The following is a 115,343-nucleotide window of genomic DNA, read 5'->3' as shown; positions in this document are numbered from 1 at the left end:
GTCGCGCTACGAATCCTACAAAAAGAAAATAAAAGCTTGAAATAAGTATTAGGTATTAAGAATTAAGCCATGCGGATAAACGTATCAGAAGCTACGGCTAATACTTAATACCTAATACTTATTTTTACTCATCAGACTGATTACGACAATAGCCAATACAGATAATGGTAAGGCAAATAATATCGGGTCAATCACAGGGAAAGGATAAGTGGTAATCAACACATCCCGTCCGAATAACGCTTTACAGATACCCAATGCTGCAGATTCTTTCTGATGAAGAAACAGAAGAGCAAACAGACTGCCGATTGTTCCCACCCAAAGACTTGCCATGACGCCTTGTTTAGTAGCTTTCTTCCAATATAAAGCACAGAAATAAGCCGGAAGAAAAGCGGCTGCACAAATTCCCATAAAGATAGAAGTTCCGCGGGCTATAATATCATGAGGCAACATATAACAAATAATATAGCTGACCAGGATAGAGAACAATACGCCCAGACGGATCACATTGGTAAGTTTATTCCGTGAACGGGGTTTATAAGTTCCGTAAATATCAGAACCTACCGAAGCCCCCATCGTATGGAACTGCGAACTTAGCGTAGACATACTGGCTGAAAGGATGCACAACATAAAGAGTGCGGCAAACCAGTCGGGCATCGCTTTATTAATAAAATATGGAATTATCTTATCAATATCCTGCACAACTTCGGTAGCAACCGCTCCTTCTGTTTTCAGGAAGAAAAGATTACTCAACGCTCCGGCATGATAGATAGCTCCTACTGTTATAATCAGAAAGAAACAACCGATAAATACACCACGGTTCAACTGCTTGCTACTCTCCACGGTCATAAAGCGAACCACCAACTGCGGCTGTGCAAGACAGCCGATTCCTACTCCTAAAATGAGAGAAGTTACCAGCGAATACCATTGTGGAGAACCTGTGATAGGCATTGTAGTCCATCCTTGATGTCCCAGCGCTTTAAACTTTTCCGGAACTAGCGGAGCAATGGCAGTCAATTCTTTATTAGCTTCGGTAAAGCCCATGCCGAGCACCTGATATAGAGAGAATAACAGAAACAGCATACAAGCAAACATAATAACGCCCTGCAAAGCATCCGTATACATTACCCCTTTCATTCCCCCCGCTATAACATAAGCAGCAATGACCAATGTAAATATCAACAAAGAGATATTGAAATCAATCTGGAAAATCTGTTCGATGAATACGGCTCCACCTTTCATTACAACCGCTGCATAAAGCGGCATTCCGATGAAAATAACAGCAGCAATAAATACCTGTATATCACGGGAGCGGAAATGACGGCCTAGTAATTGAGGGAAAGTACTCACATTCAGCTTCACCCCCATACGCCGGGTGCGCAAACCGAAAAAGATAAAAGCTATAACCACCCCTACGAACATATTGAGGAAACAGAGCCACTGAATACCCATTCCAAAAGCAGCCGCCACTCCTCCAAAACCTACAATAGCAGATGCGGAAATAAACGTAGCACCATAAGAAAGTGCCATTACGATAGGATTCATCTGACGTCCGCCTACCAAATAGTCACTGCTATTCGTCGTTTTCTTATATCCCAAAAAGCCGAGGTAGGCCAGTGACAGCAGATAAGCTACCACAATTAGTCCAAGAGTAAATGTATTCATCGGGTTTCGTCTTTTTCGTCGTCCTTATTCCAATATTTCAGCCCAAACCAAGCAGCAAAAATCACACATACCACCGAAAGTAGGTAAGGCAGAATAATAAAAGGGTCGTCTATTCCAAACATTTGCGTATCAGATTTTAATCAATTTGGACGCAAATGTAAGGAAATTATTGAAAAGACAAAACTTTTGTTTGCTAATACTGATTATAATGTATCTTTTTCTCGTCAAATTTCTGTTTCGGGTTCTCTTTTGTAGCCGGATAGCCAAAAGGGATGACACAAAGTGGAAGAATATTATCGGGCAGGTTAGTATATTTACGCACTACTTGCATACGGTCTTCGTAAGGATAGGCCGCTGTCCATACAGCACCCAATCCCAGACTTTCAGCAGCCAGCAAAATATTCTGTGCTGCTGCGGAGCAATCTAAATACCAATATGACGAGCGTACAGAATCTCCACAAACGATGATGGCGTTACGGGCTTGCGTCAGCATTTTGGCATAAGGAAGTGCTGCTGCCATTGAATCCAGTTTGGCACGATCGGATACTACTACGAACTCCCATGGACGGATATCCCTACCCGTAGGAGCAGCCATTCCGGCACGAAGCATCAAGTCGATTTTCTCTTTCTCTACTCCTTTATTCAGATAAGCACGCACACTTTTGCGTTCGAAAATATTATCCAAAACAGCATTTCCGGTTCCGGATGTTCCTTTTTCTTCTTTTGCAGAAGAACAGGAGGTCATAACAGTGATTACTACAATCAGATATAAGAAAGAGAAAATCTTTTTCATTGTGACAATGTTTAAAACAGGTTCAACTTATTTTTCTGTGCTTCTTCCAGCGAAACAGTTTCACGCTTCATCAGCCCACTCTTTTCACGAAGTGCTTGATATTCAGCCTCCAATTCATTCACCAGTTCGGCTTTTGCCTGCGGGTTGAGCAATTTGGAAGCAACGCCTGCATTTTGGGAAGCATCTTTCAGGTGTACTACCGGAGCATGATAGACAGGGGCAATCTTTAATGCTGTATGCATCTTCGATGTAGTGGCACCACCAATCAGAAGAGGAATATCCAACCCCGCTTTTTCGAGTTCAGCAGCTACGTGAGCCATTTCTTCCAGAGATGGAGTAATCAGTCCACTCAACCCGATCATATCGACCTTTTCTTCGATAGCCCGCTGGACAATGGTTTCTGCGGGAACCATTACTCCTAAATCCACAATATCATAACCATTGCAGGCCATCACTACAGCTACAATGTTTTTTCCGATATCGTGCACATCTCCTTTCACCGTTGCCAGTAACACTTTACCTGCCGAAGCACTTCCTGCTACTTTTTCCGATTCAATAATCGGCTGCAAGATAGCTACAGCTTTCTTCATGGTACGGGCAGTCTTTACAACTTGGGGAAGAAACATTTTGCCGGCACCAAACAGTTCACCAACATGGTTCATTCCATCCATCAGCGGTCCTTCAATTACATCGACTGCTTTATCGTAAAGAGGCAAAGCTTCTGCCAAGTCCTGTTCCAGAAAATCTCCGATTCCTTTCATCAAGGCATACTTCAAACGTTCCTGAACAGTTCCTTCTCTCCATGCGTCTTGCTTGACAGCGGGCTGTCCGGCAGTTTCGCTCATGTTTGCTTTCAGAGATTCTGCTAGTTCTATCAAACGTTCAGCTGCATCCGGACGACGATTTAAAACAACATCTTCTATCTTTTCCAAGACATCAGCCGGAATATCAGTGTACAATACGGAAGTTCCCGGATTCACAATCCCCATGTCCATTCCTTGCTGGATGGCATGATAAAGGAACACTGCATGCATGGCCTCACGAATATAATTGTTACCACGGAAAGAGAAAGAAAGGTTGCTGACTCCTCCGCTGATATGTGCACCGGGGAGATTTTTCTTTATCCAAGCGGTAGCTTCAATAAAATCTACAGCATAGTTATTATGTTCTTCAATCCCCGTAGCTACGGCAAGCACATTGGGGTCAAAAATAATATCGTGAGGATTAAAACCGATTTTATCAACCAAAAGACGGTAAGCCCGTTGGCATACTTCGATTTTACGGGCGGCTGTATCTGCCTGTCCTTTCTCGTCGAACGCCATAACTACAGCAGCGGCTCCATATTGCCGGATGATTCGGGCATGTTCAAGGAAAACTTCCTCTCCCTCTTTCAAAGAAATAGAGTTGACGATTGACTTACCCTGAAGACACTTCAGTCCGGCTTCAATAACTTCCCATTTGGAAGAATCGATCATAATCGGAACACGGGCTATTTCGGGTTCGGACATGATAAGATTCAGGAAAGTAGTCATCTCTGTCTTTGCCTCCAACAATCCATCGTCCATATTGATGTCAATCACTAAAGCACCGTCCTCCACTTGTTGGCGGGCGATAGAAAGGGCTTCATCATATTTCTTTTCATTGATGAGACGAAGGAACTTGCGCGAACCGGCTACGTTGCAACGTTCGCCGACATTCACAAAGTTTATTTCCGGCTTCACTTCCAGCAGTTCAAGTCCGGAGAGCCACATACAATCCGGCGCAGAGGCAGGAACGTGTGGTTCAGCTCCTTCTATAAGGGCGGGATATTCAGCAATATAAGCATCTGTCGTACCACAACAGCCACCAATAATATTGACTAATCCTTCTTCAATATATTCTCTCACTTCGTGAGCCATATCCGCAGGTGTCTGGTCATACTTACCCAGACTATTCGGTAATCCGGCATTCGGATAGGCACTAATATAATAAGGTGCACGGGATGCCAGCTGTTCCAGGAATGGTTTTAGCTGCCGGGCACCGAATGAACAGTTCAAACCGACAGAAAAGATATTGGCATGTTGCACAGAAGCCAGAAATGCATCCAATGTTTGTCCGGACAATGTTCGTCCGCCAATATCAGACACTGTTACAGATAACATGATCGGCACTTCCACACCTGTCACTTTCATGGCTTGTTCGGCAGCAAAAATTGCAGCTTTGGCATTTAGGGTATCAAAGATTGTCTCTATCAGAATGGCGTCTACCCCACCTTCGAGCATTGCTTCCATTTGTTGCTGATAGGATGCAGCCAATTCGTCGTAACTCAAAGCACGATAAGCCGGGTTGTTTACGTCCGGGCTCATTGAGCAGGTTTTGTTGGTAGGTCCTACGGAACCGGCCACAAAACGTGGTTTATCGGGATTCTTGGCTGTATACTCGTCAGCAAGGTCACGTGCTAGTTTTACGGCTGCAAGATTCATCTCGCGCACGTATTCTTCTACGTGATAATCAGCCATAGAAACCGTGGTCGAACTAAATGTATTGGTCTCGATGATATCCGCACCCGCTTCCAGGTATTTACGATGAATATCCTGAATCACGTCGGGACGTGTCAGACACAATAAGTCATTATTCCCTTTCAGCTGTCCGGAAATATGCGCAAAGCGTTCACCACGAAAATCTTCTTCCTTGAGATTATATTGTTGAATCATTGTACCCATTGCCCCATCCAGAATAAGGATGCGCTCGGATACGATCTGAGAAATTGTCTTTTTCATTACCCTATCACATTAATACCTAATTACCACTCTGCCAACATCTGCCAGACTTCTCGTAGTCCGGCGTTTTATCTTATAGCGCTTTTTACTTACCGCTTAAACATTCTTGCCATATCTCTACGGTCGTCTTTCTCCTTAATAGATTCCCGTTTATCATACTCTTTCTTACCTTTCGCCAAAGCTATGACCAGTTTCGCCAAACCTTTCTCATTGATAAACAAGCGTACAGGGACAATCGTAAAACCGGGATTTTTCATCTCCCGCTGAAGTTTTTCCAATTCTTTTTTACTAAGCAACAACTTCCTCTCTCTACGTGCCGTATGATTATTGTACGATCCATAGAAATATTCGGCGATGTGCATATTCTTCACCCACAATTCGCCTTTCGTAAAATAGCAAAACGTATCTACCAGACTGGCTTTTCCCAAACGAATGGATTTTATTTCCGTACCGGTCAACACAATACCTGCTGTGTAGGTATCTATCAGCTCGTAATCAAACGTAGCCCGTTTATTCTTTATATTTACAGAAGGTTGTTTCATCTTCACTCATTAATTAAGTATGGCCGTCAGTCTATTAAATACAATCTGTATCACCGCCGGACATAGTATTAACAATACAGACGACAAAAGGGTGTATTTTAATCGTTGTTTTTCTTCTACTCCCATCAATACAGGAACTCCCTCCCATACCACATAGACGATGTAGAACTGCAGCAACCAAGCAATAATTCTAAAATCAGGTAATAGTCCGGTTACTATCTGAAGCAGGAAAGGCACAACTAATGCATATCCTGCAAACTGTTGTGTCAATGGCATATTGCTATGCATACCAAACATTCTTGTTCCCATTTCATTCATGGCATAAGCCGCCAGAAAATAGCCACCGAACAGGGCTACAGCTACAGCACAACAGTTAGTCATAGCTATCTGGAAACTTTGCGGGCCACCCCATCCATTCGTCAATAGTGAACCGACGAACACGGACAGACCACATAAACCAATCATAGGATAGACAAAAGTCATATAGACTTTTCGCCTATCCTCTTCCATAGAAATTTCCTCCCAGGCCTTGGCCGGAGAGGAAATCAATTTCATTGCAATGTTAAATAGTTCTTTGTAGTTCAATTGTTAGTTACGTATTTATCATAATCATTAATAGTATAAGTTGCATCCTTATACCCATTATCTGAACCTTCTTCAATTTTGGGTGAATCACCCGTTTGTTCTGGTACTATAATTTTAATAGTTTTGAGTTTAGTACCTTCAAAACTACTTACAACATTAGCTATATTAAAAGCCCTATAACGAGTCACTACAGTCTTTTCTTTATCGGCATCTTCAGTAGAAGAATGGCGTAAACGTAACACCATAGTGTTATCATCATTTGCAGTATTCTCCTTATCATACACTAAATAAAAAGTGTGGTTAGACACATTCTCTTCTTTTTCGACACAGAAAGGCATAGGAAATATTATCCACTTTGCACTGTAAAGATAGGGTGAAACATTAGAGCCATATCTACTCAGAGAAATTATAGAACGATTATACGTTACATCATCTGAAGAAACGTATGAGTTAACATTCAACTTTTCAGCTCCAGCAGCTTCCACAATAATCTTTTTTGTGTTCTGATCAACAGGCTGCGTTTCCGTATCATATTGTGCATTCAGCAAAACAATATCCCCACTATATGCATCACTAGATAAACCAGGAATTGACATTGAACTAGCCTCAAATATTACATTACTACCTTCTACTTGAAACTGGTATGGGAATGTATTTACTAAAGTAATCACACCATATACAGGTACTACTGTATTATTTTCTCCTTTCATACATGAAGTAACCGACATCCCCATAACCACAGCCATCAAAGCCACCAAGAAAAATTTCATCTGTTTCATAAACATATTTTTTAGATTTTGCAAAGATATAAATTCTAATTCATAATTAATAAATGCAAGGACTTAAAAAATACTGCATCCATTACTTTATTATTTTTGCAAAAAGCTCTAAGTGATCATCCACATAACTCGCAATCAATGCTGTAACTTGTTCTTCCATTTCCAAATAAGTCTCTTCCAGTTCATCGAAAGCTTCATATTGCTCATACATAGCCATAAATTCATCATCTGTCCGTTCCTTCTCCAAGTCTTTCCGGTTGGCATCAAAGATTTTCTTAGCCTTATAGACTAATTTAGAGAATTCTTCTGCCCCCCATAAACGCATCACTTTCGCAAACGGATTATCAAAGATATATCCACCATAGCCGTTCTGAATTAATTGGCAAAAACCGCCAACCATTATTTCATCACGAAAAATCTGATATGCCAGCAAAGAATGTTGCTCGCCAGTGAGCAAAGGCATCGTATCAGCAGTCAATTCACCACCAATCACTTCCTTATATTTATCAGTAAACACTTGGATGAATTCATCCATTCCTTCACCCGCTGCCTTTTGCAATGCAGATTCTACAACTTCGATCATAATCTTTCTTATAAATTATGTGGCAAAGCTACGAATTTTATTCTACATCTGGTGATAATCCTTGCACAATCTTACCTATCTTAACTTCATTATCCACTCTTCACGTCTTTCACAAGACGCATATCAACTCATTTACAGGTGCTTCCGGTGAACTAATCAAATAAAATACGGTATTCACACCATTCACACCTTCACAATATATGCATTTCACAGTCTCATTATATAGCGAAAATGGCTATATAACATCGGCCGACTATAGTCGACCATATAGTCAATTCCAGTCATCCGATCAGACAACAGGAGTTGTCCAGCTAGCCAACAATAGACGGCCGACAGGGATATTGCTAGTTTATTTATGAATATATGCCCCTATTCAGGCAGCTTATCATGCATGTAAATGCATCCCCAGATACACACCTATTAAATAAGGTATGAGCCAAATGCACCAAACCACAATACTGAAACGATTAAAATGCTTTTTAGCTTTAGGTGATCCCTTTACATAAGTCCATATTGCCCACGAAGCATGCACAAACATTAGAAGAATAGCAATAGTTCCCGTCACCGTATGAATTTCGTCATGTAGATGAGTCAGTTCGGCGATGTGCTCCATCAGGCTTGTGCCAACCGTATCGGCAAGCAAACCGAGAAGGAAGAAAATGATATGCCAAAACTTCAATTTCTTTTGAATACGTTCGCCCCAAACACCTATCGTATAAAAAATAAGCGCAGATGAAATAACGCAAATTGCCCCTATTAAATAATGTATATCTACTTGATTCAGTTCCATAAATTTTCGTTTTCTAATAACAACAAAGCAAAGAATAGATAGTTCTCCCAGCTTCAATCTTTCACAAATGCAATCCCGACTTTACAAACGAAGAAAAAACGGAAACAGATTTGTCTCTTTTCACAAAAAAGTAATAAAAGGCGATTTGCAGAAACAAATAAATCGACTACCTTTGTGGGCGATTTAGAGAATCGTGACTACGTATTTTTAATTATATCACTTAAAAAAAGAGCTAATTATGACTTATTCACACGAAGTGGAACACATGTGTGTTGTAAAGAAGGGTCCTAACCATGGACCGGCTCCCATACCCGAAGAAGGCAAATGGGTAAAATCTAAAGAAATCGTTGATATTTCTGGTTTGACACACGGTATCGGTTGGTGCGCTCCTCAACAAGGTGCTTGTAAACTGACACTGAACGTTAAAGAAGGTATCATCCAGGAAGCCTTGATCGAGACAATCGGTTGCTCTGGTATGACTCACTCAGCTGCTATGGCTTCTGAAATCCTTCCGGGTAAAACAGTTCTTGAAGCATTAAACACTGACCTTGTTTGCGACGCTATCAATACTGCAATGCGCGAACTTTTCTTGCAAATCGTATACGGACGTACTCAATCAGCTTTCTCTGAAGGTGGTTTGATTATCGGTGCAGGTTTGGAAGACTTGGGTAAAGGTCTGCGTAGCCAGGTAGGTACTCTTTATGGTACTTTGGCTAAAGGTCCTCGTTACCTTGAAATGGCAGAAGGTTATATCAAACAAATCTTCTTGGACAAGAACGACGAAATCTGCGGATACGAATTCGTACACATGGGTAAGTTCATGGACGAAATCAAGAAAGGTACTGATGCTAACGAAGCTTTGAAGAAAGTTACAGGTACTTATGGACGCGTAACAGCAGAACAGGGAGCAGTTAAATCTATTGATCCACGTCACGAATAATATAAGGAGGAAAGAAACTATGATTAGAGAAGTAAAATTCGAAAGCCAAGACCGTCGTATCAAAGGTATCATTGAAGCCTTGAACGCTAACGGCATCAAAGACATCGAAGAAGCTAACGCTATCTGCGAAGCTGCCGGACTTGATCCTTATAAAACGTGTGAAGAAACTCAGCCTATCTGCTTTGAAAATGCAAAATGGGCTTATGTAGTAGGTACTGCTATCGCTCTTAAGAAGAACTGCACAAACGCTGCTGAAGCTGCTGAAGCTATCGGTATCGGTTTGCAAGCATTCTGTATCCCGGGTTCTGTAGCTGACGACCGTAAGGTTGGTATCGGTCATGGTAACCTGGCTGCTATGTTGCTGCGCGAAGAAACTAAATGTTTCGCTTTCCTGGCAGGTCACGAATCTTTCGCTGCTGCTGAAGGTGCTATCAAAATCGCTGCAAAAGCAGACAAAGTACGTAAAGAACCGTTGCGTTGCATCCTGAACGGTCTTGGAAAAGACGCTGCTCAGATCATCTCTCGTATCAACGGCTTTACTTATGTTCAGACTCAATTCGATTACTTCACAGGTGAACTGAAAGTTGTTCGCGAAATCGCTTACTCTGACGGTCCTCGTGCAAAAGTAAAATGTTATGGTGCTGACGACGTTCGTGAAGGTGTAGCTATCATGTGGAAAGAAGGTGTAGACGTATCTATCACAGGTAACTCTACTAACCCGACCCGTTTCCAACACCCAGTTGCAGGAACTTACAAGAAAGAACGTGTTCTTGCTGGCAAACCTTATTTCTCTGTTGCTTCTGGTGGTGGTACAGGTCGTACTCTTCACCCGGATAACATGGCTGCCGGTCCTGCTTCTTATGGTATGACTGACACGATGGGTCGTATGCACAGTGACGCTCAGTTCGCTGGTTCTTCATCAGTTCCTGCTCACGTAGAAATGATGGGATTCCTGGGAATTGGTAACAACCCGATGGTAGGTTGTACAGTAGCTTGTGCGGTTGATGTAGCTCAGGCTTTAAGCAAGTAATTCAGATTACTTTATATAGATAAACTCCTGTAGTCCTTGCGATTGCAGGAGTTTTTTTTGTAGTAACTTGTAATAGATGGCAGTTACAAACACTTCATTCCAGACATTATTTAAGGCTACAGAAGATGAAATAGCTGAATATATGGAAGCACTTGGTTTTGAAATGGACTATATAGATGAATTCCATAATGAACAATACAAAATCTTTGACGCTGTCCCTAACAATGTATTATATGGTATTGATGGTGACTTATATTTCATTGATACGCAAATAAGATTAAGAACATTTAAGAAATCAGCACTATACTCATTATAAGAATTAAGATCAAAGGTAGCCTTTCCGTTATTTACAACCACATTCCCTTTTGAATAGGTATACATCTCCATTCATCAACAGATATAACTTAATATAAACCTGCAAGAGCAAATAATGTAGCTAATTCGAGAACTTTTGTACGACTTCGCCTGTTTACATAACAGATACTAAAACATTATACAACAATGCTACTCACATTCTTAAATACACTTGCCACTATTATCAGTGTTATTAGTCTGCTAATTGTCACTTACGGAGTATTAGTCTGCTTCATTGCCTTTTTACGCAATGAGATAAAACGATTCAACGGAACATATACGGTTAACAATATACGACAGTTGAGGGCGGATTTTGGTACTTACCTTTTGCTTGGATTGGAGTTTCTAATTGCTTCCGACATACTAAAAACTGTGGTTGATCCGACGTTGGACGAATTGGCAATCCTAGGTGGAGTAGTCATAGTGAGAACTGTGCTTTCTGTATTTTTGAATAAAGAGATCAAAGAATTGGCCGAAAATGATTCAGCGAAAGAAATATAGCATATTACCGCACAACTAAGTTTCTTCAAAGCCACGTCCTTTTTTATTGCCTGATATTTCTATTTTACCTACCTTTGTACGGGAAACATTTACACACTGACTGGCAAGGAATAGAAACACGTCAAAAAAAATGGGAATTACACATCTATCTATTGAGCTTACACTTGATCTGATTGCGTTAATTATAGGAATCATCCTTATCATACGCGCCAAAGATAATTATCCGAAATTATATTGGGGAATTATAGCTACCGGCATCGGTATTATGTTTTCATGGGAAAATATCGGATGGCTGACAATTGTCACAGACACTCCGGAATACAACTTCACAGAATTGCTCAACATTGAGAAAATGCTCAAATGGTATGCTTTAGCAAATATTGTAGCCCTGTTCCCTATCGCTTCTTTATCGCCGGGCTATCTGAACCATTTCAGAATATTTACTTTTCTATTATTACCCATTATTACGATAACCGTAGGAATCAGCTATTTAAGCTTCAATGGGAATATCACTCCCATCCACTCCATAGATGAAATTATTCCGAATATCCATCTAATAGATGTCAAGCTTAGGGTTTGCATATTCCTGTTATCCGTTTTTACCCCGCTCGTTCTTCTTATTTATCCTATGATGAATAACAAGACCTACCGCAGGATAAATAATAACATGTATCTATTCATCGGTTTTCTATTCGTATTTTTAGGGATATACATCTTGTTCACTCTAAATATCAATGAATTTGTTTTCAACCTGTTCGGTATTATGGCAATCGTTTTTACGGTCTTATTCTCCATACAATATTTACGTTACGAGAACCCGTTTTCGAACCATATAAACATGATTCATAACGCAAAGAATACGGAAAGCCCCATAATGCCACAAGCCGGAAAATCATCTCCTCCTCTCCCGCTCTTCTTAACGATTGAAACCTATCTTCAGGAACAGCATCCCTATACCGATCAACGGTATAATATAGAACTTTTAGCCAAAGCTCTGAATAAACAAGAACACGATATTTCAGCAGCAATCAAAAGTCGGGGTTTTACAGGTTTCCGGGAATACATTAATTATCTTCGACTGGAATATTTCAGACAGCTAGCCGCCGAAAATCCAAAGAGTAATGTAAAAGAACTGATGTTTGCATGCGGTTTCACCTCCCGGGCAACTTTCTATCGTAACTTTTCAGAAAAGTATGGTGTATCACCCAGCAAATTCATTGATAGTCAAAGAGTAAAGCAATAAATTCCTTTTTTTAAAAGCATAATTCTTACTAGTAAAAGTGTCTCATTTCAGGAATGAGACACTTTTTATTTTTGTAGCTAAAAGCAATCCATTACTTTTGATGCAAAATAAAACTACGACGTTCACATCATCAACAGATTAATCAGATACCAAGATAAATAGAATGAATATGAATACTGATAATTGCAATCACACCAACACAGAGAAAAATCAAGAAGAAAAGATCTTTTTATATACTACTATAACTGGAAACTTGCAACTAATCCATTTAGAACAGATTGGCTATTTCCGGTATAACTCCAAGAGTAAACTATGGGAAGCTGTATTAAATAACAATCATATCCTGGCACTCAGAAGAAATACAAACTCACAAAAGATATTGAGTCTGCATCCCTATCTTATCCAGATTAGCCAGTCACACATTATCAATATAAGCTATCTGGTTTCGATTGAAGACAACAATTGCATATTGCTTCCTCCATTTAATGAAATGGAACTTTTACAAGTAAGCAAGTCTTTCATGAAGAAGCTAAAAGAAAAATATCCATGTATCTGATTCCCTATAGCTCATCTTTATGCTCTATGCAACACCCAGCAGTTCCACTTCGAAGATCAATGTCGAGTAGGCAGGAATAGAATCAAAAGATTTGATACCGTATCCCATTGCATAAGGAATATAAATAATCCATTTATCGCCAACATGCATTTTCTGAAGTGCCACCTGCCATCCTTCTATTACATCACTAAGACGTAGGGCATCGGGACAAGTACGCTCATAAGAATTATCAAACACCCGGCCATCAATCAGACTTCCTTTGTAATGCACGGTAACAATACTCCGTGCACCCGGAGAAATCGTACTTTCGCCAGTTTCCAAAACTTTGTAATAGATTCCACCCGGCAATGCGAAAACACCCTCCTGAAAAGACAGCTTTTTCAGAAATCGCCGATTGGCCTCTTTGTATTCTTTCTTTTTCCCCATAAATAAATTGATTAAGAACTTGCAAAAATAATCAGAATAACAAAGGATTTAGCATAAAAACTGTATATTTGTTCGTTGAACTATAAAAAAACTCCTCGCTATGGGACAAACAAAGACTACACGTAGCATCAGTGCTACCGGACTATTTTTGCTCATCATGATAACTGTGGGCCTATATTCATGCACACGCACTCAAAAAGACATCATTCCTTCTGCCGATTATGCACCGTATGTAAACGCATATACGGGAGGAGTCATCTCGCAAAATTCGACCATACGTATAGAACTGACCCACGACCAACCCATGGTGGATCTGAACAATGAGTTAAAAAGCAACCCATTCAGTTTCTCACCTTCATTAAAGGGAAAAGCATATTGGGTAAGCAACAATACCATTGAATTTGTGCCTGAAGAAGGAGCGCTGAAACCGGGAACACTTTACGAAGGAACTTTCCGGCTCGGAGACTTTATCGAAGTAGAGAAAAAGCTGAAAGAGTTCAACTTCTCATTCCGTGTACAGGAACGTAACTTCACCCTGCAACTGGAATCATTACCGATTACAGCTACCCAACCGAATGAGATAAATATTAAAGGAGAGATACGTTTCAGCGACGTAGTGAAAAAGGAAGAGGTAGAAAAGATGCTGACTGCCAGTGACGGGAAAAAGAGTTATCCGGTGGAAGTCACCGCAACCGACAATCATACCCGGTATTTGTTTAGTATCAGACAAATCCCCAGAGAAGCTGATGATTACCCCTTGACTATCACAGCCAACGGCAACCCGGCCGGCATCGACCGTAAACAAAGCGAAGAAGTACTGATACCGGCGAAAGATTGTTTTCGTTTTATGTCTGCCGAACGCATCGACCAACCGGAAAACGGAATCGAGATTGTTTTCTCCGCTCCCCTATCCACTACTCAAGATTTAAAAGGACTGATTGAGATCCCGGAAATCTCCTCATCGATCTTCCAAATCAGCGAGAACAGAGTTTTTATCTATTTCGAAGCAAACACACAAAATAAACTGACGTTGAATATCCATGAAGGAGTCAAAGACAGTCAAGGTAAAGCGTTGGGAACTTCCCATACGATCTCATTCAGTGAAGTGAGCCTGAAACCACAAGTGGAAATGTCTACTACCGCCGCTATCCTGCCCGATTCGAAAAGTCTGATTATTCCTTTCAGGGCTGTCAACCTGTATGCTGTGGATTTGAGCGTGATCCGCATTTTCGAGAACAATGTATTGATGTTTATGCAAACCAATTCACTGGCCTCGGCCAATGAGCTGCGCCGTTCGGGCAGACTGGTTTACAAGAAAACGTTATGGCTTGCCAAAGATGCTTCCAAAGACATTCATCATTGGGGAGATTACTCGATAGACCTTGCCGGATTAATCCATCAGGAACCGGGTGCCATCTATCGTGTAATACTTTCATTCCGTCAGGAATACTCCGCTTATCCTTGTGGAGGAGTCGAGAATCAGGATATGAAATTCGCCGACAGCAGCACCTCCGACGGACTGACTAAAGTAAGTGGAAGTGTCTTGTCCGAAGAAGATGAAGCAATCTGGAATACCCCCGAAGCCTACTATTATTACAATGGCGGAACAATGGACTGGAGTGTATACCGATGGACGGAACGCGACAATCCCTGTCATCCGTCTTATTACATGAATTCAGACCGGATAGCAGCCTGCAACGTTTTTGCTTCCAACCTGGGAATGATTGTAAAACGGAACTCACTGAATAAACTGTGGATTGCTGTCAGTAATATTTTGGATACAAAGCCGATAGGGAAAGCACAGGTAACAGCGTATAACTTCCAGTTACAACCCATAGGGAAAGGAGAAACCAATGGGGAAGGATTCGTTGAAATCACTCCGAACGGTGTGCCTTTCATAATTGTGGCTGAATCGGAAAAGCAAAAGGCATACGTCCGCGTTGTGGACGGTGAAGAACAATCCGTCAGCAGATTCGACGTGGGAGGAAAAGATATCCAAAAGGGACTGAAAGGATTCATATATGGCGAAAGAGGGGTATGGCGCCCGGGAGACACGCTGCATATTTCCTTTATATTGGAAGACCGCGAAAAGAGAATCCCCGACAAGCATCCCGTAGCATTGGAGATTTACAATCCGAGGGGACAGTTCTACACGAAAATGATTTCAACACAAGGAATGAACGGATTCTATACATTCGACGTTCCGACACAGGCAACAGACCCGACCGGGCTTTGGAATGCGTATATCAAGGTGGGAGGAACCACCTTCCACAAAGGTCTGCGTATCGAAACCATAAAACCCAACCGCCTGAAAATAAATCTGGCATTGCCGAAGGTTCTTCAAGCCACGGACAAGGATTTCTATGCCCCACTCACTTCAACTTGGCTGACAGGAGCAACTGCCTCCAAACTGAAAGCCAAAGTAGAAATGTCTTTATCGAAAGTGAATACACAGTTCAAGAATTACGGACAATATATCTTTAACAATCCGGCTACGGATTTCACGACTATCAAAACAGATATATTTGACGGCACACTGGATGCAGAAGGAAAAGCAAACGTCATGCTGAAAGTTCCGACCGCAACGGAAGCGCCGGGTATGCTGAACGCTACTTTCACCACCCGCGTGTTCGAACCGGGAGGAGATGCCAGCATCTACACTCAAACGATTCCATTCTCACCATTCACCTCTTATGTCGGTATCAATCTGAACCAGCCGAAAGGCAAATATATTGAAACTGACAAAGATCATGTATTCGATATTGTAACTGTAAACACGCAGGGACAGTTAGTGAACAGTTCTAATCTGGAATACAAAATATACCGCATCGGCTGGAGTTGGTGGTGGGAAAACAGTGGTGAATCTTTCGGAACGTATATCAACAATAGTTCCATCACTCCTGTTGCCAGCGGCAATTTACAGACAAAAGGCGGAAAAGCATCTTTCAAATTCCGTATCGATTATCCGTCATGGGGACGCTATCTGGTTTACGTGAAAGATAAAGAGAGTGGACATGCCACCGGAGGTACAGTTTATGTTGACTGGCCGGAATGGCGGGGACGTTCGAGCAAGACTGATCCCAGCGGTATCAAGATGCTTGCTTTCTCACTGAACAAAGACTCTTATGAAATAGGAGAAACAGCCACAGCAATCATTCCTGCAGCAGCGGGAGGACGTGCACTGGTATCCATAGAAAACGGTTCTACCGTATTACGGCAAGAATGGATAGAGGTTTCCAACGGAGGAGATACGAAATATACATTCAAGATTACACCGGAGATGACTCCGAATGTATATCTGCATATCAGTTTGTTACAGCCTCATGCGCAAACAGTCAATGACCTGCCCATCCGTATGTATGGCGTCGTTCCGGTATTCGTGACTAACAGTCAGACGGTGTTACAACCGCAGATACAGATGCCGGAAGTGTTACGCCCGGAAACCAACTTCAATGTGACCGTCAGCGAAAAGACCGGAAAACCGATGACTTATACATTAGCTATTGTAGACGACGGTTTGCTGGATCTTACCAATTTCAAGACCCCGGACCCATGGAATGATTTCTATTCACGCGAAGCACTCGGCATCCGGACATGGGATATGTATGATAATGTATTGGGAGCTTCCGCCGGAAGTTACAGTTCACTTTTCAGTACGGGTGGCGACGCGACATTGAAGCCTGCCGATGCAAAAGCAAACCGCTTCAAACCGGTAGTCAAGTTTGTAGGTCCTTTCTATCTGGGAAAAGGTAAGAGCCAGACGCATACGCTGAAACTTCCGATGTATGTGGGTTCGGTACGTGCCATGGTGGTTGCCGGACAAGAGGGAGCGTATGGCAATGCGGAAAAAACGGCTTTTGTACGGACTCCGTTAATGATGTTGTCCACCTTGCCCCGTGTGCTTAGCATTCAGGAAGAAATCACCGTTCCGGTCAATATCTTTGCGATGGAAAATCAAGTGAAGAATGTAACCGTATCACTTCAGGCATCCGGTGGAGGAGTACAGATTGTAGGGGCCAACCAACAGTCGCTCAAATTTAGCCAACCGGGTGACCAGCTCGTGTTCTTTACCTTAAAAACAGGTAGCAAAACAGGAAAGGCTACCATCCATCTGACAGCCAATGGTGGCGGACAACAAACGAAAGAAACCATTGAAATAGAAGTACGCAACCCGAATCCGGTAGTAACCCTGCGCAACAGTCAATGGGTAGAAGCCGGACAAAGCAAAGAACTTTCATACAATCTAAGCAGTTCTTCTGCAAATAACCAGATAAAGCTGGAAGTATCACGCATACCTTCGGTTGACATCAGCCGCCGGTTCGACTTCTTATACAACTATCAGCACCATTGTACGGAACAGTTGACTTCCAAGGCTTTGCCTCTTCTGTTTATCGGTCAATTCAAAACAATAGATAAGATAGAAGCCGAAAAGATAAAGACAAATGTACAGGAAGCTATCCGGCAGATTTATGGTCGTCAACTTCCCAATGGCGGATTTGTATATTGGCCGGGAAATGCTGTTGCCGACGAATGGATCAGTTCTTATGCAGGAATGTTCCTGACACTGGCACAAGAAAAAGGATACGCCGTTCATTCGAACGTACTGAATAAGTGGAAGCGTTTCCAACGTGCTGCCGCACAAAACTGGCGGATGCCGCAGGATGCAAGCGGCTGGCAACAATGGCAGTCGGAATTGCAACAGGCTTTCCGTTTATATACGCTTGCATTGGCAGGAGCACCGGAATATGGTGCCATGAACCGGATGAAAGAACAGGCAGGATTATCCATTCAGGCTAAATGGAGACTGGCAGCAACCTATGCACTGACCGGAAAGATGAAACCGGCTGAAGAACTGGTGTATAATGCGGAAACAACAGTAAGCCCCTACTCTTCCATGAATCAGATTTACGGTTCCTCCGACCGTGATGAAGCTATGATTCTGGAAACACTGATCCTGATGAACCGGGAACGGGATGCTTTGCAGCAGGCAAAAGTCGTTTCAAAGAATCTGTCACAAGAGGAGTGGTTCAGTACCCAATCCACCGCTTTTGCTCTTATGGCAATGGGACGTCTGGCCGAAAAGCTGTCAGGCACACTGGATTTCGTATGGACATGGAACGACAAACAACAACCTGCCGTGAAATCAGCTAAGGCTGTGTTTGAGAAGGAAATAGCCACCACTCCCAAATCCGGTATGATTGCTGTGAAAAATCAAGGAAAAGGAGCGCTTAGCGTAGACCTTATCACACGCACACAGTTGTTGAACGATACATTACCGGCCATCAGCGACAATCTTCGCATGGATATAAGATATGCCAACCTGAACGGTACACCGATCTCTGTCAATGATATTATACAGGGAACTGACTTTATGGCTATCACCTCCATATCCAATATTAGCGGAACTTCCGACTACACCAATCTGGCACTGACGCATATCATACCGTCCGGTTGGGAAATATACAACGAAAGAATGGTTGCCCCCGAAACGGAAAGCGTAGCAGCCGACGGTTCCGGTAAGTCCGTCAGCAAATATAATTATCTGGATATACGCGATGACAGGGTATTGACTTATTTCAATTTGCGTCGTGGTGAAACAAAAGTATTCACTGTCAGACTGCAAGCGACTTATGCAGGTAACTTTATTCTTCCTGCCGTTCAATGTGAAGCAATGTATGATGTAAACGTACAGGCACGCAGCAAAGCGGGAAGAACAACTGTCAGTCGATAAATTTTAGGCACGGATTACACGGATTACGCGGTTTTGGTTAACGAGTAGAACCGTGAAATCCGTGTAATCCGTGCCTAATTATTTCTTCCCTAATCATGTTTCAAAAAGATATGTCTCTTAGCTTTTAACATTTAAATGAACCCGATATATAAATTCTTCAAACGATTATCTGTCACTAAGAAAGTAATGACAATAAGCATTGCTCTTTTGATGATAGGGTACATATTTTGTCTTCCCCGGCAACTGTTTCATGTACCCTACTCCACCGTTGTGACTGATCGAAACAAAGAATTACTGGGAGCACGTATCGCTTCGGATGGTCAATGGCGGTTTCCTCCCCGAAAGACAACACCTGATAAAATCAAGCAATGCCTTATTACCTTTGAAGATAAACACTTTTACCACCATTGGGGAGTTAATCCGTTATCTACCGGAAGGGCACTCTATCAGAATTTAAAGAATAAACGTGTTGTAAGCGGAGGTAGCACCCTTACCATGCAGACCATCCGTCTCGCCCGGAACAAACCCAGAACTATCGGAGAGAAAGTCATTGAAATGATCTGGGCTACCCGTTTGGAGTTCCGGACTTCCAAAGAGGAAATCTTATCCATGTATGTCTCTCATGCACCATTCGGAGGAAATGTGGTAGGACTGGATGCTGCTGCCTGGCGTTACTTCGGTCATTCTGCCGAAGATTTATCATGGGCGGAATCAGCCATGCTGGCTGTCCTGCCCAATGCCCCCGCCATGATTCATCTATCCAAAGGACGAAAAACACTTCTTTCCAAACGCAACCGTCTATTGAAACAACTTTTTGAAGAAGAGATTATTGATGCGTCCACCTATGAACTGGCTATTAGCGAACCGTTACCCGACGAACCACATCCTCTTCCTCAAACAGCCCCACATCTGGTTACCCGCTTCTATCAGGAAAGAAACGGATTATATACCCGCTCAACCATTGATAAAGGAATACAAACCCATATAGAGAGTTTGGCGGAACGGTGGAGCAATGAATTTAATCGAAGTGATATCCGTAACCTGGCTATCCTAATTATAGACATTCCCGCCAATCAAGTGGTAGCATACTGCGGAAATGTACATTTCGACCGCAAACAAGGGGGGAATCAAGTAGACGTGATTCAAGCTCCCAGAAGTACAGGTAGTATTTTAAAACCCTTTCTCTATAGTGCCATGCTACAGGAAGGAAGTCTATTACCGCAAATGCTGTTACCGGACGTACCCGTCAACATCAACGGCTTTACTCCACAAAACTTCAGCATGCAGTTTGAAGGAGCCGTCCCCGCTTCCGAAGCTCTTGCCCGCTCATTGAATATCCCGGCTGTCACCATGTTACAAAGGTATGGAGTACCCAAATTTCATCACATGCTGCAACAAATGGGATTCAAGACTATCAACCGATCAGCTTCCCATTACGGATTATCACTCATTTTAGGAGGCGCTGAAGCTACTTTATGGGATGTAACGAATGCCTATGCACAAATGGGACGAAGCCTCTCCAACAATCATTCCAACAATCTTCCCCAAGAAAAGGAAGTACAGATACTACTGGGAACAGAAGAAAAGACTGTTTCGGGAAGAGATGATTCAAGAAAAGTTACTTCAGGAAAGACAATTTCAAGAAAGACAACTTCGGAAAAGGCTATATCAGAAAGAATAATAGCAGAAGGAGCTATTTCTGAAGAGGTTATTCCAGAAGGAGTTATTTCAGAAGAAGTTATTTCGGCAGGAGCAGCCTGGCTCACCCTTTCCGCCTTAACAGAAGTCAACCGGCCTGAAGAGATTGACTGGAAATCAATTCCTTCCATGCAGACTATCGCATGGAAGACCGGAACCAGTTACGGATTCCGTGACGCCTGGGCCGTTGGCGTAACTCCCCGCTATGCAGTAGGCGTATGGGTAGGAAATGCAACCGGAGAAGGAAAACCCGGATTGGTCGGCGCACAAACGGCCGGTCCCGTATTATTCGATATATTCAATTATCTCCCATCTTCACCCTGGTTCGAACGTCCCACAGGAGTTTTCGTTGATGCAGAGATATGCCGTCAATCCGGTCATCTGAAAGGACGTTTCTGTGAAGAAACCGACACCATACTGATCCTTCCCGTCGGATTACGGACAGAGGCTTGTCCTTACCATCATCTCGTCACACTATCCGCCGACGAAAGCCACCGCATCTATGAAAACTGTGCAAACACAGAACCTACCATTCAGCAATCATGGTTTGCCCTGCCACCCGTATGGGAATGGTACTATAAACAGCACCATCCGGAATATAAACCGCTGCCACCTTTCAAAGCCGGCTGTGGAGAAGATTCTTTCCAACCCATGCAGTTCATCTACCCTCCGATGAACGCCCACATCAAGCTGCCCAAGCAACTGGACGGCAGCAAAGGCTTTATCACGGTGGAACTGGCACACAGCAATCCCAATGCCACTATCTTCTGGCATCTCGACGACACCTATCAGACACAGACACAGGATTTCCACAAAGTTTCCCTGCAACCTGCTCCCGGCAAACATTCCCTGACGGCAGTAGACGGAGAAGGTAACACAGTTTCCACCACTTTCTTCATCGAATAAACATCTTATTTTATTATCTTTGCCGCATGAAACAGCCATTAAAAGAAAACGGTGGACTACCGGTATCTATCCTCTGGACACTTGCTATTGTGGCCGGTGTCTCGGTAGCCAACATCTATTATATCCAACCGCTATTAAATATGATACGCCATGAACTTGGCATATCAGAGTTCAGAACTAACCTGATTGCCATGGTCACGCAAATAGGCTATGCGGCAGGATTATTGTTTATCACCCCTCTGGGAGATTTATATCAGCGTAAGAAAATCATCCTGGTCAACTTCACCGTTCTGATATTCTCCCTATTGACCATTGCCCTGACGCACAATTTTCATTTGATACTTATCGCTTCATTCCTCACGGGAGTCTGTTCGATGATTCCGCAAATATTCATTCCGATAGCCGCCCAGTTCTCCCGTCCGGAAAATAAAGGCAGGAATGTAGGAATTGTCTTATCTGGATTACTGACCGGTATTCTGGCTTCACGGGTTGTCAGCGGATTTATCGGTGAACTGATTGGCTGGCGGGAAATGTATCACATCGCTGCAGGCATGATGCTTATCTGTGCCATTGTTGTGCTAAAAGTCCTTCCCGACATTCAGACCAACTTTCAGGGGAAATATAGCGGCCTGATGAAATCCCTGTTAGCCTTAGTGAAAGAATATCCGCAACTACGGATTTATTCCATCCGGGCGGCATTGAACTTCGGCTCCCTCCTCGCCATGTGGTCTTGTCTGGCTTTTAAAATGGGACAAGCTCCGTTCTTTGCCAACAGCGACGTCATTGGTATGCTGGGACTTTGCGGAGTGGCGGGGGCATTGACTGCCTCTTTTGTTGGAAAATATGTAAAACAAGTCGGTGTACGCCGCTTCAACTTTATCGGCTGCGGATTGATTCTCTTTGCCTGGTTACTGTTCTTCATCGGTGAAAACACCTTTATTGGTATCATTGCCGGAATCATCATCATTGACATAGGGATGCAATGTATCCAACTTAGCAACCAGACAAGTATCTTCGAACTGGACCCGCGCGCTTCGAACCGCATCAATACAGTTTTCATGACTACTTACTTTATTGGCGGTTCGATGGGAACATTTCTGGCGGGCAGCTTCTGGCAACTGTATGGTTGGCACGGAGTGATCGGTACCGGAGTCGTTTTAACAGGGATTTCTTTATTAATTACGACTTTCTACAAGAAGTAAGTCAACAAAACAGACGGTCAAACCGTTTATTACAATAAAATAAGCCAATGAAATACGGAGTTAACAGACAAATCTTACTTATCACAGCCGGTGTCGTCTGGATTATAGCCGGTGCCAATATTCTGCGAATAGGAATTGTAACATGGTTAAACACCTCCCAAGATTGGATGTTCAAAATAGGAGAAGCTACCATTGTTTTCTTGTTATTCTTCGTTCTGGTGTTCAGAAGACTTTATTATAAACATACCCAGCGAATCGAACAAAAGAAAGAACACAGAAATTGCCCGTTTTCCTTTTTCGATGTGAAAAGCTGGATTACAATGATCTTCATGATTTCTCTGGGAATTACCATACGTAGCTTCCACCTTCTGCCCGAAACGTTCATTTCCGTTTTCTATACCGGATTATCCATTGCCCTCATCCTGACGGGAGGGCTTTTCATCCGCTACTGGTGGATAAGACGTAAGACTTTCGCCAATTGAGCCGGGCTTATACATATTCCGATCAAATACAAACTTATAATAATTTTTATTGCCTGACGTTTTGAAGCAAAAGATTTCATCCTTTTTTGTTGTATCTTTGCGCGGCTATAAACAAAACAGTAGCCGGAAAATAAATAAAAGGTTATAAGAATCAACATGAAGAAAGCTCCCTCGCCCCTCGTATCATTGATACCGATCATTGTACTGGTGTTATTATTGTTTGCCACTATCCGCACATTTGGCAGCGATGCCCTAAGCGGCGGAAGCCAAGTGTCACTGCTCACCACTACAGCTATTTGTATCCTTATCGGCATGGTGTTTTATAAAATTCCCTGGAAAGATTACGAGCTTGCCATAACCAACAATATTGCCGGAGTGGCGACAGCTATTATTATTCTATTAATCATCGGTGCGTTGAGTGGGATCTGGATGATTAGTGGAGTAGTGCCGACGCTAATCTACTACGGGATGCAAATTATCCATCCCAGTTTCTTCCTGGCATCTACCTGCATCATCTGCGCATTGATTTCCGTTATGACCGGGAGCTCATGGACTACCATTGCTACCATCGGTATCGCTCTGATGGGTATCGGAAAGGCGCAAGGTTTTGAAGACGGCTGGATTGCCGGAGCCATTATTTCGGGGGCATACTTCGGAGATAAAATATCTCCTTTATCCGAAACCACTATTCTGGCTTCTTCCATCACAGACACTCCCCTGTTCCGTCACATCCGTTACATGATGATTACTACGGTTCCATCTCTTGTCATTACACTGATTATTTTCACCGTAGCGGGATTCTCTCATGATGCCAACAATACACAGCACATCGCAGAAGTGGCAGCAGCTCTGAATGAAAAGTTTCATATCACTCCGTGGCTGTTGATAGTTCCCGTAGTAACCGGCATATTGATAGCGCGGAAAGTGCCGTCTATCGTTACGCTGTTCCTGTCCACCCTGTTGGCAGCTGTTTTTGCTTTGATCTTTCAGCCTGATTTAGTGGAGGAAATTTCAGGAGTCGCCGCTTCCGGATTCAATTCATTGTTCAAAGGACTAATGATGACTATCTACGGAGAGACAAATTTGCACACGGATAATGCCGTTCTGACAGATTTAATTGCCACACGTGGCATGTCAGGAATGCTGAATACGATTTGGCTGATACTATGTGCCATGTGTTTCGGCGGAGCAATGACAGCAAGCGGCATGGTGGGAAGTATCACTTCTATCTTTGTGCGCTTTATGAAGAAAACAGTCAGCGTGGTCAGTGCGACGGTCTGTTCCGGGCTGTTTCTTAATCTGACCACTGCCGATCAATATATCAGTATTATTCTGACGGGAAATATGTTTCGCGATATTTATGCCAAGAAAGGATATGAAAGTTGCTTACTAAGCCGCACGACGGAAGATGCAGTAACCGTTACATCCGTATTGATCCCGTGGAACAGCTGTGGAATGACCCAAGCCACTATCTTGAGTGTACCCACACTTGTGTATCTCCCTTATTGTTTTTTCAACATTATCAGCCCCTTAATGAGTATCACTGTGGCAGCCATCGGATATAAAATTGCACGACGCTCGTGAACAATCTGGCATACACATTGTTTTTGCAATAAACGAACAACGTATTAAACCTAAACAAAAAAAAGTTATGAAAAAGTTTATTGCATTATTAGCATTAGTATTAGTGAGTGCAAGCACAATGATGTATGCACAAGAAAGTAACGCAGCAGCACGCCGCGCAGAAAGAAAAGCAGAAAGAGATGCAGAGAGAGCAAAACTCCGTGCCGAAGAAGAGGTGCAGGACATGGCAGCCTATCAACAAGCTGTGCAGGCTTTGAAGAACAAGCAATTTGTACTGGAAGCCAATCAGGTTATTTTCCGTAACGGTATGAGTGCATTCGTTACTTCAAACACCAACTTCGTCTTGATGAACGGCAACAGAGCTACCGTACAGACTGCCTTCAATACTCCTTACCCGGGTCCTAACGGAATCGGTGGTGTGACAGTGGATGGTAATTCTTCGGATATGAAGATGAATATCGACAAAAAAGGAAATGTGAACTGCTCATTCAGTGTTCAGGGTATCGGCATCTCCGCTCAAGTATTTATTAATATGAGCAGCGGAAACAATACTGCTTCGGTTAGTATCAGCCCGAACTTCAACAACAATAACCTGACGTTGAACGGAAATATCGTTCCGCTTGACCAGTCAAATATCTTCAAAGGACGTTCCTGGTAATCCGGATCTTAAGAATCTTATCATAACTCCGCTGCAAATCGCGCAAAATGCGTACATTTGTAGCGGAGTTTTTTTATTCAGCATGGCTTATGAGAGAATTTATCATTGCAGACAATCAGGATATCAGTAAGGCGGGAATGATGTTCCTGTTAAGTAAACAAAAGGAGGTGTCCCTCCTTTTAGAAGCTGACAACAAGGCTGAACTGATTCAGCAGCTACGATTGTATCCGCAAGCAGTGATTATACTGGACTATACCTTGTTCAATTTTGCCGGGGCAGATGAATTGATTGTCTTGCAGGAAAGATTCAAGGAAGCCGACTGGATTCTATTCTCCGATGAACTGAGTCTGAACTTTCTCCGTCAGGTATTATTCAGCAGCATGGCTTTCGGGGTAGTGATGAAAGATAACTCAAAAGAAGAAATCATGACCGCCATTCAATGCGCCACCCGCAAACAACGGTATATTTGCAATCATGTCAGCAATCTGCTGCTTTCGGGAGCTTCTTCCCCGCTGGTAGCGTCAAACATGGACGACCATCTGCTGACGCAAACAGAAAAGAATATCCTAAAAGAAATCGCATTAGGAAAAACGACGAAAGAGATTGCTGCAGAGAAAAATCTTAGTTTCCATACGATCAACAGCCATCGTAAGAATATCTTTCGTAAATTGGGAGTGAATAATGTGCACGAGGCTACTAAATATGCGATGAGGGCAGGGATTGTGGATTTAGCCGAATACTATATCTGATTATACGCTTTACTTCAAGCCATTTTGTTTCAAAAGTTGTTCTATTTCCTTGTCTGATATAGAAGCCCTGTCTGCTTTATCATAAATATAGAGAAGATTCAAAATTGCATCTTGCTGGGAAACAACCAAAGTGAAAGTGATAACTCTTGCACCTCCGCTTTTTCCTTTCCCTTTCGCAGTAATTTTCATGCGGACTTTGCGCAAGCCATGACCTAAATCGGTACCTAATTGCGGATTCTGTTCCAACTCATCAATCAATGAAGCAAAATCTTCTTTAAAAGAAGAATAATGTTTTGCCAATCGTTTAGCTTCCCGCTGAAACGTTGGCTTAACTATTATTTCATAGTTCATTCAAAAACTCCCTTGCACTCTTTAATTCCAACTTGCCATCCATAGAAAGTTTTACCTCTTTCAGTCCTGCATCAATCCCTGCAAGAATCTCCTCTTTTGTGATTTCTTCCATTTCTTTTTCTGCTTCCATTTTCTTAAGTCGTTTCAAATAGTTCTTCACCCGATTGAGCATCTCTTTGTCATTCAAACTCAGGAGTTCCTCCACCAAGTCCATTTTCAGACTTTTCAATTCCATCGTTGTCATAAGCAATCCTCCTTTATTTATTATTCTACGAAACAAAAGTAGTGAAAATTATCCTGATTATCGAATCCTCACCTTTCAAAATAAACTATTTAACAGATGATTTCTCCGCTTCCCACGCAAACTTTCGCCTCTTCATCATAAATCACCCCAAACTGTCCCGGAGCAATGCCTTGCAGCTTTTCAGAGGACAAAATGTGGAATTGCGTCTCCCCTTCCTGTATCAGTTTTCCTTTGGTAAAGTCGGGAGTGTGACGAATCTTGAAAGTGATGTCTATCTCCTTCTCCTGTCCTTTCCAGGGATTATCAGTAATGAAATGGAAATCATGCATCCGGAATTCATTGCCATACTGTGTTTCCACACCATAACCGCGGGACACATAGATTGTATTTTCTTCAATATCCTTCTTGACTACGAACCAGGGACCACCACTCAATCCAAGCCCTTTGCGCTGGCCGATTGTGTGAAACCAATAGCCGCGATGTGTACCCAATTTCTTTCCGGTTTCCCATTCAATAATCGCCCCTTCCTTTTCTCCTAAAAACCGACGGACAAAATCATTGTAGTTTATCTTCCCGAGAAAACAGATGCCCTGACTATCTTTCCTTCTGGCACTCGGCAATCCGGCTTTATTGGCAATCTCACGCACTTCCTGTTTCATCAACCCTCCAATGGGAAACATGAGTTTGGAAACTTGCAGGTAATCAATCTGTGCGAGAAAGTCCGTCTGGTCTTTCACAGGGTCTTTCGCTGTGCCCAGCCAAGTTTTACCGTTACGTTGCAAGGTGGTGGCATAATGACCGGTTGCCGTAAAGTCGAAGTCTTTCCCGACACGCTGTTCAAAGCAGCCGAATTTGATAAGCTTATTACACATCACATCCGGATTCGGTGTCAGTCCCTGCCGGATTTTATCAATGGCATAGGCCGCTACATTCTCCCAATACTCCTGATGCAAATCCACTACCTCCAAAGACAAACCGTACTTACGTGCCGTAGCAGTAGATAATTCAATATCTTCCTCTGCCGAACAGTCCATATATTCCGCTCCGTCCATGCCTATCTTAATATAAAAAAGAGTGGGCTTATATCCTTGCTCACAAAGGAGATGCACAACAACTGAACTGTCGACACCTCCTGATAATAATGCAGCTATATCCATGAATAATGATTCGTCTATTAATAACGTTCTATATGTAAGCTAATACCTATTAAAAATTTCTATGCTACAAAGATAAGGCAAGAATCTCTAACAGCCAATCACATATTGAAGGCATTTTTATACCATAAATGTGGTAGATAAGCAAAGTATTTCCTACATTTGCACAGTAAAAAGCTTTTTATGATGACGAAATTAAGAAAGATAATCCTCATACCTGCCCTGAGCATCGTATTTATCAGTGGCTTTTTCTCCTGTGGTGTCGACCGCTGGCCGGAGTATGCCCACCAGACCGCACTGGATACATGGATGTACGACATCATGCAGCAGAACTATCTGTGGTATCAAGATCTACCTTCCTACAATGATGTGAATCTGTTTCTGGATCCTGCCTCATTCTTGTCTAAAGTGAAATCGAAAAGCGACAGTTATTCGTTTGTGGATTCTGTGATGGAAACTCCCCTGCCTACCTATGGATTTGATTATTCACTGGTTCGAAGTGCGGATATTGATACAGCTTATAATGCATTAATTACTTACGTCATTCCCGGTTCACCGGCAGAAGCGGCCGGATTGGTGCGCGGTGACTGGATTATGAAAGTCGATACTTCTTACATCAGCAAAAAATACGAGACTCAATTACTGCAAGGAACCAAAGCCCGGGATTTAGTGATGGGAGTATGGAAAGAAGTTCCTGTTGAGCCTGAAGAAGGGGAAGTAGACGAAGAAGAAACAACTGTATATAAGGTCGTTCCGAATGATAAAATACTAAAACTACCTGCTGCAAGAGTCGTTGAAGACAATCCGGTACATAAAACAGAAATACTTACGGTAAAAGAAAACAATAGCGACATCAAGGTCGGCTATCTCATGTACAACAGCTTCACCGCCGGGACAAAAGCTGATCCGGAAAAATACAATGACGAACTGCGTCAAATCTCGCAAGAATTCAAGACAGCAGGCGTGAAGTATGTCATACTTGACTTGCGCTACAATGCCGGAGGTTCATTAGATTGTGTGCAGTTATTAGGCACAATCTTAACATCAAATGCACGGTTAAACGAGCCAATGGCCTATCTGGAATACAACGACAAGAACAGGGATAAAGATGCTACCATCAACTTTGATCCTACCATATTAGGAAGCGGTACTAATTTAAACCTGCCCGGTCTGTTTGTTATCACCAGTGGAACTACAGCCGGAGCACCGGAAATGTTAATAGGGAGTCTCTTCTTGAAAGACAGCTATCCCGTTGTAAGCATAGGTAGTGCCACTAAAGGGCAAAATGTAGCAACAGAGCAGTTTGTCAACGAGGAATTCCTGTGGTCGGTGAATCCAGTGGTTTGTACAGTTTATAATTCTAAGCATGATGAAAACGGTTCCTTCGTACCTAACGCAGATCTTAAAATCAGTGAGACAACCATTGATGGAATTACCAATTACAGTGAATTCCTGCCATTCGGTGATCCCAATGAAAGACTTCTGAAAGTAGCCATCGGAGTTATAGAAGGCACTTATCCCCCGAAAAAAGAAGAAGATACAACTACAAAAGCACAATTCAAGATAGAGAAAAGTGTTATTAGTCCCGCAAGTAGGCGGTTTATCGGAGGCGGCGGTCTAAAGATTAAATAGAAGCAAAACAAGAATCAAATAGACTGAAGAGAGTGTATCAAAACGCAGATTTACGCATCATTAACAAAAGAGTCCCATTATTCCACCTTTTTCCGAACAGGCTGTCTGATTCTACTGAATAAAGCATCGGTTTACATCTAACAAAGCATCGGTTTATACTTAACAGAACGTATGATTTACCCTGATAAAACAGCTGATTTCCTGTCCCCCGGCAGCTAAAACCTCTTCATACACCGACTTACAACCGCTACAAGCCGGGGTGAGATTCTCCGTCACCGCAGCATACAACAAAAAAGGAGAAAGCTTTCGCCTCCTCCTTCTATCGTAGTTTAACCTCAATCTATTTTATGATTCTGTATCCAAAGATACGACATTGAAAAGCCAAAGTCAAGCATTCCCGGATTTATTTCTTGAAAAACTTATCGAAGAACAGAATCTGGTAATCAATGGAATTATTCCAGTACTTTCCTGTATGCCCACCCGGACGAGTGACAAAGTCGTGATTAATCTTTCGTGCCAACAGACGGTTGTGCAAATCCTTGTTCACGTTCAGGAAGAAGTCCGCTTCACCACAGTCGATGATAATTGCCAAATCCCCGTTTTCTATTTTATCAATCTGATTGATGACCGTATATTCATCCCATACCTTCTTGTTAGCGGCAAATTCTCCCAACTGCTTCGCCATCTCCCAGTTCTGCGGAAACGGGCGAATATCCATCCCGCCACTGGTAGTTCCGGCAGCACCAAATACATCTTTATGACGGATCGCATTCCACATCGCTCCATGTCCACCCATACTTAATCCGGTGATGGCACGCCCTTTCCTGTCGGCAATCGTCTTGTAATGTCCGTCGATATACTTCACCAATTCCGATGAAATAAAAGTTTCATAACGATAAGACGGATTAAGCGGACTATCCCAGTACCAGCTATTCTTTCCGTCCGGACAAACGAATATGATTCCTTTTTCGTCCGCAATTTGAGGAAGATCCGGTTTAATACCCATCCATGTTTTAGCGTTTCCACCGTAACCGTGCAACAAATAAATGGCGGGGCAAGCAACCGCTTTCTTCCCCAGCGCAGCATCCGGCGTTACCACCACCACTTGCACTTCCTTATTCATAGAAGGACTTTTAACTAATAAGGTATCTACTTTGGCAGCAAAAGAGGGAGCCACCAGAACTAAAAGAAGAACAATTAATAGAAGTTTTTTCTTTTTCATTATGTGTTATTATAGTTAGATATAGTTATTCCTCTGTCACTGCGGAAGGATCAAATTTAGAAACCGGCATTTCGAAGGTTTTATGACACTGCTTACAAGTGTAATTCCAGTGGTTGTCTCCCGGAGGAATAACCATCAATGCCGAAAGTATGGCAGCCCCCATCGCACGCCATCGCTTTCCTTTTCTCAAAACCAACCGGATATCCGATGAACCGCAGTACGGGCAAAGCGTCAACTCCTCCGGCCAACTATCGTTATCCCTCAACACTTGAACAGCCCTATCATAGTCTTCATCTGCCACCAATATATCCACCCCCGCGATGCTGCTCACACAGCTTTTATACAAAGTAGAGAAATTCTCATTGTGCAGAATAGACTCAATACCTTCGTTCTCCAATGCCCCTTGAAGGATATGCGCCTTCATCGCATCATTACAAGTTATCAATTTTACAGTCTTCATCAGGAATCTGTTTTAATTTCCCACAAAAATAAGATATAAAAATGAAATGTGAAACAAAATCCGGCTAACTTTATCAAGAAGTAAAACGAGCCAGATAAGAAGTGATTCTATTTTTATTCACGGAAGGTATCATTCTTTAATGCTTTTTTTGTACTTTCGCAGCAATAATTTGCAATCACATGAAAAAACTGTTGACACTGCTACTATTTTCCAACCTTCTGTTTTCCCTGCTACAGGCACAACCTGTACACCAAATTAAGGGAACGGTTATTGAAAAAAACAGCCGTCAACCATTAGAGTTCATTAACGTAATGGTTCTCGGGCTGAACAAAGGTGGCGTCACCAATGCGGAAGGCCATTTCACTATCGAACAAGTGCCTCCCGGCATCTACCGCCTGCAAGCGACAGCCATCGGCTACAAGAGTGTCACTACTCCCGAATATATTTTATCGACCAAAGATCTGAACATCTCAATAGAGATGGAAGAGAACCTGACCGAACTGGCAGGAGTAACCGTCACCGCTTCTCCTTTCCGGCGTGATCTGGAAAGTCCCGTCAGTCTTCGCATTATCGGATTGCAGGAAATAGAAAAGAGTCCGGGAGCCAACCGGGACATTTCACGCATCGTACAGTCTTATCCGGGAGTTGCCTTCTCACCAATAGGTTACCGCAACGACCTGATCGTGCGCGGTGGTTCTCCTTCAGAAAACCGTTTCTATCTGGACGGAGTGGAAATTCCCAATATCAATCATTTCAGTACACAAGGAGCATCGGGCGGCCCCGTAGGAATCCTCAATGCCGACCTGATACGTGAAGTCAATTTCTACACCGGTGCTTTTCCCACTGATAGAGGAAATGCACTTAGTTCCGTTCTTGATTTCAAGTTGCGCGACGGAGATATGGAGCATAACTCAATAAAGGCTACCCTCGGAGCATCCGAAGTCTCGCTCGCCTCCAACGGACATATCGGGAAAAAGACCTCTTATCTGGTATCCGTGCGCCAATCCTATCTGCAGTTCCTGTTTGACATGCTCGACCTCCCTTTCCTGCCGACTTTCACTGATGCGCAGTTCAAATTGAAAACCCGGTTTAACGAACAGAACGAGTTGACAGTGTTGGGACTCGGAGGAATCGACAATATGCGGTTGAACACGAAAGCGGATAGCGAAGACAATGAATACATCCTTAGTTACCTGCCGAAAATCAAGCAGGAGACATTTACATTAGGGGCCGTTTATCGTCATTATGCAGGCGCACATGTGCAGTCGGTGGTAGTCAGTCACAGCTATCTGAACAATCGCAACACCAAATACCGCCAGAATGATGAAAGCATTCCGGAGAATTTGATGCTCCGTCTCCGCTCTACCGAACAGGAAACAAAATTCCGCTTCGAAAACACTTCCTCTCTCCGAAACTGGAAGGTCAACCTCGGAGTGAATCTGGATTATAGCCAATATACCAATACCACCTTTCAAAAGGCATATACCAATCAGGCACAAACGTTTGATTACCATACCTATTTGGGAATGATGCGCTGGGGACTTTTCGGCACTATCAGCTACTCTTCAATGGATGAACGCTTCACTGCTTCTCTGGGATTGAGAGCGGATGCCAACAATTATTCATCGGCGATGAAATCACTCTCCGACCAGCTTTCACCGCGCATATCGCTTTCCTATCAGCTTGCCGATCACTGGTTTCTAAGTGGAAATGCAGGACTTTATTACCAGTTGCCTCCTTACACGGCTCTCGGTTTTAAGGATAATAACGGAACGTATGTCAACAAATACAATCTCCGCTATATGAAAGTCAGCCAGGAAAGCTTGGGCATCAGTTGGCGCAAAGGAGATACTTTCGAAGTGTCCGTGGAAGGATTCTACAAAGATTATGATAAAATCCCACTCTCCGTTGTAGATGGCATCCCTCTTACTTGCAAAGGGAATGACTATGGGGTAATTGGCAATGAATTGCTGACCTCTACCGCCCAGGGACGCTCGTATGGTGCGGAGATTCTGGCGAAATGGCTGATCGCCAAGAAGCTGAATCTGGCTTCTTCCTTTACCTTATTTAAAAGCGAATACCGCAACGACAAAGAGAGTGAATACATTGCATCTGCGTGGGACAACCGATATATCTTCAACTTACGGGGAACCTACAATCTACCGCGCCAATGGAGCATCGGAATGAAAGTCAGTTGCATCGGCGGTGCTCCTTATACGCCTTATGATGAAGATAAATCATCCTTGGTATCTGCCTGGGATGCACAAGGCAAAGCCTATTACGACTATTCGAGATACAATAAGGAACGGCTTCCGGCCTTTGCACAGGTAGACCTCCGTATCGACAAGACATTTTATCTGAAACATTGTATGCTGGGATTCTATCTTGACTTGCAAAATATCACAGCAAGCAAACTGAAACAGCAGGACGTACTGATGAGTACGGGCATTATTGAGAATCCGGAAGCTCCCGCCGATAGCCAACACTATAAAATGAAACGCATCAAACAATCGAGCGGAACATTACTCCCTACATTAGGAATAACATTTGAATATTAACTATACATAAAACATCAAACTAGAAAAAAGTATGAAAAGAGAAATTGCTATGATTGCCTTCGTATTGTTAGGCATGGGTATGACAGCTTCTGCACAATTCGGCAAGAAGATTAATCTGGGAAAAGCGTTACAAGCCGGTAAAGACGTAGTATCAGCCGTTACTTTATCCGATGCGGACATTGCTAACATGAGCAAGGAATATATGGTATGGATGGATGCTCATAATCCTTTAACTAAACCTGATTCCGAATACGGCAAACGTCTGGAGAGACTGACCGGACATATCAAAGAAGTGGACGGACTGAAACTTAACTTCGGTGTATACGAAGTGATAGACGTAAACGCCTTTGCCTGCGGTGACGGTAGTGTACGTATTTGTGCCGGTCTGATGGATGTTATGACAGATGAAGAAGTAATGGCTGTGGTAGGACATGAAATCGGTCACGTTATTCACACAGACTCAAAAGATGCCATGAAGAATGCTTATCTCCGTTCAGCTGTAAAGAATGCAGCAGGCGCCACCAACGATAAAGTAGCCAAGTTGACTGATTCTGAACTGGGAGCCATGGCGGAAGCTTTGGCAGGCGCGCAATACTCGCAGAAACAGGAAAGTGAAGCAGATGATTACGGTGTAGAGTTCTGTGTAAAGAATGGTATCGATCCGTATGCGATGGCTAACTCACTGACCAAACTGTCCGAACTGTCAAAAGATGCTCCACAGGCTTCTTATCTGCAGAAGATGTTCTCGTCACACCCGGATACAATGAAACGTATCGAGCGTGCCAAAGCAAAAGCAGCAACCTACGCTAAATAACAAGTAAGAAAACTCTTCAAATACGGATGACGCGGAAAACACGGATCTATCATTTTATTAGATCTGTGTTATCCGCGTCATTTGCATCTAAAAAGACAACACGATTATTAAATATTCATTAATCTGTCACACATATTTGCATCGTGTCTTGATTTCTTGTAATTTCGACCCTATAACCATTTTAATCCATTTATGGAATTTCTTATCATACTTCTCTTACTTGTACTGAATGGCATTTTTGCCATGTATGAAATTGCGCTGGTATCATCCAGCAAAGCACGTCTTGAAACACTTGTCGCCAAAGGCAACAAATCAGCCCGCGGAGTTTTGAAACAATTGGAAGAACCGGAAAAGTTCTTATCTACCATTCAGATTGGTATCACTCTGATCGGTATCGTATCCGGTGCCTATGGTGGTGTGGCTATTGCCGACGACCTTGTTCCTTTCTTTTCCCTTATCCCGGGAGCGGAAACCTATGCACGCAATCTGGCAATGGTTACTACCGTAGCAATCATTACCTATCTTTCTCTGATTATCGGAGAGCTAGTACCCAAATCTATCGCTCTTAGTAATCCGGAGCGTTATGCGATATTATTCAGTCCTATCATGATCCTGCTGACAAAGGTTTCCTACCCTTTCGTATGGTTGCTAAGTGTCTCTACCCGGCTACTGAATAAACTGATCGGTCTGAAAAGCGAAGAACGCCCCATGACACAAGAAGAAATCAAAATGATTCTCCATCAAAGTTCGGAACAGGGTGTGATTGACAAAGAGGAAACGGAAATGATACGTGACGTGTTCCGCTTCTCCGACAAACGGGCTAACGAACTGATGACGCATCGCAGAGATCTCATTATCCTTCACCCTGATGATACGCAGGAAAAGGTGATGAAGACGATCGAAGAAGAACATTACAGTAAATATCTGTTGGTGGACGAACGGAAAGACGAAATTCTCGGTGTTGTTTCCGTAAAGGATATTATCCTGATGGTAGGCAGTAAAAAGCTGTTTAACTTACGCGAAATAGCCCGTCCTCCCCTCTTTATTCCGGAAAGTTTGTATGCAAATAAAGTTTTAGAGCTATTTAAGAAGAACAAAAACAAGTTCGGAGTTGTTGTTAACGAGTATGGCAGCACAGAGGGTATCATCACCCTGCACGACCTGACTGAAAGTATCTTCGGAGACATCCTTGAAGAGGATGAAACGGAAGAAGAAGAAATCGTTACCAGGCAGGATGGTTCGATGCTGGTGGAAGCTTCGATGAATATCGACGACTTCATGGAGGAAATGGGTATTTTATCCTATGAAGATCTGGAATCGGAAGACTTCACCACTCTGGGGGGATTAGCCATGTTCCTGATTGGCCGTATCCCGAAAGCGGGAGACATCTTCACCTACAAGAATTTACAATTCGAAGTAGTGGATATGGACCGCGGACGAGTAGACAAACTGCTTGTCATCAAACGGGACGAGGAACAGGAATAGAATAGCAAAAACGAGCAATAGCTCACTATTTATATTAACTTAAAGCACTTAACGATGAAAAAAGTAATTATGTTAGCAGCAGTCGTAGCTGCTTTGGCATCATGCCAATCAAAAGCAAACAAAGCCGCAGAGGCTCAAGCAGACAGTCTAGCTCTTGCTATGACTCCGATTACCGAATTGACTGAAGTTTATGAAGGTACTCTTCCTGCTGCCGACGGTCCGGGTATTGATTATGTACTGACCCTGAACGCTGCAACTGACGGTATGGACACTGTGTATACATTGGATATGACTTACCTCGACGCTGAAGGTCAAGGACAAAACAAGACTTTCACTTCAAAAGGAAAACAAGAAACTGTACACAAGGTAGTGAACAAAAAACCTGTGACTGCTGTTAAGTTAACTCCGAAGGATGGCGAAGCTCCGATGTATTTCGTGATTGTGAATGACACCACTCTTCGTCTGGTGAACGATAGCTTGCAAGAAGCTGTCAGTGATCTGAATTATGACATCATCAAGGTAAAACAATAAAATAAACCTAACCCTAACCAGTAAAAAAGCTCTGCACAGAACGAAGGTTCTGTGCAGAGCTTTTCGTTTTTGGGAGTCTTTCCTCATATTATTCCAAGTATTGTTTCAACTGATTCTTCAATTCCTCCGGATTGCTTGGTCTTTGTGCCTTATATTCTACAATAGCTCCCTCCCTATTAACAATAATAAACTGAGGAACTGAAAGCCCGGCGAAATTACCTTTCTCATCATAAGTGACAAACAACTTCTCCACTTCAACAGAAAATTCGTTATTCTCAACACTATTCTCTGGTCGATGATAGGTGACAAAATACCCATTTAATAATCTTTCATCCAATCTTTTCAGACAGGCATTCCAATCCTTGGGTTCATCTATTGAAATAAAAAGTCTCACAATATCATTCTTTTTGAAAAAATCATCTGTTTTTTCATATTCTTTGAGTTCTGCCAGACAGGGTTTACACCAAGATGCCATTACATCAATATATACAATTTTTCCTTTAAAATGCCGAAGCAATAACTCAAACGAACTAGGATAATTCAAGCATTTGATATTAGACTGCACTGATTGCTCCTGTGCAGTAATGATTAATGATATCAAACAAAAAAAGAATAAAACTCCATTTGTTTTAATGCACTGTTTCATACAACATAGATTTATTGTTAAATAACTGTGATAAAGATAGTGTTTTATTCGATATAAATCTTCTTTATTTAATTACATTCTTTCCTTCTTGCAGACGTTTCAACCGAAGCAATGCTTCAATGTAGTAATAGTCTGCATAAATAATAGAAGCATCTATCTCGGAATGAGCAGGCCAGTGTCCTACACTATGCAACAGGAAAGAGGGGTTGCTTTTTCCACTCTGATAATTATCAGAACTTAGACTCGTCAGCATTTCCACCGCAGCATCCCTGTAACGTTTGCCCGTACCATTCGGAAGATAAGTAGATAATTCGAGCAAAGAGGAAGCCACCACTGCCGCAGCCGAGGCGTCCCGTGGGGCATTCGGAATAGAGGGGTCATCGAAATCCCAATAAGGGACTTTGTCTTCGGGCAGACGTTCGAGATAAACATCTGTCACCTTCTGCGCGAAATCAAGATACTTCGGGTCTTTCGTTTCACGATAGACTACGGTATATCCATAGATTGCCCATGCTTGTCCGCGTGCCCACATGGTGCTGTCGGCATATCCCTGATGAGTGACTCCTTTAATGAGATTACCCGAAATCGTGTCATATACGGCTACGTGATATGAAGTATAATCAGGACGGAAATGACATTTCATTGTTTTGTCGGCATGAGAAACGGCAATATCATACAAATAAGGATTGCCACCATTCTTCGCCGCCCAGAACAACATTTCAAGGTTAATCATATTATCCATGATTGTGTTGTGAGGCCAGTTGCGCGGTTCCACTTCACGAGGCCATGAAAGCATTGTTCCCACTACCGGATTAAACAGAGCAGACAAAGAATCGGCAGTATCCAGAATCACTTTCTTATAAGCTGGATTCTTTGTCAAACGATAACCATTTCCATAACTGCAAAACACGAGGAATCCCAAGTCATGGTCATAGGCGGGAATTTGAGAAAGAAACTCCAATGAGTTCGTGAATTTCTTAGCTTCTTCCAGAATATGTTTATCCTGTGTATATTCGTAATCATACCAGAGCACCCCCGGCCAGAAACCGGCACACCATTCTTCTTTCGTTGCTTTACGGCAGTTCCAGTGATGTTCGTCAGCCATGATATTACGCGGCATCATCGTATAGTCAATTCCGGAATCTGTTTTCAGTTCCGTAAGTGTACGCTGTGCCTGTGCCGCACAGTAGTCCAATGCCTTATTCACATCCAATGTACCGGATGGCTTGTGAGTACACGTACAAAAACCTAACATCACAGCCAGACCTACTACAATCTTTTTCATCTTCGTTTAATATATTCGCGTTAATTCTTATTCTTTATTTCTCTTTGTCGATTACTTAGTCATTCATCAGTTACTTAATCATACACCACTTATTCAGTCATCCGGAACCAGTCTACATCTGCCCATCCGCGATTACCGTCATTCGGAGTTACGCAGAATACTCCAACTTTGGCTCCAATCCATTTGCCTTGTCGGGCTGTGAAAGGCTCTCCCACTGTCGTATATTTCTTTCCGTCCAGACTATAAGCGAATGTACAAACGGCTCCTTTACGAACTTTTACTTGTAAGTAAACTGTTTGCCACTCATTATCTGCTACTCCCGGCATCTTCAGATGTTCCACCGGAAGGTTTGCCAATTCTTTTATCTGTTCGGGATTTTGCTGTTCCGCATCCTTGCAGACTGCTTGTTGCAGAATAAACTGATCTCCTGCCTTACGAATGGAAAGATAACTATAATCCCATCCCATCACAATGATTCCGGTTTGTTCACCGTCCTGCTTGGCAGTAAATGTCAACTTGGTCGTAGCCGTAAACTCTTCAGCCGGAAACTTCTGCATCAACAAGTTAGGAACTTCCCAGAAGTTCACAAATTCTTTTGAGAGGCTGCCTGCATAAAGACGGATATATCCTAAGTCAGTAGTGAACCCGTAAGTGTCTTTTTTATTAGCGTGCCATTGCCACTGTAGTCCCAAATGCCGGGTATTGAATTCATCACTTTCCGGTGGAGTAGCTACCGGATATGTCTTTCCCACATTCGGTTTCTTATAAGTGGTCACAGGTTCACCGCAGCCATCTTTATCCTTGTCTACTCCGATTACGGGCCAATCATTTACCCAAGTCATCGGATTCAGATGAATCACACGTCCGTAAGCTCCTTTATCTTGAAAATGAATGAACCATGATTCTCCAGTGTTCGTATCTACCCAGCCGCCTTGATGAGGACCGTTGATATTTGTCCTTCCTTGTGCCATGACAATCTTCGATTCGTAGGGGCCGTAGATATTCTTTGAACGAAGAACCAACTGCCAACCGGTAGCTACCCCGCCTGCCGGAGCAAAAATGTAATAGTATCCATTGCGTTTATAAAGTTTCGGGCCTTCCACCGTATGGTTCTTTCCATCATTTCCGTCAAATACCATCACCGGATCAGAAATAGCTTCCGTACCTTCGGCATTCAACTCGCAGATCACGGCAATACTATTTACTCCACTACGACTGGCAGCATATGCATATACAAGATACACCTTACCATCTTCATCCCAAAGCGGCGTCGGGTCAATCATTCCTTTTCCAGCCTTTACCCGTACGGGGGTACTCCATTTTCCCTTCGGGTCTTTTGTCTTTATCATGTAGATTCCGTAATCCGGGTCACCCCAGTAGATATAAAATTCCCCGTTATGGAAACGGATAGAAGGCGCCCATACTCCCTTACCGTGCTGTGCCTTATCGAAAAATTCTTCCGGCTCCTGCACCGGTAGTGCATAATTCACCAACGACCAGTTCACCAAATCGTTGGAATGAAGAACAGGAATCCCCGGAATACAATTAAAGCTGGACGCTGTCATATAGAAATCATCTCCGGCTGCACAGACATCCGGATCCGAATAGTCGGCATGAAGAACCGGGTTCTGATAAGTACCGTTTCCCTTATCAGCCACCCAGGTCTTAGAAATTTCTTGTGCACCTGCCAATGAACAGCAAGCCATCATTCCTGCTAAAAACAGAATCTTTTTACGCATACTACCTAACTAATAATTCTTTTCTAAATTCAAGTGTTATTCCTAAAAAACAGATTCTTTCTACCTTATATAAAACTAATCTATCAGAAAACTGAATGTTATCTCTTTTTCTAAAGCAATCTATTTACTGACCTATTTGCTTATATATACGAAGGGGATTAGGTAAATACCTAATCCCCTTACAACTTTTTTCTATTTATCTAAGAAGTCATATTAACTCTATTCACGATACAACATCAACGTAGCCCAACCTAATTGGTCAAAAGCACCACTATTGGATCCATAACGATTAGCAATCTCTCCTGCCCCACCTTCAGGACGCATCTTATCTGCCAGCATTTGAGCATACTTATACCCACTAGTTAATCCTTTGATCTTTGCATAGTGGGTGTAAAAGATTTCCCATCCGGGACGAACTTCACCACGACCATCATCAGACACCATTTTATGATCTTGCCCATGATTCTTATCTTTACATGTACAATTTATACAGTACTGATACTCTTTAAAAGGTATTTTTGTAATATCAATCAACCAAATACCATCTGAATTGTCATTCTTCATTCCATCCGTTGCATTACTAAGCGCTACATACTCACCCATTTTCATAATTGCATTGTTGTTAGCTGCGAAGAAATCCAGTCGGGAAACATCTTTGTTATCCTGATAGAATGTATAAGCTATCTGGCAAAGATTAGCAGTCACAGCTGCCGACATTTGAGCATGTCCCTGATCACGTCCGCTCTCCTGATTCTGGCATATCTCTTCATTCGACAATGGATCAATATGAGTGCCCTGGATTAAATTATTTAAAGCTCCATTACCAGCTCCATTATAAAAATAGTTGACGACATAATTAACCATATCATCATCTTCAGTCAAAATACCAATAGACAGATAAGAACACATATTAACCAAATCCCAATTCGACCAGTAATGTAAAGCACAGTTACTACCACCTTGGTGGTTGTCCAGAAAATCTTTATTTTTAGAAGCGAATACTTTCACAATCCATGTTTTAAAAGTAGTTTGATCCGCTTCTGTCCAACCATCGTAAGTTTGCATAATTTCTGCTGCATTGGCAAAAGTATATCCTTGTGCACCTGCTGCCAGTTTATGATTAGCATCATTGGAAGTAACTTCTGTACAGGTCGCAGCCCACTGATTCAAGATGTTAATCACATTCTTTGCATATTGTTCAGTACCTGTCAACTTCCATAAAAGTGCCATTTGATAAGCAGCTGCGGCATCCTTCATTGCATAACTGTAATTTTCATTACTAACACCAGTTCCGGTCACATCGCCACGAACAATCTTAGTTTGCGGCTGCGGATTGTATGAAGAAGCTGAAACATAACTCGAGTTCTTTAGATTTTCAAATTCATCTTTTACCTTTTGCGGTGCAGTCCCATCATCCAACATATTCTTCACGCGGTCAAAATCAGCCTGATTAAACATAGCACAGGGATGATTATAGGTATATTCTGCTTCTACCGGAACATATACTCCTTCCGGAAGTGTCAAATCCACTACTCCGAATTCATTCTCACGGCAAGAAGTTTGCACTGCTATCAGTAGTGCTAAACCTATCGTCTTTATTATATTTTTATTCATAAGAATCTATTTTGAACCTTGATTGTTATTCCAATTATTTTATTACTTCGTAAGTTAATCCTTCCGATTCAACATATGCTTGTACATCTTGTACAGTCTTGAATGTCTGTATCCAATAAACATTATAACTTACCGGCGTAGCAGAAGATGAGGTTATATCGGCATATTTAAATGTAAGAGTACTAAATGATGCAACAGAAGTCGTCGGTAGTATATCCGTTGATCCCCATTTCTGAGTAGATATATCATAAATAAAGACATGACTACCATCACTGCACTTATAATCATTCAGCCACTTATTATTATTTCCACCTAAATTACCAGAGAATTTAGCGCCCTCACAAGAGCCATTCGATCCATCCAGATTAATATTCCGTGCAGTCACTCCTTCAACATCCTTCAAATCATCCATACGAATTGCAAAAATAGGATAATTACCAGCATGCAACCAGGATGTTTCATAACATTTAAAGTCTCCGCGCCATTTTGTACCCGCCTTAGGAGTAATGGTAATATAGCCTTCATGCCATTCCCATGAAGCCGCTTGGTTTGGATCATAATACCATGTACAATTATCTTTATCACGGAAAAGCTCTCGTATTAAACCTTCTGCCAAATTCAATTCAATAGATGAAGTATTTCCTGTTTCCGGACAGGTAGCCGTAATAGTAACCTTGCCAAACACACCGTTCTTATTGAAAGTAACAACACCAGCTTTCACTGTAGCAATTGTTTCATCACTTGAAGTCCATTCTATCAATGACTTAGTACAATTTTCCGGCACTGTAGTAAAGTTCAATGCTACACTCTTTTCTGCAATAGCAAATTCATAGCCATTAGTTGATGAGTAATTCTGATCGATGGTAATCTCTTCCGGTTGTACAATCGAATTCACGATAATATCTTTAGTAGCTATCACATTTGCACCGTCCAAAGATGTGGCAGTGATAGTAACAGTGACAGCAGCGCCCTTGCCACTATCCAGTCCCGTAACAAGTCCGTCTTTATCCACAGTAGCTACAGTTTCATCAGAACTTGACCATTTCACTGTCTTATAAGTAGCAGAAGACGGTAAAATTGCTGCTGAAAGTTGCAATGTCTCTCCTGCATATACATTATCCGCATCAGAACTAATCGTAATGCTTTCCGCACTAACCAATGAATTAACAACCAACACTTTCAAGGCACTAGCCACATCACTACCCGAATAATAAACACTTGGAGCAACCTGAATTACAGCAATGCCCGTACCATTACCACTGACGGCATTTACCGTACCATTGGCATCCACCGTGGCCACATTTTCATTACTGGAAGTCCAATTCACCTCCTTATAAGTTACGTCATCAGGTGTTATACTATATCCCAATTCCACTTTCTCTCCTTTTACTAAAGGAAGTACCTTGACTTTCGTATCATCAATATAGATAAACTGCTGCAAATCTTCAGAAATAATCATTTCAACCGACGCAGGATAAATCGCTTTAGAAAGTGGGGATACCTCATCATTATCATCACATGAAAAAAATGTGGAAACAACTGCTGTCATAAAAAGACAACCCAGCCCATATTTTAATATCTGTTTCATACGTTTTCTCTTTTATTCATTATTACAATAACACATCTTAGTTCTTCCAACCAGGGTTCTGTTCCAACTGCGGATTCAACTGTAATTGGTCAGAAGGCAGCGGGTAAAGATAAAGTTTATCATTCCAAGTACGATCACTATAAAGAATAAGACAACCGTCAGAACTAAGTGAACGTTTATGATCTGTCCAGTTTGTTTCAAACCAAGTATCTGTCACTTGCACACCAAGCATATCTTGTGGCATTTCATCAGGAGCTGTAGCCCAACGCTTTAAGTCATCAATGCGAAAACCTTCCAATACCAGTTCTACAGTACGTTCCCGGCGTATTTCTTCACGCATTGAAAGATTGTTTGCCGAAACTAATGTACTACTCAACTTAGGCATACTTGGATTGACACGAAGACGAACCTTATTCAATGAATAATCTAATTCTGAATCTGTAATAGTACCATTCAATTCATAAACAGCTTCCGCATAATTCAACAATACTTCTGCATACCGGATAACCGGGAAATCATAAGATTCGTAATAATCTTCCACCTGGCGTTCAGTACCCCATTTACGGTTTTGATATCCACTACCCGAACGTACATTAGCAGTCAGGCTACTTGTTAAATCAGCATCCGTCCAAGTTGTGCGCCATTTACCGTCATTATTCCAGTATTGTTGTCCATGATATAGCATATTATTACCCATGCGGTTATCCCGATTTTGGAATTCATCAGTCACACCGGCATATTGCTGGAATTTGGATGACTTACCAATAGGCAACCCATCAGAACAAAGATACATATTCGCCAATTTACGGGTTACATAGCAAGCATTTGCCACCATACCATGAGTCAGGTTCCATGCAGTTTTATCTCCATTACGATGACGTTTCACAAAGATATATTCTGTATTGTCACTCTTCGAAAGATTTGCCGGATTACATTGTGCGCCATCTTCTAATGTGAACATATAGCGATAGCTCTCATTACCCAGTTTTTCATTATAGAACAACTGATATTTACCACCTTTAATTACTTCATTGGCGGCATCCTTCGCAATAGTCAGCAATTCCGTACTACGGGAAGTATTTGAGGTGGCATCTTTGCCGTTAGTGTGAAATTTCTGCCAAGTACCTTCATACAATGCTACGCGTGACAACATGGCATATGCGATATATTTATTCAATCGTCCCGCCTCCGATGATGTTTCAGGTAAGCCGCCAACTGCATCCTTCAAATCCTTAATCACCTGGTCAATCACCTCACCACGATCATTACGTTTGCCGTAAAGTTTTTCAGAATCCAAGTCCAAAGGTTCCGTAAGAATGATAGCGTCACCATAAAGCTGTACTAATTCGAAATGACTATATGCACGGAAAAATTTAGCTTCGGCTACAGGTACTATAATATCCGCCGGTACATCAAAACTTTCTGCATTCTTCAACAATAGGTTAGTATAGTAAATACGTTTATATAGTTTGGTGTAATTAGCATCTGTAGCAGGAATAGCATTTGTACCCTGGCTATATACATTCATGGATGAACCTGCCACTAAATCAGAACGGTAATCACTATGAGGTTCATCTGACACAGCACGGTCAAAATCATGAGGCCAACTATAAAACTGGTTAGCAAACAGCTGAAAGTTGGCAGCGTTGTCCCACACCAAATTATCTCCCAAATCCGACAATGGTTCCAAATCCATACAGGAAGTTGTCACTGCTACGAAAGAAAAAAGACATGCGGCTTTTATATATTGTTTTAATTTCATATCATCAATTATTTAAAAGGTTAAATTAGCTCCGATAGTAAAGTTACGAGTGAACGGATAACGTTTCACCCCCTTAGCTGCCTGAGTGGTATTATTGGTATCACGAGCAGATGCTTCAGGATCCCATCCATCTTTTATTTTGGTAGTTTCCCACAAATCAGCTCCCGTCAGATATATACGGGCCCCTGATATTACTTTTGTTTTATTCAACAACTTAGCAGGAAAAGTATAACCGATTGTTACATTCTTCAGACGAAGATAACGACCATCTTGTGCTGTCAAAGAGGATGCCTGATAATTGTAATTATTGATATTACTTTCATTGGTATATGGGGCATAGTAAGCATCCCGGTTATTTTCACTCCATGTATTGCCAAGAGAAGCAGTGCTTGTATTGGTATAATTGCTACGGAACGGCACTGTCCAATTATCAATCGGACGATAAACAAAACGATTGGCAGCTCCCTGAAAAACAACGTTGATATCAAATCCTTTATAGTCTGCCCCAAAATTGAAAGAATAAGAGATTTCAGGAGTGTCACTGCCCAGATAGATATAGTCTTTTTCATCTAATACACCGTCTCCGTTTTCGTCACAATACATATTGTCACCTACACGCAGATTCGATGGCATACCAATTCCATTATTATTATAATACTTTGTCTTGTAGGCAGCCAACTGTTCTTCATTCTGAATCTTGCCACCGTAACGCAGACCGAAAATTGAATTCAGAGGATAACCTTGTTGTGTTTGTACATATCCTGACTTTAAAACTGTTGTACCACCGTAATCCACTAATTCATTACGGGCAAAAGTAAAAGTACCACCTATGTGATAGTTTACATCTCCAATCCTGTTACGATAGTTAAGTTGACCTTCATATCCCCATCCTTTAAACTTTCCGGCATTCGCTTTCGGAGCAGAATCTCCTAACGTTCCCGGGAAAGTGACACTAACTAACATATTATTGTTCTGCTTCATAAAAGCCTCGACAGAACCAGTCAAACTACCATTCAGAAAACCAAAATCAACACCAACATTATAATTTTTTATGCGTTCCCAACTACGTGTTGTAGAAGCCAGAGTTCCGTTCGTTTTTATATAAGAAAGTTTATTAGAACCTATATATGCGCCATCATCACCTGCTGCAACCAAATTATAAAGTTGTACTCCGTCATAGTTTCCAATGCCACTCTGATTACCGACTTCTGCATAAGAAAGACGTAGCTTCAAATCACTTAACCAATCAACCTTCTGCAAAAAAGATTCTTCTTTTATACGCCAACCCAATGAAACACCATAAAAGAGATCCCAACGGTTTTCCGGCAAGAACTTAGAAGAACCATCATAACGTCCATTCAGTTCCAGCAAGTAACGCCCATCATAATCATAATTAAAACGTCCAAAATAAGAAAGATTCGCATTTTGATATTTCTTTTCATCACCGGTCAAAGTCACATCACCCGAACCGTTTACTATTTCCATACCATTCTGAATATCTTTCACCATCACTCCAAAATAAGTATACTCCTTAAATTCATATTGTGCACCCAATGTCAAATTCAACTTATGTTTTTGCGCAAATGTTTTATTAGCTGCTAAATAACCGGAAACTGAATAAAAATCAGTTCTCGAACTTGTCTGAGTGTAAGTTGAGTTTGCTTGCGTTGGATCTGTCCGCACTTCTACATCACCCATATAATTATAAAAAGTGACTGAATTTGTTGTTTTATTACGGGATGCCGTACTCGTACTATATCCAACATTAGCATTAGCGGATAACCAATCTAAAATCTGATAATTCAATGTCTCGCTTAATGATATAGCAGAAACAGAGAGTTTATTATTACCACCATTACTAACAATAGCCGCAGGAGATCCCCATGTTCCCCATGCATACGGTTTTCCATTTAAGGACTCAAATGGAAGTCCCGGCATAGGCAAAGTAGCGGATAAAGCTGACTCAATCTGTGTCGGAGCAACCTGTTCCTGCCGATTGTACGAAATAGAAGAGTCCAGTTTCAGGTTCTTTGTAAACTTATATGTATTATTCATACGAAAGTTATAACGCTTGTTGTTATTGTCACCAAATTGCAATGTAGAACCATCATAAAGATAACTCATCGAAATACGATAAGATGATTTTTCTGAACCACCGGAAACACTTAAACTATGCTCCGTACTCCATGTATCACCAAAAAGCGTATCCAGCCAATTTACATCATCTGTGAACACAAAATCTGCAACATCCGTAAAGTTGGTCGAACCGAACGGGTTAGGACTATAGCGCATATCAAGATATGACCCTTTATATTTCTTTGCCAATTCCGCATAAGTATACCAGACATTAGACGTGTTTTTATCGTTCGTCAATGCTGTCATTACCCCATCTGCCCATTGATCAATATTCATGGCAGAAGCCATCAAACCAACAGTTTTCAAAGTAGTGCTACCGCTATATTCTACTTTCACTTTACCTTCAGCGCCTTTCTTTGTAGTTATTAAGACAACACCACCAGCAGCACGAGAACCATAGATTGCAGCGGCACCATCTTTCAAAAAGTTCATTGATTCAATATCATTAGGATTCAGCAGACGAAGCTCATTCACACTTTCATACGCTACCCCATCAATTATTATTAATGGTTCTGTACTGTTCACTGATACTGATCCGCGCAAACTTAATCCCCAGCTTTCGTCACCCGGAGCAGAGGAACTACGAGTTATCATAACACCAGGCACCTGTCCTTGTAGAGCTTCCAATGGGCTAGACAGTCCTCCTTTTTCCTGAAGCATTTTAGCTCCTACAACTGCAACAGCACCTGTTAATGAAGATTTTTTCTGGGTACCATAACCCACTACTACCACTTCATCCAATACTTCAGAATCTTCTTGCAATGTAATTTTCACAGGTGCGCTACCGTTCACATTAACTTCTTTTGTTTTATAGCCAATATAAGAAATAACCAATGTTCCCGGATTGACATTACTAAGTATAAAGTTTCCGTCTATATCCGTAATTGTACCATTAGTAGTCCCCTTCATCAACACACTAGCACCGATTATCGGCTCATTATTTGCATCTAACACAGTCCCCTTTACTGTCACCGTCTGCATAACAGTTTGCGACCTATCAACTTCCGCATAGGTATTTTGGGGTATTCCTGTCAATAACGCAGAAGCAACCACCATTGAAAATAAAAATCTCTTCGGCGAACACTTTAAGATATCATTCATAAAATTAAATTTGAGGTTTAAAAATAGTATTAAATTTTTGTTCTCTAAAATAAGGGAAGGCATACAGGTGCCTCTTTGTAATTTCTGACTCCTTTTCCATAAGCACAAAGGGTTATTTATTAATGAATAAGATTATATACAGTTTCGGAAGAATTCGCGCATTTCACGACGTCCAAGGAATAGGTGGTTTTCTACCGTCCTACAACTTAGATTCAGTTCATTAGCGATTTCCGGAGAAGTTTTATTTTCAAAACGGCTTAATGTATAAATTAACCGACGTTGTTCGGGCATGGCAGCCAGACGGGTCCGTTCCATTGTCATTAAATCATCACCGATAATTTTTTCTTCGGTTTCATTGGTAGAAGTAGACATAGTATCATAGATGTAGCTGTCTATCTCCTGCTTCTTATAATAACGACGGATATAGTCGATTACAATATTGCGGGCAATAGTGAACAGAAAATATTTCACAGTGTCCGGACGGAGCATTTGTTTGTAGTCCAACAGACGTACAAATACATCTTGGGTTAGATCCTCTGCTTCGTAGCGATGAGTGATACGATAAGTAATATAGGTAAGAATCACCTGATAATATTCTTCATAAGCACGGGTGATAATGTTGTCGGAAGTGTTAGCTATTGTCTCCATAATACTATCTTTTTCGGTTTTGATCACGATGCAAATATAGAGGGGATTTCGGATATAACAGCCAGAAAATAAAGCAGATCAATCTCAACGAATCTAGTTAGACTTATTTAAACACATTCTTCTCATTATCAACAATTTACACTCGAATCAAATAGAGTATCACTTTATAAAATGAGACTCCATACACTAAAATCTACGCATTTTTGCTCCACTTACACCTGTTTGCCCTTACCTTTCTCTCCTTTTCAATCTCATCATTTCATGATCTTACCGATTCATTGTCTCATCAACGGCTTTGATGAAACATAAACATTAAGAGAAAACTTTCATTTCATTAAAGATAAACTTGCTTTGCACTTATTGCAAAGTTACATTTGATTAAGGGTAAACTATAAATGCAAGCTTCAATTATATAATTGCAAGCTTTGTTTTTATAAACGCAAGTTGCATTTATAAAAGCAAAGCTTGCGTTTATAGATTACTCCCCATAAAAAACAACTTTGCAATAGGACCAAAAGAAGTTTATATAGGGAGAAGAAGAACTTATCTATTAATAGATTATGGAAAGAAATAAGCGGAAGAAAGAAAGTCACTTAGTGAATCGGGAGCCTTCACCCTCTATCCCCGACGAACAGGAAGAAGTGAAGGGGTGAAGGGAATATGGGTGCAAAATAGATTTCAGAGATAATAAGTCGAAAAGTTACTCTTCTTTGGCTGTTCCGCCTATACTACGGATGTATTCATTCGGAGTAACTCCCGTACTCTTTTTAAATGAACGGAAGAAAGAAGCACGTGAACTAAAACCACAAAGTTCTGCCAGTGCAGTCAAGGTATAGCGGGAATATTGACTATCCGCTACCATCTTTTTGAATTGGGTAACGCGGTATTCATTGATAAAGTCATAGTAAGACTGATTTAGATACTGGTTCAAAAGATACGATAATGAGTGTGAAGAAGTATCCAAAGCAGAAGCCAAGTCACCCATTTTTAAGTCGGGATTGATATATGACTTTTCTTTCTCCACATAAGCCACCAGTTTCTTATGAAGTTCTTTACATTCCTCTTCGGTCAGTCTATTCGTCTTATATTTCTCTTCAACAGCAGAAGAAGCAAGTAAACGACGCATACGTTTCCAGACATAATATCGTATAAAGGCTATAATTCCTACAATTAATAAAATGGAAAATCCCCATCCCCACCAGGGTATCATAGAGCGTACTGTCACTCGGCAGATAGCTTCCGACTGCTCATTTCCCGGAAGACGTACACGGAAAGTATAAGTTCCGGAAGAAAGTCCGTAATAGGAAACTTCGTTCTGTGCAGCCAATAGTTTCCAGTCCTTGTCCACTCCCTCCAGTCTATATTCATATAGTAAGGCAGACGGCAGACCATAGGCAAAATCAGTGAAACAGAAAGTCAAATTATTCTGGTTGTATTTCAAAGAGGAGCTGGTGAAAGGAACGCCATTAGCCAGTATATCGGTAAATACGATCGGATGAACCTTGCCACGCACTTCGTCCACACGTTTCGGATCGACATAAATCAGTCCTTTGGTGTTACCAAACCACAATAGTCCTTTTTCATCTTTATAAGCGGCTCCATTCGTAAAAGTTGGTCCCGGCACTCCATCATTGAAAGTGAAAGCATCATACTCCTCTCCCTCTTCTTTAATACGCAACAATCCATCATTGCAAGCTACCCACAGCCAGCCTTGGTTATCTTCTATAACAGACATCAGCGAATTGTCCGGAAGAGTAGAAAAGATAGAGCGATTCCGGAAACGATCCATTGTTAAAGTAGATGTAAACAAGCTCCCTTTCTCACGGATAAAATAGAGGTTGTGTTCAGCATCTTCGTAGATCGTACGCACCTTATCCCGATGAACGAATCCCTCCGGAAACACATTAGAACGTAAACTTTGAGAAGCCGGATCATAAATACACATACCGGTTTCGGTAGCAATCCATCCTTTACCCGTAGAATCAAAGCTTACTTCATACACATTGCCCTCCGGCAGTTGGGAGTTAGCACTGGTAAAGTGTTTGATCTGTTTGGTCTGTCCGTTATAACAGAAGAGTCCGTGTGAAGTCCCTATCCAAAGATTTCCTTTCGCATCCGGTTTCACACAGAATATATGTCCCTTTTGAAAAAGCTCCGTATCTCCTTGTGCAAAATATTTAAGAGATAACGTTCCCGGATCCAGTACCATCATACCGCCACCATACGTACCTATATAATATTCTCCTTGATAGAAGCTGATTGTCAGTATCAGATCCGAAGTCAAAACGGGTTTTACAAAACTCTTCACGACTCCGGAAACCTCATTTATATAAAACAAACCATCGCGTGAACCGATAACCTTCTCTTGCCCTCGGTTTACGAAAGAACGAATGGAGAGGTTTGCCGAATTGAACAAAGGCGGATAGGCATACGTACGGAAAAGTCCGTTCTGATAGAGTGAATAATCCAATCCTGCCTGAAAATGTCCCACCCAGACAGCACCTCTATCATCTACAAGTAAGGAATAAATAGAATTACTGCGAATTCCTTCCTTATCATTGACATCGTGGTAGAAGCGGCGTGTCACTTGTTGGTCTTTATGTGAGAGGAAATGGACGCCATTACCGTCAGTAGCTATATATACGGTCTCTTTTCCATCGCTGGAAATATCAGAAATGACATCACAGCCTAAAGATACCGCATGAGAGAATGTTTCCTTTTTTATATCGAAACGTACTACACCTTGGCTCATTGTACCTAGATAGAGCGTTTCTCCGATACGGGTCAAACAACGGAAATAATCTGTTTCGGGCACATTCTCTTGAAAATGCCAGGAATCAATCTTTCCGTCTTTCAGCGAATAAGAAAACAGTCCCTGCACAGTAGCCAGCCATAATACGGTTTGATCTTCATTTAAACAAATATCCATGATTCTGTTACAGGCGGCAAGCATATTCCGATCTGTCAAAACCTGTAGTAATTGACCGTCTTTATGAATAAACAAGCCTTTCTCCGTGCCGATATAAAGAATATCCTCATTAGCCAACAAAGCATTCACGGCAAAATCAATCTTTTCGGGGACAATTCTTTCCAATTGGCTGTTTGTACGGTCCAATCGCCAAAGTCCGATTCCATTTCCCACCCACAGTTGCCTGTTGGCTGTTTCTGTAACGCTGTTTACCCGTTTCTTTCTTCCTGATTCAATGCCCCGGAATTCAAAATGGCGTACTTTTACTCCATCAAAACGGTCGAGACAATTATCCGTTCCTAACCAGACAAAGCCCTCTGAGTCTTTATAAATAGTATTCACCAAAAGCCCGGAAAGGCCGTCGGACATCACGACATTACGGAACGTGTAATCCTGGGCTTGTAGATTGACCCCACAAACCAAATATATTATTAGAAGAATCAGATATTTAATCGTGTCTTTCACCTACAATGGGCTTTTTCATATTAAACATGTGACAAACTTACATAAAAATCTCCAAAAGGAAGTACTTCTAATAAAAAAAGTCATCCCTTCGTATTTACCATATGCACATAGACAAATACGAAGGGATTAAATTATTTACTCAATGTAATCTAAATAAAAAATCTTCTAAAGCCGCATTAAACTCTTCCGGACGCTCCATATTCATCATATGTCCGCAATCTTCGATCACTTTCAGCTTTCCATTCGGAAGATAATTCAAAATTTGAGGTTCCTTTGAGAACCGGTTACCAGACGAGTGACCTTCCACAATCAAAGCTGGTACGGCAGGGTGGTTCTTTTTCAGCATCTCAATAGCATCCAAACCAGCTACCACGCGCACTTCCTTATGTAACGGTTGCCATGCATCCCATTCGTCAATCATTTGCCACAGAGGCGCACGCATCCGTTCGCGTTGGGTTCCTCCGGATTTCATCAGTCCTTCAAACCACTCCTTCTTCATCACCTCCACTCCTTTCTTTTTCAATGCAGCAATCTCTTCCTCACGTCTCATGGCTTCTTCTTTCGTCATAGGTTCACTCGGACCTTTCGATTTTCTGATGTTTCCACTGGCTAAAAAAGCGGATAACATTCGTTCCGGAAAGTACGCCAACATATCGGCGGTAATAAAGCCACCCAAAGAAAGTCCGACAATATGCGCTTTTTGGATGTGTAAGGAATCCATCAACGTAACCAAATCTTCAGCATGTGTAAATTGATAATCTTCGGTTTGGGAAGAAGAAAGACCATATCCTCTTAAATCATAGCGAATGACATGATACTTTTTCGCAAACACCGAAAACTGTTCGTCCCACATACGATGGTCAAGCGAATGACCATGAACAAAAATAATCGGCTCACCCTGACCTGCTTCTTCATAATACAGAAAGCCATTCCCAATGTTAATACGGCCTTGTTTTACGACTAATAAATTACCTTTCATAACTGTTGGTGAAACAACCGGACTACCATAGAAGGAAGAAAAAGCATCCTGGCTTTCCTGACCGGATAATCCCTTGGAGGAAACGGTAAGAAAGCAGATATTTAATAAAGCAGTAATTAATAAGCGACCGTTCATCTTATCATTCGTTTTTATGTTTCTTAATTCTTGATATACTTTATTTAAATAGACTTTATTCTGATTGCAAATCCCAATATACGACATAACGCTGGTGATGCAAATCATATAGCGGACGAATCACATCTCCTTGTTCTGTCATAAACTTCAAATCACTTCCTACCCGCTGCAAAGCACGTTCGGGATGCTTCTTATCCAATTTCAAAGAAGTGCGCAGATGGGCAGGGACACGAAAATCATAGGTATAATAATCATTGTAAAGAGCAGGATTAGAGAAAGGAGCAGGCGCCTGCATACCCTCTGTTCCCCGTTCTCCCGCCAATACTAGCGGACCATATAACAGAGCTGCCTTGTCCGGATTATCCGGAGTAGATTCCAGTTTGATTTGCATCGGATAAGTAGCCGAAATTTGATCGCCATCTTTCCATTCACGGGTAATGGCGATATAAGAGCCCGGTTTCTGCTTTACAGATACTTTCTTACCGTTCACCAGCACTTTCACATCTTTGCTCCATGAAGGATAACGCAGATAAACAGTGGTGCGAACGGGATTCTCTGCCCGGAAAGTGAACCGTGTTGTTTCTTCCTGTGGAAACTCCGTTTCTTGACGGATGGTCAGTCCCTTCTCTTTCCAGATTACCTGTGAGGGGATAAACAGATTTACATATATTCCTTGATTGTTGTGATAATAGATGGCTTCTCCAAACTTTGCGTGATTCTCAAATCCACTGCCTACGCAACACCAAAAAGAGTTCTCTTTTGTGCTATATAGTTTATGAGAACCGGAAAGCAAAGGCAGGAAATAAGCCACCATACCCGTTTCGGGATCTTGTTGTCCCAAGATATGATTGTACAATGCCTTTTCATAATAATCTGCAATAGATGAATCGCCCGTCCAGCAGAAAAGATGGCGGCTAAGTTTGAGCATATTATAGGTACAACAGGTTTCTCCGGTATAACCGGTCAGATGTTGGGATAACTTATTCGGGTCAAAGTAGTGTTCTTTATCACTGCTGCATCCCGGGGCGAAAGTATGATGGTCAATCATGGTATGCCAGAAAAATTCCGAAAGTTTCCGGCTTGTCTCGTTGCGGGTTAATTCGTAGTTGCGGGCTTCGGCTATCACTTTCGGGATAAATGTATTGGTATGCTTCGTTCCCAAGTCATCACGAAGTTCTTTCAACGGGTCGATTACATCATTGTGGTAGAAATATTCCGCCAGCCAACGATAACGTTCATCTCCCGTGATTGAGTACAAATTGTAGAATGACTCATTGATACCGCCAAATTCATTGCGGATCATAAGCTTACGTGTTTCTTCACTAAGAGGTTTCAGCTTATTGTATGCCCAGTCACCCATTCGGGTGGCGATAGTTAATGCTTTCTTGTTATCCGCATACAGGTATTGGTCTATCAGCCCGGAAAAAAGTTTATGCAGCGTATACCAGGGAGCCCATACACTTTTTCCCTGGATGTTCCGGTTTATCAATTCTTCAGGCCAAGCACTCAAATATCCGTTTTTTAATGCATTCTGCACTTCTTCCAACCCATTGACCAAACTATCACCTTTCAGCTTGAATATCTCACTACCGGTAGCTGCGTACATCAAACCAAGTGCCGAAAGCATATGTCCGGTAGTATGTCCGCGAAGTTCGCAATCCAAAGATTCCCAACCACCGAGTTTTTTCACTGTCATATAACCGCCCTCACGTCCGGCAAATACACCGGCATTGGTACGGAAGCTATGCAGCAGGCGATTCACATCTATTGAAGTCATCCAGGCAGAATCCCGAAGCATATTATCACGGAAACGACTTGGCAACAAACGGACGTCTTTCAAATCAAAACTTTCTGCTTGAAGGGGAGCCACTGTTTCCTTTTTCAACTTTCCCTGATGTTGACCGGGATATACAGATTGAGCTGACACTATACCCGATACTGTCAATGAACCAAACAAGATTGCCGTAACTAAAATTTTCTTATTCATACTATTTCTATCTTTTACCTATAAGATACGAACAAGGTGCCTCAAACACTCAAAGCTACAAAATTATTTAATTAAGCTACAATTCTTTAATTTAAAGCCCACTTTCTTATAAAATTCATCTGAAACGTCCTATCTTTATTCCCCAAATCAAAGAAAGGAGCTACATGGATTTACGTACGGCAAATGTCACAAGATATATTCTTCCTCTGCGTGAGGGAGGTTCATTGCCTGCTTTGGCCGAAGCTGACGATGAATTTAAGTATGTAGTCAAATTCAGAGGGGCAGGACACGGAACAAAAGCGCTGATTGCCGAACTGATTGGTGGGGAGATAGCCCGTGCACTGGGGTTCAGAGTTCCCGAAATAGTTTTTCTGAATCTGGACGAGGCCTTCGGGCGGACGGAAGCGGACGAAGAGATACAGGATTTACTTCAATGGAGTCGCGGACTGAATATGGGATTGCATTTCCTTTCCGGTTCATTGACTTTTGATCCGATAGTACATCAAGTAGATGGGAAAACGGCTTCGCAAGTGGTATGGCTGGATGCCTTGCTGACTAACGTAGACCGTACCATTAAAAATACCAATATGCTGATGTGGCACAAAGAACTATGGTTGATTGATCATGGGGCTTCTCTTTATTTCCACCATTCCTGGACTAACTGGCAAAAACAGGCACTGGTTCCTTTTGTACAGATAAAAGACCATGTATTATTGCCGTTTGCCGATAAACTGGAAGAAGTAGATATCGAATTCAGACAGATATTAACTTCTGATAAAATCCGTGAGATAGTCAATGCTATTCCCGACGACTGGTTGAACTGGACGGAAGGTACAGAAACTCCACAGGATTTGAGAGAGATTTATATTCAATTCTTAGAAGAAAGGATTAAGCATTCCGAAACATTTGTAAATGAAGCGCAAAATGCAAGAAAGGCACTTATATGAATACGCAGTCATCCGTTTCGTTCCTAAAGTAGAACGGGAGGAGTTTATCAATATGGGGATTGTATTGTTTTCCAAACAAGCCAAATACCTGAAATCCCTCTATACGATAGATGAGAACAAACTAAAACTGTTTTCTTCCGAACTGGATATTAATTGCCTGAAAGAAGGGTTACAGGTCTTTGACAAGATATGCATGGGAAATAAAGAGGGAGGAGCTATAGCCAATATGGATATTCCTGACAGATTTCGTTGGCTGACCGCAGTAAAAAGTTCCTGCATACAGGTATCCCGCCCGCATCCGGGATTCTCCGCTGATTTGGATAAGACTTTGGAAAGATTGTTCAAGGAATTGGTACTCTGACTCCTTGAACAATCTCTTTGTCAAACTAACGGGCAGTAATGTAAAAGCTTCGCTCCACTGCTTCAGCAGTCTGCACTTTAGGTTCCCCGCTACGTCCATATTGCCAAGCTACCACTGTCACCTTTACCGGAAATTTTGCACGCGGAGGAATTTTAGTCAATACCAATTTATCCCCCTTTATTTCTGCCGGTCCTTCTTTTACATAATAGTAAACCGGAAGACCGGAGTCAGCAGTTCCTTTCAAAGTTATTTCTTTCACTGAAGCCTTTGCATCGGATAGTTTCGGAAAAATAATACGCTGGGGTATTCCTTCCTTATTCCGGTAAGGAATACGAATTTCTACCTGCTGAACGGCACTCCGGTAGCTATGATCCTGTTTTACGGAAGCCATCAGACAGATGCTTCCTGTACGTTTAAGATTATCCAATCCCATCCGATAGAAACGTACAGTAAAAGTTGTATCATTCACCACTTCCACCGGACCGCAGATTCTCGACATTCGAATGGGACGTGTACTGTGTTTTTGAGAATATTCGTTCCTTAACGTATCTGTGTACACAGCTTTCAAATGGAAAGTAACTCCGTCCGCCTCGGGTTGAAAAGAAGGAGACATACGTACATGGGATTTCGGATTGAAAGTAATCAGTTTTCCTTTTTGCTCAAAGCCGATGTACTGCTCTGTCTTTCCACGCTCATTGGCGTAATATTTTTCTGTGACATCTGCCATTTCTTTATCAAAATACCAAAACGCATGGGTCTTGTCTCCTTTATACTTATCATAGGAAGCGGCTTCGGCTGTAGGCTTTTCATTCTTTCGCCAGCGGTCTGCCAGCCATCCATTCTTTGCTTCTACCGGAATTAACAGAACCGGAGTATTCGATGGAAAATGGCTTGGCAACCGGTATTGCACTGCCTTTTTCAGAAAAAGAGAAAGATAATCAATCAATTCATCGGATATATCGAAATGTCCATGTCCTGCATCTGCAAGGAACGAAAGGGAAGCATTCGGATATTCACGGCGATAATCGAAGGAAGTTATCAATCGGTCTTCCCACCATTCGTCCTCCCCCATTACCATTAATGAAGGAATACCTTCAATCGTATGGTTTCCCCAATCCAAATTTGCACTTCCGTAGCCTGTCAAATGAGTTCTGGGAGAATCACCGTGAATAGAAAGTACGGCCAATGTACGTTCGGGATTCCAAGCGGCAAAGTTCCACGGATAAGTAGCCATTGCCGAGTGTCCGATAGGGATGACCGGGGCAAACTCCAGTTCTGTATACCCCGCTTATTTCAGACAGGTTCTTCATCATTGTTTCAAAGATTTGCTGGGTACCTTTTGTCACGTCCCATCGTTGGTCTATTCCGGGAGTGATCCATATCTCTGCAATCCCAAGTTGTGCCATATTTTTCCGGAATCCGGGATGTTCGAAAATTGTCTCTTCGGTCATATTATGTTGCCCGACGATGACGGCACGGACTTGTTTGCAGTTTTCCGGTATCCACAGATAAGCAGACGGGTGGGCGTTTGTTTCTTCTGAAATCAGCTCTTTTATTTCTACTGACCACTGCCAGGGAGCTGCTGTAACTCGGGTAGTCTGCATGAACAGAGATAACAAAACAACAAGAAAATATTTATTCATAATGCTTCTTTTTATTGATTTAACTTCCTATACTACGAATATGGAAAACAAAATACTCAAAAAACAACTATATATATGAAAGATTAAATGCAAAGACAGGGCTATCCGTGAAAATGGTAGCAAAAGCCGTAATTTATATAAAAACAGTTTACCTTTTACAAACTAACTTTGCATACAGAAGATAAAGATAATAAAAACATTAGAATACGATTTTAATTTAATAGGATTGATTATGGAAAAAGTAAAATTGAACAATGGCATTGAAATGCCTATTTTAGGTTATGGTGTCTATCAGGTTACGCCTGAAGAGTGTGAACGTTGCGTGTTGGATGCAATCAGTGCAGGTTATCGTTCCATTGATACGGCACAAGCCTATCATAATGAGGAGGGTGTAGGAAATGCAATCAGTAAATGTGGCATTCCGCGTGAGGAACTGTTCATCACTACAAAAGTATGGATTTCAAATGCCGGTTACGAAAAGGCCAAAGCTTCTATCGAAGAATCACTGCGTAAATTAAAAAGTGATTACATCGACCTGTTACTTATCCATCAGCCATTCGGTGATTATTACGGAACCTACCGGGCTATGGAAGAAGCATACAAAGCCGGTAAAGTTCGTGCTATCGGTGTCAGCAACTTCTATCCCGACCGCTTTGTTGACTTGGCGGAATTCTGCGAAATCACTCCTGCCGTCAACCAAGTGGAGACACATGTTTTCAACCAACAGATAAAGTTACAGGAAGTCATGAAGGAATATGGCACTAAAATTATGTCATGGGGGCCGTTTGCTGAAGGACGGAACGACTTCTTTACCAACCCGACTCTCCAGGAAATCGGTAAAGAATATGGCAAATCAGTGGCACAGGTCGCACTACGTTATCTGATTCAACGCGATATTATCGTGATTCCTAAATCGACTCATAAAGAACGTATGATTGAGAATTTCAATGTTTTCGATTTTTCTTTAACACCAGATGCTATGGCGGCTATCGCTGCACTTGATACAGCTAAGACACTTTTCTTCTCTCATAATGACCCGGAGATGGTGAAGTGGTTGATTAATTATAGTAAATAAGGAAATGAAATCCCCTTTACTCCTTTTGCTACTTTCATTACATGAAAGACAAGGTTAAAGGGGATGTTCTCATTAATTGCGCTCATTATAAAATTCTACGAATCAGCTATTGAAAATAAACTTTCATTCATTTCCGTACAGTTATGAGTGAAATTATAAATAAGGAATTAGGCACGGATTACACGGATTTCACGGTTTTAGCGTAGTGAGTGCGCAAAGCTACCGTGTAATCCGCGTAATCCGTGCCTAAATTTTATGACCTGTTTAATTCAAAACCGTACGGTTTTACTCTAATTCAACTACTGATTTACATAAAAAACAATTTATTTTTCCAATAGAGTGAAATGCAATGCGGCCCCGCCACTTGCTTTTAGCTTCAAAACAAGTTTATCTCCGGCTTTTATCTTCTTATGAGTAGTGCGTACTTTCGTTCGTGTATTCAGCTTGTCATCATCTTCATAGAGATGAAGCATATACTTCTTTCCCGGTTCCAGAAAATCCGTAGTCAATGTAATTGTGCGGGCTTCCGTATTTGTCATTGCTCCTACAAACCAGTCATTCCCCGAACGACGTGCCTGAACGATATATTCACCAATTTCTCCATCTAACGCACGGCTGTCATCCCATACACTCGGAATGGCTTTCCAAAATTCCAGTTCTTCTTCTCCTTGGTAGAATTCCGGTCTGTCATACCAAAACATAAATTGCAAAGGACTGTAATACACTGCTGCCATAGCCAACTGATGTGCTTTCGTATTCTTCACCCGGTTATTGAAATAACAAAGCGTATAATCTCCTGCACCTGCCAGATAGCGGGTGAAAGGAAGAGTCGTATTGTGTGTGGCATCCGGCATTTCTTCATTACCACGAATACCCTCCTGCGTCATCAGGTTAGGATAAGTACGACTGAATCCTGTCGGACGATATTCGTCATGAATATCTACCATCAGACCGTATTCTCCACATTTACGGACTGCATCATGCAGCCAAGTACTCCAACGCTGATTACCAATCTGTACAAAACCGAACTTGATACCTTTCAATCCCCATTTTTTATACAAAGGCAACAGGGTATCCAACTGCTGCACTAATGCACGCTGATTGACATACACCATAAGCCCGATTCCTTTCGATCCGGCATACTCGCACAAAACTGGTATATCAAGGTCTTTATCAGGAGAGACAGTAGTAGCATCCGAACTCATTTTCATTTCCGGTCCATACCAGCCGGCATCCATATGCACATACTGAATGCCACGCTCTGCTGCAAAGTCGATGGCAGCTTTTACTCTTTCCTGTTTCAGGTCTCCCGAACGGAATACTTTTCCCGGTCTAATCCAAGAAGTATCAGCCAGTTTGCAAGCCGGATTCAGATTCAAGACAATATCATTATTATTAATTAAATCGACCGGACGTTCGCCAACCATGATTACACGCCACGGAGTACTGTAAGGAGAAATAATATCGACGCTACTATACAGACTTGTCTCCAAAGTGGAAGGTTTCTCTGTCGATAAACGGAATTTACCACGGGCATAATCCACCATTTCCGCTTCCAGCAGAGCTACGGATAATCCGTCAGGCAGTTTCAAAGTCAAAGGACGCTCACTCTCCTCTTTGCCCCATCCTTCCAACGGACGAAGTACGCAAGGTCCTTGTGCCCAACGCTCGTAATATGCCATCGTTCCTTCAGGCATTGTGAAGCTGGTCTGCTCACCGATGATATGCAAGAAAAGTCCGTTTGTCGTTTCCGGAAAATGATAGCGGAAAGCAACTCCTTCATTATAGGCACGAACGATAATGTTCATAAAGTAATTCTTACGCTTATCATAGCCACCGTCTCGGTTGCCATCCCCTTCTCCCTTCTTGAATTTCAAAGTCATCTCATTGTAGCAGTCACGTACTTCCGCACGTTCGCCATATACAGGCTTCCATGTTGCATCCGCCTTTCGTTGTTCAGTCCCTGTCAATTTCAGATTTTCACACCAAAAATGACAAGTATCGTTCGGAACGCCCAACGCCGACTCAAACAGTTGATTCTCAATCAGAACTCCTAATTTACTTTCTTCAATCACCGGACGATTCTTATAAGTCAAGGTATAATACATTTGTGCATTATCCTCTCCCACCGCACGCTGATAGAAGGTAAAGCGGTAAGCTCCATCAGGAGACATCAGTTCCTGGCGGGTTTCTGTCATCACATCTTGCGCTTTTACCAATGCCGGTATCACCAACAACAAAAGCAAAATTCTTTTCTTCATTCTTCTATTTACGTTCATGTTTATTCATCTTTCCTATTATATACGAACGAGAAAGATATTATACTCAAATGTTTATTGCCTGAAAAAGCTTATTCCATCTGCTCTCTATATAAAGTCGGTGTCATTCCTGTCACCCTTTTAAAGATGCGGTTAAAATGTACAGGTGATTCAAATCCGCAAGTAGCACTAATTTGAGATATATTCATCATACTACTATTCAATAGTTTACAAGCATATCCGATACGCATATCAAGTACATACTCTTTGAATGTCTTTCCTGTGTTTTCTTTAAAGTATCGGCAGAAAGCAGCAGGGTTCATCGCTGTGTAAGAAGCAATTTCATCCAGACCGATAGACTCGGTATAATGTTTATTCAAATAAGCAATCACCTTTTCCATTCTTTCATTACGCATGATGGAAGGAGATGGGGTATAATGGGAAGTAGTCAGATATTTCCTGTGATTATTGGTAGCCATCATCTGTAAAAGTGAAAGCAACAGGATGATTTGCTCCGCTCCCCTGGCAGAAGGTATCTGTTTTAATAGCTTGATAATTTTCCCTGAGTGGACAACAGTGAATTTAATCCCCCTGCAAGCATCTTCCAATAAATTCCTGATAGGAATAAACTGGGAGTATTGAGAAATAGAATAATGCATAAAATCTTTCTCAAACTGAATATTCACTCCTTTTACTTTCAGTTTGGATTTTTCTCCATTATCGGATTCTTCTCCGTCATCCGGTGGGCTTTGCATACTATGAGGCAGCTCGGAACCAAAAAGAATCAAGTCACCTTTTGAATAGGAGATAATGCTGTCACCCACCAGGCAATCCCCCTCTCCCTTCTCTACATAGATAATTTCATACTCATTATGAAAATGCCACGGATACGTAAAACGCGTATATTCATAAAAGCGGGCACGGACGGGATTGGAAGTCGTAATAGTCAACTTCTCATTCATTATCTTCTTCATAAATCTCCTTTCTAAACTACCTTTGCAAAGATAGGTAAATATCTTGCAAAAATACGCATCATAGCATGTATAAAAACCCGCTATTTTTGCATCAATTCATAAAAACATTTGATAGAAACCATGAACGAATTATTTAGTATTGCCGGTAAAGTTGCTGTTATTACCGGAGCAGGTGGTGTACTGGGTGGAAATATTGCCCAACACTTTGTACAGCAGGGAGCAAAAGTAGTCGCTATTGACATTCGTCAGGAGCAACTAGACAACCGTGTGGCTGAACTTAAGCAATACGGTAACGATGTAATCGGTATCATCGGTAATGTACTTGACATCGCCAGCTTGGAGAAAGTAGCCGAAGAAATCGTAGCCAAATGGGGACAGATCGATATTCTATTGAACATTGCCGGTGGCAATATGCCGGGAGCTACTCTTGAACCGGATCAGCACTTTTATGATATGGATATCTCTTGCTGGGAAAAAGTGACTAATCTGAATATGAACGGGACAGTCTACCCATCTATGATATTCGGTAAAGTAATGGCAAAACAAGGCAAAGGATGTATCATTAATGTATCCTCAATGGCAGCATACAGTGCTATCACCCGTGTACCGGGATACTCGGCTGCGAAAACTGCCGTAGCCAATTTCACTCAATGGCTAGCAAGCGAAATGGCACTTAAATACGGTGATGGCATCCGTGTAAACGCCATTGCACCGGGCTTCTTTATCGGCGACCAAAACCGTCGTGTGCTCATCAACCCGGACGGTTCACTGACAGATAGAAGCAAGAAAGTATTGGCTAAAACTCCTATGAAACGTTTTGGTGATATTAAAGAATTGAATGGCGCCGTGCATTTCTTGTGTAGTGAAGCCGCTAGCTTCGTAACCGGAGCCATGCTACCTATCGATGGTGGTTTCAGTGCATTCAGCGGAGTATAAATAATCGCTCCTTAATAAAGAAAAGAAACTATGATGGAAAAAACTTGGAGATGGTTCGGCAAGAAAGACAAGATTACCTTGCCGATGCTCCGACAAATAGGGGTAGAAGGGATTGTCACTGCCCTGCATGATGTACCGAATGGTGAAATATGGACAGTAGAAGCTATTAACGATTTGAAATCATACATCGAATCGTATGGGTTACGCTGGTCGGTAGTGGAAAGCCTTCCTGTTTGTGAAGCAATCAAATACGCAGGAGCGGAACGTGAACAGTTAATTGATAACTACAAAACAAGCCTTGCCAATTTGGGTAAATGCGGCATAAAAACAGTTTGTTACAACTTCATGCCCGTTATCGACTGGATACGTACAGACTTGCAATACCCTTGGCCGGACGGTACCAGTTCCCTGTATTATGACCGCATCCGTTTTGCTTATTTCGATATCCGAATCCTAGAACGTGAAGGAGCTGAAAAAGATTACACTGAAGAAGAACTTCAGAAAGTTGCCGAGTTAGATAAGGTTATCACAGAAGCAGAAAAAGACGCTTTGATTGATACCATTATCGTCAAGACACAAGGTTTTGTCAACGGCAATATCAAAGAAGGAGATAAAAATCCGGTTGCCATCTTCAAGCGGCTACTCGCTTTGTACAAAGATATAGACCGCGATACTTTGCGTGAAAATATGCGTTATTTCTTATCTGCAATCATGCCTGTATGCGAAGAATATGAAGTTAATATGTGCGTACATCCGGATGATCCTCCATTTCAGGTATTAGGTTTGCCACGTATCGTTACCAATGAAAGTGATATTGAATGGTTCCTGAATGCCATAAATAATCCTCATAATGGATTAACTTTCTGTGCAGGCTCTTTGAGTGCAGGCGAGCATAACGATACACGTGAGTTGGCTAAGAAATTTGCAAAAAGGACTCATTTCGTACACCTGCGCAGCACGGCTGCCATGCAAAGTGGAAACTTCATTGAAAGCTCCCATCTTACGGGAAGAGGACATCTGATTGACCTTATCCGTATCTTCGAGAAGGAAAATCCGGGATTACCGATGCGTGTAGACCACGGACGAATGATGCTGGGAGATGAAGATAAAGGCTACAATCCGGGATATTCTTTCCACGGACGTATGCTGGCTCTTGCACAAGTAGAAGGAATGATGGCTGTGGTGGATGATGAGAAAGAACGACAGATTGTATTATAATCTTGCAGTACTGATACAGTACAGAGCTTCGTCAGAGCAATAACCTAGTTATTTGTTTCAAGGCGGGAAATATTTTGTTTCACGGTGTGAAACAAAGTGTTTCGTTACTTGAAACTGATGGTTTCCTGCCTTGAAACTTTAGTTCCAAAGGCTCGAAACTCCAGTTCCAAAAGCGGAAAACTATAGTTTCTAAAGCTGGAAAATTCAGTCTCAAAGACAAGAAACGACTATTCCTCCGGACCTTTTGTTATGATCATATGTGAGGGTAAATTTTACCCTCACACTACTCTCACCTTTACCCTCACCCACGAAAGTCCGAAGGATAAAGGGATTGAGAGCCGGGTGAGAGTGTGAGGGTAAAATCAACACAATCTTTTATTTGTTAGCTACTTTATCCGTATCTTCCCTACAAAATCTTTTTTATCTATATTCAGTTCTTCCAAAGAGGTGATCCGTTTGCCGTTCAACACGATGTTTTCAAACAAAATATTCTCAACCTTCCTATTCTTATCATAACCTTCCATCAAAGAAGGATTGATATATTTCCCGATACATGAAATATTACGGAACGTTATGTTTCTGACACCTCTGCCGGGCCCTGTGTTATATTTTTGGTTATACATCACCCGAAGATGAAATAACTGTCCTTCCTGAATATGCTCCACACGAATATCCTCAAAAGTAATGTTTTGTGCCAGATTGTGATCTCCTACGTTGATAGTCATGCAGCCTTGATAATCACGATCGTCCTCATCATGTTCCAAGATATCGATATTCTTGAACAATATATCTTCCAAAACTTCATCTCCTGTTTTCGTATTTCCATGTGTACCGATATTGATGGGGTGAGCAATATCCGCCCATAGTGTAGAATTAAGTACACGGATATTACGAGAATCTCCATAATAATTCCAACGATGCGTATAGATGGCTATACAGTCGTCTGAATTACGAAGAAAAACATCATCAATCACTACATCCGAGCAGGACATAAAATCCAATCCGTCACTCCAGCCCTGATAACTGAATGATTTCAGATTTTTGATAGTGATTCCTTGCGATTGTCCACCGGAAACGGTGTAGTGACGGGAGTTGACGACTGTAATTCCATCAATCAGTACATTCTTGGAGTATGCCACCGATATTCCCTGCTGCGGTTCAAGCAACATACCGTGTCCGAGAATCTTTACATTCTCTACGCTGTCGCAAGTCAGGCAACCTTTCAGCACCGCTCCACCTTCCAGATAGACAGTCGTGTTGGAAGGAATACGGAAGCATTTGCCTGCCACATCAGTGGGTTCGTGTATACCGGACTCAAAATACATCACATTCGGATCATTCTTATCAGGCACATTCTCAATGATCGGATTGGCAAACACATGCAGATTATTCAAACGGTCACCGTTGAACTCTACAGAGAGCTTTTGCGGTTTATCCAATGTGAACAGCAGAAAATTTCCGTCTATCTCCGGCTGAATGCCTTTGGATAACGGACGCACTACTGCTGAACGGAGTTCTCCGTTATTCTTTTGCACCAGCACTTCCACTTTACCGGAAAAATCAAACTGTACCATGGTTGCATCCGACTTGGTATCCATATCCACCTTTACATTATATTCATAAAGATCTACCCAATCTTTTTCACCCACTTGACGTACCTTTACTGTGTAGTCGTCGTTGTGACGGGCATAGTAGATACCTTGTGGCACCGGATAGATGACAATTTCTGCCTGTATAACTCCTGAAGTCATTACAAGTAAAAATGTAAACGCTATTCGTATCAGTCTATTCATTTTAAGTTGTTCATTTATTTTGCATACATCAATGTACCAAGTCCAAGTACATCATATCCTCCGGAATTAGCATCATAATAACCGCCGCCTCCTTCTATTCCTACATATTCGGTAGCAATCTTAGTGTATTTGAGATTATCATCCGAGATGTTTTTTACCCCTTTGTAATGATAGTAAGGCAACGCCCATATCGCACGTTTGATCCATTTACCATCACCAAGTGCTGTTTGCTCTTCCGGAATCGGATATCCCCATTGACTCTGTTTTTGCCATATATAAGTAGTATATGGTACAGTCTCATTGGTATAATTACAACAAGCGGCATATTCGCAAGCCCGCATGAACAGATTGTCATCATAGGCAAAGAAATCGTCTCCCTGACTCCATGCCAACTGGCAAATAATTCCCATCAATCCGACACACATCAACGTGTGCCCTTGGTCACGTCCACTCTCCTGCCATTGAGCAAAGTTATAGTCCGGTGCATAATCGTGATAGATAGCACGACGTAAACGTCCGTTTGTATCACCAGTCTGCAAATGGTCGATACCTTCGTTATAAATATCACGACGATCGGTAACGATGCCGATAGCCATTTTAGCCGCTATATTACAAAGACACCAGTTAGCCCAATAATGTAACGCATTCGTATCGTGATGGCGTTTCAGGAAATCGTCATTGGCAGGATAGAACACTTTAAGTAACCAATTCTGGAAAGCTGCGAAGTCCGCACGGTCCCATCCTCCATAGTCCCTCAATAATTCACCGGCAATAGCAAATTCATAACCATAAAGTCCTGCGGCAAGTGATAAATTCGTATTACCCGTTACACCGACGCAAGTCTGTACCCACTTATTCAAATTCTCCACCGCTTTTGCCGCATATTCATCATCTTGTTCAATCTTCCAACGAAGCGCTTGCTGATATGCGATAGTAGCTCCTCTGGCTGCATTCATATAATTTTCATCACCGGAAATTCCACGTTTAATCCATTCCGTAGGATAAGTATCTGCCGTCTTCTGCGAAAACTGACTTTCTACTAATAATTGATAAGCACTTACCCAAGGCTCTTCTCCGGCAGCTTTTTTATCCCGGATACGCTGGAAATCTGCCTCCGTATGCAACCCTTCATGCAGCATGGGTTCTGTTGACGGTTTAAGTTCAACCTGTTCCAAATTTACGTTATTATCAGGAAGGGGAATTTTATTCAAATCAGTTTCCACATTGACACCCGGAAGGTCAATGCCGTCACCACATCCTGCCAAAAACAGGGTAGCGAATACTGCAGCTATGTAATATATCTTTTTCATCATACTTTTGGTTTAATGGTACACCGCATCTACCATTGATTACGGTGTACCCAATTATAGTTTATTGCTCTACTAACTCTAATTTGAAATTATCTATCTTAGCCCGCCCTTGTTTTACTGTAATCGTACAAACAAAACCAATGACCACATCGGTAGGCTCTTCCACAAGAATATCAACGACTACATCACCCGTACCGGAAATAGAAGCATTTGCCAGACTCTTACTTGGTATATCACTAGTATTTGCCATCTCATTGCCTTTACAAACCGCAACATAACCGGTAAAACCTCTACCGTCATATTCATAAACGTGTGCCGTCAACTTATATTTTCCTTTTTGAAGATGAGAAGTCTGATATACCTTACCATCATTTTTAGGATTGTCAAATCCCCAATCTGTTTGTAAAGCCAAACCTGCGTCACTTCCATCACCATATTTCGTTTTAAATGCCAAATCAACAGCAGCACCTCCTTCACCGGCAGTCAAGTTAGAGTTCTGAACTATCCAATAAGCGGCTTTTGCCCACTCTCCTTTTTTATGGAATCCATTATCTCCACCTTCTTTTACATAGTCAAAAGGCTGTTTATAATTCATAAGTACATATTGAGAAATATCTCCATCCGCCGGCAGAGGTTGTAATATATCACTCTCTACGGGCTGTGTAATGCCTTCAAACACCATTGTTACTTTTCCACCATTGAAACCTTGCGGAACTGTTACTGTTATAGCAGTCGTAGTAATCTCTTTAACCGCAACAGGTACGGATATTCCCTCAAAAGTAACTGTAACAGAATTCTTATCCGTTCCAAAACCTTTTCCTGTAAATGTTATTTCCTGTCCGGCTTTTACTAATGTACCATAAGGATAAATATACGGTGTTTCAACGGAAGTGATTTCCGGAGTTTCCCAAACTTCAAATGTGCCCGATTCGCCCATCTCTATTTCCCTACCCTGAATGATCAGTTTAATCTTCACCGGAGCTTCAGATGAAACTCCTTTTGGAACATTCACTACAATATTACCTTTATCATTCAGTGTCACTTTATCACAAACTGTTTCTCCGAAAAAGACCTGAATATTTTCAGCTTTCGTACCAAAGTTCTGACCAATGATCGTTACTTCCGCATTAATATATCCGGCTTTCGTTGAAATGCCTGTTACTGTCGGCATCGGTAATACCGTATATTTCAACTGTGTCCCAATAGTTTCAAACGGAGTGATGACAGTAATTGTATAATCTCCGGCTTCCAACGAAACAGGTACAGTGAGTGGAATACTCTTATCTGTCAAATTATCAGTATCTATTGCAGCTTCTACAGGTTCTCCGCCAGCTTTAGAGAAAGTGACTTTCAAAGGCTCCAACCCCTCAACAGACCTATCCAGCAATTCTTGCACAAGATTGGTTCCTGTTATTACAAATTTACTGCCTGCAAAACCAGATGGAACCGGTTCGCCTTCCTTAGGAATATCAAGCGCTGCATGCTTCAACACTGTGAAAGGATAAGATGCTAAATCAATCGTTTGTTCTGCCATAACAAGTGTCATGACTCCACTGCCAGCTGTCTCGGGAACTTTGGCTGTAAATTCGGTATCAGTAGGCGTACCCACAATCTCCGCCTTTTCTGTGGAAGTTCCAAAAGTCAAAGTGTATAATGCTTTAGAAGAAACAAATTCTTGTCCTTCGAAAACAATACTGGCACCCGGAAAACCATAGGAAGGTTTCACTACACTAACACCCGGCTTACCAAGTACACGATAAACAAGATCAGTCTCTACACGTTGTCCGAAGACTTCAACGGTTATCTTTCCGTTTGTTGCAGATTCCGGCACTTTCGCAAGAATTGCATCGTCGACACAGGAGACTACTGCTGCCTCCTGGGAACCGATAAATACTTTCACATCTTCTGTTCTGATACCAAAATCACTGCCACTAACGGTAAACTCATTCCCAACATATCCTTCTACAGGATCTATCTTTGTTACAGTTGCCACAGGATCAGTGTAACTCATTGGAACAATTTCTTCGTTATCCTCGTCACAAGCAGCCAATGCGAAAAGCGAGAGGAAAACGGGAAACAGATAGTTATATATTTTCTTCATAATCTTAATTATATTATCACGATGAATTACTCTTTTTTCTTTTTCCACATCATTCAAGAATCAATTTCAATTCTGTTACCTTAAAGTATGAATTGCCTTTGGCCAGAGAAGTAAGGAATCCAATGACAACATCCGTTGTCTCCGCCACTTCAAACGAAGGTGTCACCAACGTACCCGAATCATCATTTGTACCAGCTTTATCATAGACCACACAAACTCCATCTAATTGCTCAATATCAGCCACATCCGGTATATCACTCTCACTATTTCCTTTAGCTATTAATGCAGAAATAAAATTCCCCGCATCATTTACTACCAACGAATAGGCATAAGTAACTTCCAATCTATACTTACCAGGACGGAGCGTAGCAACTTGCCACATTTTCCCATTCGCATAAGCTTCCTTGTCCCATCCATTCTGGAACGCTAATGTGAAGCCCTCTGCTGCTTTATACTGCATTCCGGTAACAGTAGTATTGTTTTTTGCATTGAAAGATGCCTTATTCTGATTCCATACTGCCGGAGTCCACCATTCACCGTTCTTCCAATTTTCGTCATTTGCCTTGGCAAACGGCTGCTTGTAGTTTTGGAGGTAAAGCACTGTCACATCACCCTTTGAGTTAGGATTAAACATTGCACTACCTGTCATTGTATATCCATGAATAGTTACAGTCACATTACCTGTCTTATAATCTGCAGGAGTTGTCGCAACAATAGTAGATTCATCCACCAGTTCAAATTCAGCTGGCGTTCCGTTGAAGCTGACAGAAATATCAGATGGATCCGCACCAAAGTTCTCACCTGTTATAGTAACCCTGTCTCCCGTATCAGCTACCCCCTCACCGTCTTCACTATCAGAGGTCACTGTAATGACACGTGGTGTCGGCAATACTGTATAATAACCGATATTCTCCACCTTTTTATTATAAATCTGTAAAGACAGATTGCCTGTTACTGCTGTTTCCGGCACTTCCACTACCAAACGGTTATTTTTGCAATCGAGCACTTTATTTGATTGAGCTTCACCGAAGAAGACCTTCACAGCTTCTGCACGGTCACCAAAATTGGTTCCCGTAATAACTACCTGTGTAGTGACATATCCGTCCGTTGGATAAATGCTCTCCACTACCGGCACAGGATAATCATAAACTCTATACTTGGGATCTTGCTCACAACCGGAGAAAAGTGCGGAAACACAAGCAAGTATTGCCAAGTGAAATGTATATTTGAATAAAAACTTCATATAATCTATGGTATTATACGTTAAACGATTGAATGATTAATATCCCGGATTTTGTACCAGATTTGAATTCAGGTTGATTTGATTTCTTGGAATCGCCCACAAATAATCTCCCTTAGTAAATGCGCAGTCGGATGATTTGAGAAGCACTACACAAGGTAGTTTACCTTTACCTGTCTCTACTTCTTCCGTCCCTTTCGTAAAAATAGCCGGATTGAAAGCACTGGTAGCATTCCCGTTTTCGTCTATAAATGCTGTCGGATAGCTAGCATTACCTACTACCGCACCACAACGAGACTCATTCAGATTCTCTTCCGCAATGCCCCAACGTTTCAGGTCGTCACAACGGAAACCTTCCATATAGAGTTCCAAAGCACGTTCACGGCGGATCTCATCCAGCATTACCTGATTGACTGTCTTACTCGCATTTGCCGGCACTCCTTCCTGAATTCGCTTTGCCAATGCATTTGTCAGGTTGGCAATTCCCGCACGGGCACGGATTTTATTTATCGACTTATTCAACTGGTCATCTGATATTTCACCATAGCGTTCCATCACAGCTTCAGCATAATTCAAGTATACTTCTGCCAACCGAAGTACCGGATAATTGGCCGATTCATCTTTACTTTGGCGTTGAATATCAGTAATAGCAAACTTGGAAACACCATACCCACAGTTCTCAACTGTCAGACTCGTAGCATATGAACCCACATAAGAGGTCAAACGGAAATCCCGGTTCTGAAATTCGTCCCCCGGATTCTTATATCCCTGAAATTTATCAGACATACTGACCGGAAGCCCGTCGGTGCATAAAAACATATCAATTAATTTCCGACTGGGACGCATATCCGTATAAATCACCTGATTCAAAGCAACCTGTCCTTTACGCGTTTCCTGACTATATACAGAAGCTATGATAAATTCCTTGTTCGTCGCTCTTCCTGCACCGGCAGGATTGCTAGCTTCTTCTTCAATATTAAACAGGTAACGGCTACTCATATTTCTCATCGCTGCTACATTATTATAATTCCAAAGAGAATAAACAGCATCCCCCATCACAGTTTCGGATAGTTGAAGAGATTCTTCCAGGAAAGCATTTACTTGATCGGAAGCCGGACCGGCAGAACCTTCAAAATCGGTAGAAGTGCCATTGTATTTACGCCAAGTAGCTTCATAAAGTAACACACGAGCCTTAAATGCCTGTGCAGCCTGTTTGCTGATTTTACCTTTGTCGGCAGAGGTTATATTCTGCTCCAACGGCAACCCTGCGATAGCCTCATCCAAATCAGAGAGAATCAAATTGACAACTTCATAACGGCTATTACGTTTTCCATACAACTCCGGTGAAGTCACGTCGAGAACTTTCGTAACGACAGGCACTCCGCCAAAAAACTTCAATAAGTAAAAATAGTTATAGGCACGGAAGAAATGCCCTTCGGCTAATTCTTTTTTAATGTCCGCTAAATTGCCTGTATAGGAAGAAACTGCTCTTTCAAACATATGATTAGTGGCACGAATATTACCATAGCAGTTCTCCCAACGACTATCGTCATTAGGAACTCCCATCACACCGGTTCCTACACCATACGAATATCTAAAACAAGTAGAAAGATCGGATGCTGCATCCATATGATCGAATATACTTCCGTAAGAAGACTGCCATCCCAATAATTGCCCGTAAAGCCCGTTAGCATATTCACGGAAATGTTCCGGAGTCTTGAAGTAAATCACATCTGTCTTGGCATCCAGTGGTTCCAAGTCAAGGAACGTATTCACGCATGAAGAAAATCCCAATGCGCAGGTGCAAATTAATATATAGTTCGTTATCTTTTTCATATCTTCTATTCTGTATTTAATTTTTCATAGCTACTATAAAGTGACGTTCAGACCGAACGACCAAGTACGTGCAAACGGGTATCCACTGTTGTTGGAGGCTGCTCCCATTTCCGGGTCGAAACCGTCTCGAATACTGGTAGCTTCCCATAAATCATTGCCAGAGAAGTAAACACGTACTTTTTCCAGTTTCACCTTGCGCGTCCATATCTGCGGCAATGTGTAGCCGACTATTAATGTCTTCAAACGGATATAGCGGTTATTCTGCATCATAAAGTCGTTATTCTGATAATTCCAGCGTGCAAGATTCGCATTAGTAGTCAAACGAGGGAATTCTGCATTCGGATTGCTCTCTGTCCATGTTTTGCCCAAATATGTCGGGTTCTGATTGGCGGTACGTGTTTGAAAAGGATAAGCCATCCAGTCATTACGGATAACATACTGTTTGCCGACACCTTGGAACATCGCGTTCACATCAAAACCTTTCCATGATCCTCCCAATGTGAAACCGAAAACAAAATGTGGATTGGAGTCACCGAGGTATTGCAAATCGCTATTCTCATTCCCTGCACCGGAAATCTTATAATCACCATTCAAATCCAAACGTTTGGTATCACCCGGACGCAACCGGCTTGCACTTCCTGCTCCTACACCAGTCAAATCTTCTTTACCCTCTCCATAAAGTGCATAATAGCGATCTACTTCCGCCTGATCTTTAAAGTAACCATCTGTGCGATAAAGGAAGTACGAATTCAATGGATATCCATTCACGGCTGCATTCCAACCGGCCCCATAAGAAGCTGCTCCTTCCATCTCTTTCAACAGACTCTTTGTATCACCAATATTAAAGTTGGCATAGTAAGAAAAGTCTTTAATCTGGTCGCGCCATCCGATAGTAAACTCCCAACCTTTTACATTCAAATGACCACTATTCGTTTTAGGAGATTTACCTCCTAATACGCCCGGATAGGTGACATTTACCAACATACCGGTATTATCTTTTATAAAATAATCGAATGTAGCTTTCAAGCGATTATCAAAGAAGTTAAGATCGATACCGAAGTTTTTTTGTGAAACTTTCTCCCAAGTACGGTCATAAGAAATTAAACCACCGAAACCTGAAGATACCTGGTTGGCAGGTATAGTTCCAAAACCGGCCGTCCCAAGAGAGACAGTAGATACATAATCGTAATCGCCCAGCCCAACATCATTACCTGAACTACCATAGCTTAAACGCAGCTTACCAAAAGAAAGAACAGGCTTTAGAAACTCTACAAATTGTTCTTCCGAGAACGCCCATCCCAAAGAAACGGAACCGAAGCTTTTGAAACGGTAACCAGGAGCAAACTTGGAGTTTCCGTCACGGCGCCCCATCAATTCAACCATATATTTTTCCGCATAGTTGTAATTCAAACGGGCAATATATGAATAGGTACCATTATGAGTCTTTCCTCCCCCGTTCCCCTGTGTACCTGTAGCCAGATTCAGATCGTAAATTCCGACATCCTCAAACTTCTCACGAGCGGTAACCACTTTTTTAGTCACCCATTTCTCGGCACTGATACCGAACATGGCATCTATGTTATGTACTTCGGCAAATGTACGCTTATATTTCAATAGCCCTGAATAGTATTGATACCGGGAATTGTTTGCCTGTACCAGATATCCCGGCTGATGGGAATCTTTAAAATTCATCACATCTTGCGGAGTACTAAGGGTTTGTGTTGTTTCATACACCAACTTCGCCGTCTGCTCGCCGAACCAATTGTAGCACTGTACCGGAAGCGAATAACGTTCCCTGCGATATTCCTCATTTTGAAAGGAAGCAGTACCCTCGAAAGTAATTCCTTTCCAAATATCCACCAATGCTTTAAAATCAACACGAGTGGTCAGATTCTCTCTCTCGTCACGTCCGCCATCCGTTGTAGCTGCTGCCGCATTGCGGTCACCTACATTACCGAAGTTAGCATACCATTGTCCATAAGGATTCTTAGCCGGAAAGAATGGAGCATCATTCCCGTAGAGTGTACGATCGATACCATGTGTGGGCGTTTCGGTATTTGTTTTAATCATACTGGCTGAAGTCTCCAGTTTGAACCAATCGGTCAATTTGATTCCGTAGTTCAAGCGCAAATTCAACTGTTTCTGTCCATCATAAGCAGTGGCCAGATTGGCTTGGTTATCGGCATAAGCTAAAGAAATACGGTAATCGGATTTATCCGTAGAACCTGCTACACTCAAGTTATGCTGGTAGGAATAACGACGGGCAAACAATTCATCCAGGCGATTGGCATTACCTACGAACATCGTACCCCAATCGGCCACAGTCGACTCATAAATACCTTCAATGCCTTGAGCCATCTTTTTCAGATTTTCTTCTCCCCAGCCCCACCAGTCATGCTCCGGCATTTCCTTATTGGCTTCCAGCCACATGGTGGCATATTCCTGCATACTGGGAGAGAAAGCCATAATGCCATTAGTGGTGAAACGCATATTGAAGCCATAATCTACGGTGGTCTTGCCCTTACCTTTTTTGGTAGTTACCAAGATAACACCATTGGCTGCTTTCGCACCATAAATGGAAGCTGAACCGTCTTTCAAAACACTAATATTTTCAATATCATCCGAATTTAGATTTTGGAATGACTCTGCATTCAATACAGGTACTCCATCTACAATAATCAACGGACTACCTCCATTGACAGATGTCAGACCACGAATCTGGAAATTCAAACCTTCATTACCCGGACGTGAGGAAGAACGAGTGACTACCAAACCCGGAGTAGCTCCTTGCAAAGCAGCACCGACATTGGTAATGGCACGGCTTTCCAATACCTGGCTACCTATTTGTTCTACCGCCCCTGTCAATGTCGCTTTTTTCTGTGTACCATACCCCACTACAACAACCTCATCCAATGCATTATTATCTTCCTTTAATACTACCTTAAAATCAGAGCGGTCATGAAGGTTAATGATCTGATCTACATATCCGATATAGCTAATTTTAATTTGTTTGGCATCAGCAGGAATATTCAGTGTAAACCGACCGTCAATATCGGTAATCACTCCTGCATTGCTTCCTACGACCACTACATTACAACCAATCAATGGTTCACCATTCGCATCTGTCACAAGACCTTTGATGATACGGCCTGTCTGGGCTACCATCAAACTCTCTTCTACAGAATCATTTGCATAGAGCAATACACCGGGCGAACCACCCAGCAGCATGGCAAAAGCCAATGCGACTCCTTTTGAACACAAGAATTTGGATTTAATTTCCATAATACTATTAAATTGTTAAAGTTAATATGTGTTTTTCCGAATCTGGTATTTAACCGACTTTGGAGAATTCATTTTTCAAACAAGTACGAACAGTTTTGCGAGCCAGCAATAATTGACATTCTACTGTACGGGGAGATAAGGACAGCTTTCCTGCAATGGCAGGACAAGACAGTTCATGATTGAAACTAAGTTCATAGATCTGGCGGCGTTTGACAGGAAGAGCTTCCATAACTTTGTCGTGTATCTTTTTTAGTTCACGATAATGAACGGCATCTTCTGTGGTATTCCGACCGATGTCTTCCATCCTATTATATATATAGGCGACAAAATCTTCCTGTTTATAATAACGACGGATTTTATCAGTTACGATATTGCGGGCGATAGTAAAGAGCAAAGACCAGACTGTATCTTTGTTCACGAATGCCCTGTGTTCCCATAAGCGGACAAAGACATCCTGCGCCAAATCTTCCGCTTCGTGCGGATGGCAAATGCGGATAGCGATGTAGTTCTTGATATACTCCTTATATTTAAGGTAGCATTCAGAGAAAAAGTCGTCAAATGTAGCTTGCTGTTTATTCATGGCATTAAATTTATCCGTTTAACGATGATACAAAAGTAGGAACAAGTTTCGAACTAAAATATCACAAAAGTAACAGATAACAAAACTATCGTAACAAGCGTGTATTTTTGCAAAAACGTCCCATTTCATCGGGATAAATCTAACGGTCACTCCAATAAAAAAGGGGATGCCGTTACATTAGACGACTCCCCTGTTCTTAAATTTGCATGGATGAAAGCTTTCATCCGGAAGGATTCATTATTTATTATCCTGCGATGTCTGGAAATCCGGTATACGTTTTACGTTCGCACCTTTCATCACACCTCTTTTGATCGCTTCATTCGTATCGGTGATTTCTTTCTTCACACGTTTATAGTATTCTTTCGTCAGTCCTTTCTCTACCGCTTCCGATTCTGTTACTGCCCAAAGATACTGATAATCCATTAACATCAAATCCGGTGCCACTACTTTAAAGAAAATGCTGTCATCCGCAAACTTTTCACGCAAATCGCCCAAATAGATTGTATCTGCCGGATTTACTTCTTTACCACTCGCATTATTTTTTGAACTGCTACCTCCGCAAGAAGATAACATCAAACCTCCTACCAACGAAATTAAAACTAATACTTTCATATCAATATATATTATAAAATAAAACTTCTTCTGCCCCAATGTGAACAAGATCTTACAATTATCTCACTTATTCAGCGCAAATGTAATAATTAAACTACAAATACAAGCACAATGTCATTCTTTTCTTCCCGATTCCTCAGCATATTGCTTGGGTAGCACCCCAAACATTTCTCTAAAACACTTCGAGAAATAGCTGGGTGAACTGAATCCTACCCGGTTCGCAATTTCAACAATCGGCAACTGGCTTCCTTGTAATAACTGTGCCGCCCGTTTCAAACGGATGCTGCGGATAAAGTCCGTCGGTGTGTGTCCGGTGATGGATTGTAGCTTACGGTAAAGGCTCATACGCACCATACCCAAATCCCCACTCAACTCTTCTACACCATATTCCGGATTGTCCATGTTCTTTTCTATATATTCCAGACACTTCTGTATAAGCTGTTCGTCTACTGAAGTAATAGTGATAGCACTCGGATTTACTTCTATGTTTTTACGGAATTCCTGCTTTCTCTTTTCCTGTTGCTCTATCAGTTTTTCAATGCGCACCATGAGCATATCAAAGTTGAAGGGTTTCGACATATAAGAGTCTGCTCCTACTTCATAGCTATTGATCTTGATATCATCGGCAGTGCGGGCCGTCAACAATATCACAGGTATATGGGAAGTCTGCACATTCGTCTTGATCCGACGGCAAAGTTCGATACCGTCTACTTTCGGCATCATAATGTCGCTGATAATCAGGTTCGGATTCTCCTCTATCGCTTTTCGCTCTCCTTCCTCGCCGTCTGCTGCTTCAACGATCTGATAGAAATCTTCCAACTGTTCTTTCAGGAAAGTACGGAATTCCTGATTATCCTCCACTAACAACAGTTTCTTCAGGTTATCGTCAACTATGGATGTAGTGGTTTCTTTCTCTTTAACGTCCGTTGTTTCCGTTCCGACAATTTCTTCCGGCAGTTCATCCGGTTCCGGTTTCAGATCCATCGGCAGCCAAACGGTAAATACTGATCCGCGATCTATCTGACTGTCCACTTTAATGCGGCCACCATGTATATTTACATATTCCCTTACCAAATGAAGTCCGATGCCACTGCCTATTTTTTCGTCCCCTTCATTTCCTACCTGATAGAAACGGTCAAAGATATAGGGAAGATCTGATTCGGATATTCCGATTCCGGTGTCGGATACGGATATTCTCACGTAGTTTCTTCCTTCTATTTCTTCTGTTGCAAGCAGTAAGTCTACCGTCCCGCCTTCCGGCGTATATTTGAAGGCGTTGGACAAGAGATTATTTACAATCTTATGTACCTTGTCCCGGTCGAAGAACATATAAAGCGCTCTATGTTCCGATTGGTTCACGAAGTTAAGATGCTTCTCTACTGCCATTGGCATGAAGTTGTTATAAGCCGAAACAATAAATTCCTCCATATCGCCGTTCATCAGATGCAACCTCTCTCCTTTCATTTCCAATTTACGGAAATCGAGTAGCTGATTCACCAATGACAATAGGTTTTGAGCATTCTTATAGATGGTATTCAGTTGTTTTTTCATCGCATCGTCTGTCAATCGACGTATCATCATATCCAATGGCGTGATAATCAACGTCAACGGAGTGCGGAGTTCATGGCTTATATTTGTGAAGAAGCGGAATTTCATCTGATCCAGTTCTTCTTTCTGCTTCAACGCTTCTTCCTCCTGCATACGAATCATCTTTTGCCGGTTGCGGCGGTTTATTACATAGATCAGCCCGAAGATTAAGAGAATACCTAAAATTGCATAGAAAACACGAGCGGCCAGTGTATCCCAAAACGGGGGATGAATTACAATTTTGAATGCAGACTCCGGTCCCCATATCCGGTCGTTTCCGGCAGCGGACACACGGAAGATGTATTCGCCCGAAGGGAGATTATTATAGACAACACGTCCTTGTCCATTCTCAAAAAGGGTTTCTGTCCATTCCTTGTCAAATCCTTCCAGCTGGTAACGGAAAAAGGTTTGGGAAGGATTGGGGAAGTTCAGGCCGGAGAATTCAAGTGTAATGTAATTCTCATCATATTTCAACTGTACTTCGTCCGAATAACTCAATGCTTTGTCAAATAAGACACGCCCGTTATATGTTTCACCCGAAACAACCGGAACATTAAACAAGCGGAATGAGGTAAACAGAGGACGATTGAGGCACTGATTATCTATCATGTTTTCCGGTGAGAAAGCGATAAAGCCGTTCATCAACCCCAGGAAAAGCTGATTGTCCCTGGTCATTAACGAAGGGAAACTATATAAATCATCCTGACGGATTTCATCTTCCGACAGACAGCTGATTACATGAAAGCCGTATTTATCAGCTCTTCTGTCTACTTTTATCTTATAAATAGAAGTGACTGTCGAAATCCAGAGATCATGGTTCTTATCTTCTACTACGTTCAGGATGGCTTTGGACAGACCTTCTTCTCTCCCTAATGTGTAGCTTTGCCCATTGTGAGTCAAGACGCTCAAGCCATATTGAGTGGCAAACCATAAAGTTCCCTCATGGTCTTTGAGTATTTGGTTGTACTTGATACTTCCCTGATTGAAGATTGAATTAGCCTGGCCGTCTTGCTCCGGTATCCATATTTTATTCGTTGCAGGATCGTAAATGTAAAGTCCGTTATCACTGCCTACGACCAACCGGGATTGGTTATCTATGGCCAATGCATTGGCTACTTTGTATTTTTTGAGTTCGGGGAACTGTTCGGACAATAAGTTTATTTGCCCGTTTTCCGGATTGAATAATCCTACACCACCATATATACTTACCCACAACCGACCGGAAGGGTCTTCGACCATGACACGGATATTACTGAAATCCAGTTCATTCTGATAATCCGTATCGGGATAATCGTAAGACCGTACCTTTCCATGATCTATACAGTAGAGTCCATCGTGGTATGTTCCGACCCAAACACGCTTCTTACTGTCTTCATAGAGTACACGGCAATTCTTCTGGCTGAATTCATGATAGAATCTGTTCATTCTCTTAGTCTCCGGTTCATAACGATAGACACCTTGTGTAGTACCCATCAGAATTTCTCCTTTAGACGTTTCGAGCATACAGCGTATTTCCTCTCCTTTCCAGTCGCCATTTATCATCTTTTTATTGTACAGCACTATTTTATTCATGCTGGGATGGTAATAGCACATTCCCTGATTATAGAGTCCTATCCAAACAGAATTGTTTTCCTTGTCGCAATAGATACTCTGAATGCCATTACGTACTGTATTACCTGATAATAAAGGAATGTCCTGTGTCCGGGTTACAGAAAAATTATGCATATCAATGACATAGAATCCATCGATAACGGTTCCTACCCATGCATTTCCACCTTTATCAATGTCCATAGAAGTGAACCATGAATAGTGTCCGAGTCGGATACCTGAAATTTGATTCCATTTTTTATTATAGACATCATAATAGCCTACTCCACGATCCCACATCAGCCAAAAGTCACCATTATCGAGTATCTTCAGAACTACACGGTCATCCGGTTTCAGTTGGTCTTTCAGGAAATCAAGTTGCTGTACAAAACGTTTCTTTTCCAAATCGTAGCAACGGATAGCTCCTTTCTGATGAACCATCCAACTGTATTTTCCATGACTTTCCACCCCGAGCAATCCGCCATAGTATTCCATAAACTCATCGTTCCTGCAAACCTGCTCGATTGATTTTGTCTCTGCATCGTACATATAGACAGAAGAACCCGGTGTCAGAAACCAACAGTGTTTTTCAGAATCAATGATGATATCCGCCACTTTATCCTTTAAGCCGAACTGTTGGAATAAAGAATCTACGTTATATATATACTGTTCGGTAGTCAAATCGAAGACACGCAGGCTCTTGCGTTCTTTCATCCACAAACGTTTATCAGCATCAATATACTGTTCAGGAATGATATGGTTATATGCTATCGAATATTCGCCATGAATATTGAAAGGGAAATTTGAATAGTTCGCACCGTCATACAGGCTTAACAGCACAGTGCTTCGCACACCGATACGTCCGTCCGGGATGGGGAAAACGCTTTTTACATAGTTATCCGGTAATCCTTCGACAACTCCAATCTGGCGGAATACATAAGGGGACTCTTGCGAGCTAATATAACCCGGATACAATAATCCCATCAGTATGATTAACAAACATATTCGAATTTTCATGGCCATCTTTTTTTGTAGTACTATTATTAAGTACGAATGAGAAATCAAATCCCCTTATCCTGCTTTACTATTATTTTCTGGATTTCGAGTTTATCTCCGGCTTGCTCTATCTGTAAACGAAGTACGCAAGCTCCTGCGGAAAGAGTGAGTTTTCCTATTTCTCTTTCCGTCCATTGTGCGGAGCAGGGTAATTTCACTGGTTCCGTCTTTACTTCCGAATCAAAAGCTACGGACAATAAAGAATTTCCTTTTGATTGATAAACTAGACAATAGGTGATTCCGGGATGAATGAAGTTACGTCGTTGCGCTTGTACTCCATTTTGAATGTTCCCTATCCATACAATCCCAATAATCCATATAATTCTGTTAATCATAGTGCGATTCGATTTCTTTTCTACCAAATGACAAGCAAAGATAGCATTTCGTAGTAAAAAGAAGCTCAAATAGATAAGTTATTATCTCTCTATTGCAAAGTTCTTTCCTTCTAATACTAAAGTTGCTCTTAACTAATAGAAATCTATAATTGCAAGCTTTGATTATAAAAACGAAAGTTTCATTTATATAATTGCAAGTTCTGATTATATAAATGAAACTTGCATTTATAGTTTATGTTTAACCTAAAGAAAGTTTGGTATTAGAAGAAAATAAGTTTGCACCTAATGCAAAGAAATTTATCTATTCATACTTCATGTTCCAGATTATGCTATTTGACGGTGATCTTCTTTATATATTCATTCGTGATAAAATCATCTGTGTTTTTCATCTTCACACCATTGATCATCACATTATCAAAGATGATATTCTTGACGGAGCGTTCTTTATCAAACCCTTTCAATAGAGACGGATTCTCACCCACTCCATTATAAGTGATATTGCGGAAAGTAATATCTTCAATTCCCCGTCCGGGCTGTTTATCATACTTTGAATTGAAACGGACATTAATATGAAACAATCTTCCCTCCTGAATACTTTCTACACGGATATCTTCAAATAATATCTTACGTACCAGATTTTTATCACCGCAATCCACCGCCATACAGCCCTGATAAAGAAGATCATCTTCGTCATGTTCCAGAATATCGACATTCCGGACGGTTATATCCTCAACCACTTCTCCCACTGCGTCGTCCGGGTTACCGTGTCCTCCAATGTTGATCGGGTGAGCAATATCCGCCCAAAGGATTGAATTCTGTAAAGTCACGTTACGACTTCCTCCGTAATAGTTCCAGCGATGGGCATAGATGGCAATACAGTCATCACTGTTCCGCATAAAAACATTGTCTATTAATACGTCACTGCAACACATCAGGTCTATGCCATCACTCCATCCTTTACAACTGAAAGACTTTAAATTCTTGATGATCAAGCCAGTAGATTCACCTCCAAATACTGTATAGTGATCAGGATTTATGACTGTAATACCGTCAATCCATACATTTTTAGAATGAGTAACTTCTATTCCACGGATCGAATGGTCGAGAATACCACGCCCGACAATGCGTACATTTTCAGCTTTATCAATCAGTAATTTAGCTTTTACAACAGCTCCGGGAGCTAAATAAACAGTAGTATTGGAAGGAATCTGTATCTGTGTATTCGGCAAATCTTTCGGACGATGGACACCCGGCCCGAAATACATCACTTTGTCACTGCTTTCAGTATAAGTTTCTGTTTCCAAAGGATTAGCAAACAAATGAAGATTATGCAAACGATCACCATTAAACTCAATCGACAGGTATTGAGGTCTAATTAATGTAAAAAAGATTGCATTGTGATTTACCGTATGTTGTATACCTATTGCCAACGGACGGATTTTCACATCCTGAATTGAACCATTGTTCTTTTTCACCATCACTTCTACGGGACTGCCCATATCAAACTGTACCATTGAAGCAGATTGTACCCGATCCATATCTACCTGAACTTCATATTCGAATACATCTTTCCATTCACCACCTGCTTCACGTACTTTGACTGTATAATCATCATTATGTGGCATACCTGTGTTCAGTCCTTCCGGATAGGTTACTAATTGAGCGTTCCCGAATGTTGAAAACACAATAGCTATCGCTAATAAACATTTTCTTTTGCCAAATAAAACTTCTACCATATTCATATCACCAAACTATGTTATACTTTAATTATTCTATTTATTGAAGTTCTTTGCAAAGCTACACTTTCTATTCCGGTCAGGTTGGCAACCTGGTAACAGAAACTGCCAAACAAGGAACCAATACAAAAAATCTCCTTTATTGTCTATTACGAACAATAAAGGAGATTTACCTAGAGTATTTCTGTTTTTTCAGTTTTCTTATTTCCCGCCTTTTATACTTGCCTCTGCAAAAACACTTCTCTCATAATTATCAGGCAAACCATCAGCTAGCCCGATACGGCGAAATATATATAGAAGGGCGCATTCAGTTTCCCTGTGTGTTTTCATACAATAAATAGTCGGATAATAAAGTGCCTATTTCTTTTCTTACTGGAAAGTAGGCATCTTGAATCTGTATAATAATCCACCTACCATGGAAGCTACGCGGTCAGGTCTTCCCTGTTCGGAGCCATCGTATGTATCGGTACGGATACCCACTTTAGGTTCGGCATACAGATACAAAGAAGAAGCCACTTTCAGCTTTACCTGCACACCGGCATCCAGTCCCGGCACTGCCTGAAACTTACCGTAACGGCGTACCAGTCCGGCAGTAACTCCCACAAAAGGAACAACGTCTATCACATGATCGGGGCTATATCCTTTTGCCAATGTGGCCAGACTCATCATATAATCCATACCCAAACCGGCATAATGGAGATTCATCTTCGACGACGTTTTGGCCTTGTACATAATTGTTCCGTTTACCCGCCATGCAGATAATGGAGTGTACCATTTGCCAATGCTTCCTTTTGCTTCTACACCTGCATTCTTCACCAAATCCTTGTTGGCTACGAGCAAACTACCCAATCCAAGTGCACCGGAGATGAAGTAACGCTTGTCATCCTGACCAAACACGCTACGATTGGCTGCTTTTGAATAAGGAACAAAGCGATAGTGGAAACCTGCATTGACTCCTACCATCACGTCTTTCTGCATAAAGCCCAGATTGCCTTCGATGAATTTATCTCCATACAAGCGAATCTGTGGTTCAATATACAAACCGAGAAAATCATTCACATGCCATAATCCCTGTATGCCCGCATTAACACCCGGTTGGAATTTATGGTCTGATTGGGAAGTATAAGCAAGGTTAACACCTACCGAACCTATTAAATCAAAGATACGATCGGGATTATATCCGCTCATGGTAGACGTTATGTTCCACAAGTAATCAAGGCCGCCACTGACACTGGCATGTCTAAGTTTGCCCGCTTTAACACTTCCCGGAACTACATAGTTCGTAAAGAGTCCACCCATACCCACCAGGCGCAAACCGGAGTAAGGACTCAACCACTTACCGATAGAGACAGAGGCCTGCGGACCTAAAGAACCAAGGTTTTCAAGATTCGTCTTATTCAGGAACATTTGCACACCGATTCCCGAAGTCATAAACAGATTGTCTGCAATGTGATTGCTTGAGAATCCATTCTTCGGACGTGCCGCACGGTCAATCGTATGATAAGTCAAACCAAAATTCAACTCTCCGAGTTGGTCTGTATTGCTACCTACTCCGCGACCTCCTGCATATCTCTTAGTATACACATTAAGGCGAGGTTCTATAAATAAATCCACAGAACGGTTGATACGGAAACTTCCTTGCACACCAACTCCTATTCCCGGAGCATACTTGGCGGTTTTATCCACTCCTTTCGTACCTGCCAGGTTAACTCCGGCAATACCGATCAGACTAAATATTCTGTCTTCATCATATCCCCAAAGAACATTATTGATATTCAACAGATAGTCCGCATGCAGATCGACATGCTTAAAGTAGCCGCTTGCACTGCCCGAAGGGGTGTCTGAAAGTCCAACTGTCCCGGACAAACGCAGACCGGAAGAAGGACTGAACCATTTACCGATTCCGGCAGAGAACTGCGGTCCTGCTCCTTTAATCGTATTCTTGATTCCCGGAACTTTCAGCGTACTGATACCACCGGATAAAGAGATAAACATATGATTCAGGAAAGAGCTATTATCAAAATCATCGAAATGGATCTTAGTTCCCATCGGAGCAGCAGGCATATAGTTCAGACCTACCAGAACCGAACCTGCCATTTTATAATTTCTCCAACTTTCCGTATGGGCAAAACCGTCATTATACCATCCGATCCGTGGCTCTACAAACAAATCCAATGTAGGAGAAAGACGTACATTTCCCTGTAAACCGAGATGAGCGCCGTAATAAAGCTGACTGCCACCTTTCAAATCCGGATACTTTTCGGAACGCCCGCTATTATCGCCCACCTTAGAATAACCGGCTTCTATACCTGCAATCCCCAATAATTCAAAACAACGGTTCGCATTGTATCCGTATGCCAGAGAGGACATATTCAACAGATAGTCCAGGCTACCGCCCCCCATTTTTATTTTAGAATCGTAGATACTCGACGGCAGATAACCCAAATTCACCCCTATCCGAAGTCCGTGAACCGGAGTAATCCACTTTCCCATAAAGAGATGAGCGGTCATTCCCATCCCATCCTGACTATCTCCACTTGTAAACAAGCTGTATGGCCCGATTCCGGCGGAGAAAAAGAGATGTTCATTGAATTTATTGCTCTCGAACTTTTCATTCGCAGGCCGTTTCTGTAACATATATTGCAATGCACCATAATCCTGTGCCTGTAAGGTAACAGCAAGCATCAGGAAGATTGCCGCTGCCACATATTTATTGTTGATTCTGAAGATATTCATCGTTTACTCTTGTTGTATATATCATTATTTAATTTTCTGCTCTTCCGGCAGCAAGTCAATAATATCCCCGTCCACCTTCGCTACTTCCAATAAGGAAGGATCAAGTTCAAGGGCCTTCTCAATGCTCATAATCGCATCACCTATTTTCTCCAGACGGTTGGCGGCAATCGCTTTTATATAATATTCGCGGGCTGTCTCTACATCCATGGCAGAAATCTTATCCCATGCTTCCTGATTTTTCTTCATTGCCAGTAGCATCACCACCTCATTGAAAGGACTGGTAGCCGCCACCTTTTCGAAAGCATCATTATAATAACCGGCCAATGCCTGAACGATGGCCTGCAAATCTTCAGAAACCGCTTCTTCGGGAACCAACGTCAGTACAGAATCCGCTTTTGTATATTTCCCTTCATGTAATAAGGCAATAGCCTGATTGGACAATAACTCTGCCGGTGCCGATTTACTGACAAACGGTTCGAGAATACGTGAATCCGGAGTATCTTTCTGTATTTTTGCCACTGCCAGTTCATTGGCTGCATACGTAAAATTATCATAAAGTTCAAGAGCTTCCCTGCAATACTTTTCTCTTTCGTCGGGAGTTTTTGCCGTCGTAATCATACGGTAATATTCGAAACGGGTCAGTTCCTTCGGATTCTTTCTGTAAAGTTCTCTAATCTCGTCGTCCGTCAAAGAACGGAAGATTGAATAACCATACGTATATTGCACCTTTCTCAATTTAGGCAGATAAGTAGCCGCAAGTTCCTTATAGAAAGGTTTCGATTTCAAGACCCCATTCAACCGGTAAGGAGTAGCTGCATATTGTTTGATTAAGTCCTCTACTTCTTTCGCCAATTCCGGTTTGGAATCCTTCTTCAGCAATTCAGCCACTTCTTTCCATGAAGCTACCGACGCATCCGATTTCACTTCCAGCAGCTTGCGTGTTTCCGGATCCAGTTGGGCTAGAATACGTTCCAGTGCTTTATCCGTACGTAACTTTGCCAGACGGAGATTCGTCTCGTAGGAACCGTCCGGTGAAGCCACTCCCGTGATATGGAAACTCTTCAAAGAGGCATCCGGATTCGTCTCAATACCACGTAATTCCTGATTCAACCGGTTCAGTTCCACCTGATTCTGTGGATTCTTATCATCCAAATCGGCTTTACCTACCAGGAAGGTCAGGTTAACCTCCCCTTTCGTATCCCGCAACTGCATCACGGGTTTCGGAAGATATTTCTCGTCCGTCAGGCTGAAAGCGGAGAATTTATACTCCAAGAAACGAAGCGGGTTGACTGTTCCGCGTGCAATGGAGAAAGAGTCGCGATAAATGATATTCCGGTAATTTTCCATCGCCAGATGCACATCCGCACGATAGTCATGTTGCAGATATTCTATATAGATAGAATCATGATAAGCAATAATATCCCCTTTGCGTGAAGAAGTCGTTTTCACACGGATGTAATCGTGCAAAGGGTCTTTATCCATATCATAATCGTACATTCGATTTTGCGTTGTATTATAAGTATCTCCGTCGAATACAACAGGACGCATCAACAGACGCTTTTTCTGTGTCACATCATAAATGGAAGGCTGCAATACCAAGCGGCGATGTGAGTTAAACATCTCCTTAGGCACCGGGACACGGGTTTTCAGATGGAAATAATTACCTTTGATTTCGATGTCCGTAGGTTCCGGAATCACTTTATCCTTCACTTTGGAAGTAATCGTTACCTCGTCCAGTTCGATGACGGCATCTTTCAATACCACATTCAGAACCTGCTTGCCTGCCACCTTCACCGTTTTGTCCTCATAACCGACACATGTAAACTTCAACGAGCCGTTTTTCTCAACCAATACACTGTAACGGCCATCCTCGTCGGACATTTCTATACGTTCGTCATTGACCGGATTCAGCACATTTACATTCGGAACACTTTTTCCCTGCGGGTTTGTGACATGCCCCTGCACACGGATCCGTTGGGCAGATACATTCATGCCGACTAACATCATCGCCACGAGAAGTATACCTGCTAATCTATCACGTTTCAAATTGATTTTCATTCTCTTTTCTGACTAGCTAATGTTCGTTATCGAATAATATAAACAAAAGATATCCCCAGTTTGACAGGTGCAATGGTGGTCTTACTATCGTTGACCGCACCCGGTTTCGGAGTACCCTTATCATACTTAAACTGACGGTAGCGCAACACACCCACTCCGGCAGTTGCTTCGATATTCCAATGATCGCCCAGCACCCATGCATATCCATAGGTCAAACCTGCGGCGTATGCATCGCCTTTGTGATGCACATCTTTCACCATCATATTAAAATTATTCACGAAAGCGGTGATTCCAAGAAAATGACTCACCATCGGACGATTTAGCCAGTAACGAACTTCAGGCTGAAAATGCGTGAAAGTCGTTTTAAAGTTGTCTGTACTGATTGGGTTCGCAGCAATCCCCATGTTTAAGGAGACATGGCTACCCAATACAAATTCTGCTTCTACATTCGGACTGGCGGTCAGCCAACCTAATGCATTTGTCTTTACAGCCACCCGCTGTGCGTGCACATGTACACCACAACATAATAACAGAAATGATAACGCAGCAATTACCCTGCGACCATTTCTCATCACATATACCATCATTTATTTCCCACTAAATATTTCCCACTAATATTTACCCACAAAAAAGGGCTTACTGTCCATTTTATATACTACTTGGACAGAAAGCCACAAAATTAGAAAAAATATAGTATTAAAAACGTTTAAACGCGCTTTTTTTGTTTTTTATTGCAACTATTTCCATCTTAGGCCATAATATATCATACTACGGATAAGATATACAATTTTTCTTTATTGCAAATGAAACATCAGATACGCAACAATATAGGCTCCGGTGCAGCATCGGATTTTATCTTCTTATCGCCGATAACAACCGTACAGGGGGCAGAAGAAATAATATACCATTTTCCCCCTTTCTTTTCGAGCAATACATTGGCGGCATTGTCGGTCTGGATCATTATCCCGGGCGTAACCAATTGGGTTCCATTCCCTAAAAACAACGTCCGGTTTCCTGCATATTCATTGCTGATAACGGCATAATCCGCTTTCACTTTCATTCCCTGATAAGTAGCGGTTTGTGCGGCATCGGATAGAGAGAAGATATGATCTATACGTCCGTTTTTGCTTTTCACACAGATTCCGGCAAAGTCTTCTAAACCTGCTCCTTCCGCATCAAAGTAAGAGACGGACTGAATAGCGGACGGTTCCTTTTTCGTGCTCGGTTCGTATATCGAAACAAAAGGACGATTCCATGCTTCTCCATGCTGGCGGGCAACAAATGTCAGCGTCGGCTGCTCCTTTATATTATAGGGCATATTCGGTGTGCGGCTCAACCCTTCGGTCATTGGCGCCAAGGCCGTAAAGACTTCACGATCCGGTGCGCCTTTCATCCAAAGATTCATGTATATATCATCGCCATCCTTATCTTTCATATCAATGGTGAAAGTTGCCTTGACATCCTTATCGGTTGCAGCCACTTTCTTATCATATAAATAGGAATAAGCGTAAAGATGTGCACCTGCAAAGGAGAGTTCTTCCGTAGGCTGGAGATTCAGGTCGCTGCCATCTGCTGCCGTCAATGTCAAAGTCTGCCCAAGGTTATGATAGAAGTAATCGTGCATCTTATCGCCTCCTTTCTCTTTCCGGCTGCGGAATACATCGACATAATATCCTGTCTCCGCCCCGGTAGTGACAATACTCATCATACGGGTCTGATCCGCCCTGCTTTCCGGTTCACGGAAATAAAGGTTACTGTAAGTGACGGACGTAAATGCTTTGCCCGGTTCCGCTGATGCCGGAAAACAGGAAAGCAACTCAAAAGAATGGTTACTTTTCATCACCGGATAGCTCGATATTCCATCCACACAAACTGTATTATGACTGGGGAATTGAGAATAATATTCCGCATAATCCAGTCCGCTGTACAGGAAAAGCCCGATACCTGCATCCGGACCCAGTACATATCCTTTTCCGTAAAGTTCCATCGAAATGCCGTTAGCGTGCATGTGATTACCTTCACTGCCATTCAACGAAATCATCAAACTGTTGCGCGGATGCATACCGTTGCGCTGTACCAGCCACGACACATTGGGAGCATAAAATAAAGGAGAAACATAATCTTCTATCTTTCCCGGCTGCACTTTGGGATTTAGCGTCAGCGGTTTATCTTCAAAGAAAGAATTGACAGATACACGCACATTCTTCTTTTCTGTTTTATCATTTCCCAAATCCGGGTCCAGGCATTTCAGTAAAGCCGTGAAATAGTTTTCCTGTCCTTTCTTCCCGTTCGCCTGTGCATTCTGTATCATACGGATAAAGAAGTTCGTACTCAAATATCCCGGATGCGTATCTCCAAAGCCACAAATCATGCGGTTGGGAAACAGATATTGGGGAGTGGTTGCTACCGCTTTCGACAATACAGGCATTGCTTTCACCAAATCATATTGCAGATTCGTATCAAACTGATTCACAAAATTGGCATAATCATTGATTACCACACTGCTATATCCCGGACATTCAGCCCAAATTCCTGTATTGGTGTCGAAACCGTAATCCGCCAGTCGAGTCAGACTCCATTGGCGGATGCTGGAACGGTTCATCACATAGTCAATATAATATTCGCGTCCTTTTCCGTCGGCATATTCCTTATTGTCTTCCAATACCAATCCGACATTCATAATAAACCGTGCCTGTAACAAATTCCAATTGTTATGAGGTACACCGTTCGCAATGATATTATCCGCCCATTTCTTGAAAGCTCCGGCATAGATTTCCATTTTATCCGGGTAATTAGCCTTTAGGTAATTATATAGAAAATCATATAAAGGGACAACGATATGGAGTGCATCTTCATGGATTACCTCGAAAGAAGTCAGCCCTACCAATGTTTGCTGATGCCCGTGGTTCAAGTCGATGGGGACATTTCTATAATAAATCCCCGTCATATATGTATCAAAGACTCCTGCGGCAAGTTTGGCGAACTTCTCTTCATCCGTCATCCAATAAAGGAAAGCGGCATCACGGGCAATTCCCAGAATTTCGCAGTTCAGACTTTCGATATTCCGCCCGGTTTTGGATGGGTGTACACTCTCCATAGGACGGTCGGGAAGTGCATTATTGCAAAAAGTCACATTCCCGTCCGCATCATCATAAGGAACGACATCCGCCAATTTGGGGCGGCCGTGAGTAGCAGCCGTTCCACGGGTTCCTGTATAGCGCACAGTAGGATAAGGAGCCTTTTCACCGCCTGCATGGTCGAACGTTTCACCTTTCACATATACTTCCGTGGCATGAGATTTCCAGTACATCGCCAAACGGGACAACAACCAAGATGGTTGAGCATCCGTCAGGTTTGTATATACTTCCGTCCGTTCCTTCAATTTATTGAAGACATCTTTCGCCCATTCTTCTTTTCTAATCAACTTCCATGTTTCCTGCTTTCCCGCCGGAGTGGTCAGTACCCGCGGATGCGCCTGCGGCATCGTTTCCGGCAAGGGAATCGCTTGTCCGGATGCACTGTTCAGAAAGGATAAAAAACACAGTCCCAGTAAAATTCGTCTCATACTTCAATTATCTTTTATTAGGTTTGATACCTAATTAAATACGAAGATAGAGATTTATTTACCTAAATCCTCCGTCAAAGATCGGTTTTATTTGCACAAGAGCATGCTGTTATTCCAAACAAAGAATTATATTTGCAAAAAACCTACTAACAATTCTGATACTTATGAAAATCTTATCTATCCATGATTTGGCTACAATCAGGAAGAGAGCAGAACACAAACTTTCATTACGTGAAGAGAGTAATGAAAAAGTGACCGAAAAGTGCTGCGGACTGGCGTCCGGCACACAGCATCTTCAGATTCTTATCTGCGGCGGTACAGGGTGCAAAGCCTCTTCCAGTCAAGGCATTACGGAACATCTCCGGACAGCCATCGAAAAGAACGGCATTGCCGAAAAGGTAGAAGTCATCACAGTGGGCTGCTTCGGCTTCTGCGAAAAAGGTCCCATTGTGAAAATCATTCCCGACAATACATTCTACACACAGGTCACTCCCGAAGATGCGGAAGACATCATCACCGAACATATCATCGGCGGCCGGAAAATAGAAAGGCTGCTATACATAGATCCTAAAACGGAACAGACCGTCAGTGACTCCAAACACATGGATTTCTATCGGAAACAACTCCGTATCGCCCTGCGTAACTGTGGTTTTATTGATCCCGAAAACATCGAAGAATATATCGCCCGAGAGGGGTACTTCGCATTAGCCGATTGCCTGCTCAACAAACGACCGATGGATGTGATTGATATCATCAAACAGTCCGGTTTGCGCGGACGCGGCGGTGGCGGTTTTCCTACCGGATTGAAATGGGAGTTTGCCCACAAACAGAAATCAGATGTCAAATATGTAGTCTGTAATGCCGACGAGGGAGATCCGGGTGCGTTTATGGACCGTTCCATCATGGAGGGAGACCCTCATTCGATTGTAGAAGCGATGTGTGTCTGCGGTTATTCTATCGGTTCTTCCAAAGGATTGGTGTATATCCGTGCCGAATATCCGTTGGCTATCAACCGTCTGAAAATCGCTATCGATCAGGCACGCCAATATGGGTTGCTGGGAGATCATATCTTGGGGACTGATTTTTGTTTCGATATAGAAATACGATATGGGGCAGGTGCATTCGTCTGCGGAGAAGAAACCGCCCTGATTCACTCCATGGAAGGAAAACGGGGTGAACCAACCCTCAAACCTCCCTTCCCTGCCGAATCCGGTTATTTGGGCAAGCCTACTAACGTAAACAATGTAGAGACGCTTGCCAACATCCCCATTATTTTGACGAAAGGTGCCGACTGGTTTGCAGCCATCGGAACGGAACGTTCCAAAGGAACGAAAGTATTCGCCCTTGCAGGAAAAATAAACAATGTCGGCCTGATTGAGGTACCGATGGGAACTACCCTCCGGGAAGTAATCTATGAAATCGGTGGCGGTATCAAAGGCGGAAAGAGGTTCAAGGCAGTGCAGACAGGCGGACCTTCGGGCGGTTGTCTGACAGAGAAACATCTGGATACTCCTATCGACTTCGATAATCTTCTGGCTGCCGGCTCTATGATGGGTTCGGGAGGTATGATTGTCATGGATGAAGACGATTGTATGGTATCGGTTGCCCGTTTCTACCTCGATTTCACCGTTGAAGAATCTTGCGGAAAATGTACGCCTTGCCGTATCGGCAACAAACGTCTGCTGGAACTGCTGAACAAGATAACGGAAGGAAGAGGTACGGAAAAAGACCTGGATACCCTCGCTACTTTGGGACAAGTAATTAAGGATACTGCTCTCTGCGGATTAGGGCAGACTTCTCCGAATCCTGTTCTATCAACACTGGACAATTTCTATAATGAATACGTGGAGCATGTGCGGGATAAAACCTGTCGCGCCAAGCAATGTAAATCACTGCTGACTTATACGATTAATCCGGAGCATTGCATCGGTTGTCATTTATGCGCCAAAAACTGTCCGGCTGATGCAATCGGCGGCTTAGTGCGAAAACCGCATGTAATCAATCCCGATAAATGTATCAAGTGCGGCATGTGCATGGCACGCTGCAAATTCAATGCTATTCTTGTCTGCTAAAATCTATTTACTATGGAAGAAAAACAAATTACTCTCCAGATAGACGGTCATTTCATCACTGTGCCCGAGGGAAGCACTATTCTTGAAGCCGCCATCAAAATCGGTATCAATATACCTACGCTGTGTCATATCGACCTGAAAGGAACTTGCATAAAAAATAATCCGGCTTCCTGCCGTATTTGTGTGGTTGAAGTGATGGGACGACGCAACCTGGCTCCTGCCTGCGCTACCCGTTGCACGGAGGGCATGGTAGTAAAAACCAGTACCCTGCGCGTAATGAATGCTCGCAAAGTGGTGGCTGAACTGATCCTTTCCGACCATCCTAATGACTGTCTCACTTGCCCTAAATGCGGTAACTGCGAACTTCAAACGTTGGCACTGCGTTTCAATATTCGCGAAATGCCTTTCAATGGTGGTGAGCTGTCCCCCCGTAAGCGGGAAATTACTGCTTCTATCGTCCGTAATATGGATAAATGCATCTTCTGCCGCCGTTGTGAAAGTGTTTGCAATGATGTACAGACTGTCGGAGCATTGGGAGCCATCCGTCGCGGCTTCAACACCACCATCGCTCCCGCTTTCGACCGAATGATGACGGAAAGTGAATGTACTTACTGCGGTCAGTGTGTGGCTGTCTGTCCCGTAGGCGCATTAACGGAACGTGACTACACCAACCGTCTGCTTGACGATCTGGCTAATCCGGACAAAGTAGTGATTGTGCAGACCGCACCTGCCGTACGGGCTGCCCTAGGTGAAGAATTCGGATTTCCTCCCGGCACTCTGGTAACCGGGAAAATGGTATATGCGCTTCGCGAACTGGGATTCGACTATGTATTTGACACGGATTTTGCAGCGGATCTTACCATTATGGAAGAAGGTTCTGAAATTCTGAACCGATTGACACGTTATCTCAACGGAGATAAATCCGTGCGGTTACCTATCCTGACCTCCTGTTGTCCGGCATGGGTCAACTTCTTCGAACATCATTTCCCAGATATGCTGGACATTCCGTCTACCGCCCGCTCCCCACAACAGATGTTCGGTTCCATCGCCAAATCCTATTGGGCGGAGAAAATGGGCATACCCAGAGAAAAGCTGGTAGTCGTATCTATCATGCCTTGTCTGGCTAAAAAGTACGAATGTGCCCGTGATGAGTTCAAAGTGAACGGTATCCCCGATGTAGACTATTCCATTTCCACCCGTGAGCTGGCACGACTGATTAAACGTGCCAATATCGGCTTCCCTCTCGTACTGGATAGCCCATTTGACAACCCGATGGGTGAATCGACAGGCGCCGGTGTCATTTTCGGAACAACAGGTGGCGTAATGGAAGCCGCTCTCCGTTCTGTCTATGAAATCTATACCGGAGAACCTCTGAAAAATGTAAATTTCGAACAAGTACGCGGACTAAGCGGTGTTCGTCGTGCTACTATTAACCTAAACGGATTTGAATTAAAAGTAGGCATCGCACACGGACTAGGCAACGCTCGTCATCTATTGGAAGATATACGGAACGGGCACAACGAATATCATGTCATCGAAATTATGGCTTGCCCCGGAGGCTGTATCGGTGGCGGCGGGCAGCCTTTGCATCACGGCAACTCGGAAATACTCTATGCACGCGCTAACGCACTTTACCGCGAAGACGCCAACAAACCTTTGCGCAAATCGCACGAGAATCCGTATATCAAGACATTATACGAGGATTATCTCGGCAAACCGCTGGGTGAGAAATCGGAAACTCTCCTGCATACGCATTATTTCAACAAAGCGATTGATTAACTTTTAAATGAAGAGTATTATGTCAGATATCAAACTAGCCTGTGACATGGCAGAGCAAATCAAAACGATCTGCGACAAACATGGAAATAACCCGGGCGAACTTATCAATATTTTGCATGAAGCACAGCATCTGCAAGGGTATTTACCCGAGGAGACGCAACGGATTATCGCTTCCAAACTCGGAATTCCCGTATCAAAAGTGTATGGTGTCGTCACTTTCTATACTTTCTTTACCATGACTCCCAAAGGAAAACATCCCATCTCCGTCTGCATGGGTACAGCTTGTTATGTACGTGGTTCCGAAAAACTGCTGGAAGAGTTCAAACGTGTATTGGGTATCGAAGTCGGTGATACCACCCCGGACGGAAAGTTCTCATTAGACTGTCTGCGTTGTGTAGGTGCCTGCGGACTGGCTCCGGTAGTGATGATCGGCGAAAAGGTGTACGGACGCCTGCAACCGGTAGATGTAAAGAAGATTATTGAAGAATTGGAATAAACGCTCAAACGTTTCTATATAAAAATTAAAGCGGCTGCTTTGATTATTCAAAACAGTCGCTTTTACAAATTTCAAATAACACTAAAAAAAAGCGGAGAGAACGAGATTCGAACTCGTGATACACTTTTGGCGTATACACGCTTTCCAGGCGTGCCTCTTCAACCACTCGAGCACCTCTCCTTGTTCGGGGCGCAAAAGTACAGGAAGTTTCCGTAACTCGCAAATATTTGAGAAGAATAATGCAATATTTTTTATATTCAGACTTTTATTGAAAAGATTTATACATCTACTTATTTAAATTCAAGGTAATATATTCGAATAGGGAGAGAAATAAAAAAAGTCCTGCCATGATAATATGTCATGTAGGACTTTTTTATTGCCTTAAGTTTTTTGGGCGGAGAGACAGGGATTCGAACCCCGGGTACCTCGCAGTACAACGGTTTTCAAGACCGCCGCAATCGACCACTCTGCCACCTCTCCAAAACCTCTTTATCAGAAGTGCTTTTCGTTAAAAGCGGTGCAAAGGTACAACTCTTTTTTTGATACGCAAATATTTTTAGGACAAAATTTACGAAAAATAAAATCAGGGCAGAAAATAAAGCTGGCAAAACAACTCTATAGTCCGTTACTAATTAATTCTCATTTTCCTTTGCATATTTACATTTTATGCATATCTTCGCCTCGTTTTCACAACAAAATAAACAATAAGCGAAAAAGCAGTATGGGAAGTATATTTAAGACTAGTATTATTTTTTTATGCCTACTCACACACACTCTTCTATCAGTAGGTAGTACCCCTAAAAAAGACCTCGACCAGATTCTGGTCATCAGCGCTTATGCAGACTCCAATCCCTGGAGCAACAGCTTCATCACTCCGATTGTCACCATGGCTTCACAAGACAGCACCATAGGAGCATATACTATATATCTGAATATGTTCGCATTGCAAAACGCCAAAGAGGTGGATAAATTCGAAGCAAGTATCTGCGAGATGTTACCTTCGTCTCCTCCCAAAATGGTGGTATTTGTGGGGAATGCCAGTTTCGTTTTCTGCGACAACCTCAATAAGATATGGCCGGACATTCCTATGTTGCTATGTGGCGAGCGGGATTATACAGGTCCGGACAGCCTTATCATTCAGGCTCATGCACTGGCTCCGCAACAGCGTATACCTATCAGCGACCTACAAAAGACGATGAACTTGACCATGTTGTACGCCAATCTGTATATCGAAGAGAATCTGCAACTCATGAAACAGCTCATTCCGCAAATGAATAAAGTCATTTATATCGGTGATGGTACATATACATGCCAGCAGAACGATTATGACCTTTCCGCAACGATCAGGAAGAAGCATCCGGACTTGGAATATCAGTTTATTTCTGCAGAAAACACCTCTACCGACAGTCTTTTCACCATTCTCCGCAAACAGAATCCTCTCACTACCGGATTTTTGTTTTCTTCCTGGTTACGAAAAAAAGACTATGAAGAAAATCTTGTAATGACCAGTAACTCCCATCGTATTATCGCCACCTCATCCGTACCTCTTTTTTCATTCAGAAGAGTAGGTATTCAGGAAGAAGGAGGAATTATCGGTGGCTATATCTATGATGAAAAAGAGTATATTAACCGGATGTTAACCACCATCAAAGAGATTATCCACGGAAAACAACCCCGTTATATCCCTATCTATAATGCCGAAAATGCTACTCCCGTATTCAATTATCAGTCATTACTCCACCGCAAACTCGATCCAAAAAATTGTCCAAAAAATACAATTTTCTATGACGCACCTCCCACTTTGTGGGAGAAATACGAATATGCGATCATCGGAACAAGCTGCCTGTTCATTCTGCTGCTGTTAGGCTTCCAATATTACCGAGTACGCACACTCGAAAGAATGAAGCGTGTCCAGCACAAAGCATTAGAAAGTACTGGCAAGTATTATAACATTATCAATAGTATGCCAATTCTTTACATGGCGGAAGAACTTATAAAAGATGAGGACGGACGGATTGTAGACACAATATATATAGACGTAAACCAACATTTCGAGAAGAGATTTTTCGAAAAACAGAAAGTTATCGGTAAGCGGGGAAGCGAAATATTTCCGGAATCACTGCCGCAGTTTCTACATTTCATGAATATCTCCCTGGCAGAAAAACGTTCCATCACTTTTTCCTACTATTATAAAGAGATCGACACTTTTTATGACATAGTAGTAAATGCCAGTGACGACGGACGATTCATGCATATATTCTGTATGGACAGCACAGAGTTGCACCATGCCCAGATGCAAATGCGTTCTATCAACCACAAGTTATCCATGGCACTCGATATTGCCAATATCATCCCCTGGAAATGGGATTTAAAGACACATACCATACAGTATGATGTAAACAGAACCGCCGTCACCGGCAATGAGAATACAGAAATAAGTGATGAACAGCTTTATATATCCGACGAACAGTATTTTACAAAAATACATAAAGAAGACCTTCCCAAGGTAAAAGAAGCCTATGCAAGCCTAATCACCAAACATACTAGAAAAGCAAAGGTGGAATACCGTATCATCAAAGAAGTGGACGGTGTGAACCATACTGACTGGATAGAGGCACAGGTAGCTGTAGAAAGTTATGACGAAAACGGACAACCACTCACTTTAGTAGGTTCCTCGCTGACCATTACCGACCGGAAGAGCATGGAAAACGATTTGATTTCCGCTAAAAACCGCGCTGAAGAGTCCAATCGACTCAAATCCGCTTTCCTTGCCAACATGAGCCACGAGATCCGCACACCGCTCAATGCAATTGTCGGTTTCTCCGGAATACTGGCTTCCACCGAGGAAGAAGAAGAGAAACGGGAATATGTCAGCATCATCGAAAATAACAATACCCTGCTTTTACAACTTATCAGTGACATCCTTGATCTCTCAAAGATTGAAGCCGGTACCATGGAGTTTGCCTACACAGACTTTGAACTGAACGGTGTAATGACCGAGCTGGAAAGTTCATTACGCCTGAAACTGTCCCCCGACAAACAAGTCACACTCACTCTCGAAACTCCGTTACCGGAATGTTATATTCATGCCGAACGCAACCGCATTTCACAGATTATCATTAATCTGGTAACAAACGCCATCAAATTTACAGAAACAGGTAACATTCGTATAGGCTACCAAATACGTGATAACAAACAGCTCTATTTCTATGTGACTGATACCGGCTGCGGCATTTCGGAAGACAAGCAAGAAAGTGTATTCGGACGCTTTGTCAAACTGAACACTTTCGCACAAGGAACAGGACTGGGACTTTCGATTTGCCAAACTCTTGTTCAGCAAATGGGAGGTGAAATCAGTGTATGCTCAACCCCCGGAGAGGGTTCCACTTTTTGGTTCACCCTCCCCTACCGTCCCGCGCTCGAAGCTCCGCAGCAGGAAGTAACAACAGAACCGGTAAAGATAAAGAAGCAAAAAATCACGATCCTGGTGGCGGAAGACCATGGAAGTAATTACCGTCTGATAGAATCCATTCTTAAAAAGGACTACAATTTACTACATGCCTGGAATGGAGAGGAAGCAGTAAGCCTATTTAGAGAACATAACCCGCAGCTCATCCTGATGGATATCAACATGCCCGTGATGGATGGATACGAGGCAACCAAAGAGATACGGAAATACTCCAAACGGGTTCCCATCATAGCCGTCACCGCCTTTGCCTATGCTTCGGACGAGCAGAGAGTAATGGAAAACGGATTTGACGCTTATATGCCCAAGCCCATCAATGCCAATCAACTGAAAGGGCAAATCACCTCCATACTGATGAAACATATCACTTTTATGTAGACCGGAAACAATCGTTTCGTACAGTCGGGGAAAGGTCATTTCCAAAGAATAGCAATATCTAGGTATTTTATGTTGAAAAGCATAAAATAGAGCATATTTATGCCGATTATATGAAAAATCATTGTAACTTTGTGCGCTCTAAAGAAAAGGATAACTACAACCTCTAATTTTATCATTTATGGAATTAAACAAGATCTTTAAAGACGGTCTTTGGAGCACTGAAATCAACGTCAGAGATTTCGTAAGTCATAACATCACTCCGTATTATGGAGATGCTTCTTTCCTCGAAGGACCTACTGAACGCACAAAAGCCGTGTGGAACCGCTGCCTCGAAGCACTGGCAGAAGAAAGAGCCAATAATGGGGTACGCTCACTGGATAATGTCACCGTCTCAACCATCACTTCTCATAAAGCCGGATACATCGACAAAGAAAACGAACTGATTGTCGGCTTACAGACAGACGAGCTTCTGAAACGTGCCATCAAACCTTTCGGAGGTATCAATGTAGTGAGCAAAGCCTGCCACGAAAACGGTGTAGAGGTGGACGACCGCGTAAAAGATATCTTCACCCACTACCGCAAGACACACAACGACGGAGTATTCGACGTATATACCGAAGAAATCCGCTCGTTCCGTTCTTTGGGATTCCTCACCGGACTTCCTGACAACTACGCCCGCGGACGTATCATCGGCGACTACCGCCGCATGGCCCTCTATGGTATCGACCGACTGATTGAAGCCAAAAAAGAAGACTTACGCAACCTCACCGGTCCGATGACCGACGCCCGTATCCGCCTGCGCGAAGAAGTGGCAGAACAAATCAAGGCGTTGAAAGACATGAAGGTAATGGGCGAATACTACGGACTCGATTTGAGCCGTCCCGCTTACACGGCACAAGAAGCCGTACAATGGGTTTACATGGCATACCTTGCTGCCGTAAAAGAACAAGACGGCGCTGCCATGTCACTGGGTAACGTCTCTTCGTTCCTCGACATTTATATGGAATATGAATTGAGCAAAGGAACCATCACCGAATCTTTCGCACAGGAGCTGATCGACCAGTTTGTCATCAAACTGCGTATGGTGCGCCACCTGCGTATGCAATCCTACAACGATATCTTTGCGGGTGACCCGACATGGGTAACCGAATCTTTGGGCGGACGCCTCAACGACGGACGTACCAAGGTGACAAAGACTTCATTCCGCTTCCTGCAAACACTGTACAACCTCGGCCCTTCACCGGAACCGAACCTGACCGTACTATGGAGCCCGGAACTGCCGGAAGGATTCAAGGAATTCTGTGCTAAAGTTTCCATCGACACTTCATCCATCCAATACGAAAACGACGACTTGATGCGCGAAGTACGCCAGTCGGACGACTATGGAATTGCCTGCTGCGTATCTTACCAGGAAATCGGTAAACAAATCCAGTTCTTCGGCGCACGCTGCAATCTTGCGAAAGCCCTGTTGCTCGCCATCAACGGCGGACGTTGCGAAAACACCGGTACAGTTATGGTGAAAAACATTCCCGTATTGACCAGTGATACGCTGAAATTTGAGGAAGTAATGGACAACTACAAGAAAGTATTGACCGAAATCGCCCGTGTTTACAACGAAGCGATGAACATCATCCATTATATGCATGATAAGTATTACTACGAGAAAGCCCAAATGGCACTTGTAGATACCAACCCACGCATTAATCTTGCTTACGGTGTAGCCGGACTTTCTATCGCACTCGATTCACTGTCGGCCATCAAATATGCCAAAGTAACCGCACGTCGCAACGACATCGGTCTCACTGAAGGCTTCGACATCGAAGGCGAATTCCCTTGCTTCGGTAATGACAACGACAAGGTAGACCATCTGGGTGTTGACCTGGTATATTTCTTCAGCGAAGAACTGAAGAAACTTCCGGTTTACAAGAATGCCCGTCCGACTCTTTCATTGCTGACTATCACTTCCAACGTGATGTATGGCAAGAAGACAGGTGCTACTCCCGACGGACGTGCCAAAGGCGTCGCTTTTGCTCCGGGAGCCAACCCGATGCACGGACGCGACAAGAACGGTGCCATCGCTTCCTTGAGTTCCGTAGCGAAATTACGTTACCGCGATTCACAGGACGGTATCAGTAACACTTTCTCTATCGTTCCTAAATCACTGGGAGCTACTGCGGAAGATCGCATCGAGAATCTGGTTACCATGATGGACGGTTACTTCACCAAAGGTGCTCACCACCTGAATGTAAACGTTCTGAACCGTGATATGCTGTATGATGCCATGGAACATCCGGAAAAATACCCGCAGCTTACCATCCGTGTTTCCGGTTATGCCGTAAACTTCGTGAAGTTGAGCCGCGAACATCAATTGGAGGTTATCAGCCGTAGCTTCCACGAACGTATGTAACAATCTATTTACTCTATATGACGATAAACGTACATTCATACGAAAGTATGGGAACATTCGACGGGCCGGGCTTACGGCTCGTCGTTTTTCTTCAAGGTTGCAACTTCCGTTGCCTGTATTGCGCCAATCCCGACACGATAGCCGGAAAAGGAGGCACGCCTACCCCACCGGAAGAGATTGTCCGCATGGCAATGAGCCAGCGTCCTTTCTTCGGAAAGCGTGGAGGAGTTACTTTCTCCGGAGGAGAACCGACGTTTCAGGCAAAGGCACTCGTCCCACTGGTTCGTGAGCTGAAAGAGAAAGGAATTCATGTGTGCATAGACAGCAACGGCGGCATTTGGAACGAAGATGTAGAAGAGCTTTTCCGTCTGACCGATCTTGTATTGCTAGATATTAAAGAATTCAATCCTGCACGCCATCAGGCACTGACCGGAAGAAGCAACGAGCAAACCATCCGCACGGCAGCATGGTTGGAAGAAAACGAGAAACCTTTCTGGCTGCGTTATGTATTAGTGCCCGGCTACAGCGATTTCGAGGAAGACATCCGCCGTTTAGGAGAGGCTCTGGGAAAATATAAGATGGTGCAACGAGTGGAAATCCTGCCTTATCACACATTAGGCGTACATAAGTATGAAGCGATGGAGCAGGAATACAAGCTGAAAGACATAAAAGAAAATACCCCCGAACAACTTGAAAAAGCTGCGAAGGTATTTAAAGAGTACTTCGCTACGGTAGTAGTTAATTAGTTGAGAGTTGACAGTTGAGAGTTGGCTGCGCACTGTCACGCTGCATAGTTAATTCTCAAATCATTTCGGCTTTCACTTCGAAACAGGGACATTTTTTGATCCGTTCCCACGGGTCGATGATTCCGTTGTAATTGGTGCCCGGGCTCAAGTCCCGATGCCCCACTACTTTCGCTTCGGGATAACGCTACAACAATTCGTGTACCAAAGAGTGCAAAGCCTCTTTCTGGCAGGGAGTACGCGTGTCCACCGCCTTTCCGTTCTCATCCAGACCATCCTCATAGCACACTCCCAAACTAGTTGCATTATGGTAGATCAGCCGCCTATGTTTTACAAATCGCAAAAGAAGAGGAAAGTATCCGAAAAGAAAAAACAGGAAACAACACAAGGCAGTCACCCGGTGAGTGAAGAAACAGCACTCAACTATCATTCTTCGCACGCCGCGTTAATGGTGACTCTGAATTATTATCATAATAAATCCGAAAAATACGTCATCGGAAACCAGAACAATTACCTGCATCGTCTTGCTTGTACATACAACCGGCACGGCATCCCCGAAGAAGAAGCGACGGCATTTATCAAAAGCCAGTTTACCGACCTCCCTGCAAACGAAATGGATTCGTTGATTGCCAGTGCTTTTACATATACAGAAGAGTTCAACACGCGCAAGTTGAATACTACGCAAAAACGGATTCTGCAAATAGAACAACATATCAGCGAATTTTACGAAACCCGTTATAACGAATTACTTCACATCATGGAATATCGCCGAAAGGTTTCCGGCACGGAACAACCGGAGCCTTTTCACATCCTGGATGATATGGTGGAGAACAGTATTTGGGCGGAGATAAACGAACCAGGTTACACCTGCAACGTGAAAATGATTCAAAATTTAATTTACTCTGATTTCAGTGTAAGTTATCACCCCATCCGCGAGTATTTTGATTCATTGCCCGAATGGGACGGGACGGATTATATCCGTATTTTGGCCGATAGTGTCCGCACCAATCATCAGAACTTTTGGACAGAGTTTCTGGAGCGTTATCTGGTAGGTATGTGTGCTGCCGCCACCCAAGATGAAATCGTAAACCACACGGTGCTTTTACTATGCAGCGAGATACAGAATATCGGAAAAACAACATTTATCAATAATCTGCTGCCCCCCGAACTGCACGCTTATCTCTCTACCGGCCTTATCAACCCGAATAATAAAGATGATTTGGCAAAAATAGCGCAAGCAATGCTTATCAACCTCGACGAATTCGAGGGAATGAGCGGGCGCGACCTGAACACGTTAAAGGATTTGGTCACCCGTAAAGTGATTAGTATCCGTCTGCCGTATGCGCGCCGTTCGCAGAATTTCCCTCACACCGCTTCTTTTGCCGGAACGTGCAACTATCAGAAAGTACTGCACGATACCACAGGTAATCATCGTTTCCTGTGTTTTCATGCCGATTCTATCAAGTTCATCGAAATCAATTATACACAGTTGTATGCGCAGATAAAGTATCTGCTCCATAAGCCGGGCTATCAGTATTGGTTCACGCAAGAGGAAAATCAACGGATTGAGGCGAATAACGAGGATTTCGTATTCCATTCACCGGAAGAGGAATTGGTACTCACACACGTTCGCAAACCGGAACGGTTTGATAAGGTACTTTACCTCACTGTCAGTGAGATTGCCGAGTTAATTCGTGAACGTACCGGTTATCAATATTCCACCGGGTCGAAAATTCAGATTGGCAAAATAATGGCAAAGTATAATTTTGAGTTTAAAAGGGGAAGAAACGGGAGAAGATATGCCGTATATATCATTGATACGGAACAAGTAAAGTCAAACAGAACAGGCTATACGGATAAAAAGACAGAGTTAGCATAAAAGGGGCTGTCTAATAACGCCCTTTTAAAATCGTTCACCCGCATTACAAATGATTGTAGTGCGGGTGATTTTTTAGTTTTTAGGGCTTGTCAGACTCTTTTTATTTCTATAAATTCATCGAAAATTCGATTCTACAACCCAAAGCATTCATTATCCGATAGAAAGTAGATACCTTAGGTTCAGTCTGACCACTTTCCACTCTTGATATATAAGAGCGGTCAGAACCAATACGTCGGGCTAATTCAGCCTGGGTGATTTTAGCCTTCTTCCGTGCATCCTCAATGATCTGTCCGGTATAAAAAGCATAGGCCTTTTCTTCTGCTTCGGCACGTTCCGGAGTTCCTTCTGCTCCAAATTTTGCATCAAGAACTACATCATAATCTACTAGCTGATGATTGTTTATCTGCATAATACTCCTCCTTTATTTTTAATGCTCTTTCAATTTCAATATCCGGTGTCTTTGCAGTCTTTTTTTGAAAACCATTAAACAATACTACAATATTGCCATCATCAAAAATGAAAAATACTCGATATATATTACTATTATATTCAGTGCGGAGTTCAAAGATCCCCTCCCGAATAAATTTCACAAATTTGGCGGAGAGTCTTTCTTGTGTTTTCAACAAGAGTAATCCATACTGAATTTATCCTGTTCCTTTTCGGTTAAAGTCTCCATGAAAGCCTCAAAGTAACCTCCGTATGTACGGATCTTACGGTTCTTTTCCATACTGCAAATACACGAAATGTTGTTCAACTATACAACACAAGAGTCTCTTTTTTATCTATTTTTCATTCTATTTACTACAAAAGTGTGAGGGATGTGAAGGAGGATTTTCAACATTCGTATTTTTTTATTTGAATATATAGATAATAGAATTAAAGAATAGAAGAGTAAAAAGTTGTAATTTCTCCCTCACACTTTTTCATTTGTAAAAAAAAGACAGCAGGAAATCAGAAAAACACAACCGTCTTTTTCTAATTTCCCGCCACGTTTTTAAATCAACTCACTATTCTATTCAAGTTCGTCGAAATCTCCTTCACGATAATCTGTGAAGTCTCCGGTGTGTTCCTTCTTCTCATAAGACATCAGTGTTTCCACGCTAAGTGCCTTGCCCGTTTTCGGACTTATCACATCAATCAGAGTTGCCAAAGAGCGAATGGTTTGTTCACTATTAGAAGCCCCGTCATAAGTGAGACGACCGTGGTCAATGGCATTTAGAATAACAGAGATATACCGTTTTGGATTTCCCCGATATTCTATAATAGCAGGCGTCTGCGACTTTACTTCCCGAGCCAGTTGACCAATGATTCTTTTTTTTGGTCAAACAGGTTCATCAGTTGTTCACTATGCACATCTATTTGTGCATTTACTTCACGAAGTTCGTTTTTCAACGAACAAAATAATTCATCATTGAATGAATTTTCCATAAAACAGTCCTTTTAAAATTATTAAACAAAAAGCCATTCCGGTGAGAGGAACAATACCTCTCACCTAAAATGGCGACTAATACCTAGAAAACAAAGACTCTATTTCTAACCTAATGTACTCACATCTCTTTTGATTTTACATTCCAAACCAATAATGCAAAGAGTACCGACAGCAGAGCCGCACCAATCCAGAACCAATTGATGTATGTGAAATCATAAACATCGACTCCGTTCTGAACCGTCTTCTGACCCTCTATCAAAACACCACTCATCACATCCTGCAAACCGGCTCCAATATAACTGGCAATACCCACCACTCCCAATGCTGCGCCCGACGCATTGCGGGGAGCAATATCGACAGCCATCAGGCCACCCAGAAAACAAATGAGAACTCCGATTCCCAACCCGAAAAAGACCATGGCAAGTACATCTACCCAGAAGTGTACGCCCGGAACCAATAGGAACAGACAAAGAGCGGAAACATTCATCAATCCGAATATCAGTGCGGGGACATTACGGCTACCAGAAAAGAACCTGTCGGAAATGATACCGGAAAATACTGTACCGACAATTCCACAGATGGAACTGATAGATATGATGAGACTTGCATCCAATGTAGAGTATCCCTTTTGAGCTTCCAGATAGAAAACACCCCAACTGTTCACAGCATAACGACTGATATACATAAATGCGCTGGACAAAGCCAAAATCCAAATTGCAGGATTCTTCAAGACTGCTTTTTGAGCTTTGTTGAAATCTTCTGTCTGTTTGCCGGATGAAGAACGAGAGTCTGTGGAAGAAGAATTTTTGTCCAACAAGAATCCCTGACTCTGTGGCGTATCACGCATAAAGACAAGCATCATCAGGAATCCCAAGATACCAATTACTCCGGCTCCAATCATTCCATATCTCCATCCCATCCAACTGACCAGCAATGCTATGGAAATAAACGTCAATGCTTCGCCTAAATTATGGCTGGCAGACCAAAAGCCATAGAAAGTGCCTCGCTCCTTACTGCTATACCACCGGGTCAGCGAAACCACACCGGACGCTGCTCCCATTGACTGAAACCAGCCATTTAGCCCCCAAAGTATGACAAACGCATAAAATGAACTGGTGAAACCCAAACATAGGTTTATCAAAGCGGAACACAATAAACCGGTAGACATAAAACGCCGTACATTACTACGGTCGGCAAGAAATCCATTCGTCAGCTTACCCAATGCATACACGAAGAACAGGCAGGAGCCTATGATTCCCAATTGAGTTTCGGAGAATACTCCCTCCTCTACAATCGGCTTGCGCACCACGTTCATACTAAGACGGCAAACATAATAAATACCATATCCGGTAGTAGCCGACAAGAACGTTGCCCAACGGATACGCTTGAAGCGTGAAGAACGTTCGGAATCAGTCTCTCCTCCGGCTGCCGGAGGAGAGATTCTATAAAAATCCAATATTTTAAATGCCATAAACGGAATTTACATATTAATGAAATGCATCTGCCTTATGCTCATTACGTTTCTTACGGGCTTGCAAATATTCCAATAAATAGGCGGTACGATCGGTCTGAATGATGGTTGCGCCAAGTGTGTCTATCAAATATCCATAGCCTTCATCCGGGTTTTCCAACGATTTATCATCGTCATGCCCGCCTGCCATTGTATCCCAAAGGGTATTATACCAGATTTTACTTTTTCTTTCGAGTTTAGCTCGCACCTGTTTGGGGAGTCGGCAAGTATCCGATTCGAACAGTAGTTCAAAAGCTACAGGATGAAGTTCTTTCATAAAATCATCTATTTGCTGCATAGCTCCCGGTCTGTCCAAATGCACGATAGGCATATATATAATCCGGTCTAAATATTTACCCAAATCCTTCTTTACTTCCGTGACGGGTTTGGAGCCTTTCATAATGATCTGCCCGACGGTTCCGGTTTTCTCCAAGATGGGAAAAATCTCGTCAAATATCGGATATGCCTTATCCAAATTTACCATCACACGCCCTTTTGCCGTCAATAATGCCTCTTCCAATGTAGGCACATAGTGTTTGGTTTTCAATGCGGCGCCATTCTTCAGGCGGAGAGTCCGGATGGAGTCCAGTGTCCATTCGGCAATCTTGCCCTTTCCTGTTGTCGTTCTGTCCAACGTCTTATCATGCATAAGGATCAACTGTCCGTCTTTGGTTTTCTGAATGTCCAGTTCTACCACGTCGGCTCCCAACCGGATAGAGCTTTCAATCGCTGCCAGCGAATTTTCAGGTGCAAAACGCCAGTCCGCCCGGTGGGCTACGACAGTGATTTCCTTATTATCGGGATCCGTTATCTTTGCGTAAATTGCCTTTACCGGTTCATCAGCAAACAGGCAGAGAGGAAACAGCAGAACAATTGCTATGATTATATATTTCTTCATATTCATTCTTGTTATCTATAATCTTTGGATTTTAAATACTTGGCTACCAATTCGGCATAATCGGTTTGTACGATATTAATGCGTTTATTTATCATACCTACAAGACCCGAATAGTTCTCTGAAAGCATATTCGTATCATTCGCCCCTACAATATTGGAGAAAATAAGCCAGCCTTTAGATTTAATGTCTTCGGTCATTGCGCCCGAAAGAGCATCTGATGTAGATAGTTGCATCATCTGTACATTGTCCGTATAGGAAGAAGCAAAGTAAGTAATATCATCGGCCGCTTTTGCCATCGGATGCAGTAACAGACTGCCGTTTGCCGCTTTTAAATCATACGCATAATTGCGATTATTGGAAACATACAACAGCACTTCACTTTCCATGTCCAACTTTTTAAGTAATGACACCATTGTAGCTACGGCAACGTTTTTGTTGACAATATCCAAATTGAAATATACCTTTCCTTTCCCCTTTTTCAATGCATCCTCTAAAGTTGGAATCCGTTCTCCCGTCAGATTGCCTGCTGCATCTTTGAGATAGAACTGTTGTAGTTGCTGATAGGTATAATTTCCTACTGTACCGCTTCCGTTGGTGGTTCTGTCGATGGTATTATCGTGCATCAGTACCAATATCCCGTCCGATGTGGGGCGTGCATCCAGTTCGATCATCTCTACTCCGGCGTTGATGGCATATTCTATAGAAGGCAACGAATTCTCCGGTATGCCGTTGGCTATGCCCTTCTGCGTATTCGCCCGATGGGCACAAAGCCAGACTTTATACGAGCTGTCCTCAAATAATTTCTTTAAATCGGCCTTCAGATTGCCTGTGATGGGTAGTTGTCCTCCCGGATCACCACCCGGATTTTCACCCGAACCGCCCAACTGTGCACTGGAATGGCGGCTGTCTTTCCCTTTCATCGGCCATGCGGAAGCTGCACATCCGGTAATACCTTCATCTTCCAAAGCTACCAAAACACTCTTTGACGGATCTACGGTATTCGTGACACCAATATAAATAGTGCCGTCCGGACCGATTGTCGGTGAACTCCATATCTTTCCGATACCAGCTTCCCAGTTGTCCTTCAAAGGGGAATCACTTTCATTAATCAGTGCGGCCAGATCTTTTTTCAGGATTAGCTGTTCTTCCGATGCTTCGGGTTTAATGATATAATAATTACCGGATTGGGTTCCAAAATGAATATTCCCTACCTGATCGATTGCCGCGCATCCGCTGACATCTTCCGGCACACCGTAATGCCATTGGATGACTCCATTAGGAGATAAAGAAACAATTCCTCCCGTAGCTTCGCCCGGAGCACGTTTTACTGTTACAATGATGCTTCCGTCCAAACCTATCACAACGCCACCCTGATCCAGTGTTCCTACATTTCCCAACGGGGTACGCCATTTTTCGACTCCGTCGCTTCCCATAGCAAAAGCACTGCTTCCTATTCCCGCGAATGTGGCAATCCCATAAATTGTACCGGCTCCATCCACCGCTACGGAACCATTCATGTTTTCCGAAGGTTTGTCATTCCCCGAACTATATACCTGCCATGCCCACATCACATTACCGCCTGTATTCAAGGCAGATGCCGAAGCACCAAATAATCCATTCTTTCCACCTGACCAAATCAAAGTATTGTTCGCCAATGCAATTCCGGCAGCCACTCCGCCCGAAGGACCTCCCGAATTGTCCGCATTTGCCACATAACCCACTCTGTAGCCGGTGTTCTTATCAACGGCAAGCACCGAACCGGTAGAGCCGCCATTACCCATATAGATGTGGTTTTCTCCAATCGCACAGGTCAGGTAATTGATACGGGGCGTGGAAGCCTGTCCTTTATTCCAAAATCCTTTTTCGGCATCTCCGGCAACTACCCATTTTTTCGTTCCATCGGAATTAATGGCATATACACGACCTACTTTACCACTGGTATCGCCAGTCCCTACGTAGACAGTACCATCCGCGTCAATGCTTGGAGTTGTATGCGTATTGCCGGACGGAGAATCGCCGTCGGCGGAAGTCCACAAATCGAATTCCCAAAGCTGTTCGCCCGTCGTGGCAGAGAATTTACGTAAATAATGGTCGTTAGAAGTCATATACACATTATTATCATCACTGACTGCCGGAGCCGTGGAACGTATTTCTCCCAGTACATGGGCACCTACCCACTTCAGTTTCACATTCCCGACTTCGGGCAGAGGTTCTGCTTCAATCGTCAGCAATTTATGAGCCATTGCGTAATTTCCTTTGCCATCTTTTACATGCAAAGTCACTGTATAGGCACCATTCGTTTCATAAATTACTTTAGGGGCAATCTCGGTCGAAGTCTTTCCATCTCCTAAATCCCATTGGCAGGTATAGTTGCCTTCTCCGCCCATCGTTTGATTCGTGATACTGACTTCTTCGCCTACATAATAGGTCGTCTTGTCAAAAGCAAATTTTGCTGTCAGCGCATTTTCTTTCCAATCATCCGAACATGCCGAAAGTACCAGCAGGCAGATGAAAAATGTTGCAAATATCTTTATATTCTTCATACTCTGTTCTTTCTAAGATAATTAATAACCTGGATTTTGAGGATAGTTTTCTTCTCCCGCCAAGTCGCGTTCCGACTGGGGTACCGGATAGTACATCAAGTAGTTTCTGCCGTTCAAGGAAGTAAACAAGTCGAGTCGGTTGGTTCGTTTCAAATCATACCACCGTTGACCTTCCGCGTACAGTTCACGATGGCGCTCATCAAGTATTTGGTTCTGAAATTCAGTATCAGTCATGCTTGAGGGCAGTGAAACGGTGGCGTAACGTTTGTTCATAAACTCTTTCAGTGTAGACAGTCCGTTGGTAGCTCCCAGTGCTTCTGCTTTAATCAGATACATCTCTGCCACGCGGGTAACTACAATCGGGGTTTGTGACGGTTGTTCATTGGTGACAAACTGTCCGGTACTTCCATTCGGGAATTTGATAATGCGACTATTATCCGCACCAAACACGGCTTTTGCACGTATATCTTGTTTCTTGACGGTTGTATCATCGTAGAGATGCCCGTAACAGTCAGTAGAGGGAGAATAATCCCAAGTGGGGTCGATATCATTCACCGTTTGGTAGAATAGCAGCAGACTTGTGCTGCGCTTGTTGGCTAGCGCAAAGACCAGTTCTTTACTACTACTGTTGGAGACAAAGGCATTGGCATACTCGGTCGATGTAGCACTCAATGCAAAATTGGATTTGGTAATCACCTTGTCGGCATAAGCGGCTGCTTTTGTATAGTCTTTCAAAGACAGACATACTTTGGCATTCAGTGCGTCGCAAGCGCTAAGAGATACGTAAAAACGGTCTGCAAATTCAGGTAATAATCCTTCCGCTTTCTCCAAGTCTTCTTTTATAAAGCTCCATACTTCAGCTTCGGGAGAGATGGGTACAACGTCATAGGTACGTTTACGCAAGATAGGAGCTCCTCCCCAGCGAGTGGCTAAATGATAATAGATCAAGGCCCTGAAATAATATCCTGTACCGCCTGTCTGCTTCACTATCTGATTGCCCTTATTAGAGGATGCTTCGTATGTCTCGACCAGAAAGTTAACTTGCTTCAGAGTTGTAAAGCATTTTTGCCACTGGCTCAAAACTTCTTTGGAGCTGGGAGCCATCAACATCGGATCATTCAGGGAAAAACCGGGGCCTGCCTTGAAATTCTCGCCCTTTACGTCACCGTCCATATAGAACTTGAATATCAGTTCTTCCATTTCGGCGTACACTCCATTCAATAACTTTTCCAAATCGGATTCACTCAACATATCTTGAGGGATCTGATCTTTAGGCCGCATATCGTCCAGTATACCTGAACAAGCTGTCATCCAGAAAAGGCAAATGCTACACAGCAAATAGTTGATTATAGTATAGTATCGTTTCATACATCTATGTTTTTAAAAGTTTAGATTCAGACCAAAAATAAATGTTCTCAATACAGGTTGCAGACCGAAGTCAACGCCATAATTTGAATCGCCCGGACTACCGGAGAATGATGTTTCGGGGTCATAACCGGAATACTTGGTGAGAGTCAGCAAATTATCTGCCGAAACGTAGACTCTTAATGAGTTCACTCGGAGTTTCTTAACAACCGATTCCGGCAAGGTGTAGCCCAAAGTCACTGTTTTCAGTTTAAAGTAGGAAGCATCTTCCAGATAACGTGTTGAGGTCTGTACGTTGTAGTCATAATCATATCCGGAATGTACTCCGATTCGTACAGGACGAGGAATCGTGTTGCTTGTTCCTTCTCCGCGCCAGTATCCGTTGGCCACTTCTTTGCTTACATTAAAGTATTGTTCCACAGATTCGCCCCGGTCGCCTACTTTTACATTAGACAGTGCGAGCCCCAAATGGTCGGTACCTTCGGCCCCATTCACTCCTCGCCATGCCGACATCACTTTGCCGCCTACGGAGAATTGTCCGAACAGAGACAGGTCAAAACCTTTGTAGGAGAAGTTGGAAGTGATACCTCCGTAAAAGTCAGGGATGGCTTTTCCTACGTTCATCCGGTCGGCATCGGAAATGTCGCCGTCTTCGTTATAATCGAAATATTTCACGTCACCGGCACGTACGCCTTTAGCGTAAAGTTTTGCAGGCACTTCGTCGTCACGCTGGTAGATACCTTCCATCTTCAGCATATAAAATGTACTGATGGGCTGGCCGTTGATTAGAGCATGCATCGAACCGCCCAGAAGGTTACTTCCGCTACTGGGTACTATATACATATCATTTCCTTCGATCAGGGAAAGTAACTTGTTCTTTACGAAAGAGATGTTTCCTCCCAAATCCCATTTGAACTTTCCGGTAAGGATTTTGCCATTCAAAGCCAACTCGAGTCCTTTATTCTCCAATGAGCCGATATTGGATTGCAAAGTAGTATATCCGGTGGTTGCATTGACCGGTTTCTTGAACAGCAGGTCGGTGGTTTTCTGATAGAACATATCTACGTTCAGAGTCAGGCGGGATTGGAACATTTCTATATCAAATCCGATATTGAACTGGCTGGCTTTCTCCCAAGTCAAGGCACGGGCGTCTTGCGAAATCTGGAATCCGGCGGAACCATTGTAGGAAGCGCCACCCGCACTGATAAGTGATAGCGGAGCATAATTACTCACACCTGCCATACTTCCTGTCATACCCCAGCTCAATCTTAACTTGGCGTCATTGACATATTGATTTTTCGGAAAGAATCCTTCATTAGATGCCCGCCATGCAAAAGAAGCAGAAGGGAAATAACCGTATCTCTTGTTCTTCGCAAAACGGGAGGAACCGTCACTACGCAAAGAGGCGTTCAGTATATATTTGTTATCCCAGTTCAAGGCGATTCGTCCGAAATAGGATTCTAAAGCGTAAGAGGTATAGCTAATGTTTCCGGCA

79 protein-coding genes, 2 tRNA genes and 6 pseudogenes (2 of these 87 only partly in view) are annotated in these 115,343 nt (G+C 42.5%); 31 read left to right on the top strand and 56 right to left on the bottom strand.

Features of this window, described 5'->3' with window-relative positions:
* A protein-coding gene (locus AB3G73_RS01595; protein WP_074637414.1) for a transporter substrate-binding domain-containing protein crosses the window boundary here: on the top strand, nt 1-40 show its 3' portion. The gene continues 1,352 nt to the left of window position 1, outside the view; only the last 40 of its 1,392 coding nucleotides appear in the window; the start codon falls outside the window, past its left edge; its stop codon occupies nt 38-40.
* Between the two features lie 71 nt (nt 41-111).
* Here the strand turns inward: AB3G73_RS01595 and AB3G73_RS01590 are convergent, their stop codons facing one another.
* The 9 genes from AB3G73_RS01590 to AB3G73_RS01550 all read right to left on the bottom strand — a co-directional run bounded on the left by AB3G73_RS01590 (nt 112) and on the right by AB3G73_RS01550 (nt 8,493).
* The gene (locus AB3G73_RS01590) at nt 112-1,662 is read right to left on the bottom strand and encodes a sodium:solute symporter (RefSeq protein WP_367742037.1); all 1,551 of its coding nucleotides are present in this window, start codon (nt 1,660-1,662) and stop codon (nt 112-114) included.
* The gene (locus tag AB3G73_RS01585) at nt 1,659-1,784 is read right to left on the bottom strand and encodes a symporter small accessory protein (protein WP_004296931.1); all 126 of its coding nucleotides are present in this window, start codon (nt 1,782-1,784) and stop codon (nt 1,659-1,661) included. The genes AB3G73_RS01590 and AB3G73_RS01585 overlap by 4 nt, the downstream gene beginning before the upstream one ends.
* A gap of 71 nt (nt 1,785-1,855) precedes the next feature.
* A complete protein-coding gene (locus tag AB3G73_RS01580; RefSeq protein WP_195649031.1) occupies nt 1,856-2,455 on the bottom strand; it encodes a nitroreductase family protein in 600 nt (199 codons plus the stop codon).
* A gap of 11 nt (nt 2,456-2,466) precedes the next feature.
* Complete coding sequence (gene metH, locus AB3G73_RS01575) at nt 2,467-5,214, bottom strand: methionine synthase (protein WP_298045793.1); 2,748 nt, start codon at nt 5,212-5,214, stop codon at nt 2,467-2,469.
* 89 nt (nt 5,215-5,303) lie between these two features.
* The gene (gene smpB / locus AB3G73_RS01570; protein ID WP_117937536.1) at nt 5,304-5,756 is read right to left on the bottom strand and encodes an SsrA-binding protein; all 453 of its coding nucleotides are present in this window, start codon (nt 5,754-5,756) and stop codon (nt 5,304-5,306) included.
* Between the two features lie 9 nt (nt 5,757-5,765).
* On the bottom strand, nt 5,766-6,311 hold the full coding sequence (locus AB3G73_RS01565) for a Yip1 family protein (protein ID WP_148366102.1): 546 nt from the start codon (nt 6,309-6,311) through the stop codon (nt 5,766-5,768).
* Nucleotides 6,312-6,337: 26 nt separating this feature from the next.
* Nucleotides 6,338-7,120: a NigD-like C-terminal domain-containing protein gene (locus tag AB3G73_RS01560; protein ID WP_320983096.1), complete on the bottom strand. Its 783-nt coding sequence runs from the start codon at nt 7,118-7,120 to the stop codon at nt 6,338-6,340.
* An 82-nt stretch (nt 7,121-7,202) separates the two neighbouring features.
* The gene (locus tag AB3G73_RS01555; RefSeq protein ID WP_122137680.1) at nt 7,203-7,703 is read right to left on the bottom strand and encodes a DMP19 family protein; all 501 of its coding nucleotides are present in this window, start codon (nt 7,701-7,703) and stop codon (nt 7,203-7,205) included.
* Nucleotides 7,704-8,088: 385 nt separating this feature from the next.
* Nucleotides 8,089-8,493: an HsmA family protein gene (locus tag AB3G73_RS01550; protein WP_148366097.1), complete on the bottom strand. Its 405-nt coding sequence runs from the start codon at nt 8,491-8,493 to the stop codon at nt 8,089-8,091.
* A gap of 238 nt (nt 8,494-8,731) precedes the next feature.
* Here AB3G73_RS01550 and AB3G73_RS01545 point away from each other — a divergent pair, with 238 nt between their 5' ends.
* The 6 genes and pseudogenes from AB3G73_RS01545 to AB3G73_RS01520 all read left to right on the top strand — a co-directional run bounded on the left by AB3G73_RS01545 (nt 8,732) and on the right by AB3G73_RS01520 (nt 13,117).
* Entirely contained in the window at nt 8,732-9,433 is a 702-nt protein-coding gene (locus AB3G73_RS01545) for an iron-sulfur cluster assembly scaffold protein (protein ID WP_004296942.1), read from the top strand.
* A 19-nt stretch (nt 9,434-9,452) separates the two neighbouring features.
* Nucleotides 9,453-10,463 (top strand): GGGtGRT protein, encoded by a 1,011-nt coding sequence (locus AB3G73_RS01540; protein ID WP_005677721.1) that lies wholly within the window; start codon nt 9,453-9,455, stop codon nt 10,461-10,463.
* Nucleotides 10,464-10,575: 112 nt separating this feature from the next.
* Nucleotides 10,576-10,779 (top strand): annotated as a pseudogene (locus AB3G73_RS01535) (hypothetical protein); the annotation flags it as partial.
* Nucleotides 10,780-10,964: 185 nt separating this feature from the next.
* On the top strand, nt 10,965-11,318 hold the full coding sequence (locus AB3G73_RS01530) for a DUF1622 domain-containing protein (protein ID WP_099146399.1): 354 nt from the start codon (nt 10,965-10,967) through the stop codon (nt 11,316-11,318).
* A 130-nt stretch (nt 11,319-11,448) separates the two neighbouring features.
* Nucleotides 11,449-12,561 carry a helix-turn-helix domain-containing protein gene (locus AB3G73_RS01525; protein ID WP_234132019.1) on the top strand — a complete coding sequence of 371 codons (1,113 nt, stop codon included), beginning with the start codon at nt 11,449-11,451 and terminating at the stop codon, nt 12,559-12,561.
* 169 nt (nt 12,562-12,730) lie between these two features.
* Entirely contained in the window at nt 12,731-13,117 is a 387-nt protein-coding gene (locus AB3G73_RS01520) for a LytTR family transcriptional regulator DNA-binding domain-containing protein (protein ID WP_148366370.1), read from the top strand.
* Between the two features lie 24 nt (nt 13,118-13,141).
* On the opposite strand, the gene AB3G73_RS01515 is transcribed toward AB3G73_RS01520, so the two are convergent.
* Nucleotides 13,142-13,543 (bottom strand): FKBP-type peptidyl-prolyl cis-trans isomerase, encoded by a 402-nt coding sequence (locus tag AB3G73_RS01515; protein ID WP_074556384.1) that lies wholly within the window; start codon nt 13,541-13,543, stop codon nt 13,142-13,144.
* A 100-nt stretch (nt 13,544-13,643) separates the two neighbouring features.
* Here AB3G73_RS01515 and AB3G73_RS01510 point away from each other — a divergent pair, with 100 nt between their 5' ends.
* From AB3G73_RS01510 to AB3G73_RS01480, 7 genes are all read left to right on the top strand, one after another.
* The gene (locus AB3G73_RS01510) at nt 13,644-19,274 is read left to right on the top strand and encodes an alpha-2-macroglobulin (protein ID WP_367742020.1); all 5,631 of its coding nucleotides are present in this window, start codon (nt 13,644-13,646) and stop codon (nt 19,272-19,274) included.
* A 135-nt stretch (nt 19,275-19,409) separates the two neighbouring features.
* Nucleotides 19,410-21,878 carry a penicillin-binding protein 1C gene (gene pbpC, locus AB3G73_RS01505; protein ID WP_367742016.1) on the top strand — a complete coding sequence of 823 codons (2,469 nt, stop codon included), beginning with the start codon at nt 19,410-19,412 and terminating at the stop codon, nt 21,876-21,878.
* A gap of 26 nt (nt 21,879-21,904) precedes the next feature.
* Nucleotides 21,905-23,080, top strand: coding sequence for an MFS transporter (locus AB3G73_RS01500; protein ID WP_367742012.1), 1,176 nt, complete (start codon nt 21,905-21,907; stop codon nt 23,078-23,080).
* A 47-nt stretch (nt 23,081-23,127) separates the two neighbouring features.
* Nucleotides 23,128-23,562, top strand: a complete 435-nt coding sequence (locus tag AB3G73_RS01495) for a hypothetical protein (RefSeq protein WP_367742008.1) — start codon at nt 23,128-23,130, stop codon at nt 23,560-23,562.
* Nucleotides 23,563-23,718: 156 nt separating this feature from the next.
* The gene (gene nhaC, locus AB3G73_RS01490) at nt 23,719-25,146 is read left to right on the top strand and encodes a Na+/H+ antiporter NhaC (protein ID WP_148366085.1); all 1,428 of its coding nucleotides are present in this window, start codon (nt 23,719-23,721) and stop codon (nt 25,144-25,146) included.
* Between the two features lie 67 nt (nt 25,147-25,213).
* Nucleotides 25,214-25,804, top strand: coding sequence for a DUF4251 domain-containing protein (locus tag AB3G73_RS01485; RefSeq protein ID WP_148366083.1), 591 nt, complete (start codon nt 25,214-25,216; stop codon nt 25,802-25,804).
* Nucleotides 25,805-25,893: 89 nt separating this feature from the next.
* Complete coding sequence (locus AB3G73_RS01480) at nt 25,894-26,553, top strand: response regulator transcription factor (RefSeq protein WP_148366081.1); 660 nt, start codon at nt 25,894-25,896, stop codon at nt 26,551-26,553.
* Nucleotides 26,554-26,562: 9 nt separating this feature from the next.
* On the opposite strand, the gene AB3G73_RS01475 is transcribed toward AB3G73_RS01480, so the two are convergent.
* The 3 genes from AB3G73_RS01475 to mnmA all read right to left on the bottom strand — a co-directional run bounded on the left by AB3G73_RS01475 (nt 26,563) and on the right by mnmA (nt 28,305).
* A complete protein-coding gene (locus tag AB3G73_RS01475) occupies nt 26,563-26,904 on the bottom strand; it encodes a type II toxin-antitoxin system RelE/ParE family toxin (RefSeq protein ID WP_099146391.1) in 342 nt (113 codons plus the stop codon).
* A complete protein-coding gene (locus AB3G73_RS01470) occupies nt 26,894-27,148 on the bottom strand; it encodes a hypothetical protein (RefSeq protein ID WP_148366079.1) in 255 nt (84 codons plus the stop codon). The genes AB3G73_RS01475 and AB3G73_RS01470 overlap by 11 nt, the downstream gene beginning before the upstream one ends.
* An 89-nt stretch (nt 27,149-27,237) precedes the next feature.
* Entirely contained in the window at nt 27,238-28,305 is a 1,068-nt protein-coding gene (gene mnmA, locus AB3G73_RS01465) for a tRNA 2-thiouridine(34) synthase MnmA (protein ID WP_148366077.1), read from the bottom strand.
* Between the two features lie 180 nt (nt 28,306-28,485).
* Here mnmA and AB3G73_RS01460 point away from each other — a divergent pair, with 180 nt between their 5' ends.
* Nucleotides 28,486-29,934, top strand: a complete 1,449-nt coding sequence (locus tag AB3G73_RS01460) for a S41 family peptidase (protein WP_148366075.1) — start codon at nt 28,486-28,488, stop codon at nt 29,932-29,934.
* Between the two features lie 403 nt (nt 29,935-30,337).
* Here AB3G73_RS01460 and AB3G73_RS01455 read toward each other — a convergent pair whose 3' ends face one another.
* Both AB3G73_RS01455 and AB3G73_RS01450 read right to left on the bottom strand, forming a co-directional pair.
* The gene (locus tag AB3G73_RS01455; protein WP_148366073.1) at nt 30,338-31,156 is read right to left on the bottom strand and encodes an alpha/beta hydrolase family protein; all 819 of its coding nucleotides are present in this window, start codon (nt 31,154-31,156) and stop codon (nt 30,338-30,340) included.
* A 25-nt stretch (nt 31,157-31,181) separates the two neighbouring features.
* A complete protein-coding gene (locus tag AB3G73_RS01450) occupies nt 31,182-31,616 on the bottom strand; it encodes a DUF2007 domain-containing protein (RefSeq protein ID WP_148366071.1) in 435 nt (144 codons plus the stop codon).
* A gap of 179 nt (nt 31,617-31,795) precedes the next feature.
* On the opposite strand from AB3G73_RS01450, the gene AB3G73_RS01445 reads away from it, so the two are divergent.
* From AB3G73_RS01445 to AB3G73_RS01430, 4 genes are all read left to right on the top strand, one after another.
* Nucleotides 31,796-34,174 (top strand): TonB-dependent receptor, encoded by a 2,379-nt coding sequence (locus AB3G73_RS01445; RefSeq protein ID WP_259022721.1) that lies wholly within the window; start codon nt 31,796-31,798, stop codon nt 34,172-34,174.
* A gap of 31 nt (nt 34,175-34,205) precedes the next feature.
* Complete coding sequence (locus AB3G73_RS01440) at nt 34,206-34,988, top strand: M48 family metallopeptidase (protein ID WP_148366067.1); 783 nt, start codon at nt 34,206-34,208, stop codon at nt 34,986-34,988.
* Between the two features lie 192 nt (nt 34,989-35,180).
* Nucleotides 35,181-36,473, top strand: a complete 1,293-nt coding sequence (locus AB3G73_RS01435) for a hemolysin family protein (protein WP_148366065.1) — start codon at nt 35,181-35,183, stop codon at nt 36,471-36,473.
* Nucleotides 36,474-36,527: 54 nt separating this feature from the next.
* Nucleotides 36,528-37,004, top strand: a complete 477-nt coding sequence (locus AB3G73_RS01430) for a copper resistance protein NlpE N-terminal domain-containing protein (protein WP_167511813.1) — start codon at nt 36,528-36,530, stop codon at nt 37,002-37,004.
* A gap of 88 nt (nt 37,005-37,092) precedes the next feature.
* Here AB3G73_RS01430 and AB3G73_RS01425 read toward each other — a convergent pair whose 3' ends face one another.
* From AB3G73_RS01425 to AB3G73_RS01375, 11 genes and pseudogenes are all read right to left on the bottom strand, one after another.
* A complete protein-coding gene (locus tag AB3G73_RS01425; protein WP_148366064.1) occupies nt 37,093-37,650 on the bottom strand; it encodes a thioredoxin-like domain-containing protein in 558 nt (185 codons plus the stop codon).
* A gap of 64 nt (nt 37,651-37,714) precedes the next feature.
* Nucleotides 37,715-38,935 carry a glycoside hydrolase family 88 protein gene (locus tag AB3G73_RS01420; protein ID WP_195649015.1) on the bottom strand — a complete coding sequence of 407 codons (1,221 nt, stop codon included), beginning with the start codon at nt 38,933-38,935 and terminating at the stop codon, nt 37,715-37,717.
* An 89-nt stretch (nt 38,936-39,024) separates the two neighbouring features.
* Nucleotides 39,025-40,674: a glycoside hydrolase 43 family protein gene (locus AB3G73_RS01415; protein WP_367741969.1), complete on the bottom strand. Its 1,650-nt coding sequence runs from the start codon at nt 40,672-40,674 to the stop codon at nt 39,025-39,027.
* Nucleotides 40,675-40,893: 219 nt separating this feature from the next.
* Complete coding sequence (locus tag AB3G73_RS01410) at nt 40,894-42,288, bottom strand: alginate lyase family protein (protein WP_367741966.1); 1,395 nt, start codon at nt 42,286-42,288, stop codon at nt 40,894-40,896.
* A gap of 34 nt (nt 42,289-42,322) precedes the next feature.
* Nucleotides 42,323-43,876 (bottom strand): Ig-like domain-containing protein, encoded by a 1,554-nt coding sequence (locus AB3G73_RS01405; RefSeq protein WP_148366056.1) that lies wholly within the window; start codon nt 43,874-43,876, stop codon nt 42,323-42,325.
* A 37-nt stretch (nt 43,877-43,913) separates the two neighbouring features.
* The gene (locus AB3G73_RS01400) at nt 43,914-45,638 is read right to left on the bottom strand and encodes a RagB/SusD family nutrient uptake outer membrane protein (RefSeq protein ID WP_148366054.1); all 1,725 of its coding nucleotides are present in this window, start codon (nt 45,636-45,638) and stop codon (nt 43,914-43,916) included.
* A gap of 12 nt (nt 45,639-45,650) precedes the next feature.
* Complete coding sequence (locus AB3G73_RS01395) at nt 45,651-48,938, bottom strand: TonB-dependent receptor (RefSeq protein ID WP_217721494.1); 3,288 nt, start codon at nt 48,936-48,938, stop codon at nt 45,651-45,653.
* 69 nt (nt 48,939-49,007) lie between these two features.
* Nucleotides 49,008-49,523: an RNA polymerase sigma-70 factor gene (locus AB3G73_RS01390; protein ID WP_195649009.1), complete on the bottom strand. Its 516-nt coding sequence runs from the start codon at nt 49,521-49,523 to the stop codon at nt 49,008-49,010.
* Nucleotides 49,524-50,223: 700 nt separating this feature from the next.
* The gene (locus AB3G73_RS01385) at nt 50,224-52,956 is read right to left on the bottom strand and encodes a two-component regulator propeller domain-containing protein (RefSeq protein ID WP_367741946.1); all 2,733 of its coding nucleotides are present in this window, start codon (nt 52,954-52,956) and stop codon (nt 50,224-50,226) included.
* Nucleotides 52,957-53,095: 139 nt separating this feature from the next.
* Nucleotides 53,096-54,007, bottom strand: a pseudogene (locus AB3G73_RS01380) (alpha/beta fold hydrolase); the annotation flags it as partial.
* 118 nt (nt 54,008-54,125) lie between these two features.
* Complete coding sequence (locus AB3G73_RS01375) at nt 54,126-56,057, bottom strand: glycoside hydrolase family 127 protein (RefSeq protein WP_298045582.1); 1,932 nt, start codon at nt 56,055-56,057, stop codon at nt 54,126-54,128.
* Nucleotides 56,058-56,221: 164 nt separating this feature from the next.
* On the opposite strand from AB3G73_RS01375, the gene AB3G73_RS01370 reads away from it, so the two are divergent.
* Both AB3G73_RS01370 and AB3G73_RS01365 read left to right on the top strand, forming a co-directional pair.
* Nucleotides 56,222-57,004 (top strand): HipA family kinase, encoded by a 783-nt coding sequence (locus AB3G73_RS01370; RefSeq protein WP_195358738.1) that lies wholly within the window; start codon nt 56,222-56,224, stop codon nt 57,002-57,004.
* Nucleotides 56,982-57,365 carry a DUF3037 domain-containing protein gene (locus AB3G73_RS01365; RefSeq protein ID WP_148366044.1) on the top strand — a complete coding sequence of 128 codons (384 nt, stop codon included), beginning with the start codon at nt 56,982-56,984 and terminating at the stop codon, nt 57,363-57,365. Before AB3G73_RS01370 ends, AB3G73_RS01365 begins: the two co-directional genes overlap by 23 nt.
* 25 nt (nt 57,366-57,390) lie before the next feature.
* Here the strand turns inward: AB3G73_RS01365 and AB3G73_RS01360 are convergent.
* Nucleotides 57,391-59,008 (bottom strand): annotated as a pseudogene (locus tag AB3G73_RS01360) (alpha/beta fold hydrolase).
* A gap of 232 nt (nt 59,009-59,240) precedes the next feature.
* Between AB3G73_RS01360 and AB3G73_RS01355 the strand changes: the two are divergent.
* Complete coding sequence (locus tag AB3G73_RS01355; RefSeq protein WP_148366040.1) at nt 59,241-60,083, top strand: aldo/keto reductase; 843 nt, start codon at nt 59,241-59,243, stop codon at nt 60,081-60,083.
* Nucleotides 60,084-60,406: 323 nt separating this feature from the next.
* Here AB3G73_RS01355 and AB3G73_RS01350 read toward each other — a convergent pair whose 3' ends face one another.
* Nucleotides 60,407-62,362 (bottom strand): glycoside hydrolase family 97 catalytic domain-containing protein, encoded by a 1,956-nt coding sequence (locus AB3G73_RS01350; RefSeq protein WP_367741938.1) that lies wholly within the window; start codon nt 62,360-62,362, stop codon nt 60,407-60,409.
* A 71-nt stretch (nt 62,363-62,433) separates the two neighbouring features.
* Nucleotides 62,434-63,315: an AraC family transcriptional regulator gene (locus AB3G73_RS01345; RefSeq protein WP_217721487.1), complete on the bottom strand. Its 882-nt coding sequence runs from the start codon at nt 63,313-63,315 to the stop codon at nt 62,434-62,436.
* A 120-nt stretch (nt 63,316-63,435) separates the two neighbouring features.
* Here AB3G73_RS01345 and AB3G73_RS01340 point away from each other — a divergent pair, with 120 nt between their 5' ends.
* On the top strand, nt 63,436-64,251 hold the full coding sequence (locus tag AB3G73_RS01340; RefSeq protein ID WP_367741935.1) for an SDR family oxidoreductase: 816 nt from the start codon (nt 63,436-63,438) through the stop codon (nt 64,249-64,251).
* Nucleotides 64,252-64,281: 30 nt separating this feature from the next.
* Complete coding sequence (gene uxuA, locus AB3G73_RS01335; RefSeq protein WP_195649001.1) at nt 64,282-65,469, top strand: mannonate dehydratase; 1,188 nt, start codon at nt 64,282-64,284, stop codon at nt 65,467-65,469.
* 386 nt (nt 65,470-65,855) lie between these two features.
* Here uxuA and AB3G73_RS01330 read toward each other — a convergent pair whose 3' ends face one another.
* From AB3G73_RS01330 to AB3G73_RS01260, 15 genes are all read right to left on the bottom strand, one after another.
* A complete protein-coding gene (locus AB3G73_RS01330; RefSeq protein ID WP_195649000.1) occupies nt 65,856-67,262 on the bottom strand; it encodes a glycosyl hydrolase family 28 protein in 1,407 nt (468 codons plus the stop codon).
* A gap of 14 nt (nt 67,263-67,276) precedes the next feature.
* The gene (locus AB3G73_RS01325) at nt 67,277-68,575 is read right to left on the bottom strand and encodes an alginate lyase family protein (protein ID WP_148366028.1); all 1,299 of its coding nucleotides are present in this window, start codon (nt 68,573-68,575) and stop codon (nt 67,277-67,279) included.
* A gap of 58 nt (nt 68,576-68,633) precedes the next feature.
* Nucleotides 68,634-70,673 (bottom strand): IPT/TIG domain-containing protein, encoded by a 2,040-nt coding sequence (locus AB3G73_RS01320; protein ID WP_367741932.1) that lies wholly within the window; start codon nt 70,671-70,673, stop codon nt 68,634-68,636.
* 49 nt (nt 70,674-70,722) lie between these two features.
* Complete coding sequence (locus AB3G73_RS01315; protein WP_148366024.1) at nt 70,723-71,916, bottom strand: DUF5013 domain-containing protein; 1,194 nt, start codon at nt 71,914-71,916, stop codon at nt 70,723-70,725.
* 36 nt (nt 71,917-71,952) lie between these two features.
* On the bottom strand, nt 71,953-73,749 hold the full coding sequence (locus AB3G73_RS01310) for a RagB/SusD family nutrient uptake outer membrane protein (RefSeq protein WP_367741930.1): 1,797 nt from the start codon (nt 73,747-73,749) through the stop codon (nt 71,953-71,955).
* Nucleotides 73,750-73,782: 33 nt separating this feature from the next.
* Nucleotides 73,783-77,031 carry a SusC/RagA family TonB-linked outer membrane protein gene (locus AB3G73_RS01305; RefSeq protein WP_367741928.1) on the bottom strand — a complete coding sequence of 1,083 codons (3,249 nt, stop codon included), beginning with the start codon at nt 77,029-77,031 and terminating at the stop codon, nt 73,783-73,785.
* 49 nt (nt 77,032-77,080) lie between these two features.
* Nucleotides 77,081-77,611 carry a sigma-70 family RNA polymerase sigma factor gene (locus AB3G73_RS01300; RefSeq protein ID WP_148366018.1) on the bottom strand — a complete coding sequence of 177 codons (531 nt, stop codon included), beginning with the start codon at nt 77,609-77,611 and terminating at the stop codon, nt 77,081-77,083.
* A 237-nt stretch (nt 77,612-77,848) separates the two neighbouring features.
* Entirely contained in the window at nt 77,849-78,223 is a 375-nt protein-coding gene (locus AB3G73_RS01295; RefSeq protein WP_217721480.1) for a hypothetical protein, read from the bottom strand.
* Nucleotides 78,224-78,337: 114 nt separating this feature from the next.
* Nucleotides 78,338-82,414, bottom strand: coding sequence for a hybrid sensor histidine kinase/response regulator transcription factor (locus AB3G73_RS01290; protein WP_234132036.1), 4,077 nt, complete (start codon nt 82,412-82,414; stop codon nt 78,338-78,340).
* Between the two features lie 44 nt (nt 82,415-82,458).
* Nucleotides 82,459-82,788, bottom strand: a complete 330-nt coding sequence (locus AB3G73_RS01285) for a hypothetical protein (RefSeq protein WP_234132037.1) — start codon at nt 82,786-82,788, stop codon at nt 82,459-82,461.
* Nucleotides 82,789-83,117: 329 nt separating this feature from the next.
* Entirely contained in the window at nt 83,118-84,530 is a 1,413-nt protein-coding gene (locus tag AB3G73_RS01280; protein ID WP_367741925.1) for a glycosyl hydrolase family 28 protein, read from the bottom strand.
* A 363-nt stretch (nt 84,531-84,893) separates the two neighbouring features.
* Nucleotides 84,894-87,260, bottom strand: a complete 2,367-nt coding sequence (locus tag AB3G73_RS01275; RefSeq protein ID WP_367741923.1) for a hypothetical protein — start codon at nt 87,258-87,260, stop codon at nt 84,894-84,896.
* A 24-nt stretch (nt 87,261-87,284) separates the two neighbouring features.
* A complete protein-coding gene (locus AB3G73_RS01270) occupies nt 87,285-89,318 on the bottom strand; it encodes a carboxypeptidase-like regulatory domain-containing protein (RefSeq protein ID WP_367741921.1) in 2,034 nt (677 codons plus the stop codon).
* A 26-nt stretch (nt 89,319-89,344) separates the two neighbouring features.
* On the bottom strand, nt 89,345-89,890 hold the full coding sequence (locus tag AB3G73_RS01265) for a DUF3575 domain-containing protein (RefSeq protein ID WP_148366366.1): 546 nt from the start codon (nt 89,888-89,890) through the stop codon (nt 89,345-89,347).
* A gap of 239 nt (nt 89,891-90,129) precedes the next feature.
* Complete coding sequence (locus AB3G73_RS01260; RefSeq protein WP_367741917.1) at nt 90,130-92,883, bottom strand: heparinase II/III family protein; 2,754 nt, start codon at nt 92,881-92,883, stop codon at nt 90,130-90,132.
* Between the two features lie 164 nt (nt 92,884-93,047).
* Here AB3G73_RS01260 and AB3G73_RS01255 point away from each other — a divergent pair, with 164 nt between their 5' ends.
* Genes AB3G73_RS01255 through nuoE form a run of 3 tightly spaced genes read left to right on the top strand, consistent with a single transcriptional unit; the run spans nt 93,048 to nt 97,230 of the window.
* Nucleotides 93,048-94,955 carry an NADH-ubiquinone oxidoreductase-F iron-sulfur binding region domain-containing protein gene (locus AB3G73_RS01255; RefSeq protein WP_367741916.1) on the top strand — a complete coding sequence of 636 codons (1,908 nt, stop codon included), beginning with the start codon at nt 93,048-93,050 and terminating at the stop codon, nt 94,953-94,955.
* A 12-nt stretch (nt 94,956-94,967) separates the two neighbouring features.
* On the top strand, nt 94,968-96,734 hold the full coding sequence (locus tag AB3G73_RS01250; protein WP_117935148.1) for an NADH-dependent [FeFe] hydrogenase, group A6: 1,767 nt from the start codon (nt 94,968-94,970) through the stop codon (nt 96,732-96,734).
* 19 nt (nt 96,735-96,753) lie between these two features.
* Nucleotides 96,754-97,230 carry an NADH-quinone oxidoreductase subunit NuoE gene (nuoE, locus tag AB3G73_RS01245; RefSeq protein WP_117935149.1) on the top strand — a complete coding sequence of 159 codons (477 nt, stop codon included), beginning with the start codon at nt 96,754-96,756 and terminating at the stop codon, nt 97,228-97,230.
* 92 nt (nt 97,231-97,322) lie between these two features.
* On the opposite strand, the gene AB3G73_RS01240 is transcribed toward nuoE, so the two are convergent.
* Nucleotides 97,323-97,410 (bottom strand) — tRNA-Ser (locus AB3G73_RS01240).
* A gap of 215 nt (nt 97,411-97,625) precedes the next feature.
* Nucleotides 97,626-97,710 (bottom strand) — tRNA-Ser (locus AB3G73_RS01235).
* A gap of 241 nt (nt 97,711-97,951) precedes the next feature.
* Between AB3G73_RS01235 and AB3G73_RS01230 the strand changes: the two genes are divergently transcribed.
* From AB3G73_RS01230 to pflA, 3 genes are all read left to right on the top strand, one after another.
* A complete protein-coding gene (locus tag AB3G73_RS01230; protein WP_367741912.1) occupies nt 97,952-101,074 on the top strand; it encodes an ATP-binding protein in 3,123 nt (1,040 codons plus the stop codon).
* A 178-nt stretch (nt 101,075-101,252) separates the two neighbouring features.
* The gene (gene pflB / locus AB3G73_RS01225) at nt 101,253-103,481 is read left to right on the top strand and encodes a formate C-acetyltransferase (RefSeq protein ID WP_148365989.1); all 2,229 of its coding nucleotides are present in this window, start codon (nt 101,253-101,255) and stop codon (nt 103,479-103,481) included.
* 17 nt (nt 103,482-103,498) lie between these two features.
* On the top strand, nt 103,499-104,227 hold the full coding sequence (gene pflA / locus AB3G73_RS01220) for a pyruvate formate-lyase-activating protein (RefSeq protein WP_367741910.1): 729 nt from the start codon (nt 103,499-103,501) through the stop codon (nt 104,225-104,227).
* A gap of 55 nt (nt 104,228-104,282) precedes the next feature.
* Here pflA and AB3G73_RS01215 read toward each other — a convergent pair.
* Nucleotides 104,283-104,531: pseudogene (locus tag AB3G73_RS01215) on the bottom strand (N-acetylmuramoyl-L-alanine amidase); the annotation flags it as partial.
* Here AB3G73_RS01215 and AB3G73_RS01210 point away from each other — a divergent pair.
* Nucleotides 104,523-106,103: pseudogene (locus AB3G73_RS01210) on the top strand (VapE domain-containing protein); the annotation flags it as partial. The pseudogenes AB3G73_RS01215 and AB3G73_RS01210 sit on opposite strands and share 9 nt — an antisense overlap.
* 106 nt (nt 106,104-106,209) lie before the next feature.
* On the opposite strand, the gene AB3G73_RS01205 reads toward AB3G73_RS01210, so the two are convergent.
* The 9 genes and pseudogenes from AB3G73_RS01205 to AB3G73_RS01165 form a co-directional block, all read right to left on the bottom strand.
* Nucleotides 106,210-106,512, bottom strand: coding sequence for a helix-turn-helix transcriptional regulator (locus tag AB3G73_RS01205; RefSeq protein ID WP_258980032.1), 303 nt, complete (start codon nt 106,510-106,512; stop codon nt 106,210-106,212).
* A pseudogene (locus AB3G73_RS01200) lies at nt 106,478-106,830 on the bottom strand (type II toxin-antitoxin system RelE/ParE family toxin). Before AB3G73_RS01200 ends, AB3G73_RS01205 begins: the two are co-directional and overlap by 35 nt.
* A gap of 285 nt (nt 106,831-107,115) precedes the next feature.
* Nucleotides 107,116-107,400 carry a hypothetical protein gene (locus tag AB3G73_RS01195; protein ID WP_367745407.1) on the bottom strand — a complete coding sequence of 95 codons (285 nt, stop codon included), beginning with the start codon at nt 107,398-107,400 and terminating at the stop codon, nt 107,116-107,118.
* Nucleotides 107,385-107,531, bottom strand: coding sequence for a hypothetical protein (locus tag AB3G73_RS01190; protein WP_258980027.1), 147 nt, complete (start codon nt 107,529-107,531; stop codon nt 107,385-107,387). Before AB3G73_RS01190 ends, AB3G73_RS01195 begins: the two co-directional genes overlap by 16 nt.
* Before the next feature lie 119 nt (nt 107,532-107,650).
* Entirely contained in the window at nt 107,651-109,003 is a 1,353-nt protein-coding gene (locus AB3G73_RS01185) for an MFS transporter (RefSeq protein ID WP_258980026.1), read from the bottom strand.
* Between the two features lie 16 nt (nt 109,004-109,019).
* A complete protein-coding gene (locus tag AB3G73_RS01180) occupies nt 109,020-109,940 on the bottom strand; it encodes a glycerophosphodiester phosphodiesterase family protein (RefSeq protein ID WP_258980024.1) in 921 nt (306 codons plus the stop codon).
* 11 nt (nt 109,941-109,951) lie between these two features.
* Nucleotides 109,952-112,483: a glycerophosphodiester phosphodiesterase family protein gene (locus tag AB3G73_RS01175; protein WP_298044303.1), complete on the bottom strand. Its 2,532-nt coding sequence runs from the start codon at nt 112,481-112,483 to the stop codon at nt 109,952-109,954.
* 21 nt (nt 112,484-112,504) lie between these two features.
* Entirely contained in the window at nt 112,505-113,851 is a 1,347-nt protein-coding gene (locus AB3G73_RS01170; RefSeq protein WP_298044304.1) for a RagB/SusD family nutrient uptake outer membrane protein, read from the bottom strand.
* 12 nt (nt 113,852-113,863) lie between these two features.
* On the bottom strand, nt 113,864-115,343 hold the 3' end of the coding sequence (locus AB3G73_RS01165) for a SusC/RagA family TonB-linked outer membrane protein (protein WP_367741905.1). The gene runs 1,940 nt beyond the window's last position; only the last 1,480 of its 3,420 coding nucleotides appear in the window; the start codon falls outside the window, past its right edge; its stop codon occupies nt 113,864-113,866.

The sequence above is a fragment of the Bacteroides sp. L008 genome, assembly GCF_040812255.1.
Lineage (GTDB): Bacteria > Bacteroidota > Bacteroidia > Bacteroidales > Bacteroidaceae > Bacteroides > Bacteroides vicugnae.
This window is presented reverse-complemented; position numbering and strand designations above follow the sequence as displayed.

What these genes read in the sequence shown, in the direction of transcription:
- AB3G73_RS01325 (WP_148366028.1), bottom strand. Translation starts at nt 68,575, where the DNA reads ATGATGAAAAAGATATATTACATAGCTGCAGTATTCGCTACCCTGTTT.
- AB3G73_RS01470 (WP_148366079.1), bottom strand. Translation starts at nt 27,148, where the DNA reads ATGACAACGATGGAATTGAAAAGTCTGAAAATGGACTTGGTGGAGGAA.
- AB3G73_RS01230 (WP_367741912.1), top strand. Translation starts at nt 97,952, where the DNA reads ATGGGAAGTATATTTAAGACTAGTATTATTTTTTTATGCCTACTCACA.
- AB3G73_RS01375 (WP_298045582.1), bottom strand. Translation starts at nt 56,057, where the DNA reads ATGAATAAGAAAATTTTAGTTACGGCAATCTTGTTTGGTTCATTGACA.
- AB3G73_RS01560 (WP_320983096.1), bottom strand. Translation starts at nt 7,120, where the DNA reads ATGAAACAGATGAAATTTTTCTTGGTGGCTTTGATGGCTGTGGTTATG.
- AB3G73_RS01205 (WP_258980032.1), bottom strand. Translation starts at nt 106,512, where the DNA reads ATGCAGATAAACAATCATCAGCTAGTAGATTATGATGTAGTTCTTGAT.
- AB3G73_RS01495 (WP_367742008.1), top strand. Translation starts at nt 23,128, where the DNA reads ATGAAATACGGAGTTAACAGACAAATCTTACTTATCACAGCCGGTGTC.
- AB3G73_RS01320 (WP_367741932.1), bottom strand. Translation starts at nt 70,673, where the DNA reads ATGAAGAAAATATATAACTATCTGTTTCCCGTTTTCCTCTCGCTTTTC.
- AB3G73_RS01415 (WP_367741969.1), bottom strand. Translation starts at nt 40,674, where the DNA reads ATGCGTAAAAAGATTCTGTTTTTAGCAGGAATGATGGCTTGCTGTTCA.
- nuoE (WP_117935149.1), top strand. Translation starts at nt 96,754, where the DNA reads ATGTCAGATATCAAACTAGCCTGTGACATGGCAGAGCAAATCAAAACG.
- AB3G73_RS01345 (WP_217721487.1), bottom strand. Translation starts at nt 63,315, where the DNA reads ATGAAGAAGATAATGAATGAGAAGTTGACTATTACGACTTCCAATCCC.
- nhaC (WP_148366085.1), top strand. Translation starts at nt 23,719, where the DNA reads ATGAAGAAAGCTCCCTCGCCCCTCGTATCATTGATACCGATCATTGTA.
- AB3G73_RS01485 (WP_148366083.1), top strand. Translation starts at nt 25,214, where the DNA reads ATGAAAAAGTTTATTGCATTATTAGCATTAGTATTAGTGAGTGCAAGC.
- AB3G73_RS01545 (WP_004296942.1), top strand. Translation starts at nt 8,732, where the DNA reads ATGACTTATTCACACGAAGTGGAACACATGTGTGTTGTAAAGAAGGGT.
- AB3G73_RS01340 (WP_367741935.1), top strand. Translation starts at nt 63,436, where the DNA reads ATGAACGAATTATTTAGTATTGCCGGTAAAGTTGCTGTTATTACCGGA.
- AB3G73_RS01460 (WP_148366075.1), top strand. Translation starts at nt 28,486, where the DNA reads ATGATGACGAAATTAAGAAAGATAATCCTCATACCTGCCCTGAGCATC.
- AB3G73_RS01395 (WP_217721494.1), bottom strand. Translation starts at nt 48,938, where the DNA reads ATGCCTTCCCTTATTTTAGAGAACAAAAATTTAATACTATTTTTAAAC.
- mnmA (WP_148366077.1), bottom strand. Translation starts at nt 28,305, where the DNA reads ATGGATATAGCTGCATTATTATCAGGAGGTGTCGACAGTTCAGTTGTT.
- AB3G73_RS01300 (WP_148366018.1), bottom strand. Translation starts at nt 77,611, where the DNA reads ATGAATAAACAGCAAGCTACATTTGACGACTTTTTCTCTGAATGCTAC.
- AB3G73_RS01270 (WP_367741921.1), bottom strand. Translation starts at nt 89,318, where the DNA reads ATGAAAATCAATTTGAAACGTGATAGATTAGCAGGTATACTTCTCGTG.
- AB3G73_RS01170 (WP_298044304.1), bottom strand. Translation starts at nt 113,851, where the DNA reads ATGAAACGATACTATACTATAATCAACTATTTGCTGTGTAGCATTTGC.
- AB3G73_RS01175 (WP_298044303.1), bottom strand. Translation starts at nt 112,483, where the DNA reads ATGAAGAATATAAAGATATTTGCAACATTTTTCATCTGCCTGCTGGTA.
- metH (WP_298045793.1), bottom strand. Translation starts at nt 5,214, where the DNA reads ATGAAAAAGACAATTTCTCAGATCGTATCCGAGCGCATCCTTATTCTG.
- AB3G73_RS01530 (WP_099146399.1), top strand. Translation starts at nt 10,965, where the DNA reads ATGCTACTCACATTCTTAAATACACTTGCCACTATTATCAGTGTTATT.
- AB3G73_RS01250 (WP_117935148.1), top strand. Translation starts at nt 94,968, where the DNA reads ATGGAAGAAAAACAAATTACTCTCCAGATAGACGGTCATTTCATCACT.
- AB3G73_RS01315 (WP_148366024.1), bottom strand. Translation starts at nt 71,916, where the DNA reads ATGAAGTTTTTATTCAAATATACATTTCACTTGGCAATACTTGCTTGT.
- AB3G73_RS01400 (WP_148366054.1), bottom strand. Translation starts at nt 45,638, where the DNA reads ATGAAATTAAAACAATATATAAAAGCCGCATGTCTTTTTTCTTTCGTA.
- AB3G73_RS01365 (WP_148366044.1), top strand. Translation starts at nt 56,982, where the DNA reads ATGCAAGAAAGGCACTTATATGAATACGCAGTCATCCGTTTCGTTCCT.
- AB3G73_RS01390 (WP_195649009.1), bottom strand. Translation starts at nt 49,523, where the DNA reads ATGGAGACAATAGCTAACACTTCCGACAACATTATCACCCGTGCTTAT.
- AB3G73_RS01540 (WP_005677721.1), top strand. Translation starts at nt 9,453, where the DNA reads ATGATTAGAGAAGTAAAATTCGAAAGCCAAGACCGTCGTATCAAAGGT.
- AB3G73_RS01265 (WP_148366366.1), bottom strand. Translation starts at nt 89,890, where the DNA reads ATGAGAAATGGTCGCAGGGTAATTGCTGCGTTATCATTTCTGTTATTA.
- AB3G73_RS01430 (WP_167511813.1), top strand. Translation starts at nt 36,528, where the DNA reads ATGAAAAAAGTAATTATGTTAGCAGCAGTCGTAGCTGCTTTGGCATCA.
- AB3G73_RS01520 (WP_148366370.1), top strand. Translation starts at nt 12,731, where the DNA reads ATGAATACTGATAATTGCAATCACACCAACACAGAGAAAAATCAAGAA.
- AB3G73_RS01275 (WP_367741923.1), bottom strand. Translation starts at nt 87,260, where the DNA reads ATGAATATCTTCAGAATCAACAATAAATATGTGGCAGCGGCAATCTTC.
- AB3G73_RS01580 (WP_195649031.1), bottom strand. Translation starts at nt 2,455, where the DNA reads ATGAAAAAGATTTTCTCTTTCTTATATCTGATTGTAGTAATCACTGTT.
- AB3G73_RS01555 (WP_122137680.1), bottom strand. Translation starts at nt 7,703, where the DNA reads ATGATCGAAGTTGTAGAATCTGCATTGCAAAAGGCAGCGGGTGAAGGA.
- AB3G73_RS01190 (WP_258980027.1), bottom strand. Translation starts at nt 107,531, where the DNA reads ATGGAAAATTCATTCAATGATGAATTATTTTGTTCGTTGAAAAACGAA.
- AB3G73_RS01500 (WP_367742012.1), top strand. Translation starts at nt 21,905, where the DNA reads ATGAAACAGCCATTAAAAGAAAACGGTGGACTACCGGTATCTATCCTC.
- AB3G73_RS01590 (WP_367742037.1), bottom strand. Translation starts at nt 1,662, where the DNA reads ATGAATACATTTACTCTTGGACTAATTGTGGTAGCTTATCTGCTGTCA.
- AB3G73_RS01450 (WP_148366071.1), bottom strand. Translation starts at nt 31,616, where the DNA reads ATGAAGACTGTAAAATTGATAACTTGTAATGATGCGATGAAGGCGCAT.
- AB3G73_RS01260 (WP_367741917.1), bottom strand. Translation starts at nt 92,883, where the DNA reads ATGAGACGAATTTTACTGGGACTGTGTTTTTTATCCTTTCTGAACAGT.
- pbpC (WP_367742016.1), top strand. Translation starts at nt 19,410, where the DNA reads ATGAACCCGATATATAAATTCTTCAAACGATTATCTGTCACTAAGAAA.
- AB3G73_RS01440 (WP_148366067.1), top strand. Translation starts at nt 34,206, where the DNA reads ATGAAAAGAGAAATTGCTATGATTGCCTTCGTATTGTTAGGCATGGGT.
- pflB (WP_148365989.1), top strand. Translation starts at nt 101,253, where the DNA reads ATGGAATTAAACAAGATCTTTAAAGACGGTCTTTGGAGCACTGAAATC.
- AB3G73_RS01285 (WP_234132037.1), bottom strand. Translation starts at nt 82,788, where the DNA reads ATGATTAACAGAATTATATGGATTATTGGGATTGTATGGATAGGGAAC.
- AB3G73_RS01280 (WP_367741925.1), bottom strand. Translation starts at nt 84,530, where the DNA reads ATGAATATGGTAGAAGTTTTATTTGGCAAAAGAAAATGTTTATTAGCG.
- AB3G73_RS01350 (WP_367741938.1), bottom strand. Translation starts at nt 62,362, where the DNA reads ATGAACGTAAATAGAAGAATGAAGAAAAGAATTTTGCTTTTGTTGTTG.
- AB3G73_RS01290 (WP_234132036.1), bottom strand. Translation starts at nt 82,414, where the DNA reads ATGAAAATTCGAATATGTTTGTTAATCATACTGATGGGATTATTGTAT.
- AB3G73_RS01445 (WP_259022721.1), top strand. Translation starts at nt 31,796, where the DNA reads ATGAAAAAACTGTTGACACTGCTACTATTTTCCAACCTTCTGTTTTCC.
- AB3G73_RS01180 (WP_258980024.1), bottom strand. Translation starts at nt 109,940, where the DNA reads ATGAAGAAATATATAATCATAGCAATTGTTCTGCTGTTTCCTCTCTGC.
- AB3G73_RS01550 (WP_148366097.1), bottom strand. Translation starts at nt 8,493, where the DNA reads ATGGAACTGAATCAAGTAGATATACATTATTTAATAGGGGCAATTTGC.
- AB3G73_RS01305 (WP_367741928.1), bottom strand. Translation starts at nt 77,031, where the DNA reads ATGGAAATTAAATCCAAATTCTTGTGTTCAAAAGGAGTCGCATTGGCT.
- AB3G73_RS01425 (WP_148366064.1), bottom strand. Translation starts at nt 37,650, where the DNA reads ATGAAACAGTGCATTAAAACAAATGGAGTTTTATTCTTTTTTTGTTTG.
- AB3G73_RS01420 (WP_195649015.1), bottom strand. Translation starts at nt 38,935, where the DNA reads ATGAAAAAGATTGTAGTAGGTCTGGCTGTGATGTTAGGTTTTTGTACG.
- AB3G73_RS01310 (WP_367741930.1), bottom strand. Translation starts at nt 73,749, where the DNA reads ATGAAAAAGATAACGAACTATATATTAATTTGCACCTGCGCATTGGGA.
- AB3G73_RS01405 (WP_148366056.1), bottom strand. Translation starts at nt 43,876, where the DNA reads ATGAAACAGATATTAAAATATGGGCTGGGTTGTCTTTTTATGACAGCA.
- AB3G73_RS01410 (WP_367741966.1), bottom strand. Translation starts at nt 42,288, where the DNA reads ATGAATAAAAATATAATAAAGACGATAGGTTTAGCACTACTGATAGCA.
- AB3G73_RS01475 (WP_099146391.1), bottom strand. Translation starts at nt 26,904, where the DNA reads ATGAACTATGAAATAATAGTTAAGCCAACGTTTCAGCGGGAAGCTAAA.
- uxuA (WP_195649001.1), top strand. Translation starts at nt 64,282, where the DNA reads ATGATGGAAAAAACTTGGAGATGGTTCGGCAAGAAAGACAAGATTACC.
- AB3G73_RS01565 (WP_148366102.1), bottom strand. Translation starts at nt 6,311, where the DNA reads ATGAAATTGATTTCCTCTCCGGCCAAGGCCTGGGAGGAAATTTCTATG.
- AB3G73_RS01510 (WP_367742020.1), top strand. Translation starts at nt 13,644, where the DNA reads ATGGGACAAACAAAGACTACACGTAGCATCAGTGCTACCGGACTATTT.
- AB3G73_RS01355 (WP_148366040.1), top strand. Translation starts at nt 59,241, where the DNA reads ATGGAAAAAGTAAAATTGAACAATGGCATTGAAATGCCTATTTTAGGT.
- AB3G73_RS01370 (WP_195358738.1), top strand. Translation starts at nt 56,222, where the DNA reads ATGGATTTACGTACGGCAAATGTCACAAGATATATTCTTCCTCTGCGT.
- AB3G73_RS01435 (WP_148366065.1), top strand. Translation starts at nt 35,181, where the DNA reads ATGGAATTTCTTATCATACTTCTCTTACTTGTACTGAATGGCATTTTT.
- AB3G73_RS01330 (WP_195649000.1), bottom strand. Translation starts at nt 67,262, where the DNA reads ATGAATAGACTGATACGAATAGCGTTTACATTTTTACTTGTAATGACT.
- AB3G73_RS01295 (WP_217721480.1), bottom strand. Translation starts at nt 78,223, where the DNA reads ATGAAAGTATTAGTTTTAATTTCGTTGGTAGGAGGTTTGATGTTATCT.
- smpB (WP_117937536.1), bottom strand. Translation starts at nt 5,756, where the DNA reads ATGAAACAACCTTCTGTAAATATAAAGAATAAACGGGCTACGTTTGAT.
- AB3G73_RS01185 (WP_258980026.1), bottom strand. Translation starts at nt 109,003, where the DNA reads ATGGCATTTAAAATATTGGATTTTTATAGAATCTCTCCTCCGGCAGCC.
- AB3G73_RS01525 (WP_234132019.1), top strand. Translation starts at nt 11,449, where the DNA reads ATGGGAATTACACATCTATCTATTGAGCTTACACTTGATCTGATTGCG.
- pflA (WP_367741910.1), top strand. Translation starts at nt 103,499, where the DNA reads ATGACGATAAACGTACATTCATACGAAAGTATGGGAACATTCGACGGG.
- AB3G73_RS01455 (WP_148366073.1), bottom strand. Translation starts at nt 31,156, where the DNA reads ATGAAAAAGAAAAAACTTCTATTAATTGTTCTTCTTTTAGTTCTGGTG.
- AB3G73_RS01515 (WP_074556384.1), bottom strand. Translation starts at nt 13,543, where the DNA reads ATGGGGAAAAAGAAAGAATACAAAGAGGCCAATCGGCGATTTCTGAAA.
- AB3G73_RS01480 (WP_148366081.1), top strand. Translation starts at nt 25,894, where the DNA reads ATGAGAGAATTTATCATTGCAGACAATCAGGATATCAGTAAGGCGGGA.
- AB3G73_RS01255 (WP_367741916.1), top strand. Translation starts at nt 93,048, where the DNA reads ATGAAAATCTTATCTATCCATGATTTGGCTACAATCAGGAAGAGAGCA.
- AB3G73_RS01585 (WP_004296931.1), bottom strand. Translation starts at nt 1,784, where the DNA reads ATGTTTGGAATAGACGACCCTTTTATTATTCTGCCTTACCTACTTTCG.